This window comes from Serratia sp. LTN-2 (genome assembly GCF_059740205.1).
The window spans coordinates 116450-231792 of record NZ_JCAXDO010000006.1 but is presented as its reverse complement, the minus strand read 5'-3'; the positions used below and the strand labels follow the sequence as shown (position 1 = coordinate 231792).

General features: G+C 60.5%; 97 protein-coding genes, 6 tRNA genes, 2 other RNA genes and 1 pseudogene. 27 read left to right on the top strand and 79 right to left on the bottom strand.

Annotated elements, in window-relative coordinates:
* Nucleotides 1–20 precede the first annotated feature (20 nt).
* Together AC6BYQ_RS14575 and AC6BYQ_RS14570 are read right to left on the bottom strand one after the other, a co-directional pair.
* The gene (locus AC6BYQ_RS14575; RefSeq protein ID WP_025160390.1) at nucleotides 21–398 is read right to left on the bottom strand and encodes an AprI/Inh family metalloprotease inhibitor; all 378 of its coding nucleotides are present in this window, start codon (nucleotides 396–398) and stop codon (nucleotides 21–23) included.
* A 55-nt stretch (nucleotides 399–453) separates the two neighbouring features.
* Complete coding sequence (locus AC6BYQ_RS14570) at nucleotides 454–1917, bottom strand: serralysin family metalloprotease (protein WP_019452520.1); 1464 nt, start codon at nucleotides 1915–1917, stop codon at nucleotides 454–456.
* 681 nt (nucleotides 1918–2598) lie between these two features.
* On the opposite strand from AC6BYQ_RS14570, the gene AC6BYQ_RS14565 reads away from it, so the two are divergent.
* Nucleotides 2599–4917 (top strand): zinc/cadmium/mercury/lead-transporting ATPase, encoded by a 2319-nt coding sequence (locus AC6BYQ_RS14565; protein ID WP_498057087.1) that lies wholly within the window; start codon nucleotides 2599–2601, stop codon nucleotides 4915–4917.
* A 59-nt stretch (nucleotides 4918–4976) separates the two neighbouring features.
* Here AC6BYQ_RS14565 and AC6BYQ_RS14560 read toward each other — a convergent pair whose 3' ends face one another.
* The 3 genes from AC6BYQ_RS14560 to tusA form a co-directional block, all read right to left on the bottom strand.
* Nucleotides 4977–5252, bottom strand: a complete 276-nt coding sequence (locus tag AC6BYQ_RS14560; protein ID WP_019452522.1) for a type II toxin-antitoxin system RelE/ParE family toxin — start codon at nucleotides 5250–5252, stop codon at nucleotides 4977–4979.
* Nucleotides 5252–5449, bottom strand: a complete 198-nt coding sequence (gene relB / locus AC6BYQ_RS14555; protein ID WP_019452523.1) for a type II toxin-antitoxin system RelB family antitoxin — start codon at nucleotides 5447–5449, stop codon at nucleotides 5252–5254. Before relB ends, AC6BYQ_RS14560 begins: the two co-directional genes overlap by 1 nt.
* 61 nt (nucleotides 5450–5510) lie before the next feature.
* Entirely contained in the window at nucleotides 5511–5756 is a 246-nt protein-coding gene (gene tusA, locus AC6BYQ_RS14550) for a sulfurtransferase TusA (RefSeq protein WP_004934314.1), read from the bottom strand.
* A 220-nt stretch (nucleotides 5757–5976) separates the two neighbouring features.
* Between tusA and AC6BYQ_RS14545 the strand changes: the two genes are divergently transcribed.
* From AC6BYQ_RS14545 to AC6BYQ_RS14535, 3 genes are all read left to right on the top strand, one after another.
* Nucleotides 5977–6636, top strand: coding sequence for a 7-cyano-7-deazaguanine/7-aminomethyl-7-deazaguanine transporter (locus AC6BYQ_RS14545; protein WP_063918197.1), 660 nt, complete (start codon nucleotides 5977–5979; stop codon nucleotides 6634–6636).
* Nucleotides 6637–6677: 41 nt separating this feature from the next.
* Entirely contained in the window at nucleotides 6678–7112 is a 435-nt protein-coding gene (locus AC6BYQ_RS14540; RefSeq protein ID WP_498057086.1) for a GNAT family N-acetyltransferase, read from the top strand.
* Nucleotides 7113–7192: 80 nt separating this feature from the next.
* On the top strand, nucleotides 7193–7756 hold the full coding sequence (locus AC6BYQ_RS14535; protein ID WP_198636720.1) for a DcrB family lipoprotein: 564 nt from the start codon (nucleotides 7193–7195) through the stop codon (nucleotides 7754–7756).
* Nucleotides 7757–7788: 32 nt separating this feature from the next.
* Here the strand turns inward: AC6BYQ_RS14535 and glpC are convergent, their stop codons facing one another.
* The 3 genes from glpC to glpA are packed head-to-tail and all read right to left on the bottom strand — an operon-like array spanning nucleotide 7789 to nucleotide 11892.
* A complete protein-coding gene (gene glpC / locus AC6BYQ_RS14530) occupies nucleotides 7789–8988 on the bottom strand; it encodes an anaerobic glycerol-3-phosphate dehydrogenase subunit GlpC (RefSeq protein WP_019452528.1) in 1200 nt (399 codons plus the stop codon).
* Nucleotides 8985–10253, bottom strand: coding sequence for a glycerol-3-phosphate dehydrogenase subunit GlpB (gene glpB / locus AC6BYQ_RS14525; protein ID WP_019452529.1), 1269 nt, complete (start codon nucleotides 10251–10253; stop codon nucleotides 8985–8987). The genes glpC and glpB overlap by 4 nt, the downstream gene beginning before the upstream one ends.
* Nucleotides 10243–11892 carry an anaerobic glycerol-3-phosphate dehydrogenase subunit A gene (gene glpA / locus AC6BYQ_RS14520; protein WP_197668128.1) on the bottom strand — a complete coding sequence of 550 codons (1650 nt, stop codon included), beginning with the start codon at nucleotides 11890–11892 and terminating at the stop codon, nucleotides 10243–10245. Before glpA ends, glpB begins: the two co-directional genes overlap by 11 nt.
* A 364-nt stretch (nucleotides 11893–12256) precedes the next feature.
* Between glpA and glpT the strand changes: the two genes are divergently transcribed.
* Both glpT and glpQ read left to right on the top strand, forming a co-directional pair.
* On the top strand, nucleotides 12257–13612 hold the full coding sequence (gene glpT, locus AC6BYQ_RS14515; RefSeq protein WP_004934295.1) for a glycerol-3-phosphate transporter: 1356 nt from the start codon (nucleotides 12257–12259) through the stop codon (nucleotides 13610–13612).
* A gap of 82 nt (nucleotides 13613–13694) precedes the next feature.
* Nucleotides 13695–14774 carry a glycerophosphodiester phosphodiesterase gene (gene glpQ, locus AC6BYQ_RS14510; RefSeq protein ID WP_019452531.1) on the top strand — a complete coding sequence of 360 codons (1080 nt, stop codon included), beginning with the start codon at nucleotides 13695–13697 and terminating at the stop codon, nucleotides 14772–14774.
* 32 nt (nucleotides 14775–14806) lie between these two features.
* Here glpQ and yigL read toward each other — a convergent pair whose 3' ends face one another.
* Nucleotides 14807–15604 (bottom strand): sugar/pyridoxal phosphate phosphatase YigL, encoded by a 798-nt coding sequence (gene yigL / locus AC6BYQ_RS14505; RefSeq protein WP_019452532.1) that lies wholly within the window; start codon nucleotides 15602–15604, stop codon nucleotides 14807–14809.
* Nucleotides 15605–15608: 4 nt separating this feature from the next.
* Nucleotides 15609–16652 carry a lysophospholipase L2 gene (gene pldB / locus AC6BYQ_RS14500; RefSeq protein ID WP_498057085.1) on the bottom strand — a complete coding sequence of 348 codons (1044 nt, stop codon included), beginning with the start codon at nucleotides 16650–16652 and terminating at the stop codon, nucleotides 15609–15611.
* Between the two features lie 147 nt (nucleotides 16653–16799).
* Between pldB and rhtB the strand changes: the two genes are divergently transcribed.
* Entirely contained in the window at nucleotides 16800–17420 is a 621-nt protein-coding gene (rhtB, locus tag AC6BYQ_RS14495; RefSeq protein WP_019452534.1) for a homoserine/homoserine lactone efflux protein, read from the top strand.
* Between the two features lie 48 nt (nucleotides 17421–17468).
* Here the strand turns inward: rhtB and rhtC are convergent, their stop codons facing one another.
* On the bottom strand, nucleotides 17469–18089 hold the full coding sequence (gene rhtC / locus AC6BYQ_RS14490; protein WP_004934276.1) for a threonine export protein RhtC: 621 nt from the start codon (nucleotides 18087–18089) through the stop codon (nucleotides 17469–17471).
* Between the two features lie 12 nt (nucleotides 18090–18101).
* Nucleotides 18102–19934 (bottom strand): ATP-dependent DNA helicase RecQ, encoded by a 1833-nt coding sequence (gene recQ, locus AC6BYQ_RS14485; RefSeq protein ID WP_025160391.1) that lies wholly within the window; start codon nucleotides 19932–19934, stop codon nucleotides 18102–18104.
* A gap of 199 nt (nucleotides 19935–20133) precedes the next feature.
* Between recQ and AC6BYQ_RS14480 the strand changes: the two genes are divergently transcribed.
* Entirely contained in the window at nucleotides 20134–20604 is a 471-nt protein-coding gene (locus AC6BYQ_RS14480) for a thioesterase family protein (protein ID WP_019452536.1), read from the top strand.
* A gap of 66 nt (nucleotides 20605–20670) precedes the next feature.
* A complete protein-coding gene (rarD, locus tag AC6BYQ_RS14475; RefSeq protein ID WP_019452537.1) occupies nucleotides 20671–21558 on the top strand; it encodes an EamA family transporter RarD in 888 nt (295 codons plus the stop codon).
* A 16-nt stretch (nucleotides 21559–21574) separates the two neighbouring features.
* On the opposite strand, the gene corA is transcribed toward rarD, so the two are convergent.
* The gene (gene corA / locus AC6BYQ_RS14470; RefSeq protein WP_004934262.1) at nucleotides 21575–22525 is read right to left on the bottom strand and encodes a magnesium/cobalt transporter CorA; all 951 of its coding nucleotides are present in this window, start codon (nucleotides 22523–22525) and stop codon (nucleotides 21575–21577) included.
* 455 nt (nucleotides 22526–22980) lie between these two features.
* Between corA and AC6BYQ_RS14465 the strand changes: the two genes are divergently transcribed.
* The gene (locus AC6BYQ_RS14465) at nucleotides 22981–23454 is read left to right on the top strand and encodes a WbuC family cupin fold metalloprotein (RefSeq protein ID WP_025160392.1); all 474 of its coding nucleotides are present in this window, start codon (nucleotides 22981–22983) and stop codon (nucleotides 23452–23454) included.
* Nucleotides 23455–23499: 45 nt separating this feature from the next.
* Here AC6BYQ_RS14465 and uvrD read toward each other — a convergent pair whose 3' ends face one another.
* The 6 genes from uvrD to lptM all read right to left on the bottom strand — a co-directional run bounded on the left by uvrD (nucleotide 23500) and on the right by lptM (nucleotide 29177).
* The gene (uvrD, locus tag AC6BYQ_RS14460) at nucleotides 23500–25662 is read right to left on the bottom strand and encodes a DNA helicase II (protein ID WP_019452539.1); all 2163 of its coding nucleotides are present in this window, start codon (nucleotides 25660–25662) and stop codon (nucleotides 23500–23502) included.
* Between the two features lie 78 nt (nucleotides 25663–25740).
* Entirely contained in the window at nucleotides 25741–26457 is a 717-nt protein-coding gene (gene yigB, locus AC6BYQ_RS14455) for a 5-amino-6-(5-phospho-D-ribitylamino)uracil phosphatase YigB (protein ID WP_498057084.1), read from the bottom strand.
* Nucleotides 26457–27368, bottom strand: coding sequence for a tyrosine recombinase XerC (gene xerC, locus AC6BYQ_RS14450; RefSeq protein WP_019452541.1), 912 nt, complete (start codon nucleotides 27366–27368; stop codon nucleotides 26457–26459). The genes yigB and xerC overlap by 1 nt, the downstream gene beginning before the upstream one ends.
* A complete protein-coding gene (locus tag AC6BYQ_RS14445; RefSeq protein WP_019452542.1) occupies nucleotides 27365–28078 on the bottom strand; it encodes a DUF484 domain-containing protein in 714 nt (237 codons plus the stop codon). The genes xerC and AC6BYQ_RS14445 overlap by 4 nt, the downstream gene beginning before the upstream one ends.
* Nucleotides 28075–28899, bottom strand: a complete 825-nt coding sequence (dapF, locus tag AC6BYQ_RS14440; RefSeq protein WP_004934244.1) for a diaminopimelate epimerase — start codon at nucleotides 28897–28899, stop codon at nucleotides 28075–28077. The genes AC6BYQ_RS14445 and dapF overlap by 4 nt, the downstream gene beginning before the upstream one ends.
* 71 nt (nucleotides 28900–28970) lie before the next feature.
* Complete coding sequence (gene lptM, locus AC6BYQ_RS14435; protein WP_282437009.1) at nucleotides 28971–29177, bottom strand: LPS translocon maturation chaperone LptM; 207 nt, start codon at nucleotides 29175–29177, stop codon at nucleotides 28971–28973.
* Nucleotides 29178–29255: 78 nt separating this feature from the next.
* Here lptM and cyaY point away from each other — a divergent pair, with 78 nt between their 5' ends.
* Complete coding sequence (cyaY, locus tag AC6BYQ_RS14430) at nucleotides 29256–29576, top strand: iron donor protein CyaY (protein WP_019452545.1); 321 nt, start codon at nucleotides 29256–29258, stop codon at nucleotides 29574–29576.
* Between the two features lie 36 nt (nucleotides 29577–29612).
* Here cyaY and AC6BYQ_RS14425 read toward each other — a convergent pair whose 3' ends face one another.
* Nucleotides 29613–32165 (bottom strand): class I adenylate cyclase, encoded by a 2553-nt coding sequence (locus tag AC6BYQ_RS14425; protein ID WP_019452546.1) that lies wholly within the window; start codon nucleotides 32163–32165, stop codon nucleotides 29613–29615.
* Between the two features lie 316 nt (nucleotides 32166–32481).
* On the opposite strand from AC6BYQ_RS14425, the gene hemC reads away from it, so the two are divergent.
* From hemC to hemY, 4 genes are read left to right on the top strand one after another with little or no spacing between them, the layout of a single operon-like run.
* Nucleotides 32482–33423, top strand: coding sequence for a hydroxymethylbilane synthase (gene hemC / locus AC6BYQ_RS14420; protein ID WP_063918206.1), 942 nt, complete (start codon nucleotides 32482–32484; stop codon nucleotides 33421–33423).
* On the top strand, nucleotides 33420–34160 hold the full coding sequence (gene hemD / locus AC6BYQ_RS14415) for a uroporphyrinogen-III synthase (protein WP_154747367.1): 741 nt from the start codon (nucleotides 33420–33422) through the stop codon (nucleotides 34158–34160). Before hemC ends, hemD begins: the two co-directional genes overlap by 4 nt.
* Before the next feature lie 22 nt (nucleotides 34161–34182).
* Nucleotides 34183–35307, top strand: coding sequence for a uroporphyrinogen-III C-methyltransferase (gene hemX, locus AC6BYQ_RS14410; protein WP_063918208.1), 1125 nt, complete (start codon nucleotides 34183–34185; stop codon nucleotides 35305–35307).
* Between the two features lie 3 nt (nucleotides 35308–35310).
* The gene (gene hemY, locus AC6BYQ_RS14405) at nucleotides 35311–36507 is read left to right on the top strand and encodes a protoheme IX biogenesis protein HemY (RefSeq protein WP_019452550.1); all 1197 of its coding nucleotides are present in this window, start codon (nucleotides 35311–35313) and stop codon (nucleotides 36505–36507) included.
* A gap of 696 nt (nucleotides 36508–37203) precedes the next feature.
* Here hemY and AC6BYQ_RS14400 read toward each other — a convergent pair.
* The 20 genes from AC6BYQ_RS14400 to trxA all read right to left on the bottom strand — a co-directional run bounded on the left by AC6BYQ_RS14400 (nucleotide 37204) and on the right by trxA (nucleotide 54961).
* Nucleotides 37204–37332, bottom strand: a non-coding RNA gene (locus AC6BYQ_RS14400) — RtT sRNA.
* Between the two features lie 32 nt (nucleotides 37333–37364).
* Nucleotides 37365–37441: transfer RNA gene (locus tag AC6BYQ_RS14395), tRNA-Pro, on the bottom strand.
* Between the two features lie 74 nt (nucleotides 37442–37515).
* Nucleotides 37516–37602 (bottom strand) — tRNA-Leu (locus AC6BYQ_RS14390).
* A gap of 41 nt (nucleotides 37603–37643) precedes the next feature.
* Nucleotides 37644–37719: transfer RNA gene (locus AC6BYQ_RS14385), tRNA-His, on the bottom strand.
* Between the two features lie 60 nt (nucleotides 37720–37779).
* A tRNA-Arg gene (locus AC6BYQ_RS14380) sits at nucleotides 37780–37856 on the bottom strand.
* 135 nt (nucleotides 37857–37991) lie between these two features.
* On the bottom strand, nucleotides 37992–39395 hold the full coding sequence (gene thrP, locus AC6BYQ_RS14375; protein ID WP_019452551.1) for a bifunctional threonine/serine APC transporter ThrP: 1404 nt from the start codon (nucleotides 39393–39395) through the stop codon (nucleotides 37992–37994).
* A 364-nt stretch (nucleotides 39396–39759) separates the two neighbouring features.
* On the bottom strand, nucleotides 39760–40500 hold the full coding sequence (gene wecG, locus AC6BYQ_RS14370; RefSeq protein WP_435981633.1) for a lipopolysaccharide N-acetylmannosaminouronosyltransferase: 741 nt from the start codon (nucleotides 40498–40500) through the stop codon (nucleotides 39760–39762).
* A gap of 14 nt (nucleotides 40501–40514) precedes the next feature.
* Nucleotides 40515–41882: an ECA oligosaccharide polymerase gene (gene wzyE / locus AC6BYQ_RS14365; protein WP_063918210.1), complete on the bottom strand. Its 1368-nt coding sequence runs from the start codon at nucleotides 41880–41882 to the stop codon at nucleotides 40515–40517.
* The gene (locus AC6BYQ_RS14360) at nucleotides 41879–42964 is read right to left on the bottom strand and encodes a TDP-N-acetylfucosamine:lipid II N-acetylfucosaminyltransferase (protein ID WP_498057082.1); all 1086 of its coding nucleotides are present in this window, start codon (nucleotides 42962–42964) and stop codon (nucleotides 41879–41881) included. Before AC6BYQ_RS14360 ends, wzyE begins: the two co-directional genes overlap by 4 nt.
* On the bottom strand, nucleotides 42961–44211 hold the full coding sequence (wzxE, locus tag AC6BYQ_RS14355) for a lipid III flippase WzxE (protein WP_198636729.1): 1251 nt from the start codon (nucleotides 44209–44211) through the stop codon (nucleotides 42961–42963). Before wzxE ends, AC6BYQ_RS14360 begins: the two co-directional genes overlap by 4 nt.
* A 1-nt stretch (nucleotide 44212) precedes the next feature.
* On the bottom strand, nucleotides 44213–45343 hold the full coding sequence (rffA, locus tag AC6BYQ_RS14350) for a dTDP-4-amino-4,6-dideoxygalactose transaminase (protein WP_198636730.1): 1131 nt from the start codon (nucleotides 45341–45343) through the stop codon (nucleotides 44213–44215).
* On the bottom strand, nucleotides 45330–46061 hold the full coding sequence (gene rffC, locus AC6BYQ_RS14345; RefSeq protein WP_498057081.1) for a dTDP-4-amino-4,6-dideoxy-D-galactose acyltransferase: 732 nt from the start codon (nucleotides 46059–46061) through the stop codon (nucleotides 45330–45332). The genes rffA and rffC overlap by 14 nt, the downstream gene beginning before the upstream one ends.
* The gene (gene rfbA, locus AC6BYQ_RS14340; RefSeq protein ID WP_019452558.1) at nucleotides 46039–46920 is read right to left on the bottom strand and encodes a glucose-1-phosphate thymidylyltransferase RfbA; all 882 of its coding nucleotides are present in this window, start codon (nucleotides 46918–46920) and stop codon (nucleotides 46039–46041) included. The genes rffC and rfbA overlap by 23 nt, the downstream gene beginning before the upstream one ends.
* 48 nt (nucleotides 46921–46968) lie before the next feature.
* Nucleotides 46969–48036: a dTDP-glucose 4,6-dehydratase gene (gene rffG / locus AC6BYQ_RS14335; protein WP_019452559.1), complete on the bottom strand. Its 1068-nt coding sequence runs from the start codon at nucleotides 48034–48036 to the stop codon at nucleotides 46969–46971.
* Nucleotides 48033–49295, bottom strand: coding sequence for a UDP-N-acetyl-D-mannosamine dehydrogenase (gene wecC / locus AC6BYQ_RS14330; RefSeq protein ID WP_019452560.1), 1263 nt, complete (start codon nucleotides 49293–49295; stop codon nucleotides 48033–48035). The genes rffG and wecC overlap by 4 nt, the downstream gene beginning before the upstream one ends.
* Nucleotides 49292–50422 carry a non-hydrolyzing UDP-N-acetylglucosamine 2-epimerase gene (wecB, locus tag AC6BYQ_RS14325; protein WP_025160397.1) on the bottom strand — a complete coding sequence of 377 codons (1131 nt, stop codon included), beginning with the start codon at nucleotides 50420–50422 and terminating at the stop codon, nucleotides 49292–49294. The genes wecC and wecB overlap by 4 nt, the downstream gene beginning before the upstream one ends.
* A gap of 86 nt (nucleotides 50423–50508) precedes the next feature.
* On the bottom strand, nucleotides 50509–51561 hold the full coding sequence (gene wzzE, locus AC6BYQ_RS14320; protein WP_498057100.1) for an ECA polysaccharide chain length modulation protein: 1053 nt from the start codon (nucleotides 51559–51561) through the stop codon (nucleotides 50509–50511).
* Nucleotides 51562–51581: 20 nt separating this feature from the next.
* Nucleotides 51582–52679 (bottom strand): UDP-N-acetylglucosamine--undecaprenyl-phosphate N-acetylglucosaminephosphotransferase, encoded by a 1098-nt coding sequence (wecA, locus tag AC6BYQ_RS14315; RefSeq protein ID WP_004934192.1) that lies wholly within the window; start codon nucleotides 52677–52679, stop codon nucleotides 51582–51584.
* A 296-nt stretch (nucleotides 52680–52975) separates the two neighbouring features.
* Complete coding sequence (rho, locus tag AC6BYQ_RS14310; RefSeq protein WP_004934188.1) at nucleotides 52976–54235, bottom strand: transcription termination factor Rho; 1260 nt, start codon at nucleotides 54233–54235, stop codon at nucleotides 52976–52978.
* 399 nt (nucleotides 54236–54634) lie between these two features.
* Nucleotides 54635–54961, bottom strand: coding sequence for a thioredoxin TrxA (gene trxA, locus AC6BYQ_RS14305; protein WP_004934187.1), 327 nt, complete (start codon nucleotides 54959–54961; stop codon nucleotides 54635–54637).
* Between the two features lie 131 nt (nucleotides 54962–55092).
* On the opposite strand from trxA, the gene rhlB reads away from it, so the two are divergent.
* The gene (rhlB, locus tag AC6BYQ_RS14300; protein WP_025160400.1) at nucleotides 55093–56379 is read left to right on the top strand and encodes an ATP-dependent RNA helicase RhlB; all 1287 of its coding nucleotides are present in this window, start codon (nucleotides 55093–55095) and stop codon (nucleotides 56377–56379) included.
* A 5-nt stretch (nucleotides 56380–56384) separates the two neighbouring features.
* Complete coding sequence (gene ppx / locus AC6BYQ_RS14295; protein WP_019452565.1) at nucleotides 56385–57881, top strand: exopolyphosphatase; 1497 nt, start codon at nucleotides 56385–56387, stop codon at nucleotides 57879–57881.
* Between the two features lie 32 nt (nucleotides 57882–57913).
* On the opposite strand, the gene rep is transcribed toward ppx, so the two are convergent.
* A complete protein-coding gene (gene rep / locus AC6BYQ_RS14290) occupies nucleotides 57914–59938 on the bottom strand; it encodes a DNA helicase Rep (RefSeq protein WP_498057080.1) in 2025 nt (674 codons plus the stop codon).
* Between the two features lie 109 nt (nucleotides 59939–60047).
* Here rep and ppiC point away from each other — a divergent pair, with 109 nt between their 5' ends.
* Nucleotides 60048–60329 (top strand): peptidylprolyl isomerase PpiC, encoded by a 282-nt coding sequence (gene ppiC / locus AC6BYQ_RS14285; protein WP_004934175.1) that lies wholly within the window; start codon nucleotides 60048–60050, stop codon nucleotides 60327–60329.
* Between the two features lie 24 nt (nucleotides 60330–60353).
* Here ppiC and AC6BYQ_RS14280 read toward each other — a convergent pair whose 3' ends face one another.
* The 9 genes from AC6BYQ_RS14280 to bcsR all read right to left on the bottom strand — a co-directional run bounded on the left by AC6BYQ_RS14280 (nucleotide 60354) and on the right by bcsR (nucleotide 76387).
* Nucleotides 60354–61856 (bottom strand): M16 family metallopeptidase, encoded by a 1503-nt coding sequence (locus tag AC6BYQ_RS14280; protein WP_498057079.1) that lies wholly within the window; start codon nucleotides 61854–61856, stop codon nucleotides 60354–60356.
* 260 nt (nucleotides 61857–62116) lie between these two features.
* Complete coding sequence (locus tag AC6BYQ_RS14275; RefSeq protein WP_019452569.1) at nucleotides 62117–63403, bottom strand: dicarboxylate/amino acid:cation symporter; 1287 nt, start codon at nucleotides 63401–63403, stop codon at nucleotides 62117–62119.
* Between the two features lie 273 nt (nucleotides 63404–63676).
* Entirely contained in the window at nucleotides 63677–65683 is a 2007-nt protein-coding gene (hmsP, locus tag AC6BYQ_RS14270) for a biofilm formation regulator HmsP (protein ID WP_063918218.1), read from the bottom strand.
* A 229-nt stretch (nucleotides 65684–65912) separates the two neighbouring features.
* Nucleotides 65913–69386: a cellulose synthase complex outer membrane protein BcsC gene (gene bcsC, locus AC6BYQ_RS14265; RefSeq protein WP_498057078.1), complete on the bottom strand. Its 3474-nt coding sequence runs from the start codon at nucleotides 69384–69386 to the stop codon at nucleotides 65913–65915.
* Nucleotides 69368–70480: a cellulose synthase complex periplasmic endoglucanase BcsZ gene (bcsZ, locus tag AC6BYQ_RS14260; RefSeq protein WP_498057077.1), complete on the bottom strand. Its 1113-nt coding sequence runs from the start codon at nucleotides 70478–70480 to the stop codon at nucleotides 69368–69370. Before bcsZ ends, bcsC begins: the two co-directional genes overlap by 19 nt.
* A 5-nt stretch (nucleotides 70481–70485) precedes the next feature.
* Nucleotides 70486–72789, bottom strand: a complete 2304-nt coding sequence (bcsB, locus tag AC6BYQ_RS14255; protein ID WP_498057076.1) for a cellulose biosynthesis cyclic di-GMP-binding regulatory protein BcsB — start codon at nucleotides 72787–72789, stop codon at nucleotides 70486–70488.
* Between the two features lie 62 nt (nucleotides 72790–72851).
* Nucleotides 72852–75455 carry a UDP-forming cellulose synthase catalytic subunit gene (bcsA, locus tag AC6BYQ_RS14250; RefSeq protein WP_074055656.1) on the bottom strand — a complete coding sequence of 868 codons (2604 nt, stop codon included), beginning with the start codon at nucleotides 75453–75455 and terminating at the stop codon, nucleotides 72852–72854.
* Nucleotides 75452–76192: a cellulose biosynthesis protein BcsQ gene (bcsQ, locus tag AC6BYQ_RS14245; protein ID WP_498057075.1), complete on the bottom strand. Its 741-nt coding sequence runs from the start codon at nucleotides 76190–76192 to the stop codon at nucleotides 75452–75454. The genes bcsA and bcsQ overlap by 4 nt, the downstream gene beginning before the upstream one ends.
* A 3-nt stretch (nucleotides 76193–76195) precedes the next feature.
* Nucleotides 76196–76387, bottom strand: a complete 192-nt coding sequence (gene bcsR / locus AC6BYQ_RS14240) for a cellulose biosynthesis protein BcsR (protein WP_033649881.1) — start codon at nucleotides 76385–76387, stop codon at nucleotides 76196–76198.
* A 189-nt stretch (nucleotides 76388–76576) separates the two neighbouring features.
* Between bcsR and bcsE the strand changes: the two genes are divergently transcribed.
* From bcsE to bcsG, 3 genes are read left to right on the top strand one after another with little or no spacing between them, the layout of a single operon-like run.
* Nucleotides 76577–78145: a cellulose biosynthesis protein BcsE gene (gene bcsE / locus AC6BYQ_RS14235; RefSeq protein WP_498057074.1), complete on the top strand. Its 1569-nt coding sequence runs from the start codon at nucleotides 76577–76579 to the stop codon at nucleotides 78143–78145.
* The gene (bcsF, locus tag AC6BYQ_RS14230; protein ID WP_025160405.1) at nucleotides 78132–78338 is read left to right on the top strand and encodes a cellulose biosynthesis protein BcsF; all 207 of its coding nucleotides are present in this window, start codon (nucleotides 78132–78134) and stop codon (nucleotides 78336–78338) included. The genes bcsE and bcsF overlap by 14 nt, the downstream gene beginning before the upstream one ends.
* Nucleotides 78335–79990, top strand: coding sequence for a cellulose biosynthesis protein BcsG (gene bcsG, locus AC6BYQ_RS14225; protein ID WP_498057072.1), 1656 nt, complete (start codon nucleotides 78335–78337; stop codon nucleotides 79988–79990). The genes bcsF and bcsG overlap by 4 nt, the downstream gene beginning before the upstream one ends.
* 296 nt (nucleotides 79991–80286) lie before the next feature.
* Here the strand turns inward: bcsG and dppF are convergent, their stop codons facing one another.
* The 6 genes from dppF to chiA form a co-directional block, all read right to left on the bottom strand.
* On the bottom strand, nucleotides 80287–81276 hold the full coding sequence (gene dppF / locus AC6BYQ_RS14220; RefSeq protein WP_060424251.1) for a dipeptide ABC transporter ATP-binding subunit DppF: 990 nt from the start codon (nucleotides 81274–81276) through the stop codon (nucleotides 80287–80289).
* Nucleotides 81273–82253 (bottom strand): dipeptide ABC transporter ATP-binding protein, encoded by a 981-nt coding sequence (dppD, locus tag AC6BYQ_RS14215; protein ID WP_019452581.1) that lies wholly within the window; start codon nucleotides 82251–82253, stop codon nucleotides 81273–81275. Before dppD ends, dppF begins: the two co-directional genes overlap by 4 nt.
* A 15-nt stretch (nucleotides 82254–82268) precedes the next feature.
* On the bottom strand, nucleotides 82269–83171 hold the full coding sequence (dppC, locus tag AC6BYQ_RS14210) for a dipeptide ABC transporter permease DppC (RefSeq protein ID WP_025160406.1): 903 nt from the start codon (nucleotides 83169–83171) through the stop codon (nucleotides 82269–82271).
* Nucleotides 83172–83182: 11 nt separating this feature from the next.
* Nucleotides 83183–84202 carry a dipeptide ABC transporter permease DppB gene (gene dppB, locus AC6BYQ_RS14205; RefSeq protein WP_043129106.1) on the bottom strand — a complete coding sequence of 340 codons (1020 nt, stop codon included), beginning with the start codon at nucleotides 84200–84202 and terminating at the stop codon, nucleotides 83183–83185.
* Nucleotides 84203–84372: 170 nt separating this feature from the next.
* Nucleotides 84373–85980 (bottom strand): dipeptide ABC transporter periplasmic-binding protein DppA, encoded by a 1608-nt coding sequence (gene dppA, locus AC6BYQ_RS14200; protein ID WP_019452584.1) that lies wholly within the window; start codon nucleotides 85978–85980, stop codon nucleotides 84373–84375.
* Between the two features lie 601 nt (nucleotides 85981–86581).
* Entirely contained in the window at nucleotides 86582–88273 is a 1692-nt protein-coding gene (chiA, locus tag AC6BYQ_RS14195) for a chitinase ChiA (protein ID WP_498057071.1), read from the bottom strand.
* Nucleotides 88274–88670: 397 nt separating this feature from the next.
* On the opposite strand from chiA, the gene AC6BYQ_RS14190 reads away from it, so the two are divergent.
* Both AC6BYQ_RS14190 and AC6BYQ_RS14185 read left to right on the top strand, forming a co-directional pair.
* Nucleotides 88671–88958, top strand: a complete 288-nt coding sequence (locus AC6BYQ_RS14190; protein ID WP_498057070.1) for a toxin-antitoxin system TumE family protein — start codon at nucleotides 88671–88673, stop codon at nucleotides 88956–88958.
* Complete coding sequence (locus AC6BYQ_RS14185; RefSeq protein ID WP_442999481.1) at nucleotides 88958–89305, top strand: HVO_A0114 family putative DNA-binding protein; 348 nt, start codon at nucleotides 88958–88960, stop codon at nucleotides 89303–89305. Before AC6BYQ_RS14190 ends, AC6BYQ_RS14185 begins: the two co-directional genes overlap by 1 nt.
* Before the next feature lie 48 nt (nucleotides 89306–89353).
* On the opposite strand, the gene AC6BYQ_RS14180 is transcribed toward AC6BYQ_RS14185, so the two are convergent.
* The 8 genes from AC6BYQ_RS14180 to AC6BYQ_RS14145 all read right to left on the bottom strand — a co-directional run bounded on the left by AC6BYQ_RS14180 (nucleotide 89354) and on the right by AC6BYQ_RS14145 (nucleotide 96362).
* Nucleotides 89354–89482: non-coding RNA, RtT sRNA (locus tag AC6BYQ_RS14180), on the bottom strand.
* 35 nt (nucleotides 89483–89517) lie between these two features.
* A tRNA-Pro gene (locus tag AC6BYQ_RS14175) sits at nucleotides 89518–89594 on the bottom strand.
* A gap of 120 nt (nucleotides 89595–89714) precedes the next feature.
* Complete coding sequence (locus AC6BYQ_RS14170; RefSeq protein WP_019452586.1) at nucleotides 89715–91046, bottom strand: MFS transporter; 1332 nt, start codon at nucleotides 91044–91046, stop codon at nucleotides 89715–89717.
* A gap of 95 nt (nucleotides 91047–91141) precedes the next feature.
* Nucleotides 91142–92686, bottom strand: coding sequence for a sensor histidine kinase (gene uhpB, locus AC6BYQ_RS14165; protein ID WP_498057069.1), 1545 nt, complete (start codon nucleotides 92684–92686; stop codon nucleotides 91142–91144).
* Entirely contained in the window at nucleotides 92683–93273 is a 591-nt protein-coding gene (uhpA, locus tag AC6BYQ_RS14160; protein WP_019452588.1) for a response regulator transcription factor UhpA, read from the bottom strand. Before uhpA ends, uhpB begins: the two co-directional genes overlap by 4 nt.
* Nucleotides 93274–93391: 118 nt before the next feature.
* Nucleotides 93392–95086: a kdo(2)-lipid A phosphoethanolamine 7''-transferase gene (gene eptB / locus AC6BYQ_RS14155; protein WP_498057068.1), complete on the bottom strand. Its 1695-nt coding sequence runs from the start codon at nucleotides 95084–95086 to the stop codon at nucleotides 93392–93394.
* Between the two features lie 225 nt (nucleotides 95087–95311).
* Nucleotides 95312–95737, bottom strand: a complete 426-nt coding sequence (locus AC6BYQ_RS14150) for an organic hydroperoxide resistance protein (protein ID WP_004934114.1) — start codon at nucleotides 95735–95737, stop codon at nucleotides 95312–95314.
* Between the two features lie 160 nt (nucleotides 95738–95897).
* Nucleotides 95898–96362: a MarR family winged helix-turn-helix transcriptional regulator gene (locus tag AC6BYQ_RS14145; RefSeq protein ID WP_019452590.1), complete on the bottom strand. Its 465-nt coding sequence runs from the start codon at nucleotides 96360–96362 to the stop codon at nucleotides 95898–95900.
* A 96-nt stretch (nucleotides 96363–96458) separates the two neighbouring features.
* Here AC6BYQ_RS14145 and AC6BYQ_RS14140 point away from each other — a divergent pair, with 96 nt between their 5' ends.
* Nucleotides 96459–97058 carry an HD domain-containing protein gene (locus AC6BYQ_RS14140; protein ID WP_498057067.1) on the top strand — a complete coding sequence of 200 codons (600 nt, stop codon included), beginning with the start codon at nucleotides 96459–96461 and terminating at the stop codon, nucleotides 97056–97058.
* Here the strand turns inward: AC6BYQ_RS14140 and AC6BYQ_RS14135 are convergent, their stop codons facing one another.
* The 4 genes from AC6BYQ_RS14135 to AC6BYQ_RS14120 form a co-directional block, all read right to left on the bottom strand.
* Entirely contained in the window at nucleotides 97059–98429 is a 1371-nt protein-coding gene (locus AC6BYQ_RS14135) for a carbohydrate porin (RefSeq protein ID WP_415640706.1), read from the bottom strand. It abuts the gene before it with no gap.
* A gap of 147 nt (nucleotides 98430–98576) precedes the next feature.
* Nucleotides 98577–99980 (bottom strand): glycoside hydrolase family 1 protein, encoded by a 1404-nt coding sequence (locus tag AC6BYQ_RS14130; RefSeq protein WP_197668142.1) that lies wholly within the window; start codon nucleotides 99978–99980, stop codon nucleotides 98577–98579.
* 14 nt (nucleotides 99981–99994) lie between these two features.
* Nucleotides 99995–101863 carry a PTS beta-glucoside transporter subunit IIABC gene (gene bglF, locus AC6BYQ_RS14125; protein ID WP_154747388.1) on the bottom strand — a complete coding sequence of 623 codons (1869 nt, stop codon included), beginning with the start codon at nucleotides 101861–101863 and terminating at the stop codon, nucleotides 99995–99997.
* 258 nt (nucleotides 101864–102121) lie between these two features.
* A complete protein-coding gene (locus tag AC6BYQ_RS14120; protein WP_063918227.1) occupies nucleotides 102122–102880 on the bottom strand; it encodes an SDR family NAD(P)-dependent oxidoreductase in 759 nt (252 codons plus the stop codon).
* A 114-nt stretch (nucleotides 102881–102994) separates the two neighbouring features.
* Between AC6BYQ_RS14120 and AC6BYQ_RS14115 the strand changes: the two genes are divergently transcribed.
* Nucleotides 102995–103858, top strand: coding sequence for a LysR family transcriptional regulator (locus tag AC6BYQ_RS14115; RefSeq protein WP_498057066.1), 864 nt, complete (start codon nucleotides 102995–102997; stop codon nucleotides 103856–103858).
* A 93-nt stretch (nucleotides 103859–103951) separates the two neighbouring features.
* Nucleotides 103952–104701, top strand: coding sequence for an NAD-dependent epimerase/dehydratase family protein (locus AC6BYQ_RS14110; RefSeq protein ID WP_498057099.1), 750 nt, complete (start codon nucleotides 103952–103954; stop codon nucleotides 104699–104701).
* A 56-nt stretch (nucleotides 104702–104757) separates the two neighbouring features.
* On the opposite strand, the gene AC6BYQ_RS14105 is transcribed toward AC6BYQ_RS14110, so the two are convergent.
* From AC6BYQ_RS14105 to AC6BYQ_RS14070, 8 genes are all read right to left on the bottom strand, one after another.
* A complete protein-coding gene (locus AC6BYQ_RS14105; RefSeq protein WP_019452598.1) occupies nucleotides 104758–104994 on the bottom strand; it encodes a DUF4282 domain-containing protein in 237 nt (78 codons plus the stop codon).
* A gap of 193 nt (nucleotides 104995–105187) precedes the next feature.
* Nucleotides 105188–106354 (bottom strand): MFS transporter, encoded by a 1167-nt coding sequence (locus AC6BYQ_RS14100; RefSeq protein ID WP_063918228.1) that lies wholly within the window; start codon nucleotides 106352–106354, stop codon nucleotides 105188–105190.
* A 233-nt stretch (nucleotides 106355–106587) separates the two neighbouring features.
* A complete protein-coding gene (locus tag AC6BYQ_RS14095; RefSeq protein WP_498057065.1) occupies nucleotides 106588–107100 on the bottom strand; it encodes an Mpo1 family 2-hydroxy fatty acid dioxygenase in 513 nt (170 codons plus the stop codon).
* A gap of 71 nt (nucleotides 107101–107171) precedes the next feature.
* Nucleotides 107172–107615, bottom strand: coding sequence for a universal stress protein (locus tag AC6BYQ_RS14090; RefSeq protein ID WP_019452601.1), 444 nt, complete (start codon nucleotides 107613–107615; stop codon nucleotides 107172–107174).
* A 21-nt stretch (nucleotides 107616–107636) separates the two neighbouring features.
* The gene (locus AC6BYQ_RS14085; RefSeq protein WP_498057064.1) at nucleotides 107637–108410 is read right to left on the bottom strand and encodes a siderophore-interacting protein; all 774 of its coding nucleotides are present in this window, start codon (nucleotides 108408–108410) and stop codon (nucleotides 107637–107639) included.
* Nucleotides 108391–109836, bottom strand: coding sequence for an efflux transporter outer membrane subunit (locus tag AC6BYQ_RS14080; protein ID WP_498057063.1), 1446 nt, complete (start codon nucleotides 109834–109836; stop codon nucleotides 108391–108393). Before AC6BYQ_RS14080 ends, AC6BYQ_RS14085 begins: the two co-directional genes overlap by 20 nt.
* Nucleotides 109836–110876 (bottom strand): HlyD family secretion protein, encoded by a 1041-nt coding sequence (locus AC6BYQ_RS14075; protein WP_197833970.1) that lies wholly within the window; start codon nucleotides 110874–110876, stop codon nucleotides 109836–109838. The genes AC6BYQ_RS14080 and AC6BYQ_RS14075 overlap by 1 nt, the downstream gene beginning before the upstream one ends.
* Before the next feature lie 41 nt (nucleotides 110877–110917).
* Nucleotides 110918–112453, bottom strand: a complete 1536-nt coding sequence (locus tag AC6BYQ_RS14070) for an MFS transporter (RefSeq protein WP_498057062.1) — start codon at nucleotides 112451–112453, stop codon at nucleotides 110918–110920.
* A gap of 140 nt (nucleotides 112454–112593) precedes the next feature.
* On the opposite strand from AC6BYQ_RS14070, the gene AC6BYQ_RS14065 reads away from it, so the two are divergent.
* Nucleotides 112594–113496: a LysR family transcriptional regulator gene (locus AC6BYQ_RS14065; RefSeq protein WP_019452606.1), complete on the top strand. Its 903-nt coding sequence runs from the start codon at nucleotides 112594–112596 to the stop codon at nucleotides 113494–113496.
* Nucleotides 113497–113516: 20 nt separating this feature from the next.
* On the opposite strand, the gene AC6BYQ_RS14060 is transcribed toward AC6BYQ_RS14065, so the two are convergent.
* The 3 genes and pseudogenes from AC6BYQ_RS14060 to AC6BYQ_RS14050 all read right to left on the bottom strand — a co-directional run.
* Nucleotides 113517–113611, bottom strand: a tRNA-Sec gene (locus tag AC6BYQ_RS14060).
* Nucleotides 113612–113708: 97 nt separating this feature from the next.
* Nucleotides 113709–115052, bottom strand: a complete 1344-nt coding sequence (locus tag AC6BYQ_RS14055) for an esterase-like activity of phytase family protein (protein ID WP_498057061.1) — start codon at nucleotides 115050–115052, stop codon at nucleotides 113709–113711.
* 75 nt (nucleotides 115053–115127) lie between these two features.
* Nucleotides 115128–115343, bottom strand: a pseudogene (locus tag AC6BYQ_RS14050) (cyanate transporter); the annotation flags it as partial.

Genomic DNA, 115343 nt, shown 5'->3' with positions numbered 1-115343 from the left:
GCCGAACCCGTTTCTTCATATTACGCCAGCGCTTTCAACGTCAGGGCATCATCAGCGCCCAGCTGGTTGCGATACAGATCGCCGTCGCGCGAGAAGAACGCCAGCGTGCTGCCATCCTCCCTCAGCAACGCGATGCCGTCCGGCGCCGGGCGCCAGCCCGCCACTTCGGTCGCAAACACGCTTTGCAGACAACGTTGCCGATCCACCAGCTGATAGCCGTTGGTCTCACTTTGCTCACTGGCCAGAAACTCGATTTGGCATTGCCGTTCACTGTCGGCAACCTGCCATTGCCCCGCCAGCGACTGCGCGGTCGGCAGCGCCAAACTGCCGGCCATTACCGCACTCGTCACCATCATGCCTCCCGCCGCCAGAGCGGTGCGCGTTAGATTACCTTTCATACCGGGCTCCCGCATGACGCCCGGCCGAGACAGCGCCGGGCGTTTCGTTGCTGTGTTACACGATAAAGTCGGTGGCAACGTCTACCTGGCCGACAATTTTCACCAGGAAGTCCGGCGCCTGATGGCCGCCGATGTTCACCGCCAGATCGGTCACGTTGTTGGACGCGTTGTAGCTGAGCAGCGCCTCACCGGCTGCGCCGCTGAAGTGATCGACGAAGTGGATGAAATCACTGCTATTCGCTTCTTTGTTGAAGAACGACAGGTCAATTTTGTCGATCCCTTTCTGGAAGTCGCGGATCCAGTCGGAAGCGCCCGGTGCGGACTCGCTGGCGGCAGTGTAGACGAAGGTATCCTGACCGGAACCGCCCCACAGCTCATCCGCCCCGCCGCCGCCGAACAGCACGTCATTGCCCGCGCCGCCTTTCAGCACGTTGTTGGCCGCGTTGCCGACGATCACGTCGTTACCGGAACCGCCAATGGCGTTTTCGATGGTTACACCGGCGGCGATCGACACGTTGCCCTTCAAACCGCCCACGTCGGAGAACGATTTCTCATTCAGGTTAATACGCTGGTTAGCGGTGTAACCGGAGAAGTCGAAGGTATCGTTGCCGCCCGCATCCCAGACCGCAAAGATCAGTTTCTGCGAGTTGCTGGTGGTGCTGAGGAAGTCACGACCGGTGTTGGAGTTGAAGCCATACACGGTGTCACCGGTGCGGGTCGACAGGTTAGCGCCATACAGGTGTTGAATGGCGGCAATGTCGTCCAGCAGCGGAGCGGCGGCGTAGTGACCGCCGTTATCGCCGCCGGTGTTGGTTTCACTCCAGTAGCTCATCAGGCTGAACTGACGGGTGTCTTCCGCATAGCTGGCGTCACGGTAGGTCGGGTTGCCTTCACCGGCGTTGTAATCGCCCGGATGGCTCAGACCCAGCGCATGGCCAATCTCATGGGTGAACGTCTGGCGGCCGTAGTCTTCGGTCGCCGGATGCTTCACGTTGGACTGGTTGACGTTGTACCAGGTCTGGCCGCCCAGATCCTGGCCCTGCCAAATGGTGTTCGGCAGGAAGGCGTAGGCCTGGGTGCCGTAATCATAGTGGCCAGGGCGATCCTGGCTGTAGTTGCCGAAGGTGATGTTGGCCTTTTGCCCGGCCGCCACTTCGGTGAAGGTGATATTGGCAACGTCGGCCCAGGACTGCAGCGACAGCTTAGCCTGCTGCTGCTGTTCCGCGCTGAACTTGCTCAGCCCGGTGTCGCCGGCGACGTTGGTGGCAGAGAACTTATAGTCCGGGAAGGAGAAGGTTAATTTGGCCGGTTGGCCAAATACCTTGTAACCGTTCCAGGTTTGGTTCTCACGGGTAATAAACAGCCCAGCTTGCTCGTTAGAAAATGAATCCTTGCCATTAATCTGAATCCCGTTGCCACGCTCATGATAATGCAGCAGGTCGGCTACAGCATCGTAGCCGGTTTTGGCGGCCGCGAAGTTGGACTCAGTAATTTCAATTGCCTTTTTAGTAGATTGCATTGGTTCGATTCCACTCATTACCTGATTGATATCAATCAGACAGATAGACATAACCTCCCCGTAAGCCACGGTTAATGAACCTTAAGCTTGCTGGAAGGGGCTTATGCGCCGTTGCCGGCAGTGTGTTAGGTAGAATTAATGCATATATATCAGCAAATAAGATCACCACTAAAAATGGTAATCGATTCCAATTATAGGCAGGGCCGCAAAACTGAACATAAAATAATCAACCATTTATTGACTCAACGAAAGATTGTTATGCTACTTTATCGCTATCTTTACAAAACAAATGAAACTCAACACCGATAAGTTGGCACCAAACTTCAATAGAAATGCGGCCTGCAGACACAAGCGAATAATGCTGGCTGCCCCATCACAAAAAGGTAAATTTTGCTAAAGCGTCATAGATTAATAACTCTTTATTATTAGGTCGGGCGACTTTTTAGTTTCTATAGGAATATTATTTTCTTATTTAAACTAACGGCGGCGAGCCGCTTTATCGAAATAGGTAATAAGGAAAGCCAATAGATTGAAATTCGCATTATTCATTATTGAATGAATATTCCTGCATGCGCCTGAGCGCCGTTAGCAATAATTCTCATCCATCGCTTGACTCTGGAGTGGACTCCAGGGTGTAGAGTCGGACAAGCAAACCCGGTTAACAGCCCGAAGGGGGACGTTATGCTCAATCAGCAAAATCATAATCATCAGGAACATCACCACGCCGAAGGCGGGTGCGGCTGCAACCACAGCCACAGCAAAACGCAGCACGGCTGCAGCAGCGAGCCGAAAAACGCCGCCGCACAGACCGAACACGCTCACCACCATCACGATCATGGCGATAGCGGCTGCTGCACCGCCGCGCCCGACGATCCGGACGAGGAAAGCGACAGGCTGGCCGCCGCTCCCCCTTCCGGCAGCCAACGTTTCAGCTGGAAAGTCACCGGTATGGACTGCCCCAGCTGCGCCAAGAAAATTGAGAATGCCGTCACCGCCATCCCTGGCGTCGACAGCGCGCGGGTGCTGTTCGCCACCGAGAAATTGGTGGTAGACGCGCAGTCCGACATCAGCCTGCGGATCCAGGACGCGGTCGCCCAGGCCGGCTTTACCCTGCTCGGCGCGCAGACCGCCAAAGGCGCCGCGGAAAAAACCTCGCGCTTCGGCGAATTCGCGCCGCTGCTGCTGTTGACCACCTTGATGGTCGTCAGTTGGGTGCTGGATCGGGTTAACCCGGAGCTGGGCCGCATCGCCTTTATCGCCACCACGCTGGTCGGGTTGGCGCCGGTTGCCGCCAAGGCAGTGCGCCTGATCCGTTCCGGCACGCCGTTCGCCATCGAAACGCTGATGAGCGTGGCGGCCATCGGCGCGCTGTTCATCGGCGCCACCGCCGAGGCGGCGATGGTGCTGCTGCTGTTTATGGTTGGTGAACTGCTGGAATCCTACGCCGCCAACCGCGCGCGGCGCGGGGTGACGGCGCTGATGGAGCTGGTGCCGGAAGATGCGCTGCTGCTGCAAGGCACCGAACGTAAACGCGTGCCGGTCGCCAGCCTGCGGCCTGGTGATGTGATTGAAATCGCCCCCGGCGCACGCCTGCCGGCCGACGCCGAGCTGCTCAATCCGTTCGCCAGCTTCGACGAAAGTGCCCTGACCGGCGAATCGGTGCCGGTCGAACGCCAACAGGGTGAGAAAGTGGCCGCCGGCAGCCTGTCCGTCGATCAGGCGGCGCAGATGAAGGTGATCTCCGAGCCCGGCAAAAATGCCATCGACCGTATTCTGCAGTTGATTGAAGAGGCCGAAGAGCGCCGTGCGCCGATCGAACGCTTCCTCGATCGGTTCAGCCGTTATTACACCCCGGCCATTATGCTGCTGGCGGTCGCGGTGATCCTGTTGCCGCCGCTGCTGTTCTCGCAGCCGTGGGATACCTGGATCTATCGCGGCCTGACGCTGCTGTTGATCGGCTGTCCATGCGCGCTGGTGATCTCGACCCCGGCGGCCATTACCTCCGGACTGGCGGCCGCCACGCGGCGCGGCGCGCTGATTAAAGGCGGCGCAGCGCTGGAACAGCTGGGGCAGGTGCAAACTATCGCCTTCGATAAAACCGGTACCCTGACCGAGGGCAAGCCGACGGTCACCGACGTGCTGCCGATCGGCGCCCTCAGCGAACAACGGCTGTTGCAGCTTGCCGCCGCGGTGGAAGCCGGCTCGCATCACCCGCTGGCGCAGGCGATCATCAACCGCGCCGCCGAGAGCGGAGCTGAGCTGCCGCTGGCGCAGGCGCGCCGCGCCCTGGCCGGCATCGGTGTGGAAGGCATCGTGGACGGCAAGACCGTGCTGATCAGCGCGCCGGGCAAGCTGGTGTCAGGCCTGCTCGACGCCCAATGGCAGAGCCAGGTGGACAAGCTGGAAAACGCCGGTAAAACGGCGGTGGTGGTGCTGGAAGACGGCGCGCCTATCGGTTTGCTGGCGCTGCGCGATACGCTGCGCGGCGACGCCAAACAGGCGATCGCCGAACTGAACGCGCTGGGTATTCGCGGCGTGATGCTGACCGGTGACAACCCGCGCGCCGCCGCGGCGATCGCCGGCGAACTGGGTCTCGACTATCGCGCCGGTCTGCTGCCGGAAGATAAGGTCAAAGCGGTCACCGAGCTGAGCGAACTGCGCCCAACGGCGATGATCGGCGACGGCATCAACGACGCCCCGGCGATGAAAGCCTCCAGCATCGGCATCGCCATGGGCAGCGGCACCGACGTGGCGCTGGAAACCGCCGACGCCGCCCTGACCCACAACCGGCTGCTGGGCGTTGCGGAGATGATTCGCATCTCGCGCGCCACCCACGCCAACATCCGGCAAAACATCACCATCGCGCTGGGGTTGAAAGGGGTCTTCCTGATCACCAGCCTGTTGGGATTGACCGGGCTGTGGCTGGCAGTGCTGGCGGACTCCGGCGCCACCGCGCTGGTCACCGCCAACGCGCTGCGGCTATTGAGAAAGCGCCAATAACCTGGTGCCATACCGGGTTCCTCAATGGGAGCCCGGTATGATGAACTACAGCGCCGATACTACGGATATTGTCGGCGCGCATGTAAAACCCTCAACACCCGGATGTGAGTTTCCAGCACTTGATAAACCAAGAGATAATTGGGATGTAGAGGGATTTCATGCGTGCCATCCACTCTGCCACGCCGGAAAAGTCGAGGATGTCTGGCGGCGGGAATGACCGCCTCCATGATGAGAAGCTTCATTTTTCTGGCCGCCAAGGGATTATCATTGGCGATGAATCCCACAATCTCCGCCAGATCCCGACGAGCGGATCGAGTCCATTCGATGTTGAGCATTATGACTGCTTAGCTTTCATCCTGGCTTCTGCAGCAGCGATAACCGCATCCATTTCAGCCATCACCTCGTCATGAGGAATACCGGGCAGCGGCTCATCCATGGCTTCCTGAACGCTCTCAAGAAACCAGCGCTCATAGCCCTGTGTACGTTCCTCACTTTCCATCTTGGCAACCGTTGGCAGTAGTAAAATACTCATCGTTTGTCCCCTTCGAACGTTCCCCGATCGCAGGGAGCTTATCTTACAGGGCGATTAAAAACTATACACCTTTACGTAACAGATAACGGTATGGCACCTGTTCGGTCTCCTGTGCCACCAGCGTGTGTTCCATAAAGCGGCAGAACCCCGGGATATCGCGGGTGGTGGCCGGATCGTCGGCGATAATCAGCAGCGTTTCGCCGTTGTCCATATGGCGCACGGTTTTACGCACCATCATCACCGGTTCCGGACAGCGCAGCCCCAGCGCGTCGAGCGTCTGGTCCGCCTGGGCAAATAAGTCAGTCATGCAATTTTTCTCGTTCAAAAACGATCGGCGAACGCTCGCCGCATCTCATTAGCGCCTAGTTTACGCCGGTAGTTTTTCTGCGCAAGATGCGTTAACGTTTGCGTTAAATTTAACCATTGCATTGGTTGCGCAAACGCGTATCATGCCGCCGCGCAGCGTTTTTTGCTGTTTTAACAAGACACACTGGGTTCCCTCACCCCACTGCTAAAAAGGCTACAACATGTATTCGTTTACCGCACAGCAGCGCTTCACGGCGTTGGTCTGGCTTTCGCTGTTTCATATCGCCATCATTACCTCCAGCAACTACCTGGTGCAGCTGCCGATCACCGTTTTCGGCTTTCATACCACCTGGGGCGCTTTTACCTTCCCATTCATCTTCCTGGCGACCGATCTGACCGTGCGCATCTTCGGCGCGCCATTGGCGCGGCGCATTATCCTGGCGGTGATGGTGCCGGCACTGTTCATCTCCTATGTGATCTCCACCGTCACCTATCAGGGAGAGTGGCAAGGGTTTGCCGCACTGAGCAGCTTTAACCTGTTCGTGGCGCGCATCGCCGTGGCCAGCTTTATGGCCTATGTGCTCGGCCAGATCCTCGACGTGCACGTCTTCAACCGCCTGCGTCAGCGCAGTGCCTGGTGGGTGGCGCCGGCGGCGGCGATGTTCTTCGGCAACATCAGCGATACGCTGGCGTTCTTCTTCATCGCCTTCTACAAGAGCAGCGATCCCTTCATGGCCAACAACTGGGTGGAGATCGCGCTGGTGGATTACAGCTTCAAAGTCATGATCTGCCTGCTGTTCTTCCTGCCGATGTACGGCGTGCTGCTGAACATGCTGCTCAAACGCATCGCGGCGCGCAGCGGCGACCTGCAGCCAGGCTGAACCGTGCTATGCTGGGCGGCCCTATCCTCTGGAGGCCGCCGATGACTCCGCTCACCCGCACCGCCACGCTCGAAGAAATCCACCGTCTGTATCAACGCATCCCCGAATTCGGCGGCCTGCATAGCCTGGCCGATCTGCAACAGCGCATCGGCGCCGCCCCCGCCAGCCTGCTGATCGCCGAGATCGACGGCCAACCGGCCGGCTTCAAACTCGGTTATCAACAGCAGGAGACGGTGTTTTACAGCTGGCTGGGCGGCGTGCTGCCGGCGTTTCGCCGCCATGGCGTCGCGCAGGCGCTGCTGGCCGAACAAGAACGCTGGGCTCGGGCGCAGGGCTATCGCCAACTGACGGTCAAAACCCGTAATCGATTTCGCGCCATGCTAACGATGCTGCTCACTCACCACTATCAGATTGTTCAGCTGGAAAAGAAAGGCGAAGTGGCTGATTATCGGCTATTACTGGAAAAAAACTTGTGACAACATCTGCCTTGCATTTCAACCTGGAATAGGTTGCGATACGACAGTAAATCCCTACCGGAAAGGAAGAAGGAAGCCCGATGCGTAAAGTAGCGAAATTGATGGGTATCAGCCTGCTGGCGCTTGGCCTCGCGGCCTGCGACGGCGACACCAAAGACACCAAGGCGGCAACGGACGGTACGGCGGCCAGCGCCTCAGCGGGGCAGCAGGTCAGCCTGTTAAACGGCAACCTGGCGTTCACCCTGCCGGCCGGCATGGCGGATCAGAGCGGCAAACTGGGTAACCAGGCCAACAACATGCACGTTTACGCTGACACCACCGGCCAGCGCGCAGTGATTGTGATCCTCGGCGACAAGACCGCCGACAGCCTGGAAACGCTGGCCAAGCGCCTGGAAAACACCCAGCGCGCGCGTGACGCCAACCTGCAGGTGATCACCAACAAAGCCATCGACGTCAACGGCGTGCCGCTGCGTCAGCTGGACAGCATCATCACCAGCGGCGGCGAAAAGGCTTACTCTTCTATCCTGATCGGCTCGCTGAACAACAATATGCTGACCATTCAGGTGACGTTGCCGGCAGACAACCAGCAGCAGGCGCAGACCGAAGCCGAAAGCATCATCTCCACCCTGAAGCTGAAGCAGTAATCCTACGGGGCCGGCTTGCCGGCCCTTGAACGTTAGGCCAGCGCCTGCGCCAGCAGGGTGATCGGATGCTCGCAGCGCTTGCTGGTGGACATTTCGATCTGCCACTTGCAGGTCTCGCAATCGGTCACCACCAGATCCACCCCGCTCTCTTCTATCTGCCGGAACAGCGGCGCGCCGATGCCTTGCGACGTGGCATAGTTCTCCGACTTGAACCCGTAGGTGCCGGCGATGCCGCAGCACTGCGAATCCAGCACCACCAGCTCCAGCCCAGGTATCTGGCGCAACAACTCCAGGGTGTAGGCGGTCCAGCCCATTTTCTCCATATGGCAAGGCGTGTGGTAAGCCACCCGCAGCGGCGTGTGCTGCAGCGGCAGGCTGCGCCCCTGATTGATCAGGCGATAGAGATAGCGCGTCGCCAGCTCTACCCGATCGCGCACCGGGGTGGTGTCCACGTCCAGCAAATGGGGGTATTCGTCACGCAGGGTGAAGGTGCAGCTCGATGAGGTCGCCACCACCGGAATACCGCGCTCCAGCACCGTTTCCTGCAGCGATTCGGCGTTGACTCTGGCCTGCTTTTTCGCCTGCTCGATAAACCCGTTGGCGATCAGCGGCACGCCGCAGCATTTCTCGCGCTTCAGCAACTGTACGCCGATATCCAGCGCGTTGAACACTCGGATCAAATCCTTGCCCAGCTGCGGGTGGTTGTAGTTGACGAAGCAGCCGTGGAAGAACGCCACCTGCTCGGCGTAACGCTGCTGGGCCTGCGCCTGTTGCCGGTACCAGCGGCGGAAGGTGCCGAACGAATACTTCGGCAGTTCGCGACGATGATCGATCTTCAGCGCCTTGTCCAACAGCTTGCGCACCGGTTTCAGCCCGGTGGCGGCGTTGACGATCGGCGCAAACGGCGTCGACAGCGATCCCATGATGTCGGTATGGCTAAGGATGGCGTCGCGCAGCGTCGGTTTGCTCTGGGCGAAGTCGGCACGGGCGCGTTGAATGATGTCGCCGATTTTGACGTCCGATGGGCAGGCCACTTCGCAGCGCTTGCAGTTGGTGCAGTATTTCAGCGCTTCGTCATACAGCGCCGGGTCTTTCAGCCGCAGCCGTTCGCCGTCCGGCCCCGCCTGTTTCGGCCCCGGGTAGAGCGGGTTAACTTTGGCGACCGGGCAGTAGGTGGTGCAAACGGTGCATTTGATGCAGCTTTCAAAGCTGTGGTCCTGATGCAGGCTCATGCGTTCTCCTCCGCGGCGATCTGCTGCGCGACGTGCAGCGCCCCGATCAATGACACGCCGGCGCCGCAGCCCTGCTGCAGCGGATCGTAACCGCCGGCGACCGCGCCGATGGCGTACAGATTGTCGAACGGCATCCCCTGTTTCATCGCCCGCAGCCTGCCGTCGGTGCGCACGCCGAACTGCAGATAAGGCTGCGGCGCGAACAGTTCGCGTTGGCTCCAGTCGGCGCGATCCGCGCGGCTGTGCACGTCCAGCCCGAAGATAGGCTCACGCACCCGGTCGAACTCCGCTACCAACCCGTTGCTGAAGAAGCTGCCGCTGGCCAGCACCACCTGCTGCGCCCGCAGCGGAATATCGCCATGGTTGCGGGTGTACAGGCCGGTGACGCAGCCGGCTTCGCACTCGGCGCGCACTACGCTGTCACCCGGCATGAAAACGCCACCCAGCTGCTGGAGACGCCGCCGCAGCGCCTGATGCAAGCGCATGCCGGGCACCGAAGGCGGCAACGTCGGCAGCAGTCGGATCGGCTTGCCGACCGCATCCTGCAGCACCGCCAGCGACGCATCATCCTCCAGGCCCAGACAGGCCGGCAGGAAGAGCGCCTCGGCCTCACCCGCCAGCCGCCGCAGCTCTTCGGCCATCGGCGGCAGGCTTTCCATCAAATCCAGTACCCGGGCGATGTTCACCGCGCGGAACTCACTGGGGTTATTGCGCAATCGGTCCAGCGCCGGCACGTGCAGATAGGCTACGTCCGTCTGCACGCCGAGCTCCCGGCTTAAGGAGTCGGCAGCCATCTGCGGCTGGAAGTCGAGGAACCCTTCGATGCCGATCACCGCGATGCGCCGCCAGGGCAACTGGCCGGTCAGCGGCAGCGTCGGGATCGCCTGCGGGCTGAGCCAGGTGGCGCGGCGCGTGCCGAGCGGCGTAATGCGCAGATGGTTTTTGGTCCCCTCACCCTGCAGGTTCAGCCCGCAGCGTTCCAGCAGCCGTTGCGCGGCGGCGGACAGCGCCGCCACCCGGCCGGGGCCAATCAGAGAATACGGATGCTGCGGCGCCTGCTGCGCCAGCTGCGGCAACGCCGCCAACGGCATCTCGACCGGCGTGCCGTCCGGCAATCTCGCCAACAGGTCGAGCGAACCGGAGGAGAAGTAGAGCGCGCTCTGGCCAGAACTGACCACCGCGCAGCGCTTGCCCTGCTCGGCCACGGCAATGGCGCAGCTCAGGCCCGCCAGGCCGCCGCCAATCACCACTACGTCAAATCGCATCATCCGCCTCCTGCCCCTTGTCGGCCTGGGCCTCAAGCCCGCATAACCCTTGATAAACCCAACTGGTAAATTCGCTCTCGCGCAGCGCATCGCCCCAGGCGATCGGCCGAACGCCTTTCCATCGTTCGTTGAGGAACTGCGACAGCTGCGCGATGGACTGCTGCGGCGTGCTGACGTTAAAGCGCGTCAACAGCCCGGCGGCGCGACAGGCGCAGAGTTCCCCCTGGCAGGTGCCCATGCCGACGCGGGTGCGGCGGCGCAGATCCACCAGGTTATTGACGGTCAGCGAATTGACCGCATAGCGCACTTCCCCGGCGGTCACCGCCTCGCACTCGCACACCAGACTGGTGTCGAGCCGATCGGCCGCCGGCACCTGGCTGGCGCGATCCCCGTGCCGGTAAATCGCCGAACCGCGGATACTGGCGGGCAGTGCAACCACGCTGCGCACCGTTTCCTCCGCCGACTGACGGGATCCCGGCAACGCGTCCTGCGCGGTGGTGCACGGGCTGTTTACCCCGAGCTTTTCACACACCTTGTCGGTGGCCCACTCCGCCATCAGGCGGTAGGTCATCAGCTTGCCGCCGGTGATGGTGATAAACCCTTCCAGCCCGTCGCGGGCGGCGTGATCGAGCAGCACGATGCCGCGGCTGACGTTGCGCCCGCTGGGATCGTCGTCGCTGGCCACCAGCGGCCGCACCCCGGCATAGGCGCGCAAAATGCGGGTCTGCGCCAGGGTGGGTGCCAGCAGCGCCCCTTCGCGGATCAGAATGTCCACCTCCTGCGGGGTCACCAGCATGTTGTCAATTTGGTCGTAGTCGATATGGGTCGAGGTGGTGCCGATCAGCGAGATGGTGTCGCCCGGCACCAGGATGTCGGCGTCCGCCGGTTTGCGGCAGCGGTTGATCACCATGTTGTTGATGCGATGGCCGAGGATCAGCAGCGCCCCCTTGGCCGGGAACATGCGGATGCGCAAATCGGCGTATTCGGCGATCTGCTGGCCCCAGATGCCGGCGGCGTTGACCACCACCGACGCGTGCAGCTCATAGCGCCGCTGACTCTGATGGTCGTAAACGCGCACGCCTGTCACCCGATCGCCGCTGCGCAACAATCCCACCACCTGGTGGTAGGTCAGGATCTGCGCGCCGTGTTCGCGCGCGTCCAACATGTTGGCGGCGGTCAGCCGGAAGGGATCGACGGTGCCGTCCGGCACGCGCACTGCGCCGATCAGCGCGGGGTTAGCCGCCGGCTCCAGCCGCAGCGCCAGCTGCGGGTCGATCGCTTCGGCGTCGATGTCGGCCTGGCGACAGGCGGCGATAAACTGTTGCTGATACTCCAGCGAGTCCTGCGGCAGGGTGATGAACAGCCCATCGGTGCGCTCGATACAGTGATGCGCGATGCGTTTCAGGATGCGGTTCTCTTCGATGCACTCGCGCGCCGACTCGCCGTCAGTCACCGCATAGCGCGCGCCGCTGTGCAGCAAGCCGTGGTTGCGGCCGGTGGCGCCGGTGGCGATGTCATGACGCTCCAGCAAAATGCAGCGCAAGCCGCGCCGCGCACAATCGCGGGCAATGCCTGCGCCGGTGGCGCCGCCGCCGATGATGATCACATCCGTTTCGCCGCCGTCAAAATAGCTGCTCATTTCGCTCCCTCAGGATCGGTAGTTATGAGCCTATTGAGCCACGGTTATTAGGGTCTTTGTTTGATAAGGAACAAGAACGAACATGAAACGAAATAAAAATGTCCACAAAAAACCATCAATGTGATCATAATCACGATTTTTGGACGTTTTTCTATTTCATAACGTTAACGAATCGCTCAAAATCCGCCGTGGTTTCATGAAAGTGTAACAATTGCGCCATTCGTCACAGCGACACCAGGCGTATTTGATGACAATGGCGCTCGTTATGGAACACAAAAACACCACATTCGATATCCGCTCAATCATCAAATGAACGTAAAAGGTCATATTGATGTGATAACAGATAAAGCCATCGGAGGCGCTCATGTTGAGTATTTTTAAGCCGGCCGCACACATCGCCCGTGTGCCGAGCGATAAGGTAGACCCGCTCTACCGTAAGCTGCGCTGGCAAATTTTCCTGGGGATCTTCTTCGGTTACGCCGCTTACTATCTGGTGCGTAAGAACTTCACCCTGGCCATGCCTTACCTGATCGAACAAGGCTTCAGCCGCGGTGACCTCGGCTTCGCGCTGTCGGGCATCTCCATCGCCTACGGCTTCTCCAAATTCATCATGGGCTCGGTCTCCGACCGATCCAACCCGCGGGTATTCTTGCCAGCCGGCCTGATCCTGGCGGCGGCGGTAATGCTGTTCATGGGCTTCGTGCCGTGGGCAACCTCCAGCATCGCCATCATGTTCGTCCTGCTGTTCCTGTGCGGCTGGTTCCAGGGCATGGGTTGGCCGCCGTGCGGCCGCACCATGGTGCACTGGTGGTCGCAGAAAGAACGCGGCGGCATCGTTTCCATCTGGAACTGCGCCCACAACGTGGGTGGCGGCCTGCCGCCGCTGCTGTTCCTGCTGGGTATGGCCTGGTTCAACGACTGGCACGCGGCGCTGTACATGCCGGCCTTCGGCGCCATCCTGGTGGCCCTGATCGCCTTCGCCCTGATGCGCGACACTCCGCAATCCTGCGGCCTGCCGCCGATTGAAGAGTACAAAAACGACTATCCGGACGACTACAGCGAAAAAGACGAAGAAGAGCTGACCGCCAAGCAGATCTTCATGCAGTACATCCTGCCGAACAAGCTGCTGTGGTACATCGCGGTCGCCAACGTGTTCGTCTACCTGCTGCGTTACGGCATTCTGGACTGGTCGCCGACCTACCTGAAAGAAGTGAAGCACTTCGCGCTGGACAAGTCTTCCTGGGCCTACTTCCTGTATGAGTACGCCGGTATTCCGGGCACTCTGCTGTGCGGCTGGATGTCGGACAAGGTGTTCAAAGGCAACCGCGGCGCCACCGGCGTGTTCTTCATGACGCTGGTGACCATCGCCACCGTGGTGTTCTGGATGAACCCGGCCGGCAACCCGACCGTGGACATGATCTGTATGCTGGTCATCGGCTTCCTGATCTACGGCCCGGTCATGCTGATCGGCCTGCATGCGCTGGAGCTGGCGCCGAAGAAAGCCGCCGGCACCGCCGCGGGCTTCACCGGCCTGTTCGGCTACCTGGGCGGCTCGGTTGCGGCCAGCGCCATCGTCGGTTACACCGTGGACTTCTTCGGTTGGGACGGCGGCTTCATGGTGATGATCGGCGGCGGCGTGCTGGCGGTTATCCTGCTGCTGCTGACCATGCTGAACGAGAAGAAACATCACGCGGAAATCGCTGCCGGCAAGCGCGGCTAACCGTCACACGACTTTTGCATGATTTAAAGGCCGCCCTGCGGCCTTTTTACTACCCTGCCCCCAACAACACGGAGAAAACGGAATGCGGACTCAAGTCAAAGCCCTGCTGACAGGGATCATTCTCGCCACCTCAATGGTCAGCGCCGCGCAGGCGGCGGACAAAGTGGTGATCGCCCACCGCGGCGCCAGCGGCTACCTGCCGGAACACACCCTGCCGGCGAAGGCGATGGCCTATGCGCAGGGCGCCGATTACCTCGAGCAAGACCTGGTGATGACCAAAGACAACGAGCTGGTGGTGCTGCACGACCACTACCTCGATCGCGTCACCGACGTCGCCGAACGCTTCCCGGATCGCGCGCGTAAAGACGGCCGCTACTACGCCATCGACTTTACGCTGGCGGAGATCAAATCGCTGAAGTTCACCGAAGGTTTTGAAATCGAAAACGGCAAGAAGGTGCAGGGCTACCCTGGCCGCTTCCCGATGGGCAAATCCGACTTCCGCGTACACACCTTCCAGGAAGAGATCGAGTTCGTGCAGGGTCTGAACCACTCGACCGGCAAAAACATCGGCATCTACCCTGAAATCAAGGCGCCGTGGTTCCATAAGCAGGAAGGCAAAGACATCTCCAGCAAAGTGCTGGCGGTGCTCAAGCAGTACGGCTACACCGGCAAGAACGACAACGTCTACCTGCAGTGCTTCGACGCCAACGAGCTCAAACGCATCAAGAACGAGCTGGAGCCGAAGCTGGGCATGGATCTGAAGCTGGTGCAGCTGATCGCCTATAACGACTGGCAGGAAACCTACGAGCAGAAAGCCGACGGCAAGTGGGTGGAATACGACTACGACTGGATGTTCAAGCCGGGCGCGATGAAGAAAATCGCGCAGTATGCCGACGGCATCGGGCCGGACTACCACATGCTGGTGGTAGCGGATAAATCCAAGCCGGGCCACATCGTGCTGACCGACATGGTGAAAGAAGCGCACGCCAGCAAGCTGGCGGTGCATCCGTTCACCATTCGCGCCGATGCGCTGCCGAAGTACGTGACCGACGTGAATCAGCTGTATGACGTGATTTACAACCAGGCCGGCGTTGACGGCGTGTTCACCGACTTCCCGGACAAGGGCGTGCAGTTCCTGCAGAAGCAGGGCCAGCACAAATAATGCCAAGGGCGCCGCAAGGCGCCCTTGTTATTTCAGAGGAACATTTTGCGCAGGTAGTGCGGCACCGCGTTGTCGACGTTGGAGCCGATCACCTCCAGCTCAGGCAGCATATCCTTCAGGCGCTGATGCGCGTCGCGCATGATGCAGCCTTTGCCGGCCATCGACAGCATCTCCAGATCGTTCATGCCGTCGCCGAAGGCGATGCACTCTTGCAGGGTATAGCCGATGATCTTGGCCACTTCTTCCAGCGCATGCCCTTTCGACACGCCGCCCGCCATCACTTCCAGGCAGGTCGGGAACGAGAAGCTGACGTTGACCCGATCGCCCCAGCGCGCGTTGATGGCGTCTTCCACCTGCAGCAACCGCTCATGGTCTTCACAGGTGAAGTAAACCTTGCAGACGCCGTCGGTTTCCAGCAGGCCCGGTTCGAACAGTTGATATTTGAACACCGACTCCTGGAAGAACTCTTCCTGCTCCGGGCTCTCGCGGTTGATGAACCAGTCATCGTTACGGTAGACGTTGGTGGTGATCTCCGGATCGTCGTGCAGCATGCCGTACAGATCGCGGGCGATATCCCCATCCAGGTTATGGCTGAAGATCAGCTCGCCGGCGGTATTGTGCACCCGCGCGCCGTTGGAGGTGATCATAAAGGCGCTGATCTCCAGGCTGTCGCGGATCTGCGCCACGTCGATATGGTGGCGGCCGGTGGCGAACACGAAATGCACGCCGCGCTGGGTCAGCAACTTCAGCGTTTCTTTGGCGTACGGCGACAGGGTATGGTCGGGAGACAGCAGCGTGCCATCTAAATCGGAAGCGACGACGTGATACATAGCGTTATGTTCTAACCTCTGATGGAGTTGTCGGCGGCAGCGCACCGCCTAAGTGTTGAGCAAAGAAGCGCAGAATTGCGTTCAGTGCTTCGGCGCGCATCGCGTCCCGCTCGAACAGGATCTCATGGCGTGCGCCGTTGATAACCAACGGGAGCTCCCCTTCGCAAGGGCGCCCCGCGTCTGACAGAGCCTGACAAAAAGCCTGGTGCGAACGGTTGTCGACTACCCGTTCCTCACCGGCTTGCAAAAGCAACAGCGGCGTTGTTATCTCCCCGGCCTGCACGATAATCTGCCGGCCGGCACGAATGCTCTCCCGCACCCAATGGTAGGTCGGCCCGCCCACCTGCAGCTCGGGGTAATCGGCGTAATAGCGCAGGCTGCGCCGGTAGCGCTCGCGGCTGTGGGTCAACACGTTGACCACATAGGGCAGCGGACGCCACTGGCCGGTGCCCACCGCGTAATAGTCGCGGATCGCCGGGTGCGCCTCCGCCCAGTCGAGAATGCGGTCGGCGAGCCAGCCCGGCATCGGCAACTGAATGCCGAACATCGGCGCGCAAAACGCCGCCGCGTCGAACGCCTGCGGCCGACGCTGCAGGAACCGCGCCAAGATCGCGCCGCCCATCGAATGCGCCAGCGCGAAGCGCTGCCGGTAACCGCGCGATTCGACCTCGCGCAGCCAAAGCTGCTCGAAATCGTCCACGTAGTCGTCGAAGTTTACCACATGACCGCGGTGCGTATCCGCCAGTAAACGCCCGGAGCGCCCCTGCCCGCGATGATCGACGATCACCACGTCGTAGCCGCAGTGGAACAGGTCGTAGGCCACCTCAGGGTATTTCACGTAGCTTTCGATGCGGCCGGGGCTGACCACCACCACCCGCTGATGCCGCGCGGAGCTGAAGCGCACAAAGCGGATCGGCACGCCGTCCACGCCGCTGAACTCGCCTTCTTCGCGCTGCCGCCAGAAGTCCAGCAGCGGCCCGGTGGCGAAGGCGGCGAACTGCGTTTCACGCGTTAACCAGTCATCGGAGCTGAGAGTGAACGAGGTCATCGAGAGCGTTTTCCCTGTGGGGCCGGCGGAAAATGTGACCGCTGGCACAAGAAATCATACTAGCGTATTGTGATTCAATTCTTACAAAAAACGGCGCCGCCTCGGCGCATTGTGGCACAAAACGACACTTTCAGGGAGCCGAGAACCATGACCTTGGACTGGTGGTTAACCTACCTGCTGACCACGCTTATCCTCAGCCTGTCCCCCGGCTCAGGCGCCATCAACACCATGAGCACCGGCATCAGCCACGGCTATCGCGGCGCCGCCGCGTCGATCGCCGGGCTGCAGGTCGGGCTGAGCGCGCACATCGTGCTGGTGGGCATCGGCCTCGGCGCGCTGATTTCTCAATCGCTGCTGGCGTTCGAGCTGCTGAAATGGCTGGGTGCCGCCTACCTGGTATGGCTCGGCATCCAGCAGTGGCGCGCCGCCGGCGCGCTGGATCTGCATGCGCTGGCGGGCAGCATGCCGCGCCGCCGTCTGTTCCGCCGCGCGGTGCTGGTCAACCTAACCAACCCGAAAAGCATCGTGTTTCTCGCCGCGCTGTTCCCGCAGTTCATTCTGCCCAATCAACCGCAGGCCGAGCAGTATCTGGTGCTCGGCGTCACTACCGTGATAGTGGATATTCTGGTGATGATCGGTTACGCCACCCTGGCGACGCGCATCGCCGGCTGGCTGAAGACCCCGCGCCAGATGCAGCTGCTCAACCGGCTGTTCGGTTCGCTGTTCATTCTGGTGGCCGGCCTGCTGGCGACCGCACGCAAAGCCTGACAAAAAAGGCCGGGCATCGCTGCTCGGCCTTCGACGTTTCACTGCCGGTTAACGGGTAAAGATCAGGTGTAACCCGAAGCCGGTGAACAGCACGCCCGCCACCCCGTCGATCCACTTGGCCAACCGCTGATAACCGCGGCGCATCGCCGGCAGCGCGAACACCACCGCCACCAGGCTGAACCAGACGAAGGTCTCGGCGACGATCAGCAGGAACAGCCCCCAGCGCGCCCCGGCACCGACGCTGTCGCCGACGAACAGCGAGAACACGCTGCCGAAATAGATCACCGCTTTCGGGTTGGACAGATTGGTCAGGAAGCCGCGAATAAAGCTGCGTCCGGCCTTCGGCAACGCCACCTGGGCCTCCGCTGCCGGCTGCGCTTGCTGCGCCCGCGCGGAACGCAGCAGTTGCCACCCCATCCAGCACAGGTACATCCCGCCGCCGACCATGATGATCTGATGCAGCCAGGCCATTTTCTGCAGGATCAGGTGCAGCCCCATCAAGGCCACGCCGGCCCACACCACGATGCCGAGCGAAATGCCGACCACGCCCATCATCGCCTCACGGCGCGAACGGCTGGCGGCGGTTTGCGACACGAAAAAGAAGTCCGGCCCCGGACTCATCAGCGCAATCAGATGTACCAGCGCCACGGTGAGAAACAGCATCAGCATGATTTATCGCCCTCAGTCTTCGTCATTGTCGAGATGGTCGCGGATCATCGCCATAAAGGGCGCGCCGAAACGCTCCAGTTTGCGCTGGCCGACGCCGTTGACGCTCAGCAGATCGCCGGCCTTGATCGGCATTTGTTCGGCCATTTCCAGCAGCGTGGCGTCGTTGAACACCACGTAAGGCGGAATGTTTTCTTCGTCGGCGATCGATTTGCGCAGTTTGCGCAACTTGGCGAACAGCTTGCGATCGTAATTGCCGCCGTAGGATTTCTGGTTGGCGCTGCTGCGCGACTTCAGGCTCTGAATGCGCGGCACCGCCAGCTGCAGCGCCACCTCGCCACGCAATACCGGGCGCGCCGCCTCGGTCAATTGCAGCGCCGAGTGCATGGCGATGTTCTGGGTGATAAAGCCCAGGTGGATCAGCTGACGCAGCACGCTGGTCCAGTGTTCGGTGGTCTGATCGCGGCCGATGCCGTACACCGGCAGCTTGTCGTGACCGTATTCGCGAATGCGTTGGTTGTTGGAGCCGCGCAGCACTTCCACAATGTACCCCAGGCCGAAGCGCTGGCCGACGCGATACACGCAGGACAGCGCCTTGCGCGCGTCCTCCAGCCCGTCGTAGCGCTTGGGCGGATCGAGGCAGATATCGCAGTTGCCGCAGTTCTCGTGTTTGCCTTCGCCGAAGTAGTTGAGCAGTACCAGACGACGACAGGTTTGCGCCTCGGCGAACGCGCCCATGGCGTTCAGCTTGTGGCGTTCGATGTCCAATTGCTGCCCGGCGGGTTTCTCCTCCAGACAGCGGCGCAGCCAGGCCATGTCGGCCGGATCGTACAGCAGGATGGCTTCGGCCGGCAGGCCGTCGCGCCCGGCGCGGCCGGTCTCCTGATAATAGGATTCGATATTGCGCGGGATGTCGAAGTGCACCACGAAGCGCACGTTGGGTTTGTTGATGCCCATGCCGAAGGCGACGGTGGCCACCACCACCTGCAGATCGTCACGCTGGAACGCCTCTTGCACCTGCGCGCGGCGATCGTTGTCCAGCCCGGCGTGATAGGCGCCGACGCTCAGCCCACGGCTTTGCAGACGCGCGGCGGTGTCTTCCACCTTGGCGCGGCTGTTGCAATAGATAATGCCGCTCTTGCCGCGCTGATCCTGCACGAAGCGCCACAACTGATCGAGCGGTTTGAATTTTTCCACCAGCGTGTAGCGGATGTTCGGCCGGTCGAAGCTACTGACCTGCACCAACGGATCCTGCAGCGACAGCAGGCGCACGATGTCGCCGCGCGTGGCCTCGTCGGCGGTGGCGGTCAACGCGATCACCGGCATCGACGGGAAGCGTTGTTTCAGCTGACCCAGCGCACGGTATTCCGGCCGGAAGTCATGGCCCCACTGCGAAATGCAGTGCGCCTCATCCACCGCCAGCATCGCCGGCGGGCAGTGATCGAGCAGATTGAGGAAGCTTTCCATCATCAGCCGTTCCGGCGCGATGTACAGCATCTTGATGGTGCCGTTGCGGCAACCGGCCATGACCTCCAGCTGCTCTTCGCGGGTTTGCGTCGAGTTGTAGCAGGCGGCGGAGACGCCGTAGGCCAACAGCTGATCGACCTGGTCTTTCATCAGCGAAATCAGCGGAGAAACGACCAGCGTCAGGCCGTCCATCACCAGCGCCGGGATTTGGTAACACAACGACTTGCCGCCGCCGGTCGGCATCACCACCAGGCAATCCTGCCCGCCGATCGCGGCATTGATAATCGTTTGCTGCCCCGGACGGAATTGCTGGTAACCGAAGGTATCGCGCAATACCTGCTCGGCCAGCAACTCTCTGTTAATCACTGCTGCGGTTGACACACACTTCCCCATTTTTTCATCGGTACACACCCACCGGGTATGATTACATAATATCGTTCAGCATGACACCGACGCGCGTGCGACTCTTTTGCCGAAACAGGCTGGAAAGCAACAAAGGTTAAGCATAAAATCAACATGACATTAACCTGGACTGACCAGTTACCCCCCTTAAAACGCAAAAGAAAAACGGAAACATGCTATGTCGACCACACCTCTCACCCTGGAAACCGCCCGCCAGAAGATCGGCGAAATCTTTGTTTATCACATGCCGTTCAACCGCGAGCTCGGCCTGGAACTGCGCCGCTTCGACGATGACTACGTCGAACTGAGCTTCACCAACCAACGCAAGCTGGTGGGCAACGCCGCGCAGGAGATTCTGCACGGCGGCGTGATCGCCGCGGTGCTCGACGTCGCCGCCGGGATGGCCTGCGCCGGCGGCGTGCTGACGCGCCTGGAACCGCTGATCGAAGAAGAGATAGCTGCCAAGCTGTCGCGCATGGGCACCATCGATCTGCGCGTCGATTACCTGCGCCCCGGCCGCGGCGAGCACTTCGTGGCCACTGCACATGTGCTGCGCAGCGGCAATAAGGTCGCCGTCGCGCGCGTAGAACTTCATAACCACGACGGTCTGCATATCGCCACCGCTACCGCCACCTATCTGGTCGGCTGATGATTGTGCGCGGTGAGCGTCTTCAGTACACTCACCGCATCTTAAGTTCCCACCCAGAGTGACGTCATGGACGCAAAGCAAACGCGTCAGGGCATTTTCTTCGCCCTGGCCGCCTATTTTATGTGGGGCATCGCCCCGGCCTATTTCAAACTGATTCAGCAAGTGCCCGCCGATGAGATCCTCACTCACCGGATCATCTGGTCGTTTTTCTTCATGCTGGCGCTGATCACGCTGGGCCGCAACTGGCCGAAAGTGCGCGCCGCCTGCCAAAACCGCAAACGGCTGCTGCTGCTGGCGCTCACCGCGCTGCTGATCGGCGGCAACTGGCTGCTGTTTATCTGGGCGGTGAACAACCACCATATGCTGGAAGCCAGCCTGGGCTACTTCATCAACCCGCTGGTTAACGTGCTGTTGGGGATGCTGTTTCTCGGCGAGCGTTTCCGCCGCATGCAGTGGGTGGCGGTGGCGCTGGCGTTCACCGGGGTGCTGGTGCAACTCTGGCAGTTCGGCTCGTTGCCGATCATCGGCCTGGGGCTGGCGTTCAGCTTCGCCTTCTACGGCCTGCTGCGCAAGAAAATCGCCATCGACGCCCAGACCGGCATGCTGATCGAAACGCTGTGGCTGCTGCCGGTGGCGGCGGCCTACCTGTTCCTGTTCGCCGACAGCCCTACCAGCCATCTGAGCGCCAACCCGTGGTCGCTGAACCTGCTGCTGGTCGCCGCCGGCATCGTCACCACCGTACCGCTGCTGTGCTTCACCGCGGCGGCCACCCGGCTGCGTCTGTCAACGCTCGGCTTCTTCCAGTACCTCGGCCCGACCTTGATGTTCCTGCTGGCGGTTACTTTCTACGGTGAAACCGTCGGCCAGGACAAACTGGTGACCTTCGGCTTTATCTGGGCGGCGCTGATCCTGTTCACCCTCGACGCGCTCTACACCCAGCGCAAGCTGCGCTGAGCCCGGCGCCGCCGGGTTACAGCCAGTTCTTGCGCTTGAAGTACAGGTAAGGGGCCAGGCCGGCCAGGATCATTAGCGTGATGGCCCCCGGGTAGCCGAACGACCATTTCAGCTCCGGCATGAATTCGAAGTTCATGCCGTAGCTGGAGGCCACCAGCGTAGGTGGCAGGAACACCACCGACACCACCGAGAAGATCTTGATGATGCGGTTCTGTTCGATATTGATGAAGCCCATCGCCGCCTGCATCAGGAAGTTCACCTTCTGGAACAGCGATTCGTTGTGCGGCAGCAGGGATTCGATGTCGCGCAGCACTTCACGCGCCTGCTCCAACTGGCCGGTCGGCAGACGCGCCTTGCGCACCAGGAAGTTGAGCGCGCGCTGGGTATCCATCAGACACAAACGCACCTTCCAGCCGATATCCTCCAGTTCCGCCAGCGTCGACAACGCGGCGTCGTATTCATCGCCCTGATGCCCTTCCATGATCACCCGGCTGAGCTGTTCCAGGTCGCTGTAGATGTTCTCAATCTCGTCCGCCAGCTGTTCAATCTTGGTTTCAAACAGATCCAGCAGCAGTTCGTAGGCGTTGCCTTCGAGCATGGTCTGATTGCGGGCGCGCATGCGGTACAAGCGAAACGCAGGCAGTTCGCGCTCGCGCAGGGTATACAGGCGGCCGTCGCGGATGGTGAACGCCACCGTGGAGTTGCCGGCGTGATCTTCCGCATCTTCAAAGTAGAAGAAGGAGTGGATATGCAGACCGTCTTCGTCTTCGAAGAAACGGGCGGAGGCTTCGATGTCGTCCAGCTCGGGACGCGTCGCCAGGCTTTGTCCCAGCTCATTCTGCACGCGCTCGCGCTCGCCCTCTTCCGGCTCGACCAGATCAACCCACAGCGATGAAGTGAGATCATCTGAGTCGTCCAGTTCCAGGCGGGACAAGCGGCGGTTATCTAATTTAAAAGCGCTCAGCATGTGCCAAAACTCCGTGAAGGTAACGGGTGCGGACAACGCGTTGAAGCACAGAAACAGAGGGGATACGTATCACCGATTTGTTTCAGACCATGAAGAGATCTGACTCATAGCGACACTTTGCGGGGTCGCCGACAACCACGAAGGCTATCAGCAAAAACGGAGAGCCTTAGAAGTTATACCTGCGGCGCAGGTCAGTGAGCCAGTATCTACTGGGTGTGTCCAAGGCGTCTGTCCTCAATGATAATAGTGCGCGCATGTTACGCCGAGAGGAAAAAGCCTGTCAACACGTTAGGAGGGATAATTGCGCAACAAATCATCACGATGATCAATAGCAAAAATCGCGCTTAACCTGGGGTAAACCGTGCTGAAAAAGTCGCGGCGATCGCTTACCGCCAACGAGAATGTTGCTAAGATGACATCACCCTAATGGTACGACAAGCATGCGGATTTAAATGATGAAACAGATTACCGCCCATGAACTGACCGCGATGAGCGAACAGGCCGCCAGCGTGGCCCGCCTGCGCGCGCACCGCACCTTACACGAAGAGCTGAGCGACCCGGTGCAACGCCTGGCGATCGCCATGGAACCCGGCACCTATATCCGCCCGCACCGCCACCCGCAAACCTGGGAACTGCTGACGCCGCTGCGCGGCCGTTTTGTCGTGTTGCAGTTCAACGATGACGGCGTCGTGACGCAGCGCACCCTGCTCGGTGAAGAGACCAAAGTGCTGGAAATGCCGGCATTTACCTGGCATGCAGTGCTGTCGGTCGATGCCGGCGGCGTGGTGTTCGAAGTGAAGCAGGGCCCTTATCAGGCGCTGACGGAAGAGGACTGCATGCAATGGGCGCCGCAGGAAGGCGGCGAAGGCACCGAAGCGGTGATGCGCTGGTATGCCACCGCGCAGGTCGGCGATCGCTACCCTCACTGATCATGAACGATTGCAGGGGCCTGCCCCTGCAACTTCCCTCTCTCTTTATACCGTTTCCAGGCGAGCGTAGGCCGCCACCAGCCACTTGATGCCCTCACCCGGGAAAGCGATCTGCAGCCGGCTGTGCTCGCCGCTGCCCTCCAGATTGACGATGGTGCCTTCGCCAAACTTGGGATGGCGCACGCGCTGGCCCAGCTTGTAACCGGTGTCGTTCTCGCTGATCGGCGTGCCCATGCGGCGGTGATTGACCGGGCGGGATACGCTGGCGCGCAGGCGCACTTCTTCCACGCACTCTTCCGGCAGCTCGCCGATAAAGCGCGACGGCCGGTGATACACCTCTTTGCCGTACAAACGGCGCGTTTCGGCATAGGTCAGCGTCAGTTTCTGCATGGCGCGCGTTACGCCCACATAGGCCAGGCGGCGCTCCTCTTCCAACCGGCCGCCTTCATCCAGCGACATCTGGCTCGGGAACATGCCTTCTTCCATGCCGACGATAAACACCAGCGGGAACTCCAGGCCCTTGGCGGAGTGCAGGGTCATCAACTGCACCGCGTCCTGATAGGCGTCGGCCTGGCCTTCGCCCGCCTCCAGCGCCGCATGCGACAGGAACGCCTGCAGCGGCATCAGATCCTGATCTTCTTCCTGATAGCTGAACTGGCGCGTCGCCGTCACCAGTTCCTCAAGGTTTTCGATGCGCGCCTGCCCCTTTTCACCCTTTTCCTGCTCATACATGATGAACAGCCCGGAATCGCGGATCACCCGGTCGGTCTGCACATGCAGCGGCATGTCAGCGGTTTCATGCGCCAGCGACTCCACCAGTTCGATAAAACGCTGCAGCGCGGACGCGGCGCGGCCGGCCAACACCTTGTCCTGCATCAGCTCGCGTGTCGCCTGCCACAGCGTCAGCTGGCGATCGCGCGCCGCCTGGCGCACCACGTCGAGAGTGCGATCGCCGATGCCCCGCGTCGGGGTGTTGACCACGCGCTCAAAGGCCGCATCATCGTTGCGGTTGGAGATAAGACGCAGGTAAGCCAGCGCGTCCTTGATTTCCTGGCGTTCGAAGAAACGCTGGCCGCCGTAGATGCGGTACGGCATCGCCGTCTGCAGCAGCGCCTCTTCCAGCACGCGCGACTGGGCGTTGCTGCGGTACAAGATGGCGCAGTCGTTCAGCGCGCCGCCGTTGTCTTGCCAGGTCTTGATGCGATTGACCACAAAGCGCGCTTCGTCGAGCTCGTTGAAGGCGCAGTAGATGGAAATTGGTTCGCCTTCGCCGCCTTCGGTCCACAGGTTTTTACCCATGCGCCCGTCGTTGTTGGCGATCAGGGTATTGGCCGCTTTCAGGATGTTGCTGGTGGAACGGTAGTTCTGCTCCAGGCGGATGGTTTCCGCGCCGGGGAAATCCTTCAGGAAGCGCTGGATGTTTTCCACCTGCGCGCCGCGCCAGCCGTAGATTGACTGGTCGTCGTCGCCGACGATCATCACGTTGCTGTTGCCGCCCGCCAGCAGGCGGATCCAGGCGTACTGGATGCTGTTGGTATCCTGGAATTCGTCCACCAGTATGTTGGTGAAACGTTCGCGGTAATGATTGAGGATATGCGGCTTGTTCAGCCACAGTTCATGCGCGCGCAGCAGCAGCTCGGCGAAATCCACCAGCCCGGCGCGATCGCAGGCTTCCTGATAGGCCTGGTAGATGCGCAACCAGGTGGCCTCCACCGGGTTGTTGTAGGTCTCGACGTGCTGCGGCCGCAGGCCTTCGTCTTTCTTGCCGTTGATGTACCACATCGCCTGACGCGGCGGCCACTGCTTCTCGTCGACGTTCAGCGCCTTGATGATGCGCTTGAGCAGCCGCAGCTGGTCATCGCTGTCGAGGATCTGGAAATCCTGCGGCAGGTTGGCCTCCAGATGGTGGGCGCGCAGCAGGCGATGCGCCAGACCGTGGAAGGTGCCGATCCACATGCCGCCCTGGCTGGTACCGATCAGATGTTCGATACGATGGCGCATTTCCGCCGCCGCCTTGTTGGTGAAGGTCACCGCCATGATCGAATACGGCGAGCAGTTCTCCACCGACAGCAGCCAGGCGATGCGATGCACCAGCACCCGCGTCTTGCCGCTGCCCGCCCCGGCCAGAACCAACAGGTTGCTGCGCGGCGCCGCCACGGCTTCACGTTGTTTTTCATTCAGGCTATCGAGCAGATCGGAGACGTCCATAGGCACCACTAATGGTTAAGGAAAAACCCGCTGGCGACGGGTTTTTCACTGGAAATTTATACAGAGTTCTGGCAGGGATTATAACAATGCTGTCAGCGATGCCAACTGTGAAATCTCAATATGCGGCAACAGGCGACTGTCGGCGACCTGCATCAGATCCCGTTGGCGATCGTTGATCCAACAGGCCTGCAGCCCCGCACGCAGCGCACCGGCGACGTCGGTGGTCAGATCGTCGCCCACGTGCAGGATCTGTTCGGGCGCCACGCCCAACCGTTCGACGGCCAGGTGATACATGTCCTGATACGGCTTGGCGCGCCCGTCCGGCCCGGAGCGCAACACGAACTGGAAGTAACCGTCCAGGCCGCACTGCGCCGGATCGGCGTTGCCGTTGGTGATCGCCACCAGCGGATAGCGCGCGGCCAGCGCCTTCAGCGTGGCGTGGGTCGCTTCCGGCACCTCGATGCGGCTTCGCCATAGCGCGAAGTTCTGCATCGCCGCATCGGCTCCGATCGCGGCCTCGGCGTCGCGCAGCCCCTGCCGGCTCAGCGCCAGATGAATGGCGCGCCAGCGCCACTCGGTGACGTCGTGGTAGATCTCCGGATCCTGTTCGCGCAGCTCCTGGCGCAGGCGGTGGAAATCCGCCGACTGGAAGCTGTTCAGACCGGGATGGTAGCTCTGCAGGAAGGCCACCGACTGTTGTTCGGTCTGCCTAATCACCGGACGATTGTCATACAGCGTGTCGTCCAGATCGAAAGTCAGCGCCGCCAGCGGGCGCAGCGGGCGATAAAAATGCATCAGGATTTCCCCCGTTTGGCGCGCGGATGTGCGGCATCGTACACGTTCGCCAGATGTTGAAAGTCGAGGTGGGTATAAATCTGCGTGGTGGTCAGGTTGGCGTGGCCGAGCAGCTCTTGCACCGCGCGCAGATCGCCGCTGGACTCCAGCATGTGGGTGGCGAACGAGTGGCGCAGCTTGTGCGGATGAATATGACTGTTGACGCCCTGCTTCACGCCCCATTCGGCGAAGCGTTTTTGCACGTTGCGCGTCGAGATGCGTCGCCCCTGGTTGGACAGGAACATGGCGTCGTCCTGCGGCCCGAACAGATCGCGCATCGCCAGCCAGTGTTCCAGCCAGGTGACGGCGGTGCGTCCGATCGGCAATTTGCGCTCTTTGCTGCCTTTCCCCATCACCCACACCTCGCCGGCGGCCATATCGACATGGCGGCAGTCCAGCCCCACCAGCTCGGAGAGGCGCAGGCCGGCGCCGTACATCACCTCCAGCATGGCGCGATCGCGCACCGCCAGCGGATCGTTGAGATCGATCTCCAGCAGCTGGTTCATTTCATCGACGTCGATGTTTTTCGGCAGATGGCGGCCGCTGCGCGGCGTGCGGATGCCTTTGGCGGGGTTGGCGTGCAACACGCCCTGGCTGACCAGCCAGTCGAGGAAACTGCGCAACGAAGAGAGCCGCAGCGCCAGGCTGGCTGACTGCAGGCCGGCGCGTTTGCTGCGCGCCGCCAACATGCGCACCCGGGCGGCGTCCAGCGCCGTCCAGTCGGTGACGCCGATCTCCTGCGCCAGGCGCATCAACGCCGCCAGCTGGCGCGAATAGCTGAGCTGCGTCAACGGGCTGAGTTGCCGTTCTACCTTGAGATAACGCAGAAAAGCGTCCACCGGCTGCTGCAGGCTGGGCGCAATCGGCGTCATGCGCGTTCGACCCAGCGTTCCAGCAGTTCCGGCAGCATGCGCGCCAGTTGATTGAGCATCACCGTGCCCATGCCTTGCTGATAGTGTTGCGTATCGCGACTGCTGAAGATCACCATGCCCAATTCGCCGTCGTCGCCCAGCATCGACAGCGCCACCGAGCCAATCTGGCCGATCTGTTTGGCCTGCGGCAACAGCAGCAGCAGTTCGGGGCCGTTCAGGCCGCCGAGGTAGTGTTGTTCACTGCCCAGACGCTGGATGCGGAACGGCTCAAACGCCGAGCGCGTCAGCGCCAGATGGGTAAAGTCGGAAGGCGCGCCGATATTCCAGCGATCGGCAAACAGACGCACCGTAGCGCCGGCCAAACCGAAGCCGCGCGCCCAGCGCTGCAGCCGGTTCAGCATATCCTGCAGGCTGTCGGCGGTGGCCAGATCGGCCTGCAGGTGCAGCAGCCTGGCGAACAGCCCTTCATTGGCGCTGGCCTGCTCCATCAACAGCGTGATCTCTTCTTCCAGCCGTTCGATGTGATTGCGTTGGCGGGCCAGATGCCATTCCACCAGCGAAACGGTGCCGCGTACCGGGTGAGGCACGCGCATCTGCTCAACCTGGCGCGCGTTGCGAATAAAGAAATCCGGGTTCTGCAGCAGATACTGCATCACGGTGTCGTCATCCAGCGCCAGGCCGGCGACGCTCTGTTCTTCTACGCTTTTCATAGATGAATAAATCCGTCATAGACATGGGTTGCCGGACCGGTCATAAACAGCGGGTTGCCCGGCCCTTTCCAGCGTATATGCAGGCTGCCGCCCGGCAGTTCTACATGCACCTCTTCTGACAGCAATTCCTGTTGGATCCCCACCGCCACCGCCGCGCAGGCGCCGCTGCCGCAGGCCTGGGTTTCGCCGGCGCCGCGCTCATAAACCCGCAGCTTGATGTGATCGCGGCTGACCACCTGCATAAAGCCGATGTTGGCCCGTTCCGGGAAGCGCTCATGCCCTTCCAGCACCGGTCCGAGCAGCTCCACCTTGGCGGTTTTTACATCATCCACCTGCAAAACACAATGCGGGTTGCCCATCGACACCACGCCGCACAGCACGGTATGTTCCGCCGCGCGCATGATGTAAGTCTTTTCCGCTTTAGCGGCGCGGAACGGCACCGCCTGCGGATCGAAATTCGGCTCGCCCATATTGACGCACACCAGATCGTCGTCGGTGACGCTGAGCACCATACGCCCGGTTTGGGTGCTGACGCGGATATCGCGCTTGTTGGTCAGCCCTTTCAGCCGCACAAAGCGCGCGAAGCAGCGCGCGCCGTTGCCGCACTGGGCCACTTCGCTGCCGTCGGCGTTGAAAATCCGGTAGTGAAAATCCAGCTCGGGATCGTAAGGCGGTTCTACCACCAGCATCTGGTCAAAGCCGACGCCCAGGTGCCGATCGGCCAGCCGGCGGATCAGCTCAGGTGAAAAATAGACATTCTGTGTAACGGCATCGACCACCATAAAGTCGTTGCCCAGACCGTGCATTTTGGAGAACTGCATATCATACTCCGCTATCTGGACGCGCTATCCGTCTTGATTTTGCGGCGGCGCTCGCCACCGCAAACCGGGTGTTACTGATCGACCATCGACGGTTTTTGCTGAGAGCCAGACTGCTCCTGCTGGTTCTTTTGCACCTGATCGCCCGTTTGCACCGGCGGCTTGGCCGATTTTTGGCCAGTGGCGTCGGCAGGTGGGAAGTAAAGCGGGCCTTTCAGACCACAGCCGGCGAGGCCGGTAAGCAGAACTGCCATCAGCGCATAGCGTAGTTGTTTTTTCATTTGCATTAATGCCTGTAATTCATGCGTCCAAGGTCTCTATAATCGCAGGTGGATCATGAAAAGCAATAGGAATTGAATATGAACGACAGCGAGTTTCACCAGTTGGCCGACCAGCTGATGCTGAATATTGAAGAGACACTGGACGATTTTGACGGCGATGCGGACATCGATTACGAAACCAATGGCGGCGTGATGACGCTGAGCTTCGAAAACGGCACCAAGATCGTCATCAACCGCCAGGAGCCGCTGCACCAGGTGTGGCTTGCCACCAAGGCCGGCGGCTATCACTTCAACTACCGCGACGGCGTCTGGCTATGCGATCGCAGCGGGCAGCCGTTTTATCAGCTGCTCAGCGAAGCAGCCAGCACGCAGGCCGGCGAAGCACTGCGTTTTTCCTGAAGCAATGCAGGGCTCGGCCACCGAGCCCTCGCGGCGTCAATGCAGTTGGAACTGCTGTTTGAGCGGCTGAGCGGCGCCGTCGGCCACCGTCACGCACAGGCTGGACAGCACGTTGCTGCGGAACGGGATCACCTGCGTGCGCCCGTCGAGCTGCACGATCTGATAGAACTGCGGCAGGTTGAAGTTGATGAAGCTGGAACCGTAGGTGAAGCGATCGTGCGACGAGGAGTAGAAGCGGCTGACGTCGCGCACCAGTTCCTCTTTACTGCCCTCGCAGTGGTGATACACCTCCACCCGATTAGACTCATCCAGAATATAGATGTTGAAGCCCTTGTCGTCTGAGGTGTCTTCGAAGAAGAACTGAATGATCCCCTCACTGGCGAAACCGTCCACCACCGGCGGCAGATGCACCTGATCGGTTTCCACCTTGATAGACAGGCCGTGCAGCTTGTTGTTGGAGATGGCGCCGTAAAACTCCACCGCGTTCTCCAGCTTTTGCACCGATACGCTCAGACGTTCGAAGAACAGCCCCCAGGTCTGCCCGGCGACGCGCACCGCCTTGAAGCGGCCGGGTTCCAGCCGGGTGCTGGACAGGCGCAGCTCGATGCACTCCGACACCAACTGCTGGATGCGAGTGCGGATCAGGCCGCGCAGGTGCTGACTGTAGCAGAACACTTCCACCGACTCCGGCGGCGCGGCATCCTGGTGCATCTTGCCGAGAATGGTCTTCAACGCTTCCAGCACCGACTGCTCGCCGCTGAAATGCAGGGTACGCACTTCGTTCCAGGAGTTGCGATACAGCAGATCGATGCTGCCCACCAAACACTGTTGCTGCTGGCCGAAACTGAACACGTCCAGCTTGCGGAAATCGAAGTGCACCACCTGATTGCGGAACGCGGCGGTCGGATCGTTTTCCAGATTGACGATGATCGCCAGATGGCGAATCTCGCACGGGCTGTACAGCGCTTTCGGCGTCGGCGCCGGCAGGCGCAGCGGGAAGTGATGAGAAACGTCGGCCACCAGCTCCTGCAGCTTGGCGGTGTCGCACAGGTTGCCGCTCTTGATGTGCAGGCGGGTCTGCGGCGTCAGCAGGCCGTTGAAATAGGCCCAGGCCACCAGCTTGTTCAGGTAGCGGTTATATTCCAGCGGCTGATGGCTGACGATAGAATCCATGGCCGGCGCCTGATTATACAGGTACCAGCCGGTGCGGTTGGCGCGGCCAACCGGCACGTGAATAAAGGTTAAATCGTTTTCCGACAGGTCCGGCGAGATCTGCGGGTTCACCAACGTCACCTTGCCGGGCAGCGCTTCAAACGCCGCGTACAGTTTGCGGGTCAGCACGCCGATATCCTGCGGGCTGGCGCTGACGCTGAGATTGTTGCGGCGGGCGAAACGGATCAGGTTGCGGTAGCTCTGCATCATCGCGTCGAGCAGCTCGTTATGCGCTTCACGCACCCGTTCGATTTTCCAGTTGGCGCGGTTGTCCAGCATCGCCAGACGCTCTTCGCTCCAGCCCCACTCGCTGACCAACTGGCTGAGGATCTCGCGCCGCCAGCCGACGCAGGCCTTGGCCAGCGACAGCTTTTCACACACTTTCAGATAGAAACAGCGGCGGGCCAGATCGAGGCGGGTAGTGTCGTTGATGTCGGTCAGGTAGCGGGTGACGCGTTCGAGCATCATGCAGTAGGCGTCGAGCCCGAAGCTGACGATCTCGCCCTGATGCAGACGATGTTTGATGTCCGTCGCCAGCAGTTGGGTATTGGGGTATTCCCAGGAATAGGCTTCCAGCAGCAGGGTCTTCAGCACCGCCTTGTAAGGCGAATCGATGCTCTTGTACAGCTGCCACAGGCTGGCGCCGAAGTACTCTTCCGCCGACAGCGAGCTCAAGCCGCCGAGATCCAGCCACTCGTTGGGCGTCAGCGCGCCCTGCGCGTACAGCGACAGCACGTATTCATCGTAGTGCGCTTCTTCTTCGCCCGGCACCATGTTCCACAGGATGCGTTTGCCGGCCAGGCGCACGGCGGTGCGGTAGAATTCGTCGAGCAACAGGATATGCTGCGTCGAGCCGCAGTCTTCGCCGCCCAGGCTACCGCTTTCATTGTGGCGGAAACGATTTTCGTCGATCAGGAAGAAGCTGACTTCCACCCCCATCGAGGCGGCCCACTTCTCAAGCAGGCTGCATTTTTGCTGCAGGCGGGTACGTTCTTCGTTGTCCAGCCAGGACTGGTGGCAGACCCAGATGTCGAGATCCGAGCTGCAGCTTTGGCCGATAGACGAGGTGCTGCCCATCGAGTAGACGCCGGTGATCGGCAGCTCGCCGCTGGCCGGCTTATCAAACGGGCTGCCCCATTTGTCTTCTAAATCGTTCAGGTAATCTTGTTGAGTTTCATCAGGCGTGTAGAGGCAAATGCCGTGGGGAACGTTACCGTTCAGGTAACCCGGCATCAGCGGGTGGTGGTGGTGCAGTAAGGTGGGCAGCAGACTGTATACCCGTTGAAACGCGGGCTTCATAGCCGCCAGGGCGCGATCGACGCGTAGCTGATTGATCGCATCCAGTCTCTGCTTCAATGTCTCGATGTAGAGGTACAAGACGTCTCGCCTGATTATCCCGGTGTTTAGAAAAAAACCCGTATTCCATAAGCGCCGTTAGTGTAAGAAGAATATTTGGCGACTTATTGCTGGAAACGTGATCAATTTAACACCTTGCTGATTGACCGTAAAGGAGGTAACGCTTCACAATTATTGTAGCGCTTCCCTAAACGATTTACCCGCAGTGTTAACTGCCCCAAAGCACATCACACGTCCCTTTGATTCCGTTGTCCTTTTTCCGCCTCCGGCTTCTTGCACTGACAGTATTGGCTCTCAGTGGTAGGATGGATGGCGAAATATAAAAACGGTAACAAGCATGTTAGACAAAATTATTCGAATTGCCACCCGACAAAGCCCGCTTGCACTTTGGCAAGCACATTATGTGCAGCAACGTCTGATGGCCAGCCATCCCGGCCTGCAGGTCGAGTTGGTGCCGATGGTGACGCGCGGCGACGTTATTCTGGATACGCCGTTGGCGAAAGTCGGCGGTAAGGGCCTGTTTGTTAAAGAACTCGAACTGGCGCTGCTGGAAGGCCGCGCCGACATCGCCGTGCACTCGATGAAAGACGTGCCGGTCGACTTCCCCGCCGGCCTCGGTTTGACCACCATCTGCGAGCGCGAAGATCCGCGCGACGCTTTTGTTTCCAATCGTTTCGCCTCGCTCGATCAACTGCCGCAGGGCAGCGTGGTCGGCACCTCCAGCCTGCGCCGCCAATGCCAGCTGCGTGAACGCCGCCCGGATCTTGTCGTGCGCGACCTGCGCGGCAACGTCGGCACGCGTCTGGCCAAGCTGGACAACGGCGACTACGACGCGATTATTCTGGCGGTGGCCGGCCTGAAGCGCCTAGGGCTGGAGCAACGCATCCGCAGCCCGCTGAGCGCCGAAGAGTGCCTGCCGGCGGTCGGCCAGGGTGCGGTCGGCATCGAATGCCGTCTCGACGACAGCGTCACCCGCGCGCTGCTGGCGCCGCTGAACCATGCGGCCACCGAAACCCGCGTGCGCGCCGAACGGGCGATGAACACCCGTCTGGAAGGCGGCTGCCAGGTACCGATCGGTAGCTATGCCGAACTGGATGGCGACAGCCTGTGGCTGCGCGCGCTGGTCGGCGCGCCGGACGGCAGCCAGATGGTGCGCGGCGAGCGCCGCGGCCCGGCCGCCGAGGCCGAACGGATGGGCGTTGAGCTGGCGGAAGAGCTGCTGGCGCGCGGCGCACGCGAGATCCTGCGCGAAGTTTATCAGGGAAATCCGCCGGCATGACCATTCTGGTAACCCGCCCATCGCCTTCGGGAGAGCTGCTGGTGAGCCGGCTGCGCGCGCTCGGCCGGGTTGCCTATCATGCACCGCTGATCGACTTCGCCCCCGGCGGCGATCTGCCGCAGCTGCCGCAGGCGTTGCAGCAGCTTAGCGCCGGCGATCTGGTGTTCGTGCTGTCGCAACATTCGGTGAACTATGCCGATTCGGTCATCGGCCGCGCCGGGTTGAGCTGGCCCGCTCACCTGGCTTATTACGCCATCGGCCGCACCACCGGGCTGGCACTGCATCGCATCAGCAGTTTGCCGGTGGAGTACCCGCGCGAACGCGAAATCAGCGAAACGCTGCTGCTGCTGCCGGCGTTGCAAAAGCTGGCGGGCAAACGCGCGCTGATTTTGCGCGGCAACGGCGGCCGCGAACTGTTGGGCTCGACGCTGAGCGAGCGCGGCGCCGACGTCAGCTATTATGAATGTTATCAACGCAGCCCGGTGCACTACGACGGCAGCGAGCAAAGCGCCCACTGGCAGCGCGCCGGTGTGGATACGCTGGTGGTGACCAGCGGTGAAATGTTACAACAGCTCTATACTTTAGTTCCTGATTACTATCGTTCTTCATGGCTGCTGCGTTGCCGCCTGGTAGTAGTGAGCGAACGCCTGGCTACCCTCGCCCGGGAATTGGGCTGGCGTACGATTCGGGTAGCTGACAACGCCGATAATGACGCGCTGATCCGCGCGCTACAATAATCTGACTATGGGATGTGCCACTATGACGGAACAAAATACCCCATCCGCCCCGGTTGAAGAGCCAACCACCGCGGTTGAGAGCTCCCAGCAGCCAGCCGCTGCCAGCCGCAAAGGCAAGAATACCGGCCCGGTGCTCGGCGCGATCGCTATCGTGCTGGTCATCGCCCTCGGCGCGGGCGGCTATTACCACACGCACAAGCAAGCGCAACAGCTGATCGCCGCCAACCAGGCGCTGCAGCAGCAGCTCGAAGGCGTGAAGCAGAGCCAGCAGCAGGAAAGAAACGCGCTGGAAGGCCTGCTGCAACAGCAGGGTAAAACCCTGGACGCCGCCGATCGCGAGCAGGCGAACCTGGCGCGCCAGCTGAGCGAGCTGCAGGAAAAAGTGGCGACCATCTCCGGCAGCGACGCCAAAACCTGGCTGCTGGCTCAGGCCGATTTCCTGGTGAAAATGGCCGGCCGCAAACTGTGGAGCGATCAGGACGTGACCAGCGCCGCCGCGCTGCTGAAAAGCGCCGACGCCAGCCTGGCGGACATGAACGATCCGAGCCTGCTCGACGTGCGTCGCGCCATTACCGAAGACATCGGTACGCTTTCAACCCTGACCCAGGTCGATTACGACGGCATCATCCTCAAGGTTAATCAGCTGTCCAATCAGGTGGATAACCTGCGCCTGGCGGACAACGACACCGACGAAGCGCCGATGGATCAAAACAGCAACGAGCTCTCCGGCTCGATCGGCGAATGGCGGCAGAACCTGGCCAAGAGCTGGCGCAATTTCATGGCCGACTTCATCACCATCCGCCGCCGCGACACCAGCGCCGAGCCGCTGCTGGCACCGAACCAGGACATCTATCTGCGCGAAAACATCCGTTCGCGCCTGCTGGTGGCGGCACAGGCCATTCCGCGTCACCAGAACGAGACCTACAAGCAATCGCTGGAAACCGTCTCTACCTGGGTGCGCGCCTATTTCGACACCACCGACCCAGCGACCAAGGCCTTCCTTGAAGAGCTGGATAACCTGAGCCAACAGTCGATCTCGATGGACGTGCCGGATCAGCTGAAAAGCCAGCCGCTGCTGGAAAAAGTGATGCAGACCCGGGTGCGCAACCTGATGACCCAGTCCCCTGCCGTTCACCAGGAGGGTTAAGCCATGTTACGCGTGCTATTTCTGTTTCTGGTGGTGATCGCCAGCGTGGTGCTCGGGCCGATGCTGGCCGGGCATCAAGGCTATGTGCTGATCCAGACCGATAATTACAATATTGAAACCAGCGTCACCGGCCTGGTGATCATGCTGGTGCTGCTGTTCGTGGTGCTGTTGGCGATCGAGTGGATCCTGCGCCGAATTTTCCGTACCGGCGCCCGCACGCGCGGTTGGTTTATCGGCCGCAAGCGCACCCGCGCACGCCAGCAAACCAAAGCCGCGCTGATCAAACTGGCGGAAGGCGACTACAAGCAGGTTGAAAAGCTGATGACGCGCAACGCCGATCACGCCGAACAGCCGGTGGTGAACTACCTGCTGGCCGCCGAGGCCGCGCAGCAACGCGGCGATGACTTCCGCACCAACCAGTATCTGGAACGCGCCGCCGAAGCCGCCGACACCGATCAGCTGCCGGTGGATATCACCCGGGTTCGCATTCAGCTGGCGCAGGGCGAGAACCACGCCGCGCGCCACGGCGTCGATCGTCTGCTGAACCAGGCTCCGCGCCATCCGGAAGTGCTGCGCCTGGCGGAACAAGCCTATCTGCGCACCGGCGCCTATGCGTCGCTGCTGGAAGTGCTGCCGTCGATGCGTAAAATCGAACTGCATAGTGAAGAGCAGCTGCAGGCCCTGCAGCAACAGGCTTACATCGGGCTGATGAATCAGGCGATGGCGGACGAAGGCAGCGAAGGCCTGAAGCGCTGGTGGAAAGATCAGAGCCGCAAGACGCGTCACGAAGTGCCGCTGCAAATCGCGATGGTGGAGCACCTGATCGAATGCAACGACCATGAACTGGCGCAGGAAATTGTGCTCGACAGCCTGAAGCGCCAATACGACGAGCGTCTGGTGCTGTTGCTGCCGCGGCTGAAGTCCGGCAATCCCGAGCAGTTGGAGAGAGCGCTGCGCCAGCAGATGAAACAACACGGCGCGACGCCGCTGTTGAACAGCACGCTGGGGCAGTTGCTGATGAAGCACGGCGAATGGCAGCAGGCGGCCGACGCCTTCCGCGAAGCGTTGAAGCAGCGCCCGGACGCCTATGATTACGCCTGGTTGGCCGATACGCTGGAGAAACTGCATCGTTCGGATGAGGCGGCGCAGATGCGGCGTGAAGGGCTGATGTTAACGCTGAAACAGAACGGCGGCGAGTAACGCCCCGTTCAGTTGAGAGAAGCGCGGCCCCGATGCCGCGCTTTTTTTTGCCCGCGAGCTGGCTGAAGCGCAAAAAAAAACACTTGCCGTAGGGCAAGTGTATAAAGAAGCAATCAGGTCTAGGACAACAGGGGCGGTGCCTCACTCAACGTTCTGCCCTGAGCGTGATGACGGGTTAGTCATCGTTCTCGTGGGCGATAGGCACCCTAAATCGGCTCTGCGTCATTCCCAGGGTTTATGAAGCCTAAGGCGAACATAAGAGATGGAATGAGCATCTACGCTGTAGATATTGCACTTGCCGTGCCAACTTTTAGATTTAAGCGACCACCCATAAAAAATAGAATTCAATGCATTGAAATATATCTATTTTTTATTTAACTCCGCCTTCCTCGTCATGTGCCGCACCCTTCGTTCCATACCGACGGCCGATCTGAAGATGTCGCCTCGCAACGACGACTTAAGCCAAAGCTGATTATGTTGTTTAAAATCAATTGATTATTTGTCTCAAACTGACGACAGCATCAGGCGATACTGTCGCTGAAAACCAACAGGCTTGCCGGTATAAACAAGGCGCCAACTCCAGACCGGCAAAAAACCCGCACAGGGTTGCACAGGCTGCTCATTGTTCGTCTCGCCATGCTGAGCCTCATAAACTGCAGACGTAAAAAAACCGACTTGCGTCGGTTTCTTTGAAAGCGTTCGGCGAGAGAGGATTACGTGCATCTTGGATGCGCGCCCTGTGGGCCGTTGCTGAAGCAACGTTGTCTCACTTCGCGAGGCGCGAACCTCCTGCGGAGGTACTCATCCTCATAAACTGCAGACGTAAAAAAACCGACTTGCGTCGGTTTCTTTGAAAGTGGTCGGCGAGAGAGGATTCGAACCTCCGACCCACTGGTCCCAAACCAGTTGCGCTACCAAGCTGCGCTACTCGCCGATTTATGTTGCTTATACTACCCGATTTATCAGACCATTGTCCATATAAATCTTATATTTATCAGATATTTTGCGTGGTGCGAAGAGAGGGACTTGAACCCTCACGTCCGTAAGAACACTAACACCTGAAGCTAGCGCGTCTACCAATTCCGCCACCTTCGCACTGTCACAAAATACTGCTAAATCTTCACTTCGTTAGGAAGTGGGGTGGCTAATGGGACTCGAACCCACGACAACTGGAATCACAATCCAGGGCTCTACCAACTGAGCTATAGCCACCATTACTACTTCTTACTCACGCGGTAATATTACCACCGCAGCTCCTGCGCACAAACTTAATGGCGCGCCCGACAGGATTCGAACCTGAGACCTCTGCCTCCGGAGGGCAGCGCTCTATCCAGCTGAGCTACGGGCGCGTAGCGCCGTTGCGGGAGGGGATACTACGGATTTACGCCAATTCTGTCTAGTGCTTTTTCGCAGAAATGTTGCGTTTGATTACGCTTTGCTCACTCCCACGCACAAAAGCGCACTCCGTAGCCCCTTTTCACCGTTTATTGGCGCGTTTCTACCCGATTTTCAGCCGGATGATGTTTCTTGTGCATGCCGAAAGCGAAGTAGCACAGGCTGACGCCGGCTAAGAAAATCGCCCCGACCAGCAGGGAAATCCGCGTATCCGGGTTGATTCCCATACCGACCAGCACGCACACCAGAAAAGCGATGGTCAGATAGTTCACATACGGGAACATGATCGACTTGAAGCTGTGGTTTTTGATCGCTTCCTTGTGGGCGCGGCGGAAATAGAGTTGGCTAATCAGCACCACGAACCACGGCACCATGCCCGGCAGTACGCTGGCGCTATAGACGTAGACGAACACCTGCTCCGGATTAGGGATGATGTAGTTCAGCGCGGATCCCACCAACAGGCAGCCGATGGTGACGGCGATGCAGTTGACCGGCACGCCGCTGGCGGAAAGCTTGGTCAACGCCGCTGGCAGCTGGCGGTTCTTGGCCAGGGCGTACAGCATGCGGCCGCCGCTGTACATGCCGCTGTTGCAGCCGGAGAGCGCGGCGGTCAACACCACGAAGTTGATGATGCCGGCGGCGGCGACGATGCCAATCTTGGCGAAGGTCAGTACGAACGGGCTACCGGTGGTGCCGATGCCGTTCCACGGGAAGATGGTAACGATGACGAAGATGGCGCCGACATAGAAGATCAGGATACGCCACAGGATATTGTTGATCGCGCGTTTCAGCGTCACCTGAGGATTCTTGGCTTCCCCGGCGGTGATGCCCACCAGCTCTACCCCCTGATAGGACGCCACTACGATGCACAGCGCAAACAGGAAGCCTTTCCAGCCGCCGGCGAAGAAGCCGCCGTGCGCCGTCAGATTAGCGAAACCAACGGGTTCACCGCCGTTGCCGAAACCGAAGAAGATCACCCCCAGCCCCACCAGAATCATCACGATGATGGTGGTGACCTTGATCATGGCGAACCAGAACTCCAGCTCACCGTACAGGCGCACCGCCGCCAGGTTGGCCAGCGCCACCATCGCCACGGCGATCAGCGCCGGCACCCACTGCGGTATTTCGGGGAACCAGAACTGCACATACACCCCAATGGCGGTGATCTCCGAAATGCCGACGGCGATCCACATAAACCAATAGCCCCAGGCGGTCAGATAGCCGAAATAGGGATTCATGTATTTATGCGCGTAAACGGCGAACGACCCGGCGACCGGCTCGAGGAACAGCATTTCCCCCATCGAACGCATAATGAAGAACACGAACAGCCCGGCGATGATGTAAGCCAGCAGCACCGATGGCCCCGCCCACTTCAGCGTACTGGCCGACCCCATAAACAGGCCGACACCGATGGTGCCCCCCAGAGCGATAAGCTCGATATGCCGGGCCTCAAGGCCCCGGTGTAGCCCTTGCGGTTTCTCTTTGTGTGCCATAAATCCTCAATAATTTTTCTCGGGTTGTGTTTGCCTGCCGGCCGCTGCCGGTCGTTATTGTCATTATTAAAAGAATAAATCATCCCCTGCCGATCGGGTTGGCATCAACGGGTAGTCGGAGCGAAGTTACCGTGAGAAGAACATCGTTCAGCGCTGGCGCAACAGGCGCAGCGGCCAGGGATAATTTCCGGGCGGTATCGTTTCGCATTTCGCCGCTATAAGCAAACCGCAATTTAAAACTTTATGGAATAAATGCGGCGGCGTTTAGGGCCGGGGGTTATAGATATGCGGGAGAAATGGGCAAAAACAGATTATTGGTATAGCAGACCGGGGCGGAACAACACTTTCCGCCCCGAATGAGGGGTTACATCTTGCCGCGGTAGTAGTAGCCGACAAACTTCAACAGCTTCAACTGCCGGCCGATGCGGCTGGGCTGGCTGAGCAGGCGGTAGAGCCACTCCAGGCCGAGGTTCTGCCAGACCTTGGGCGCACGCTTCACGTGCCCGGTAAACACGTCATAGGTGCCGCCTACGCCCATGTACAGCGCCTGTGGATGCACCTTGCGGCAATCACGCATCAGAATCTCCTGCTTCGGCGATCCCATCGCTACCGTCACAATGGCGGCGCCGCTGGCGCGAATACGCTCGAACAGCGCCTCTCGCTGCTCCGGCTTGAAATAGCCGTCCTGGCTGCCCACCAGGTTGACATTCCACTGGCTGCGCAGCTTCTGCTCGGTTTCCACCAGGACTTCCGGCTTGCCGCCGACCAGAAAGACCGGCGTGCCTTCCTGCCCGGCGCGCTGCATCAAGGCTTCCCAAAGATCGGCGCCCGCGACGCGCGAAACCTCCGCCGCCGGGTATTTGCGGCGGATCGAACGCACCATGCTGATGCCATCGGCGTACTTGTACTCCGCCTCATCCAGCAACGCATGCAGCGCCTGGTCCTCTTCCGCCTTCAGGATCTTTTCCGCGTTCATCGCTACCAGCGTGCCCTGCTTTACCCGGCCGCCGTCGAACAAAAAGTCCATGCAGTGCGCCATATCGCGAAAGCCCCACAGGCTGAAACCGCGCAGCTCGTACTGCGGCACCGAAATCTTTGCTTCCATCGTTCTCATTACCCTTACAAAAGACCGCTCGCCCGAGGCGGAGACGCCGGCGCGCGAGCGCGCGTCACTCTGGCCTTGATCAACCCGGCGGTATCGAACAGCCAATACAGCAACTTCGCCAGCACCAGACAGGCGCCGAAAATAATGCAGAAGAACACCACGCGCGACACGAAGGAGTCCACCCCTTCGCGCGCCAGCACGATCATGTTGAACACCGCGCCGAAGCAGAAGCCTTGCAGGATAGCCGCCTTGTAGCGGTTCGGTTCGGTTTTGCCCAACTCGTACAGCCAGTCGAACCACTTGATGATCATGCCCACCAGAATCGCACCGAGCGGAATAAACAGCGCGCCGCCCATCACGACCAGCGAACCGATCAGCGTCGGAGAAATCGCCAGCCCGGAGTGGTTGTTCAGCACTTCCCAGGTGAAATAGTTGGCCGAGTTCAGCACCACGTCCGGCCGGCCCGGCCACAGCCAGGTTGGGATAAAGACATAGAAATCGCGCACGATCGGCGCCAGTCCCTGGAAGTCGATCTTGTCGTAATTTTGCAGCAGCAGCGCCAGGTTTTCCCACGGTGAGAAGGTATCGCGAGTCAGATAGAGGAAGGTATAAAACGCTTCCGCGCCACTGACATCCAGGCTGTAGCGCTTCAACGCCAGCCAGAACATGCCGACCACGCCGAATATGCCCGCCGCCGCCAGCATCCACAGCGTGATCCAGCCGCGCACGATGCCGATAAACAGGAACAGCGCGAAGGCGATGATGATATTGGCGCGGGTGCCGCCGACGATCACATAGGTCAGAATGCCGAACGCCACCGTCGCCACCAGGAACAAGAACCAGGCGCGCAGATCCTGTCGCAGGAAATAGACCACCAGCATGGCCGGAATAAAGAAGTAGAAGAAACGCTTGAGCGCCACGCCGGACACGTCGCTGGAGAAGATCTGGCTGTAGGAATTGAGCTTGAACAGCAGGAAGCCGTTCTGCATGAAGAAGATCCCCACGGTGCCGATCGCCACCAGCGCCAGCAACACCCAGGTCATATGAGTCTCTACCCGGTTCATGGTGAACAGCGCCGCGCGCGGCTGAACGCGCCGCTTGCGCAGCCGCGTTTTGTAAGTGACGTAATAGATGGCGTAAAACGCCGTCGCCGACAGCAGGGCGTACAGCAGGAACTCCACCGGCACCACCTCGACGTCAAACTGAAACACCAGCAGGCAGGTCAGCGGGAAGCCGAAATAAAACGTCAGCAAATACAGCAGCGAGAAGAAGACGTTGAAGTTAAAGCGCACGCGCCGAAACTCCTGGTAGGTCAGCGTCAGAATAAACGTCAGGCTGACCAGATAGACGACGAACAGGCCGCCGAATTGCGCCAACGTCATGAGTGCTCTCCCGCCGCCAGCGCCAGGGCTTGCTGCCAGCCGTCGACATAGTTCGGATTGAAGAAGGCGATCGCCTGTTGATCCACCGCCGCCAGCTGGCGCTGCGCTTCGCGCACCACCGCTTCGTCCAGCGAATCGCCATAGAACAACACCGGCAGGTGCTGTTCCGCCAGATCCTGCCAGAACGGGTTCTGTCGGCTGAGCACGAAAGGCACGCCGAACTGAATCAGCAGGCACAGGGTGCCGATCCCCTGCTGGCGATTGAAAATGAAATAGCCGAGATCGCAGGCGCGCAGAATATTGAGGTAATCCTCAAACGCCACCTGCTGCGTGAGCAGCTGCAGGTTTTTCTCGCCGAACAGCGGTACCCCGGCGGCGCGCACCTGCTCGATGTAGACGTCGTTGTTGGCCGGATAGCCCATCGGCAGGATCACGCGCACGTCGGCACCAAACTGCTGATGAATCGCCTGCAGCGCTTCGATATGCCGATTGCTGCGATCGCCGGAATTGCCCACCAGAATCGTCATCGGCCCGGCCAGATTTTTTTCGACGTGAACGTCGGTCAGCGCCGGGTCCATGCGGGTCGGGAAGTACAGCAGCGAGGCCGGTACCCGCACATGGCGCTGCTGGTAGTGAATCACGTCGCCACGAGTGGCGAACACGTTCCCCACCCGCCCCTGCGCAATGCGCCGCAGCAGATAGAACAGGCGGAATTTCCAGCTGGTGGCGTCTTCATACAGATCGGCGCCCCAAATATGCCAACTGACCTGGCGCGCCTTGATCTTGCCGCTCAGCAGTGCCAGCCACAGCCCCGGGTTAAATTGGCCATGCAGGAAGAAACGCGCATCACGATCGGACTGGGCGCGGGCGATCACCGCCGCCGCCAAACTCTTCTTGTCGGCGTAAGGCTCAATATTAAGGGCCGGAAACGCCCCCAACGCCGCCACATCCTTGGCCGCCACCATAAAATGCCGCGTCTGCTCAGCCGGCAAACGCGGCGCCAGCACGTCGTTGAAGAAGCGCAGCACCGTCTGGTTATGATGCGGGATATCGGATCCCAGAACGTGAATCAGTGTGGTCATACTCGTCTACGATAAATAAGAAACACGCAGCTACAGAGCGCGAAATACACGATGTAGGTTGCCATATAGGCCTGAGCCGCCCCCAGCGCGCCGTGCAGCGGGATCAGCCAGTGCGAGAACAGCGTCAGCAGCAGAAACTGACTGACTTCTGTCAGGATATAAAAGCGCAGCGACGCTTTGGCGATCACCAGATAGCCGAACACATAAGCTCCGACTTTCAGCACATCGCCCACCAGCTGCCAGGCAAACAGATCGCGCATGGCGACGAATTTGTCCGAGAACAGCAGCCAAATGGCGAAATCGCGCAGCAACCACACCGTAAAGCTCGCCGCCGCTACCGCCGGCAGCACGAATTTCAGCGAGCGCACGATCTCTCGCGAGATAGCGCCCTTGTCCGTCAGCCGCGACAGCGTCGGCAGCAGATAGACGGTAAACGAGGCGGTGATAAACTGCAGATAGGCATCGGAAATGCTGCTGACGCCCTGCCAGATCCCCACCTCATCCCAACCGTAATGCGCGGCCAACAGGTTACGCATCATCACGTAGGCCACCGGCAACGTCACCGAGGTGATCAACGCCATGAGGGTGAATTTGCCGAGGTTGCCGGCCACCGGTTTGTCCCAGCGCGGCGCCAGATAGCGCAGCGGCAACGTTTTGCGCCGCCACAACATCAACCCTGCCGGCAACACCACCAACGCCGGCACAAGCGCCAGCCCCACCAGCGCGCCTTCATAGCCGCCCAGCTTGAAACACAGATAGTAAGCCACCACGCCGATCAGGCTGCCGCCTATCACCGCCAGCGCATTACCCATCGCATCGCGATAGCCTTTCAGCACCGCCATAAACAGGTTGGCGTAGGCGATACCCATCTGAATGAAAGCCACGGCGCGCACCACGCCGACATAATCGGCATGCCCGAACAGCCCTATGCTGATCGGCTCGGCGGCGAACAGAAACACCAGCGCCAACAAGGTCGAAAAGCCCAGCACGATGCTCGACGCGGTGCCGACCGCCAGACGCAGACGCTGCGGATCCTGGTGGTACTCCGCCACGTATTTGGTGATGCCGTTAAAAATGCCCGCTCCGGACAGCACGCCCAGCACGGTAATCAACTGACGGAAGTTACCTGCCTGCCCCACCCCGCTGGGGCCAAACGCCACTGCCAGCAGTTTCACCACCAACAACCCCACGCCGATTTTGATCAGCGTGGAGCCGGCGGTCCAGATCGATGCTTTTGCCAACGACATATCAGGCGAAGAAACTCAGTATGCTATTGATAACCGTACGCTGATTAACATCGGACATATTGTAGAACAGCGGCAAGCGCACCAGACGCGCGCTTTCCTGGCTGGTATAGCGATCTTCACCGGCAAAGCGGCCGAACTGTTCACCGGCCGGGCACTCATGCAGCGGGATATAGTGGAACACCGTCATGATCTCGGCTTCTTTCAAATAGTCGATAAATGCGGTGCGATCGTCGATATCGCGCAGCTTGATATAGAACATGTGCGCATTGTGCTTGCAATCTGCCGGCACGCTCGGCAGCTCGATGCGGCCAGCCTGCGCCAACGGCAGGAAACTGTCGTAGTACTTCTGCCACAGCGACAGGCGGCGCTGATTGATGCGTTCCGCCACTTCCAACTGGCCCCACAGGTAGGCGGCCTGCAGATCAGACATCAGATAGCTGGAGCCGATGTCGCGCCAGGTGTATTTGTCGACCTGCCCACGGAAGAACTGACTGCGGTTGGTGCCTTTCTCGCGGATGACTTCCGCCCGATCGACCAGCGCCGGATCGTTCACCAGCGTCGCACCGCCTTCGCCGCCGGCGGTATAGTTTTTGGTTTCATGGAAGCTGAAGCAGCCGATATGGCCGATGGTGCCCAATGCCTTGCCTTTGTAAGTCGACATCACGCCCTGCGCGGCGTCTTCCACCACGAACAGGTTATATTTCTTCGCCAGCGCCATGATGGTATCCATCTCGCAGGCGACACCGGCGTAGTGTACCGGCACAATCGCGCGGGTTTTATCGGTGATCGCCGCTTCGATTTTGGTTTCGTCGATGTTCATGGTGTCTGGACGCAGGTCGACGAACACCACTTTGGCGCCGCGCAACACAAAGGCGTTGGCAGTGGACACGAAGGTAAAGCTCGGCATGATCACTTCGTCACCCGGCTGAATATCCAGCAGAATGGCGGCCATTTCCAACGACGCGGTGCAGGAAGGCGTCAGCAATACTTTCGCGCTGCCGAAACGCTGCTCCATCCACTGCTGGCAGCGACGGGTAAAGCCGCCGTCGCCGCACAACTTGCCGCTGCTCATGGCAGCCTGCATATATTCCTGTTCAGTGCCAACAACCGGTGGAGCGTTAAATGGAATCATGTCTACCTCTGTAAAACCAATACGCGGTGCTTTCAATCACGGCACCCTGTCGTTGATAGAGTCGTAATGCGGCGATATTGCTTATCTGGGTCGCGACCCGCAGGCGCTGCATACCCTGGCGCCGACTCTCGGCGATCGCCGCCGCCATCAGCCGAGTGCCAATGCCCCGGCCTGATGCGCCGGGGAAAGCCGTCAGCAACCCGATGCGCATGTCCTGGCCGCCAATGTCACGCAGGCTGACAAAGCCTTCTGGTTGCCCCTGTTCGTCCAGTGCCAACAGGCACTGATGATCGAAAGTGCCTAAAACGGCCTTTTCGATCCACAAAGCATAAAACCGGCCGCTGTCATCAGCTTGATACCAAGGCGCGCGAAAACGGCTGACGGTGAACGCCTGAGCCGCCGCAGCGCGCAATGCCGAAATATCGGCCTCAGTCGCCAGACGGGAAGTCTCAGCGCCGTCACCGGATTCATTCGCTCGTCCATCCTCGAGGGCCAGGACCAGATCGACCTCGCCTTCAACCAAACGGAATCCCAACTCAGCCAGGCCATCCGCCAATGCCAATTGCTGCGCGGGGATTTTGGCCTGCACCAACGTATAAGCATCCAAATCAGCCTCGGCCACGGCTGCCACCGAGCTATCGAAATGCAACTTGGCGCTATCTAATTGGAAGAAGTCGCTCTCCCAATGCAGCGGTTCAATACTGGCGTGGACGCGCATGCAATAAATCCAGTAAGTATTTGCCATAACCGGTTTTGGCCAGCGTCTGAGCCGCGCGCTTCACGCCGTCATCATCCAGCCAGCCATTACGCCAGGCGATCTCCTCGAGACAGGCGATTTTAAAGCCCTGGCGTTTCTCGACCGTCTGCACGAAGCTGCTGGCTTCCAGCAGGCTGTCGTGCGTGCCGGTGTCCAGCCAGGCAAAACCGCGCCCCAACAGCTCGACGGTCAGCTCTCCGCGTTCCAGATACATCTGGTTAATGCTGGTAATTTCCAGCTCGCCACGCTCAGAAGGCTTCACCTGCTTGGCGAACTCCACCACTTGGCTATCGTAGAAATACAGGCCGGTCACCGCCCAGTTAGACTTCGGTTTAACCGGTTTCTCTTCGATCGACAGCGCACGGAAGCGGTCGTCAAATTCCACCACGCCAAAGCGCTCGGGATCCATCACCTGATAACCGAATACGGTCGCGCCGGTAGTGCGCGCCGCAACGCTTCTCAGTTTGGGGCTAAACCCCTGGCCAAAGTAAATATTGTCGCCCAACACCAAACAGCTTGGCTCACCGGCCAGAAATTCTTCACCGATCAGAAATGCCTGGGCCAAGCCTTCGGGACTCGGCTGTTCGGCATAGCTGAGATTGATGCCGAACTCTTCGCCGCTGCCCAAGAGCCTCTTGAATGAAGGCAGATCTTCCGGCGTGGAGATAATCAGAATATCTTTGATCCCTGCCAGCATCAGCACCGACAGCGGATAATAGATCATCGGTTTGTCATAGATCGGCAGCAGTTGCTTGGACACGCCACGAGTAATCGGATGCAGACGCGTACCGGAACCGCCGGCCAGAATAATGCCTTTCATACTCACTCCAAAGCCCGCCGTACCGCCCCAAAGCGGCGCGGCGTTAAATTAATCTGACAGCCCTAAACGCTCGCCGGCATAAGAACCGTCTTGCACCCGGCGCCACCAGGTTTCGTTGTTCAGGTACCAAACCACGGTTTTGCGAAGGCCGCTTTCGAACGTTTCCTGCGGCCGCCAGCCCAATTCACGATCGATTTTGCCGGCGTCGATGGCGTAGCGCATATCGTGTCCCGGGCGATCCTTGACGTAAGTGATCAGATCGCGGTAGTTCGCCACGCCTTGCGGTTTGTTCGGCGCAAGCTCTTCCAACAGATCGCAAATGGTCTGCACCACTTCGATATTCTTGCGCTCGTTATGGCCGCCAATATTGTAAGTTTCGCCAACTACGCCTTCGGTCACGACCTGATAGAGTGCGCGCGCGTGATCTTCGACATACAGCCAGTCACGCACCTGCGCGCCGTTGCCGTATACCGGCAGCGGTTTGCCGGCTACCGCATTCAGGATCACCAGCGGGATCAGCTTCTCCGGGAAGTGATAAGGGCCATAGTTGTTCGAACAGTTGGTCACAAGGGTCGGCAGGCCATAGGTGCGCAGCCAGGCGCGCACCAGATGATCGCTCGACGCTTTGGAAGCGGAATACGGGCTGCTCGGCGCATACGGCGTGGTTTCGGTGAACAGATCGTCGGTGCCGTGCAGATCCCCGTACACTTCGTCGGTGGAGATATGATGGAAGCGGAAGGCCAGTTTCTTCTCCGCCGCCAGCGGCTGCCAGTAGTGACGCGCCGCTTCCAGCAGGGTGTAAGTGCCGACCACGTTAGTCTCGATAAATGCCGCCGGGCCGTCGATAGAGCGATCGACGTGGCTTTCCGCCGCCAGGTGCATCACCACGTCCGGCTGATACTGGGCGAACACCCGATCCATCTCGGCGCGATCGCAGATGTCGGCCTGCTCGAAAGCATAGCGATCGCTCTCAGCCACCACCGCCAGCGACTCGAGGTTACCGGCATAGGTCAGCTTATCCACCACCACCACACTATCGCCAGTGGCCTCGATGATATGCCGCACGACCGCAGAGCCGATGAATCCGGCGCCACCAGTCACCAAGATACGCTTCAACGCCAGACTCCCTTGGTATCCACTACCCAACTTTGCTTGATCTCTTCCGGCCGGATGGCCTTGAACTGCTGGTGATCGACCAACATCACGATCACATCCGCCTGCTGCAACGCCTCGGCGATTGGCGTTAACGTCACATGGCCCGCCAGTGACTTCGGCAGCTGTTCGACGTTCGGTTCCACCGCCAGCGTTTCGCCAACGTGCCATTCGGCGATCAGGTGCGCGACTTCTACCGCCGGGCTTTCACGCAGATCGTCAATATTCGGCTTGAAGGCCAGGCCGAAGCAGGCGATTTTCACCTCAGACGCACGCTTGTCGGTGGCGGCCAGACAATCGGCCACCGCCGCTTTCACCCGATCGACCACCCACAGCGGTTTGCCGTCGTTCACCAGACGCGCGGTGTGGATCAAGCGCGCCTGCTGTGGGTTCTGCGCCACGATAAACCACGGATCGACGGCGATGCAGTGGCCGCCGACGCCTGGCCCCGGCTGCAGAATATTCACCCGCGGGTGACGATTCGCCAGGCGAATCAGTTCCCAGACGTTGATCCCCTGTTCGGCGCAGATCAACGACAGTTCGTTAGCAAAGGCGATGTTCACGTCGCGGAAGCTGTTTTCCGTCAGCTTGCACATCTCGGCGGTGCGCGAGTTGGTAACCACGCATTCCCCCTCGAGGAAAATCTTGTACAGCTCGCTGGCGCGCGCCGAACACTTCGGCGTCATGCCGCCGATCACGCGGTCGTTTTGAATCAGTTCCACCATCACCTGCCCCGGCAACACGCGCTCCGGGCAGTAGGCGATATTCACGTCCGCCGCTTCGCCCGCCTGCTGCGGGAAGCTCAGATCGCTGCGCGCCTGCGCCAACCATGCCGCCATCTGTTCGGTGGCGCCCACCGGCGAAGTGGACTCAAGGATCACCAGATCGCCCTTTTTCAGCACCGGCGCCAGCGATTTCGCCGCCGCTTCAACAAAGGCCAGATCCGGCTCATGGTCGCCTTTGAACGGCGTAGGCACCGCGATCAGGAACGCATCGGCCGCCAGCGGTTTGGTTACCGCCTGCAGGAAACCGCCGTCGACAGCCTCCTTGACCACTTTGTCCAGATCCGGTTCGACGATGTGGATCGCACCGCGGTTAATGGTATCTACCGCATGTTGGTTAACATCTACGCCCACCACTTTTTTCTTGCGGGAGGCAAACGCCGCCGCCGTTGGCAAGCCGATATAACCCAGGCCGATAACCGAAATAGTGTCAAAACTCATAGTGCCACCTGATGATTCTTTAAAGCTTCGAGGATACGCTGACAGGCATGACCGTCACCGTATGGGTTGTGCGCCCGGCTCATCGCGTGATATTCGCTTTCGTCCGTCAACAGCCGGGTCACCGCTTCAACAATTTTGGCCACGTCAGTGCCGACCAAACGCACCGTGCCCGCATCTATCGCTTCCGGGCGTTCGGTGGTGTCGCGCATTACCAGCACCGGTTTGCCTAACGACGGCGCTTCTTCCTGAATGCCGCCCGAATCGGTGAGGATCATGTAAGCGTGAGTCATCAGATAGACAAACGGCAGATAGTCCTGTGGTTCGATCAGCATGACGTTGTCGATGCCTTTCAAAATGCGATTCACCGGTTCGCTGACGTTCGGGTTGAGATGCACCGGATACACCACCTGCACTTCCGGGTGGTTGCGGGCGATCTCCGCCAGCGCGCTGCAAATTCGCTCAAAGCCGCCGCCAAAGCTTTCGCGGCGATGGCCGGTGACCAGAATCAGTTTCTTGTCAGCGTCGAGGAACGGGTAACGCTGCGCCAGGCTAGCCCGCAATGCGGCATCGCTCATCACGCGATCGCGCACCCAGAACAGCGCGTCGATCACCGTATTGCCGGTCACGAAAATGCGGTTGTCAGGCAGCAGCTCGCGCAACAGATTTTGGCGTGAGTTCTCGGTTGGCGCGAAATGGTACATCGCCAAATGGCCGGTCAGTTTGCGGTTGGCCTCTTCCGGCCAGGGAGAATACAGATTTCCGGTGCGCAGGCCGGCCTCGACATGCCCGACAGGGATGCGTTGATAGAACGCCGCCAGGCTGGTCGCCAGCGTGGTGGTGGTATCGCCGTGCACCAGCACCACGTCCGGTTTGAAATCTTCCAGCACCCCTTTCAACCCTTCCAGAATACGGCAGGTGATCTCCGTTAGCCCCTGGCCGGGTTTCATGATGTTCAGGTCGTAATCCGGCGTGATCTCAAACAACCGCAAAACCTGATCCAACATCTCTCGATGCTGTGCCGTTACGCAGACTCTTGCGTCAAAGGCCTCGTCCTGGGCCAGTGCATGTACCAGCGGCGCCATCTTAATGGCTTCAGGCCTGGTGCCGAAAACAGTCAACACTTTCACAGCGAATCTCTTTTGGTCGGTTAATCGCAGGCCCCGCCTGCGAATGGGGCGCTCACGCGCCCTGCATCAGATTATTATATTATTTTTTAACTACGCGGCCGACGCGCCAAGGCAACACCCGCGCCAACCAAAGCGCCCATCGCGCCCCACAGAATCAGCCAGAAGACCCGGCGTGGGCTGTCGCGTTTTACCGGCTCTTCCGGCGTACGTAAATAGCGATAGGTCTGGAACTTCTCATCCAACGTCGGGCCAACGTTCAGCGTCGCCAGCATCGCGCGGTTCTGATCGTAATCCAGATCGTAGGTCGGGCCGGAAGCCTGCAGGCCTTCCAGACGCGCCTGCAGCATTGGCCGGCCCAGCAGGAACAGATCCGAATCCGGCAGTTGTTCGGCCGGGGTGTCGGTTTGTGTACGGCTGATCCCCTGGCTCTCGGCGATTTTCAGCGCCTGCTGCGTGGTGTTCAGCTCACGCTTGTAAACCGACTCTGCCACCGCCTCCTGGCGCTTGACCTGCGCCTTCATCGAGGTGGTGCGAGCGGTCCAGGCGCCCTGAATTTCTTCGTTCAGGTGCAGGGCCGCGCGATGGCTGGCGAAGGCCACGTATTGGCGCAGCAGGCGGTTGGCGTCCGCAGCGGTTTCCGCCGTCAGCTTCACGCCGTCGTTCGGTACTTTCTTGTCGTCGCGCGGCGTGAACAGGATGTTGTTGATCAGCTCGTCGAGCAATGCCGCATCGGCGCGGGCATCCCCTTCCTGACGCTGCTTGTAGTAATCGCTCTGCAGCCAGAAATCGCGACGCGTATCATAAGCCGCCAGCTGCATGATGAACTCATTGTATGCTTCGTCCGCGATGCTCGGCTGATCGCCGGCCGTCGCCGGCAACGTACGCACGTCCAGATTACGCAGGAACTGCTGCTGCGAGTAGTAACCGCCCAGCGCATTCACCGTAGGTCTGTCCGTGATTGCGGTGGCGCTCCACTCTTGCTTAACCAGGTAAGAGACGATCAGCGCGACCGCCGCGAACAGCACCGCAATGCCGATAATCCACGGTTTGCCGCGCCACAGGGTGCAGCACAGGCCGCGGATATCGAGTTCGTTATCCACCGCCGGGGTATGCTTGTCAGACGTTGTTTCTGGATTCATCACAGCCAAAAAGCCTCTGGTTAAGATACTTGCTTGTTATCGCTCGAACGCCGCAAGCGGCGCTTGATACGCTTAATGTACCGCGCAACCCGCCAGGCGCGCTTGATGCAGTAGCCGTACAGGAAGAAAGCAAGCAAGAATAATGCCAACATAACCCACTCTGGGATAAAAGTCAGGCGTTCGCCGATCACGCCAACCGCCGCCAGCAATGCGGCCGCCAGGGTGATCAACACGAAAGCCTGTCGCGGCGTAAAGCCGGCGCGCATGATCAAGTGGTGAATATGTTGACGATCGGGAGAGAAGGGGCTCATCCCCTTGCGTAAACGACGATACATGATTGCTATCATGTCCATCAGCGGAATAGCGATGATCCACAGCGCGGTCACCGGGTTAATCGAGTGTGCCTTCCCCTGCGAGCTTTGCAGCAGCAGCCAAATGGCGGTAAAGCCGATCAGGGTACTGCCGGCGTCCCCCATGAACACCTTATAGCGGCGGCCGAGGATACCGAGGTTGAGCAAAATATAGGGAACGATGGTGGCGATCATCGCGAAACACCAGAACGCCAGCTCATGATGGCCGCTCAGGTACAGCAACAGGCCCAGCGCGCCGAAGGAGACACACGACAGCCCTCCCAGCAGGCCATCGATGCCGTCAACCATGTTGAAGGCGTTGATCGCCGCCCAGACCGCGAACAGCGTCACCAGATAACCGAACGGCCCCAGCAGCATCTCCCAGTCGCCCAGCACATGGCCGAAGCTACGCAGGTACAGCCCGGCGAAGACCATCATGGCAATGCCGACCAACGCCTGCACCAGGGCGCGAATTTTAACGCTGATGTCGAAACGATCGTCGAGCGCCCCCACAAACACCAGAATGCCGGCGCAGGTAAGATAAAGCTTGGCGTGCGCGATAGGTTGTTCGGAAATCCAAAACGCGAAGCACAACCCGGCATAAACGGAAATACCGCCGACCAGCGGAATCAGCCCCTGATGGCGTTTGCGATAATTGGGTTTATCTACCAGACCAATACGTTTTGCCGCCTTGCGGGCAACAAAGAGAAAAGCCAAAGAAAACAGGAAAACAAATAGAATTTCAGTACTCATAGTGAGTAAGTTCACAGTTAACAGATCTCTGTAGAAGATAAGGCAGCTTACCACGGGCAATAGCTTGTGCCATCGGCCCCCGCCACCTTTCGGTCATTTCCTATGACAACGGTGATTCATGCCTATTTTCTTCGCTTCGGCTGACAAAATGACAGCAGCAAAGCCGATCGGCGCAAAACCGACCGACAAACAAGATGAATTCTCAATAAGTCGAGGAAACAACTTACTTTTCCATTACTGCTACTTATCGTATCCGCCAAAAGCGAAAAACGCCACGACTAGGCGTGGCGTTCAGCGAATTTTTTAACGAATTATGAGCGTTTCATCATATCGAAGAATTCATCGTTGGTTTTGGTCATCGCCAACTTATTAATGAGGAACTCCATCGCGTCAATCTCACCCATCGGGTGAATGATTTTGCGCAGGATCCACATTTTTTGCAGCTCTTCGGAGGTGGTGAGCAGCTCTTCTTTACGGGTACCGGAACGGTTGTAGTCGATCGCAGGGAATACGCGTTTCTCGGCGATTTTACGCGCCAGGTGCAATTCCATGTTGCCGGTGCCTTTAAATTCTTCGTAGATCACTTCATCCATCTTCGAACCGGTATCAACCAGCGCAGTCGCGATGATGGTCAGGCTGCCGCCCTCTTCCACGTTACGCGCCGCACCGAAGAAACGCTTCGGACGGTGCAGGGCGTTGGCGTCCACACCACCGGTCAGCACCTTGCCGGAGGCCGGTACCACGGTGTTGTAGGCGCGCGCCAGACGGGTGATGGAGTCGAGCAGAATGATAACGTCTTTCTTGTGTTCAACCAGGCGCTTGGCCTTCTCGATCACCATTTCGGCCACTTGCACGTGACGCGAAGCCGGCTCGTCGAAGGTCGAGGCGATCACTTCGCCTTTCACCAGACGCTGCATCTCGGTCACTTCTTCCGGACGCTCGTCGATCAGCAGCACCATCAGCACGCAGTCTGGGTGGTTGTAGGCGATGCTCTGTGCGATGTTCTGCAGCAGCATGGTTTTACCGGCTTTCGGCGGTGCCACGATCAGGCCACGTTGGCCGCGGCCAATCGGCGCCGCCAGATCCAGTACGCGCGCCGTCAGGTCTTCGGTCGAGCCGTTGCCGCGCTCCATCCGCAGACGTGAATTGGCGTGCAGCGGCGTCAAGTTCTCGAACAGGATCTTGCTGCGGGCGTTTTCCGGCTTGTCGTAGTTGACTTCGTTGACTTTCAACAGGGCAAAATAGCGCTCGCCTTCTTTTGGCGGACGAATCTTACCGGAAATGGTGTCACCTGTGCGGAGGTTGAAACGGCGGATTTGGCTAGGGGATACGTAGATGTCGTCGGGACCGGCGAGGTAGGAACTGTCTCCAGAGCGGAGGAAACCGAATCCATCCTGCAATATCTCGAGCACGCCGTCGCCGAAGATATCTTCTCCGCTTTTCGCATGTTGCTTCAGAATGGAGAAGATAATGTCCTGCTTGCGCATGCGGGCAAGGTTTTCCAGCCCCATATTTTCGCCGAGAGTAATCAGCTCAGAAACCGGCGTATTCTTTAATTCGGTAAGATTCATAATGGTGGGTTCTTAAACTCGGGGTATGTCTCGAACTTGTATCGTGAATGGTATGGCAGCGAAATGCGTGCCTGTCTACTGGACGTTCGATCACCGGGCGCAGAGCCGTCGCGGTAAGAAATGGCTTACATCGGGCGTACGCATTGACGGTTGAAGATCGAAGGTACCTTAAAAATGATTTTGCAAAACCGTTTGATTGCCAAAACACGGGCTGAGTTCAGTTTACTTTCAACGCCAGTGGTTCAACACAGAGTATAGCTTTAGATTCAAACTCTTTAGATTTAAAACTTCGGGCAAGTTCTATATGCAGTGTGGTTAAACTTAACACGCTTCTTGGCAGGCGTCTAGCGGTGAATTGAACATCACCGCCAGCCGCCTGATATGGGGCTTCCCGCCCGATTACAGATTCGCGTTCAGGAAATCTTTGAGCTGACCTTTGGACAACGCGCCCACCTTGGTCGCGGCCACTTCACCGTTCTTGAACAGCAACAGCGTAGGGATGCCACGGATACCGTACTTAGGCGCGGTAGCCGGGTTCTGATCGATATTCAGCTTGGTGATGGTCAGCTTGCCTTCGAACTCTTCGGCAATCTCATCCAGAATCGGAGCAATCATCTTGCACGGCCCACACCATTCAGCCCAGAAATCGACCAGGATCGGCCCTTCCGCTTTCAGCACATCGGCTTCGAAGCTGCTGTCAGTCAGGTGAATAATTTTATCGCTCATGTTCTACTCCACAGGATTATGTCTACCTTGTTGGTGTAGCATTAACCAACTCAAGGTGATTTTATTGCACCGCGTTTATTTCAACGGATGTGCTTTCGTAAAGCAATAGTTAGCTGATATTCTACCACACTATGAGCAAAACACACTTGACCGAACAGAAGTTTTCCGACTTCGCCCTGCACCCGTTAGTCCTTGAAGCCCTTGAGAAAAAAGGGTTTCACAATTGCACGCCCATCCAGGCGTTAGCATTGCCGCTCACGCTCTCCGGGCGTGACGTTGCAGGTCAGGCGCAAACCGGTACCGGAAAGACGCTGGCGTTTTTGGCGTCTACTTTTCACTATTTGCTGACTCACCCGGCGAAACAGGATCGCCAGACCAATCAGCCGCGCGCCTTGATCATGGCGCCTACGCGTGAACTGGCGGTGCAAATCCACTCCGATGCGGAAGCTCTCTCCCAGACCACCGGCCTGAAACTGGGCCTGGCCTACGGCGGCGACGGCTACGACAAACAGCTGAAAGTGCTGGAAAGCGGCGTGGATATTCTGATTGGCACCACCGGCCGTTTAATCGATTACACCAAACAGAACTATGTCGATCTCGGCGCGATGCAGGTTGTCGTGCTGGATGAAGCCGATCGCATGTACGATCTGGGCTTTATCAAAGACATCCGTTGGCTGTTCCGTCGCATGCCTGCGGCCGATCAACGCCTGAACATGCTGTTCTCCGCCACCCTGTCCTATCGCGTACGCGAGCTGGCCTTCGAGCAGATGAACAACGCCGAATATGTTGAAGTGGAACCGGAACAGAAAACCGGCCACCGCATTAAAGAAGAGCTGTTCTACCCGTCCAACGAAGAAAAAATGCGTCTGCTGCAGACGCTGATCGAAGAAGAGTGGCCGGATCGCGCTATCATCTTCGCCAACACCAAGCACCGCTGCGAAGACATCTGGGGTCACCTGGCCGCCGACGGTCACCGCGTCGGCCTGCTGACCGGTGACGTGGCGCAGAAAAAACGCCTGCGCATCCTCGACGACTTCACCAAGGGCAACCTCGATATCCTGGTCGCCACCGACGTCGCCGCGCGCGGCCTGCACATCCCTGCCGTCACGCACGTTTTCAACTACGATCTGCCTGACGACTGCGAAGACTACGTGCACCGCATCGGCCGTACCGGCCGCGCAGGCGCCAGCGGTCACTCCATCAGTCTGGCTTGTGAAGAGTACGCGCTCAACCTGCCGGCGATCGAGACCTATATCGACCACAGCATTCCGGTGAGCAAGTACAACAGCGATGCGCTGCTGACCGATCTGCCGGCGCCGAAGCGCCTGTCGCGTCCGCGCGGCGGCAACGGCCCACGTCGCAACTCCGCGCCTCGTCGCGGCGGCGCGCCGCGCAACAACCGTAAACGTTCGAGCTGATCGCCATGCTCAGTTCCAGCACGCTTTATGCTGCCATCGATCTCGGCTCCAACAGCTTCCATATGCTGGTGGTGCGCGAGGTGGCCGGCAGCATTCAGACTCTGGCGCGGATCAAGCGCAAAGTGCGCCTGGCGGCCGGGCTGGATCAGAACAATCACCTGTCGCATGAGGCCATGCAGCGCGGCTGGCAGTGTCTTCGGCTGTTCTCCGAACGCCTGCAGGACATTCCGCGCGAGCAAATCCGCGTTGTCGCCACCGCCACGCTGCGTCTGGCGTCCAACGCCGATGAGTTTCTGCAGGCCGCCGAGCACATCCTCGGCTGCCCGGTACAGGTGATCAGCGGTGAAGAAGAGGCGCGGCTGATTTATCACGGTGTCGCACACACCACCGGCGGGCCGGATCAGCGGCTGGTCGTCGATATCGGCGGCGGCAGCACCGAACTGGTCACCGGCACCGGCGCGCAGGCATCGCAGCTGTATAGCCTGTCGATGGGCTGCGTCACCTGGCTGGAACGCTACTTCAGCGATCGCAACCTCGCGCAAGAAAACTTCGAGCGCGCCGAACAGGCCGCGCGCGAAATGGTGCGGCCGATCGCGCCACAGCTGCGCCAGCAGGGTTGGCAGGTTTGCGTCGGCGCTTCCGGCACCGTGCAAGCGCTGCAGGAGATCATGGTGGCGCAAGGCATGGATGAGCGCATCACCCTGGCCAAATTGCGCCAGCTGAAACAACGCGCCATTCAGTGCGGCAAGCTGGAAGAGCTGGAGATAGAAGGGTTAACGCTGGAGCGCGCGCTGGTGTTTCCAAGCGGCCTGTCCATTCTGCTGGCCATCTTCCAGGAGCTGGGCATCGAGAGCATGATGCTGGCCGGCGGGGCGCTGCGCGAAGGCCTGGTTTACGGCATGCTGCATCTGCCGGTGGAACAGGATATCCGCATTCGCACTATCCGCAACCTGCAACGTCGTTACCTGATCGATACCGAGCAGGCCGAACGCGTCAGCCAGCTCGCCGCCAACTTCTCGCAGCAGGTCGCCAACGAGTGGCAGTTGGATGCGCGATGTCGCGAGCTGCTGCACAGCGCCTGTCTAATCCACGAGCTCGGCCTCAGCGTCGATTTCAAGCAGGCGCCGCAACACGCCGCCTACCTGATTCGCCATCTGGATCTCCCCGGCTTTACCCCGGCGCAGAAAAAACTGCTGGCCACCCTGCTGCAAAACCAGAGCAACACCCTCGACCTGTCGCTGTTGAACCAGCAAAACGCCCTGCCGCCGCGTACCGCGCAGCGTCTGTGCCGCATTTTGCGCCTGGCGATCATCTTCGCCAGCCGCCGCCGCGACGACACGCTGCCGGCGGTGCGTTTACGCGCCAATCAGGATGATGAACTGACGGTGATCTTGCCGCCAGGCTGGCTGGAACAGCATCCGCTGCGTGCCGAAGCGCTGGAGCAGGAAAGCCACTGGCAGAGTTACGTCCACTGGACGCTGCGGCTGGAAGAGCAACGTTGAAATGACAAGGGCGCGATGAGCGCCCTTTCTTTTTAATTCCCGCCTTTGGCCTTGGCCAGCTGGGCGCGGATGTTGGCCAGATGGTTCTGTCCCTTCTGCATCCGCTCCTGCGGGCTCACCACTTTACGCTCGGTTTCCCATGCCAGATCGTCCTGCGGCAATTCCAGCAGGAAGCGGCTCGGCTCCGGCCGCACCAGCTCGCCGTACTGGCGGCGCTCGCGGCACAGGGTGAAAATCAGTTCTTTTTGCGCACGAGTGATCCCCACATAGGCCAGACGCCGCTCTTCATCGACATTGTCTTCATCGATACTGCTCTGGTGCGGCAGCAGGCCCTCTTCCATGCCCACCAGGAACACGTAAGGGAACTCCAGCCCCTTGGAGGCGTGCAACGTCATCAGCTGCACCTGATCCAATTCTTCTTCGCTTTCACCTCGCTCCATCATGTCGCGCAGGGTGAAGCGGGTCACGACCTGGGTCAGCGTCATCGGCTCGTCCAGATCGTTGCCCTCCAACATCTCCGTCATCCAGCCGAACAGCGTATTGACGTTCTTCATTCGCATTTCGGCGGCCTTCGGGCTGGTCGAGGTTTCAAACAGCCAGCTCTCATAATCCACGCCGCGGATCAGATCGCGCACCGCCGCCACCGGCTCACGCTCCGCCTGCTGGGCGATGCCGCCCAGCCAGTGGGTGAAACGCTGCAGCGATTCCAGCCCGCGCCCGGTCAGGTGCTGGCTCAGCCCCAGATCGAAGCTGGCATGGAACAAACTCTTGTTGCGCTGGTTGGCCCACTCGCCGAGCTTCTGCAGCGTCGCCGGGCCGATCTCGCGCTTGGGAGTATTGACGATACGCAGGAAGGCGCTGTCGTCCTCCGGGTTGGTCAGCACGCGCAGGTAGGCCAGCAAATCCTTGATCTCGGGGCGAGAGAAGAACGACGTACCGCCGGAAATCTTGTACGGGATGCGGTTCTGCATCAGCATCTTTTCAAACACCCGCGACTGATGATTGCCGCGGTACAGAATCGCATAGTCGCCGTAATTGGTCTTTTTCACGAAGTGGTGGGCGATAAGCTCCCCCACCACGCGCTCGGCTTCGTGATCCTCGTTATTGGCGGTCACCACCTTCAGCTCTTCGCCATACCCGAGTTCGGAAAACAGCCGTTTTTCAAACACGTGCGGGTTATTGGCGATCAGGATGTTGGCAGCCTTCAGAATGCGCTCGCTGGAGCGATAATTTTGCTCCAGTTTGATCACCTGCAGCGCCGGGAAATCTTCCTTCAACAGCACCAGGTTCTGCGGCCGCGCGCCGCGCCAGGAGTAGATCGACTGATCGTCGTCGCCCACCACGGTAAAGCGCGCGCGGTTGCCCACCAGCAGCTTCACCAGCTCGTACTGGCTGGTGTTGGTATCCTGATACTCATCCACCAGCAGATAGCGGATGCGCTGCTGCCAGCGTTCGCGCACCTCTTCGTTGCGTTGCAGCAACAGCGTCGGCAACAGGATCAGATCGTCGAAGTCCAGCACGTTGCACGCCCGCATATGGGCGTGGTACAGCCCGTAGCAGTGGGCGAACAGCTTGTCGCGCTCCGAGCGCGCCAGCTCCGCCGCACGCTGGGGATCGATCAAGTCGTTTTTCCAGTTGGAGATGGTCGAGATCAGCTGCGCCACCAGCGTTTTGTCACTCTCCAACCACTTTTCGGTCAGCTCTTTCAACAGCGCCAGCTGATCCTGGTCGTCGAACAGCGAGAAGTTGGACTTCATTCCCAGCGCCACGTATTCCCGTTTGATGATCTCCAGCCCCAGGGTATGGAAGGTGGAAATCATCAGCCCTCGCGCCTCTTTGCGGCCCAGGGTTTGCGACACGCGCTCTTTCATCTCGCGCGCGGCCTTGTTGGTGAAGGTCACGGCGGCGATATGCCGCGCCTGATAGCCGCAGTGGTGGATCAGGTGAGCTATCTTGTTAGTGATAACGCGCGTCTTGCCGGAACCGGCGCCGGCCAACACCAGGCAGGGCCCGGTAACGAATTCGACGGCTTGTTGTTGGCTGGGGTTTAATCGCATGGTGCTGACTTGCTCGACTGTAAAACGTGGAAGGGAATTGTAGCAGAAAGCGCCGATGAGATTTAGCGGGTATAATCAGCGCAATTTTCGCATCGACAAAGGCATTACCATGGCAAAAACGGCGTGCGCCCTGCACATTCTGGTAGACAATGAAAAGCTGGCCAACGAGCTGCTGGCCAAGCTGAAGCGCGGCGTCAGCTTCGACACGCTGGCGCGCAAATACTCGAGCTGCCCGTCAAAACGCAACGGCGGCTCGCTGGGCGAATTCAACAAGGGCGCGATGGTCCCGGCGTTCGACAAAGCGGTGTTCAGCATTCCGCTGCTCAAACCCTACGGCCCGGTCAAAACCCAGTTCGGTTACCACATCATCAAGGTGCTGTACCGCAACTAGGGGGCCTGCGCCCCCTGCTGCGAATTACTGCGCGCTGGCGTCCGTCGCCGGCACAGCCACCGCGGTGTCGGCCGGTTTGGCTTCTTCCGTCACCACCGCCGGCGCCGGCATCATGATGCCGTCATAGGTTTCCTGCAGCTGCTTCATGCTCATTTCCGGCTCGCCCTTCGGCTGCAACAGCACCAGCGTCGCCTCCTGAGACAGCTGCAGCTTCAGCGCCTGATTCAGCGTCTCCAGCGTCAGGCTGGACAAGAACTCCTGGCGCAGCTTCTGATACAGCTCCGGCGCGATATCCACCACCCCGCTCTGCTGCGAACGCAGGCGCTGGCTCATCAGCACGTCGGTGTCGGTGCGAGCATAGGTGGCGAACAGCTTGCTCAGCTGATCGTTTTTCTGCGCCAGCAGCGCATCGAATTCCTCTTTCGACAGGCCGTTGTCACGCACGTTGGCCAGCTCGCGGGCGATAAAGCCCAGGCTGCCGTTCAGGTTGTTGTTCGGCGTATCCAGGTGGATGGCGCACTGCCCGCGCTGGTACTGCACGCGGCAGTCAAAGCCCAGATGCAGGTTCTTCTGGTCGCTTTTTTCCAGCGTTTGCTGGAGATGCCAGAACAACGCCTCGCGGGCGAGATCGCCACGCCAATAGCGGAGCAGACTCTGCGAATCGCGAATCGGGTGCCACGGCGAATCCCACATGATCGACAGCGTATCCTGTTTCACCTGCTCGCTGATCAGGCTCACCGGCTGCTGCGGCAGCGGCGTCAGGGTCGGCATCGGGGCCGGAGTTTCACGCTTGCCTTGCAGCGGCGAGAACGCCTTGTTGATCTGCTCGCCCAGGCTGCGGCTGTCGACTTTGCCGACCACGAACAGCGTCATGGCGTCCGGGGTATACCACTGCTGATAGAATTTCTTCAGCTGTTCGAGATTGACCGGCCGTTTCGCCGGCTGCGCCGGATCGTGCGCCAGCAGCGTCGAGCCTTTCAGGCGGTAACGCCACCAGGCGTCTTTGGTATTGGGCGGGAACGTGCCGACCGGATTGATGCTGGAGTTCATCACCGCATGCACCGTATGCTCGTCGATCGCCAGTTTGCCGGTGGTGTCCGCCAGCCAGGCCAGCGCTTCCTTCAGCAGGTCGGGCCGGTTGTTCGGCAAGCTGAGGTTATACATGGTGAAGTCATACGAGATGATAGCCGGCGGCAGCGGTCGCTCGTTATCCACGCTCTGTTGCCACAGGGCGCGCAGCTGCGGCGCGGTGAAGCTTTCGCTGCGCGCCAACGCCAGCCGCGGCAGCAAGTGGGCGAAGCCGGTCTGTTGAGAAGACTCCACCAAAGAGCCGGTATTGACGATCAGCCGCAGTTCGACGCGGTCGCTCGGCCGCTGCGGCGTATCGAGAATCTGCCATGAAAACCCGTTGGCCAACGCCCCCTGCTGCCAGGCAGGATCGGGTTGTAGTGCTTCAGCCTGCACGCTGCTACTGGCTGCAGCCAATAGCAGCCCACCAACTATAAGATGAATTCTGGTGCCCTGCATGTGAACCCCTACTTAATGACTATCCAATTTCTTATGCAAATGCGTGTATTCCATTCAATGGAATCATAAAAATACGCCCTGAGTTTCACAGTGGGGCGGAAAGCAGAAAGTGTACCATCGTGTTAGACCGCGCGCCTTTGCGGATGTCACTCATTAGGGTGAAAAATAATGGATAGCGGGGTTTTTAATGCAAGAAATCGTTACGAGGCAGGGATAGAACCTCACCGGCCGCGGCTGCGGCCGGTGATTTACCGCCGATATCAGGCGGAAGGCAGCGTTTTGTCCGCGCCGGCGTTTTTGTTGTTCAGCGTGTCTTTCAGCTGTTGCTCATCCAGCTGATTACACCATTTCGCCACCACCACGGTCGCCACGCCATTGCCCACCAGGTTGGTCAACGCGCGGGCTTCCGACATAAAGCGGTCGATGCCGAGGATCAGCGCCAGGCCGGCCAACGGCAGGTGGCCGACGGCGGAGATGGTGGCGGCCAACACGATAAAGCCGCTGCCGGTCACGCCCGCCGCCCCTTTGGAAGAAAGCAGCAGCACCACCAGCAGGGTAACCTGATGCATGATGTCCATATGGGTGTTGGTCGCCTGCGCGATAAACACCGCAGCCATGGTCAGGTAGATCGAGGTGCCGTCCAGGTTGAAGGAGTACCCGGTCGGGATCACCAGGCCCACCACCGATTTCTTGCAGCCCAGCTTCTCCATTTTATCCAGCATGCGCGGCAGCGCCGACTCGGACGACGATGTCCCCAGCACGATCAGCAGCTCTTCTTTGATGTAGTTGACGAATTTGAAGATGCTGAAGCCGTTGGCGCGGGCGATGCTGCCCAACACCACCACCACGAACAGGATACAGGTGATATAGAAGCACACGATCAGCTGGCCGAGTTGCACCAGCGTGCCGACGCCATATTTACCGATGGTAAACGCCATGGCGCCGAAGGCCCCCAGCGGCGCCAGGCGCATGATCATGTTGATGATGCCGAAAATCACTCGCGAGAAGCTGTCGATCACGTTGAAGATCAGCTGCCCTTTCTCGCCCAGACGATGCAGAGCGAAGCCGAACAGCACCGCGAACAGCAGCACCTGCAGAATGTTGCCGCTGGCGAACGCGCCGATCACGCTGCCGGGGATGATATCCAGCAGGAACGGAATGATGCCCTGCTGCTGCGCCTGCTCGGCATAGACCGCCACCGCTTTGGCGTCCAGCGTGCCGGGATCGACGTTCATGCCGGCGCCCGGTTGCACCAGGTTGACGATCACCAGGCCGATAATCAGCGCAATGGTGCTGACGATTTCAAAATACAGCAGCGCGATGGCGCCGGTGCGCCCCACCGCCTTCATGCTTTCCATACCGGCGATACCGGTCACCACGGTGCAGAAGATCACCGGGGCGATAATCATCTTGATCAGTTTGACGAAGCCATCGCCCAGGGGTTTCATTTGGGCGCCGAGGTCAGGGTAGAAGTGGCCAAGCAGGATACCCAGCGTGATCGCCGTCAGCACCTGAAAATAGAGGCTCTTAAAAATCGTTGTTTTCATATGAACATCCTATGGGGGGAAGACACGCACCAGGCAGCAGTCTAAAAATCCAGCCTGTTCATTGCTTGCGCGGAAAATAACACCCACTTAACAACATGGAAATAATTTGTTGCACCCCAGCCTCGGGGTTGATGTGAATTTAAGAGCTGAAACGCGTCAGTCCGGGTGCAAAGCTGAAAATTGCGTAAGCCTATGTTTGCACTAACGCAAAAGAGGTAGGGAGAGAATGGCGGTTTTCGGACAGGGAAAAGTACCGGAAAGGTAACGCGGCGCTCAAGGCGCCGCGCGGCAAAACTCGGCTTCGAAGGCTTCGCGCGGCAGCGGCCGGGCGAACAGGAACCCTTGCCCGCTGCGAATGCCGTGCCGCAGCAGCCAGTCGCGCTGCTCGGCGTTTTCCACGCCTTCGGCCATCACCGGCAGCGCCAGCACTTCGGAGATCGAACTGACGATGCGCACCATCGCATCGTCGGCCGGCAGCCCCTGAATGAAGCTGCGGTCGATTTTAATCAAATCGATCGGCAGGGATTTCAACCGGTTCAGGTACTCCAGGCTGGAGTAGCCCATGCCGAAGTCGTCCAGCGCGATCGACAGCCCCAGATCGTGCAGCTCGCGCAGCAGCGCCAGCGCGCGGTCGAGATCGTCGATGCGTACCGTCTCGGTGATCTCCAGCAGCAGCTTGCGCGGATCGATCCGATACTGTGCCAGCAGACTTTTCAGATGCGGAACGAACGCCTCGTCCTGCATCTGAATGCCGGAAACGTTGACCGCCAGCGGCAGCGCAATGCCGCGCTGCTGCCAGTCCGCCAGGATACGGCAAGACTCTTCCAGCACCCAGTTGCCGAGGGGCACGATCACGCCCAGCTCTTCCGCGAGCGGGATGACGTCGGCCGGCAGGGTATAGCTGCCGTCGTACTGCTGCCAACGCAACAGCGCTTCGGCGCCGATCACCTCATTGGATTGCATGTCGATCTGCGGCTGCAGGAACAGCGTGAAATGCCGCTGTTCAATGCCGTGCAGGATCTCGCTCTCCTGCGTCAGCCGCTTCTGCGTGCGTTCCGTCAGGCTGGGTTCGAAGAACAGGATCTGATTTTTTCCTTCGCGGTGCGCGGACATCATCGCCGAGGTAGCGCTGCGCAGCAGCTGTTCCGCGCTCTCCTCCTGATTGAGGTAGTGCGCGATGCCGATGCTAGCGTTAGGCCGCAGCGCCAGGCCTTCCAGCGTCAACGGCGCGTTGATCTCCGCCATGATGCGCCGCGCCAGCTGCATGGCGTGGAACGGCCGCTCGATGCCCTTGGCCAGGATGGCGAATTCGGTATTGCTCAGCTGCGCCAGCACGCCGTTTTCGTCGATGCAGCCGCGCAGTTTCTTCGCCAGCGCCAACAGCAGGGCTTCACGCATCGCCGGGCTCATCACGCCGGAGGCCTCATGCAATGTCTCGATGCCGATCACCAGCAGATTAAAACGCTCAGGGCGCAGGCTGGAGGCGATATGCTGTTCCAGCAGCGCGTTCAAGAGCACCGCATTCGGCAGTTCGGTCACCGGGTGACGGGTGCTGAGGCGGCTCATGTCGGCATGCGCCTTGGCCAGCGTCTGTTGATTGCGGTTGTAGTTGCGCACCAGCAGGCCGAGCTCGTCGTCCTGATGCAGCGCCGGCAGCATCAGCTGGTGATAAGGCGCTTCGTCCTGCGAGATGTTTTCCAGCTCTTTGGCCATCGCGCGCAGTGGATGCACCATCAGCCGGTTCATGCACCAGGTGATGGCCACCGACAGGATCAGCGCCAGCAGCAGGTACGTCGACAGCATGGTCGACAAAATGCTGAGGATAAACTGGTACATGCGGAACGAATCGGCCTGCAGCACCAGATAAGCCAGCGGCTGCTGGTTGGCCGGCACCCGCTCCAGCGAATAAAGCGGCACGGAAATTTGGATAGGCAATTCAAACAGCCGGGCGATCAGCGTCGGCACCGGCCGCTCCGGCGGAAAATTGGCATGCAGCGCCTGAAACTCATTCGGCAAGACGATATCCGCCCGGCTCAGAATGCCGACCGGCAACAGCGTGTTCAGCACCTTTTTGGCTTCCGGCACGTCCATGCGCAGCACCGCTTCCGCCAGTGGCTGGCGCACGGAGTGGGCGATATTCTCCAGTTGCTGGGCGTAGTCATCCCTGCGCTGCTGCACAAAGTGGAATAACTGGATCACGATAAAAATGCAGATCGTGACCAGCGCCACGCCGGACACCGTCGCCATCTGCTTAATCGTTAACGAACGCCTGACCCGCAAACCTGCTCTCCGTAAAATCGGGCTGAAACAAAAAAGGGGGCTGACTCTTACCCGCCCCCTCGAACCGGGCTGAGTATACTCGATCATCGGCTGTTTTTATCTGGCTATGCCGCAGGCAGAACCAAGAAAATCGCGGGTTTCAGTCTTTTCCTAAAGCGGACAAACGCAACCCGGACACAGGGTAACAAAACTCCCCGGTGTCCGACACTCCGAATCTTCCCCCTCCCGGCTACTTGAAGTCGGCGTATGGCGTCAGCGGCTGCGGCGGCAAATCGAGATCCCCCTGCCAGCCGGCCAGCGAATAGCGCAGATAAATTAATGCGTGGCTCGGCGTATAGTCTTTCGCCTGCTGGATATCGATGCCGGCGCCGAGCGTCCAGTGCGAACTGAGGCGGCGTTCGACGATCGCCCGCAGGGTATAGCCGACGCCGCTCGAGGAACTGCCGTCCTCGACGGCGAACTTGTCGGGCAGCGAGTCCGGGATCAGGCCCTGCAGCGGATAGCGGCGCTGGCTGTCGGTTTTTGAATGGGACAACGACACCGAACCGCCCAGCTCCCACGACCAGTTCTCGGTGCGCTGGCGGTAGTTGACCGGCAGTGACAGCGACAGATATTGCTGCGGGCTGTAATAGCCGCCCTGTCCCAGCGAATAGCCGCTCAAATCCTTCTGATAGTGCCACAGCATGGTATTGAGCCCGATGCTCAGACGGCGATTGTCTTCGTTGATCAGCTTGTAGTAATAGCCGGCCATCAACCGCTGCCGCTGGTTGTCCGCCACGTTCTTGCCGGTAATCTGGTGCGCGCTGAGATCGGCCCAGACGCCGTTCGCCTCGCCGCGATCGTAGCTGGCGCTCAGGCTGACGCCGGTGGCGCGCACGCCGCCCCAGGTGACGCCGGTATTCGGGTCTTTGGCGCCGCCGAACGCCAGCAGCGAGCTGGAGATCGGCCGCCGCGAAGCCGCCAGCGTCCAGCCGATGTGGTTCCAATCGCCGCTGTAGGCCAGGCCGCCGGTCCAGTCGACCACCTCAAAGCCCATCGGCGTCGTGCCGATGTCGGCGGCCCAGCGATCGTTTTTCCAGCCGGCCGCCACGCTGGTACCGGTGGTTTTCTGGTGTTCATCGCCGCGGCACCCTTGCGTGTGGCAGGTGCCGAAGGTCTCGTAGTATTTGCCGCTGCCGTCGGTCGAGAAGCGGCCGGCATCCAGCTGCACGGTGTCGGTGCGCAAGAAGGCGCGCCCGTCATACAGCGGCATGTCCATCTGCAGCATGGTGTCGTGCGCGTTGAAATCGGAAATGCCGCCGGTGCCGCTCGAGCGCCAGTAATCGTGATCGAGCGTGACGTTCACGTCTTGCTGTCGATACAGATCCGCCGCGTCGGAGCGGATGCCGCGTTTCAGCCAGTCGTCGCTCGGATTATTGCGCGTCAAATAGGTGTAACTGTCATTGTCCTGCGGCAGCGTCGGCGTGATGCCGCTGGCCACCATCGCCTGGCGGTAATCCTGCTGCGCCCGCTCAGGCTGTTGCTGAGCCCGCTCCAGCCGGGCGGCGTCACGGTAAACCAGCGCCTTGGTCTGCCCGACGGGCTCCGAAGCCGCCGCCGTTTTCAGTCGGTCGAAGATAGCTTCGGCCTGCTGCGGATCGCCGACCGCCCCCCAGGCGTTGGCGACTCGCCGCTGGCTGTTGAGCGAAGCGTCTTGTGGCTGCGGTTCGGTTTTCAGCCGTTGCCGCGCCGCTTCCAGATCCCCCTGCGCTACATAGGCTTCAATCTCGCCCAGCTGCGCATCCGGGTTATTCGGTTCACGCCGTTTCACCCGCTGATAGTCGTCCAGCGCCGCCGCATACTCCCCGCGCGCCAGCGCCCAGTCGGCCAGCAGCAAATCGATGCGCGTGTCCGCCGGCTGCCGGCGCAGATAGGCTTCCGCCGCCGGTTCGTCACCGGCCGCCCGCAGCCGTTCGGCATGATCGATCACCGCCTGCATTTTCAGCCGCTGCGCCAGCTCGCGCATGTTGTCGTTCCACTGCGCAACAGGCAGCGTATTGAGCTGCGCCAGCGCCTGATCGTCGCGATCGCTGCCGGAAAGGTAGAGCGCATAGGCGTAGACCAACTGCGGATTAGCGTGCTGACGCTGCGCCAACTGTCGGAATAAGGCATCCGCCTGCTGCGGCTGCCCGGCCTGGCGCAGCGCTTGGGCGTAGCGGTAGGTCAGCCAGACGTCGTCGGGATCCATCGGCTGGGCGCGGCGATAGATTTCCGCCGCCTGCCGCCACTGCTGTTGCGCCGCCAACGCCTCCGCCTGCTGTTTCAGCATATCGAGCCGCAGTCCGTCGAGGGTGCTGCGCAGTTTGGCCTGCTGGCTGCCTGGCAGCCCATTAAGGTAGGCCAGCGCTTTTTCCGGCGACTGCCGTTGATAGATATTCACCAGGCCGCGCAACGCGCTGCCATTACCGGGATCGCGCCGCAGCGCCTGCCGATAAAACCCTTCCGCTGCGGCGTCATCTTTGCTCGCCACCGCCACATCGCCCAGGCCGATGAACGCGTCGCCGTCGCTGTCGTCGAGCTGACGCGCCTGCTGATATTTCTGGCGGGCCAGCGAGAGATTGCCGGCCTTCAGCGCCTTGTCGCCCTCATCGATCGCCAGCCAGTAGCCGGTGCTCTTGATCAGGCTTTGCCACTTGCCGCTGTCGTAGCCGTTCTTGTCGGCGGCCAGCGCCTGACGAAACAGCTTCAGCGCCTGCGGGCGATTGCCGGCGCGCGAATAGGCCTGGCCGAGCGCACCCAGCACCTCGGCGTCGTTCGGCGTCGCCGCCAGCGCCTTTTGCAATTCCGGAATAGCCGCCCGGCTGCCGCCTTTATCCACCTGCGCCAGGCCGCGCACCCGCGCCTGATAGGCCGGATCGGCCAACAATTTCTGCTGTCTGGCCAGCTCTTCGCGGGCGCTGGTCGCCTGATCGCCGGTGTCGAACACGCCGAGGAAACGGTTGAGCGCCGCCACGCTTTGCACGCTGACCGGCATCGCTTTGACCTTGTCCAACCACAGGTCGGCGGCATCGCCGCGCCCGGCCGGATCGGCGGCGATCTTCTGCAGCAGTTCATAAGCCTGCGCGTCCTGATTCTGACTGAACAGCATGCGCGCCAGCGACATGCGCAGCGCCACGTTGCCTGAATATTGCTGGTCCAGCGCCTGCAGCTGCTTCAGCGCCTTCGCTTCCTGCCCCGGCAAGCGCGCCACCAGCCGCCAATATTCCACCGCCAGGTCGAGCGTCGGCGGCTCGCCGTGGAACAGCGCATCGTACTGCGCCTTGGCCTCCGGCAACCGGCCGGCGGTCGCCATCAGGCGCGCCTGCTGCAGCTTTTGCCGGGTTTCCGGCTGTGTCAGCAGCATGTTCATTTGCGCCTGGCGATAGGCGCTGGATTGCGGCGCGAGGGTTTTCAGCTTATCCAGCTGCTGCTGCGCCAGCGCCATGTTGCCCTGCCGCAGCGCCAAACGCATGCGCGCGGCGATCACGTCCGGGTTGTTCGGATCCATCAGCTCGAGCCGGTACAGCGACTGGCGCACCAGATCGTCCTTGTTGCCGGCCTCGCCGATGCGCACCTGCTCCAACAGCCACTGCTCCGGGGCCACGGCCTCCGCGGCGCGCGCCTGCGGCAGCATCGCCAGACTCAGCGGAATCAAATTCAGCCAGTTTATTTTGAAGTTGTGCATTGGCCGTCCCACGAGGGTTGCAATTCACCCTGACGATTAAAGCGATAACGTTGTTGATCCCATCCCTGACCGAACAGCGTCAGCGAGGCGCTGAAATAGGCGTCGTCGCCCGGCGGATGATCGCTGATGCGCTGCCGCTGCACCGCCAGCGCTTCAGTCTGCATCGCCAGCATCGGCAGCATGGAAGCGGAGAAACCGACCGGGCCGTCGCCGGTCGTTTTGCCGCTGGCGGTATCGGTTTTCTCCGGCGGCACACCCTGTTTGGCGGTGAGCTGCGCCATCGGCTGGAAGCGTTCAAGCAGCGCCGCCTTGTGCTCATCGTCATCCGCCAGCATGCCGGCCCACAGATAGACCCGAATGGCGTCGTAACTGCCGACGTTCGGCTTGACGGTGTCCGGCTGCCAGCCGGTGCCGACCCGCCACACCACCCAGTCCGGTGAGAAACCGTGCGGCGCTGTGTCCAGCCACAGCCGCTGATTGATCTCGCGCATCGCGCGCCACGGGCCGTTCAGCGCCGCAAAGCGCGCCAACAGCTGCGGCGGCAGATAGCTGGGGTTCAAGCGCCAGCGATCTTCCGCCACGAACCCGACCTTGCCCGGCAGCAGCATCAACCCCAGGCCGGGAATGTCGGCCACTTCCTCGCGGCCGATGCGTTGCAGCAGCAGCGTTCCCAGGGTTTGATAACGCCGGCTTTTCCACAGGCGGCCGGCTTCGAGCAGGTTGTATGCTATCCACAGATCGGCGTCCGATGCCGAGTTGGCGTCCAGCACCTTCCACTGCTTGTCGTCACCTTCGCCCCACAGCCAGGCGGGCAAATGCGCGCTGAGATCGCCCGCCGCCAGGTTGTTCTCCGTCCAGGTCAACAGCCGGTCGAAGGTCGGCCGGTCGTTGGCCACCAGGGCGAAGAACAGGCCGTAACTCTGCCCCTCCGAAGTGGTGATTTTGTTCGGGCTGCTCGGGTCGATCACCCGCCCCTGCGGACTGATGTAGAACTGCTTGTACTGTTGCCAGCCCGGCCACTCGCAGGCCGCCGCCGCGCTGAAGGCGCACAGCAGCAGCATGCCGAGCGACAGGCGTTGCAGCATCGCGTTCACCGCCGTCAATCCCGATCTTCAGGCGCCAGGCGACGCCGGCTGAAGGCCTTCAGGCCGCGCCACAGCATCAGCCCCAGGATCACCACCAGCACCACCGCGATCGCCGCCAGCAGGACCGGATGGGTGGAGAGGGCATACCACAGCCGCTCCCACCACGGCAGGTGGCCAACATAGTAAACATCGCCGACGCGCAGGCTGTTGACCCCCGATTCGCGGATCACCGCCACCGAACCGAACACCGCGGCGCGCTTGCCGCTGTCCAGCAAGGCGTCATTCAGCAACTCATAGCCGCGCGGGCTGTCCGCCAACAGCGCCACGATGCTGCGCTGGTCGTTGAACGGCGACTGCACGCCGATAATCGCCGACATCGCCCCCTCTGAGCTGACGGTCGTTTTACTGTCCGGTTTGGTATCTTCCGCCAGCACTTCCGCGCTGGGCAGCGGCGGTTGGCGCATCGGCTGTTTCACCCAGCTTTGGGTGGCGTCCACCAACAGGCTGATTTTCTTATCGTCACGCAGCTCCGGCGGGATGGTGCCGACCATCAGGATATCGTCGTCGCGATCTTTGGCCTGCGACCAGTCGTCGCTGAGCGTGAAGGCCAGCGCCGGATAGCCGGTTTGCGCGCCGATCACCCCCAGCGCATTCAGCAGCGCGCTGACCTGCGCCGGCTGAGGTTTCTGGTTCACCAACACCAGCGTTTGCGACAGATCCGCCAGGCGGCTGAACGGGAAGCCGGCGTTGGCGAAGGCGCGCAGATCCGGCATCGCCATAAAGTGGCGGTAGCCGGAGAAATCGATGGTGGAAGCACCGTCGATCACCGCGTGGTTTTGCGTGAAGGAATACGTTTCGCAGCGCCCTTCGGCGCCGCTGGCCAGCAGCGTGGTGTAGTCAAAGTCAAAGCGCAGCTGGTTGGTGGCCCCCAGACGCAGCGCCGGGATGCTGACGTTCTTGTCGGAATCGAGCAGCCCCTGCGTCAACGGCAGGCGCAGCAGCTGCGCCCCCTGCTCGTGTTCCGGCACCAGCGAGTAAGCCTGCACGAACTGGTTGTTCAGGCTGACGCTCAGCCGTGAACCGTCCTGAATGCGCGGCGCGGTGTAACGGTACTTCAGGTGCATGTCGATGCCGGTGCTGCGGATCAGGAACAGGTCCGGCGGCAGGTTCATGGTCAACGAAATCGGGCCGGGTTCGATGCCGCTGGTCTGCAGCTGTTCGGCGTATTGCTGCAGTTCGGCGAAGGTCATCGGCCGATCGGTGCGCACCCAGTTCGGCGCGTCGTAAGGCTGGCGCGGCGCCAGTTGCTCCACCTTGTCCACCGTTACGTTCTGGCCGCGGAACAGGATGTTGCCCTGCGCGATGCCTTTCACTGCGGTGATCAAATCGTTGTCGTCGCGCCCCTGAATCAGCAGCAGTTTGACGTACGGATTGTCCGGGTGGCTGATCATCTCCACCGTCGGGCCGTTGACCGCCGGGTAATCGCGCAGGAAATCCGGGCGCTGCTGGTTGGTGGCGAACACCACCGCATGCTGCGTCGGCAGCGCATTATACAGCGTCGGGAAAGACTGCCCGCGCCACTGCGCCTTGCTGCCGAACCAGGAGGCCAGGATGCCCGCCGCGCGCTGCTGGGCGAGATCCGGCTGGCCGGCAAACACCATCGGCAGCGTCAGCGGCCGATTATCGCGGCTGTCGAAGAACGGCTCAGGGAAATGCGACAGTTCGTTTTTCACCGGCAGCGTCTGGAAACGCAGCTTCAGCGCGCTGGATTTGCTGACGTCGAGCCACAGCGAGGTGCTGGCCGGGTTTTCGCAAATGTTCTGATAATGACCGACAAACACCAGCCGGACGCGGTTAAAATCGGTGATATAGCGCGGATCGATCGCCATCTGAATGCGATTGGGCTTGCCCAGCTGCTCTTTGGCGATAGTGGTTACGCCCATCAACTCGTCGTTGAGGTAGACCTTGACGTGCGACTCCACCGGGATCAGCGCCGGCGACGGCGTAAACTCCATATCGAGCATCGCCTGCGAAACCACTTCATCGCTGCGCACGCCGAATTCAATCTGCCCATCCGGGCGGGTGCCGCGCAGAATAAAGGTGCCCGGCGGCGGCGCTATCTGCGCAAACGGCAGCGACACGTCGCGCACCGGCGCATTCGGATCCTGCGGCACGGCGAGCGGCGGCGCGTTCGAGGTATCGGCCGGCGCCGCAATCGGCGGCTGGGCCGCCACGGTCGGCGCGGTGGCGGTTTCGGCCTGCGACAGGGTACTGATGCCTAAGGCCAGAGCAGTTAACCAGGTTATTTTTCTCGTCATCGTATCATCATCAATGTTGGAGCCTGTTCACCGGGCGAGTGAGCGGGCGGTTGAACTCGCAGCTAACCCACTGTTTCTTGTTGACCCAAAGTCGGATCCCTGCCGACGCCGCGCGGAATAAACGACACTACCCAGGCGGTCAGCGAAGTGACCCCGACCAGCAGACCGCGCACCAGCGGCGGCGCGTAGTCCGCCATGCGCACATACCCTCGGAAACCCAGCGCCAGCACGTCGCGCAGGCTTTCGATCGGCCGGTCTTCAGGGAACCCGTCCTGCCACAGCGCCCAGGTATCGGCGCGGGCGAAGGTGCACTGAATGAAATCGATATGTTCACGGGTAGAGAGCTCGACCAGGCGCACCCCCACCTTGTTGCCGAAGGCGCGCGTCACCACGCAGGGGAAGCTGTATTCCTGCTGGCCACGTTTGAGCAACAGCGAAACCTTGTCGCCGTCTTTCAACGCATTCTCCACCCGCATCTCGATGCCCACGCCGCCATCGGAGTAATCGCGCAGCGTGCAGGGATACAGATGACCGTCGGCGCGCGCGATCGCCGCCGGCATGGCGATCTCCACGCGGTGCGCCTGGCGCACCTGTTTGGCCTCCACCGCCACCGCCACCGCGCCGCCGAGAATCGTCATGTTGTACAGCACCCACACCAGGCTGATGATCACCGTCATCACCTCGTCCGTCGGGCCATAGGCCAACCGCCAGGCGCCGAACGCCAGCCCGGCCAGATTCAGCACGACCAGGAACATGTAAGGCCGGGTGATCACCCAGTCGACGTGTTCCTCTTCCACCAGGCCGCCTTTGGCGGTGACGTTGAATTTACCCTTGTGCGGATTGAACAGCGCTACCGTCGTCGGCCGCGCGATATACCAGGCCAGCACCGTTTCATAGATCTCGCTCCAGAACGAATGGCGGTATTTACCCTGAATGCGCGAGTTGGTCAGGCTGGCGTGGATCATGTGCGGCAGCACATACAGCGCGATCGCCAGCGCCGGCGCAAAAATGATGTAGGCATGCAGCAGCAAAAACGCCAGCGGCGCAGTGAGGAAGATCAGGCGCGGAATGCCCGACAGGAAATGCAGCATGGCGTTGGCATAGCACAGGCGCTGGGCCAGTTTCAGCCCCTTGCCCAGCAGCGGGTTGTCGAGCCGGAAGATCTGCACCATGCCGCGTGCCCAGCGAATGCGCTGGCCGATATGCGCCGACAGGCTTTCGGTCGCCAGCCCGGCGGCCTGCGGAATGCGGATGTAGGCCGAGGTGTGCCCACGCCGGTGCAGACGCAGCGAGGTATGGGCGTCTTCGGTGACGGTTTCCACCGCAATGCCGCCGATCTCGTCCAGCGCGCTGCGGCGCAGAATGGCGCAAGAACCGCAGAAGAAGGTGGCGTCCCACATGTCGTTGCCGTCCTGCACCAGCCCGTAGAACAAAGTGCCTTCGTTAGGCGTCTGGCGGAAGCGGCCGAGGTTGCGCTCGAACGGATCCGGCGAGAAGAAGTGGTGCGGGGTCTGCAGCATCGCCAGCTTTTTGTCTTTGAAGAACCAGCCCATGGTCAGCTGCAGGAAGGAGCGCGTCGGCACGTGGTCGCAGTCGAAAATCGCCACGAATTCGCCAGTGGCCTGCTTCAGCGCATTGTTGATGTTGCCGGCCTTGGCGTGTTCGTGGGTCGGCCTGGCGATGTATTTCACGCCGACTTCGGCAGCGAACGCCCGGAATTCGGGGCGATTACCGTCGTCGAGGATATAGATGTTCACCTTTTCCTTCGGCCAGTCGATACCCAACGCCGCATAGATGGTGGGCTTCACCACCCCGAGGTCTTCGTTGTAGGTCGGCACCATCAGATCGATGGTCGGCCAGGTCGCGCTGTCTTCGGGCAACGGCACCGGCTGGCGGTTAAGCGGCCAAACGGTCTGGAAATAGCCCAGCACCAGCACCACCCAGGCATAGGTCTCCGCCACCAGCAGCAGCAGGCCGCATGTCAGGCTGAGCGGATCGTCCCAGTTCAGCGTGGCGGTATAGCGCCACCACAGGTAGCGGCAGGACACGGTCAGCGACAGGACGATCAGCATCAGCCCCGGCAAGCGCCCCGGCACCCGGCGCACCACCATGGCGATTCCCCACAGCAGCAGAACGAACACAAACTGCGCCGGCAGATCGAACGGCTGCGAAATGCACAGCATGGCGAGGATCGCCGCCAACACCCCGATCAGGATAAACAGCGCGCGCCGCATGCCGCGGCTCATGCGGCCAAGGCGCGCCACCGAGCGCTGCTCCACGCCGGCGTTTTCCAGCCGTTGCGGCAGGCTCTGCAGCCAGTCGGCATAGCGCTGCTGCAGGCGGCGCCAGCCGGCGAAATAGTCGCGCTGCACCGGCGCGCGGCCGCTGCGAAACAGCAGCAGCCACAGCCCTTGCAGCAGATAGCGCAGCGCATCCGCCGGACGCGGACGTTCGGCGGACAGGTGCGGGAACCAATAAGCGCGGCCGGCGCGCACGCGTTGCCAGGCCGGCGACTCGAAGCGCAGCAGCAGCCACCCCAACGCCACCAGCAGCGTGGCGAAAAAGGCGGTCAGCGCCGACGCGCCGCTGCGGCGATAGCCGCGATAGCGCGCCTGCACCGCCTGACGCACCGGCGGCACCAGCAGCAGGCTCAGCACCCGACTCATGGCGCAACGCCCGGTTTAAGATTGATCAGACACCAGTTGGCCAGCGTCAGCACTTCATCCGCCGCCAGGCTCTCGGGGCGGTACTCGCCCAACGGCTGCTTGACCGCCATCGCTTCCGCCAACGCTTCATCGCGATGGATCACCACAGGCAGCAGACCGCCCAGGGTTTGCAGCCACAGCTGATGCAGATCCTGCTGCAGCTGGCTGGCGGAGGAGTAGTGATTGACCAGGAAACGACAATCATTCGGCAGCGTCTGCTGATGGAGCCTAACCTGACAGTTGGCGTCGGGATTCAACAGCACGAACACGCTGTCGGCAAGCTGCAGCGCCTGTTGCGCCAGCGCGCCGTCCCCGACCGGAACATCCAGCAGGATCCAGCGCTGCGGCTCGCCGGCGATCAGTTGGCGTACATTGTCGCGCCAGCGCTCGGGCTGCTGCTGACATTGACGTTGCACTTCCAGCCGTTCCGCCGCATTAAGGCAGCCAAACGGTAAAAAGTCGAGGTTTTCGCAATAGCGCAGCGCGCCTTCCCGCCAGCCGCCGCCGTCATGTTCTGCGCGGGCCCAGCCGCGCGTCAGCTCGAACGGCGTGTTGAAATGCAGACGCAGCAGATTATCCGGCGTGAAATCGATCGCCAGCACCGATTCGCCCAACTGCTGCAACGCCCAGGCGAGCGCCGCCGTGACCGACGTCGTCCCCATTCCACCCCGCAACCCTTGCAGCGCGATCACCGGCATAGATCAGTGGCTCCCCGTGGTCTGCGCCAATTCGGCCAACAGAGGCCAACGCGTCATCATTTGCGTTAACCGCTCCTGCCGTGAAATATCGACATAGCTTAATTTCGGCAATGAAAAAGCCTGGCTGAGCGCCTGCAGGTCATCCTGGCTCTCCCCAGGCGCCGCTGCACGAAAATGGGTGGGTGCGTTATTCATTCTTCCGCCTTTGCGAAAATAGGCTATGTTAATTAACTATAGCAACGATACAAAAATAGAGAGGCAATAAGATGATTCTCAACAAATATTGTTGCAGAGCGTCGGAGATTTGTTATTGCCAGAGTAAAAATGGCTATCTTTAAATATAAACGCCTTTAGTCGGCTTTCAACGAAAGTAGAACACATCCTATGGCGCACTCTTTTTCTCTAGGCATTCGGCAGATTTGGGAAGAGCTGTCGGTGATGCAGGCCTCCGGCCTTTATTGGGTGAATATCGATCGGCAAAGCGACGCCGCGTTGCTGTGTCGTCAGGCCATTGCCGCCCAACCGGCCACCCACAAAGTCGCCCTGATCTGCAGCGGCGACAAACCCGATCGCCTATTGGCCGAGCTGGCATCGCCTGCCCTGCAGAAGCTGCCGCTGTATCAATTGCCGGAGAAAAAAGCCGCGCTGACGCAGTTGAGCGACGATTTGATGCGCGCCCTGCGGCCGCAAAATCGCTTACTGATCCTGCTGGCCCATGCCAGCCTGTGGCAAACCTTCACCACCGAAGAACTGCGCGAGTGGACGCGCGCGCTCGCCGCCTGGCTGCGGCGTCAGGAATGCACGTTGCTGATCCTCAGCCACGGCGGCGGTATCAATAAGCTCAAGGGCCAGCTCAGCGCGCAGCACCGCATTCTGAACGGCCTGTCCAGCCTGCAATGGCAGCAGGACAGCGCGCAATACCTGGTGAACTGGTGGAGCACCGAAAACGGCATCAACGCCAATCAGCTGCTGACGCTGTACGCCGCGGAGGGCGGCTGGCAGGGCGAGGATGAAAATAGCCAGCCCTCCCCCACCGCCCTGCGCAGCGACGAAGGCCTGTATCTGGCCGAACGCAGCATTCTGGAAGGCGCGCCGCCGCTGTCCGCCAACTGGCAACTGCTGGAGAGCAACGACGAGCTGGCGCAGCACGGCATGCTGAGACTCTCGGCGACGCTGATTTTCGCCCTGTACCAAAGCGACCAAATCGATCACCTGGCGCACCAGATCCACACCCTGCGCCGCAGCCGCGGCAACGGGATGAAAATCGCGGTGCGCGAAATGAGCGCCAGCCTGCGTTACAGCGACGAACGGCTGCTGCTGGCCTGCGGCGCCAACCTGATCGTGCCGCACGTCGCGCCGCTGTCGCGTTTTCTGACCATGCTTGAGGGCATCCAGGGGCAGCGTTTCTCACGCCATGTGCCCGCCGACATCGATGCGCTGCTGGCCGGTTTGCGCCCGCTGCAGCTGAAAGGCTACATGCGGCCGGAAGCGTTCAGCCAGGCGGTGCTCTCGCTGATGGGCAACACGCTGCTGCCCGAAGACGGCAAGGGCGTGATGGTGGCGCTGCGCCCGGCCACCGGCCTGCGCGCCGAACAGGCGATGACCCTGTGCCACCTGCGGCGTTTCGGCGACGTGATGACCGTGGTGCAGGGGCGACTGGTGCTGTTCCTCTCCACCTGCCGCATCAACGATCTGGATACCGCGCTGAAATTCATCTTCCGCCTGCCGGTGGATGAGGCCTTCAGTAACCGGGTGGTGTGGCACCAGGATGTCGATATCATTTCGGAAATCAAACGCATGGCTCAGGGGCGCTGGCAGATCTCGGCCACCGGCGCCGCCGGTGCCGCGCCGCGTCCGAACGTAGCGGCCAGCGCAGAGCCCACAGAACGGCGCCAGCCGGTCGCCTTCACGCTGCCGCTCGGCCCGCAGGAGGAAAAGCATGCTGAACCTTAACGACATCGTGCAACTGATCCTGCTGTGCGCGCTGATCTTCATTCCGCTGGGCTACGCCTTTCATCGGCGTTTTCCACATTTGCGCCAATACTGGCAAAACCTGTTGTTATCGCCGCGCTATTTGAAATCCGCCGGTTTGTGGGTGCGCACAGGCGCCTCATCTCAGATTAAACGTGATAAGAAGCAGCCATGAATTCAAACTCGAATACGCAATCCGATAACGCACTGTGGCGCTACTGGCGCGGGCTGGGCGGCTGGAACCTCTACTTTCTGGCCAAATTCGCCCTGCTGTGGTTCGGCTATCTGAACTTCCATGCGCTGCCGAACCTGGTGTTCATGGCGTTTCTACTGATGCCGATCCCCTCGCAACGCCTGCACCGCTGGCGCCATTACCTTGCCATCCCGATCGGCATCGCGCTGTTCTATCACGACACCTGGCTGCCGGGCATCAACAGCATTCTCAGCCAGGGCTCGCAGCTGACCGGCTTCAGCGCCCAGTATCTGCTGGAGCTGGTCAACCGCTTCATCAACTGGCAGATGGTCGGCGCCGCCTTCGTGCTGCTTATCGCCTACCTGTTCGTTGCCCAGTGGGTGCGCGTCACGGTGTTCACCGTAGCGGCGCTGGTGTGGCTCAATATCGTCAACATCGCCGGGCCGGCGGTCTCACTGCTGCCCGCCACCTCCACGGCCTCAAGCGGCGGTGCCAATGCACCGGCCACCTCTGCGCCGGCGGCCGGGGACGCCGCGCCGGCAGACAGCCTGCCGCCGACCAGCGCCAACCTGACGGCCTACCTGAATCAGTTCTACGAGCGGGAAAAAGGCCGCGCCACCGCGTTCCCGGCCACCTTGCCCGCCGACGCCCAGCCGTTCGATCTGCTGGTGATCAACATCTGTTCGCTGGCCTGGGCCGATATGGAGGCGGTCAATCTGCAGAATCATCCGCTGTGGTCGAAAATGGACATCATGTTCGACAGTTTCAACTCGGCCACCGCCTACAGCGGCCCGGCAGCCATCCGCTTGCTGCGCGCCAGCTGCGGCCAGCTTTCGCATCACGATCTGTATCAGCCGGTGAACCAGCAGTGTTACCTGTTCGACAATCTGGCGAAGCTCGGCTTCAAGGAACAGCTGATGCTCGATCACTCCGGGGTATTCGGCAACTTCCTGAAAGAGCTGCGCGAACAGGGTGACATGCAGGCGCCGCTGATGTCGCAGGCCGGCATCGGCAACGAGCTGACATCGTTCGACGGCGAGCCGATTTATAACGATCTCGAATTGCTGAGCCGCTGGCTGGATCAGCAGCAAAAAGGCGGCGACGGCCGCACCGCCACCTTCTTCAACATCATTCCGCTGCACGACGGCAACCGCTTTGTCGGCTCCAATAAGAGCGCCGACTACCAGCCGCGCGCGCAGAAGCTATTCGATCAGCTGAACACCTTCCTCGACCAGCTGGAGAAATCCGGCCGCAAAGTGATGGTGGTGATCGTGCCTGAACACGGCGCGGCGTTGGTGGGCGACAAGATGCAGATGTCCGGCCTGCGCGACATTCCCAGCCCGAACATTACCCATACGCCGGTCGGCATCAAACTGGTTGGCATGAAGGCGCCGCATCAGGGCAGCCCGCTGCAGATCAAAACGCCGAGCAGCTATCTGGCGCTGTCTGAACTGGTGTCGCGCCTGGTGGACGGCAAAGTCTTCAGCGAATCCAGCGTCGACTGGCAGGCGCTGACGCAGGGGCTGCCGCAGACCCCGGTCATCTCCGAAAACGACAACGCCATCGTGATGCAGTATCAGGGCAAGCCCTACATTCGCCTGAACGGCGGCGACTGGGTGCCCTATCCGCAATGAGTACGGCCTCAGCAACTCAAAGCACGCCGGCGGCGTGCTTTTTTATTTGGTTTTTATAATAAAAATAGTTAAACCGATCGACCGACAAAATGTTATTAACAACAAACCGTTAAATTCTATTATCCGATAATTATTGCCATGCGAAGATTCTTAAAAAAATAACCACCACCCGACTTACAGCAAGAAAGTCGTTAAATCGCGGGTGATGAAGATAGTTTAATGATTAACCCGTTGATTGAATAATAAAAAACGCCGGCGTTATGCCAGCGTGGGTTTACGCAGTGACCTCAGGCGCCTTACGTTCCCGGATGTTCGTCCTGATCGACCGCAAAACAGGCTACCATCTGCTCACCGTACTGTTTGAGCTGGGGCTGCAGCTGCACGCAGGTGCCAAAGGCGCGGCGGCAGCGGGCGTTGAACGCACAGCCCGGCGGCGGGTTCATCGGACTGGGCAGTTCGCCGGTCAGCTTGATGCGCTCGCGGCGCATATCCGGATTCAACCGCGGCGTCGCCGACAGCAACGCCTGGGTGTACGGATGGCGCGGGTTGTTGAAGATCGCCTCTTTACTGCCCTTTTCCACGCAGCGGCCGAGGTACATCACCATCACCTCGTCGGCGATGTGTTCCACCACCGACAGATCGTGCGAAATGAACACATAGGACAGCCCCAGCTCCTGCTGCAGATCCATCATCAGGTTCAGCACCTGAGCGCGCACCGACACGTCCAGCGCCGACACCGGCTCATCGGCGATCACCACGTCCGGGTTCAGCATCAGCCCGCGGGCGATGGCGATACGCTGACGCTGGCCGCCGGAAAACATGTGCGGGTAACGGTCGTAATGCTCGGTTTTCAGGCCGACCTTCGCCATCATCTCTAGCGCTTTTTCCCGCCGCTCGGCGGCGCTGAGGGGCGTGTTGATCAACAGCGGCTCCTCGAGGATCTGCCCGACCTTCTTGCGCGGGTTGAGCGATCCGTAAGGATTCTGGAACACGATTTGGATCTTCTGGCGGCGCAGCTTCTCGGCGGAAACGTCCGGCTTCAGCAGATCCTGCCCCTGGTAATACAGCTCGCCGCCGGTCGGCACTTCGATCATCGTCAGCAGGCGGCCGAGCGTCGATTTGCCGCAGCCCGACTCGCCGACCACCGCCAGCGTTTTGCCGCGCTCCAGGGTGAAGGAGACGCCATCCAGCGCCTTGACCAGCCGCTCCGGCGCGAACAGGCCCTTTTTCACCGGGTAATGCTTCTTCAGGTCGATCGCCTGCAGTAAAGGTTGATTCTGGCTCATACGGTCGGCCTCCCCGCATCATCCAGCGGTGTGTGACATTTAACCTGACGGCCGGGAATGCTGCGCAGTTCCGGCTCCTCGTTACGGCAGCGCTCGTTGGCGTAGGGACAGCGCGGGTTGAGCAGGCAGCCGGTCGGGCGATCGTATTTGCCCGGCACCACGCCCGGCAGCGAAGCCAGCCGTGCCTTGTCGGCGGCGAACTCCGGCAGCGCGCGCAGCAGCGCCTGGGTATAAGGGTGACGCGGAGCACGGAAAATCTCCGCCGCCTTGCCGGATTCCACCACCTGGCCGGCGTACATCACGATGATGTGATGCGCTGCTTCCGCCACCAGCGCCAGATCGTGGGTGATCAGCACCAGCGCCATATTCTCGCGCTGCTGCAGATCCAGCAGCAGTTCGATGATCTGCGCCTGGATGGTCACGTCGAGCGCGGTCGTCGGCTCATCGGCGATCAGCAGCTTCGGCCGACAGGCGATGGCCATGGCGATCATCACGCGCTGGCTCATACCGCCGGAAAGTTGGTGCGGGTACACGTCCAGCCGCGAGGCCGGATCGGGGATACCCACCTGCGTCAGCAGGTCGATGGCGCGCTGGCGACGGGTGCGGCGGTTGCCGCCCTGATGCACCTTCAGCGCTTCCATGATTTGATAGCCGACGGTGTAGCACGGGTTCAGGCTGGTCATCGGATCCTGGAAGATCATCGCCACTTCGGAGCCCACCAGCTGGCGGCGCTCTTTTTCGGAGATCTTGCGCAAATCCTGGCCGTTGAACTCCAGCTTGTCGGCCATCACCTTGCCGGGAAAATCGATCAGGCCCATGATCGCCAGCGAGCTGACGGATTTGCCGGAGCCGGATTCACCGACGATGCCGACCACCTGGCCTTGATCCACGCTGTAACTGATGCGGTCCACTGCGCGGAACGGGGTGCCTTCGTCACCGAAGTGCACCGAAAGCTTGTCTACATTCAATAACGCCATCTCTCTCGTCCTCTGTTACTGCTTGAGTTTGGGGTCGAGAGCATCACGCAAGCCGTCCCCCATCAGGTTAAATGCCAGCACCGTCAGCAGGATCGCCAGACCGGGGAAGGTCACGACCCACCAGGCGCTTTGCGCGAACTGCAGCACGTCGGAGAGCATGGTGCCCCACTCCGGCGTCGGCGGTTGCGCGCCCATGCCCAGGAAGCCGAGAGCGGCCATGTCCAGAATGGCGTTCGAGAAACCGAGAGAAGCCTGAACGATCAAAGGCGCCAGGCAGTTAGGCAGAATATTGACGAACATCTGGCGCAGCGCGCCGGCGCCCGCCACCCGCGAGGCGGTGACGTAATCGCGGTTCACTTCCGCCAGCACCGCCGCGCGCGTCAGACGCACATAGTGCGGCAGGGCGACGAAGGTGAGCGCCAGCGAGGCGTTGACGATCGACGGCCCGAAGACCGCCACCAGCACCAGCGCCAGCAGCAGGCTCGGCAGGGCCAGCATGATGTCGACGACACGCATGATCACCGCGTCCACCGCGCCGCCGAAGTAACCGGCCAGCAGGCCGAGCACCACGCCCATGATCAGCGACAGCACCACCACCAGACAGCCGACCAGCAGCGACAGGCGCGCGCCGTACATCAGGCGCGATAGCACGTCGCGGCCGACGTCGTCGGTGCCGAGAATGTATTGCCAGCTGCCGCCCTCTTGCCACACCGGCGGCTTGAGCAGCGCGTCGCGGAACTGGTCCGCCGGCGCATGCGGCGCCAGCACCCCGGCGCCGAGCGCGATCACCAGCATCAGAACGATATACACCAGGCCGACCACGGCCCCTTTATTGCGCTTGAAATAGTGCCAGAACTCCTGGAACGGGGTCATCGGCTTCGGCGCACCTTTAACTGCAGACTCAGTAACTTGAGACATGAGAGCGCCCCTTATTTCTTGTGGCGAATACGCGGGTTGACCACGCCGTAGAGCACGTCTACCAGCAGGTTAACCAGAATGATCATACAGGCGACCAGCAACACCCCGCCCTGCACCACCGGGTAATCGCGGCGCTGCAGCGCGTCGATCAGCCAGCGGCCGAGCCCCGGCCAGGAGAAGATGGTTTCAGTCAGAATGGCGCCGGCCAGCATGGTGCCGACCTGCAGCCCGATCACCGTCACCACCGGCAGCAGCGCGTTGCGCAGCGCGTGAACGACGATCACCCGCATGCGGCTCACGCCCTTGGCGCGCGCGGTGCGGATATAGTCTTCGCCCAGCACTTCCAGCATCGAGGAGCGGGTCATGCGCACGATCACCGCCAGCGGGATAGTGCCCAGCACAATGGCCGGCAGGATCATATGCATCACGGCATCGATAAAGTCGCCCGGCTCGCCCCAGATCAGGGTGTCTATCAGCATGAAGCCGGTCAGCGGATGGCTGTCGTCGAGGAATACCGTGTCGCTGATGCGCCCCGATACCGGCGTCAGGTTAAGCTGCACCGACACCAGCATGATCAGCATCATGCCCCACCAGAAAATTGGCATCGAATAGCCGGTCAGCGAGATGCCCACCGCGGTGTGATCGAAGACCGAGCCGCGTTTGACCGCCGCCAGCACCCCGACCGGGATGCCCACCAGCACCGCGAACAGCATCGCGCAGAAACCCAGCTCCAGCGTAGCCTGGAAGCGCGGAACGAACTCGCTCCAGACGGAGATGCGGCTTTTGAGTGAGGTGCCCAAATCGCCGTGCAGCACGTTGGACACGTAGGAGAAATATTGTTGATAAAGCGGCTTGTCCAGCCCCATTTCCGCCATCAGCTGCGCGTGGCGCTCGGCGGAGATACCGCGTTCCCCGGCCATGATGGTCACCGGGTCGCCGGGGATCATATGGACGAATGCAAAAGTCAGCAACGTAATGCCGATAAACGTTGGGATAACTAACCCCAAACGTCGGAGTATGAACTGCAACATATCCCGAACTCTCTGTATCAATGCCCGGCAGCTCATCGTCCGCCAGGCTTATTAACGCTCACATGCCTTTGAACGATTCGACGGCCATACGCCGGAGACTGGTCAGCAGAGGCGCAAACCTGTTGCGCCCCTGCAAGTCCATTCGTGCGTCTCCGGTAAAGCGGTCGAAATCAGTCTACAGAGACATTCTCGAAGTGATGCTTACCGAGCGGATCCACGACGTAGCCTTTCACTTCCTTACGCACAGGCTCATACACGGTGGAGTGTGCGACAATCAGCGCCGGAGCCTGATCGTGCATCACCACCTGCGCCTGTTTGTACAGTTCGATACGCTTGTCGTGGTTGGATTCGGCGCGCGCCGGTTGAATCAGATCTTCAAACGGCTTGTAGCACCAGCGGGAGTAGTTGGAGCCGTCTTTCGCCGCCGCGCAGCTGAACAGCGTGGCGAAGAAGTTGTCCGGATCCCCGTTGTCGCCGGTCCAGCCCATCATCACCGTCTGGTGCTCGCCCGCTTTGGCGCGCTTGAGGTATTCACCCCACTCATAGGTCACGATTTTGGCTTTCACGCCGATCTTGGCCCAGTCGGCCTGGATCATTTCCGCCATGCGGCGCGCGTTCGGGTTGTAAGGACGCTGTACCGGCATCGCCCACAGATCGATGCTGAAACCGTCGGCCATGCCCGCTTCTTTCAGCAGCTCTTTCGCCTTGGCCGGATCGTAAGCGTAATCCTGCACCGCGTCGTTATAGCCCCACATGGTCGGCGGGATCAGGTTCTTGGCCGCCTGGCCCGCGCCCTGATAGACCGCATCGATGATCGCCTGCTTGTTGACCGCCATGGTCAACGCCTGACGTACCTTCAGGTTATCCAGCGGCTTTTTCTCGACGTTGAACGACAGGTAGCCCACGTTCAGGCCCGGCTGTTCCATCAGGTTGATGGACTTGTCCTGCTTCATGCGGGCGATATCGGCCGGGTTCGGATACGGCATCACCTGGCATTCGTTTTTCTGCAGTTTGGCGTAACGCACGGAGGCGTCAGGCGTGATGGAGAACACCAGGCGATCGATCTTCGGCTTGGTGCCCCAGAAACCGTCGAACGCCTTGTACAGGATCTTGGAGTCTTTCTGGTATTGCAGCAGCTGGAATGGGCCGGTGCCGATCGGATTCAGGTCGACTTTCTCCGGCGTGCCGGCTTTCATCATCACGTCAGCATATTCGGCAGACAGGATGGACGCGAAGTCCATGCCCAGGTCAGCCAGGAACGGTGCCTCCGGGCGATTCAGCACAAAGCGCACGGTGTTGTCGTCGACTTTTTCGATCTTGGCGATCAGCTTAGGCATGTCCATGCCTTCGAAGTATTCGTAACTGCCGCCGGACACCTTGTGATAGGCGTTGTTGGCATCCAACTGGCGCTCAAAGGAGAACACCACGTCGTCGGCGTTGAAATCGCGCGTCGGCTTGAAATCTTTGCTGCTCTGCCACTTCACGCCTTTGCGCAGGTGGAAGGTGTAGGTTTTGCCGTCTTCGCTGACGTCCCACTTCTCCGCCAGACCTGGCTGCAGTTCGGTGGTGCCGATTTTGAATTCGACCAGACGGTTGTAGATCGGTACCGAGCTGGCGTCGTAGGTGGTGCCGGAGGTGAACAGCTGCGGGTTGAACCCTTCCGGGGAACCTTCAGAACAGTAAACCAACGTCTTGGCCTGTACGCTGGCCGCCACGGTCAGCGCGATCAGCCCAATGCCGAATTTCAGAACCCCCGATTTACCCAAGGAACGTGTCATCGTTAGTGCTCCATTGTGTGATGTGATGTGTGTAATTGCCGCCAGACCTGTATTTTTTATTGCGTGGCCTGTGCGGTCGGCGCCCGAAGGCAGAAGGTATAAGAGGAGAGAATGCCGGATGGAACGCATCGCGGCGGGGACGTCTGAGCGCGTGGAATTCACTCAAACAACTCTCGCTCTTATCCCTGAGGCTATCAAGTTGCCAACTGTTTGGGGTGTCGTCAATATAACCAGTGGGGATTTACGCAGACTGTGAGAAACAGCAAACAAACATAAAAAAAACCTTTTGTTAACAGTTCCAGCATGAAAATTTATGCTAAGCGGTCATTTTTAGCGCATTGGTCTGACCCCCACAAACTTACTGGTTTTTAACTCCGTTAAAAAACGCCAAAACTTTGTTGCTGAATGATGAATATCTGAACGGTTATTTTTGTGATCGCCGTTAAAGACAGAAGGAAATGCTGAAGGATTACCCAAAAGGGTGAGTCCGATGACCGCGTTTTGCTCGGGGCAAAGCCACAATCTGTGCGGCGTAAAAAAACTTTCGGCGGCGAAAAAGCCGGGGGCGAAAGGATATCCCCCGGCAACGCACTGCAACCGATTATTGAACGCCGGCGCTGTTGCCCAGGCTGGCGTTCATGCTGTTGAGAATATCGCCGTTATCCGCGTCGATCTCCCAGGAGAACAGGCCGCCCAACTGCTTATCCAGCACGTACTTACCTTTGGCCTGCACCGAGCGGGCATCGTCGAAGGTGATCAGATCGCCGGTGGAAGGCTTGAACACGTATGGCGCTTCCGCCGTAGCGTCGTAGGTGTACTGCCACTCGCCGCTCATGAACTGGCTGGCGATTTGGCGATAATCCACGATGCCGTTCTCCCAGGTGCCTTTGACCGGCCCGGTGGCGGTGCCGGTGAACGGAATATTGTTCTGGTAGCCGTTCACCCCGGTCCAGCCGCGGCCATACATGGCGGTGCCGACCACGATCTTGCCCGGCGTGACGCCCTGCGCCAGCAGCGCATTGACGCCGTTCACCGTGGTGTAAGCGGTGTCCGGCTTCCAGGCCGGCGCATTCAGCGCGGTCTGATGCCCCAGATTCTTCAGATCGAAGGCGCCGTAGAAGTCGTAGCTCATCAGGAAAATGTGATCCATCGAGTTCTGCGCGACGTTGTACGCCACCTTGTCGATCTTGTCCTTGCCGGCGCTGATAGCGGAGGTCAGCTCATACTTGCGGCCGGTTTCCGCCGACAGCTGATCCAGCATCGCCCGCAGCTCTTTCATCAGCAGCACATAGGTTTCCCCGTCCTGCGGGCTGCCCAGGTTCGGGTTGGCGCCTTTGCCACCGGGGAATTCCCAGTCGATATCCACGCCGTCGAAGAACTTCCAGGCCTGCAGGAACTCTTTCACCGAGCCGACGAAACGATCGCGCTTCACCTTGTCGCCCATGAAGAAGAACGGGTCAGACAGCGTCCAGCCGCCGATCGACGGCAGGATTTTCAGATCGGGACGCGCCTGCTTCAGCGCCATCAGTTGGCCGAAGTTGCCCTTGTAGGGGTCATCCCAGGCGGTCACGCCCTTCTGCGCTTTTTGCAGCGCGGCGAACGGATCGTGGATAGAGACTTTGAAGTCCTCACGCCCCTGGCAGGAGCGCTGCAGCGCCTGGAAGCTGCCTTCGATCTCTTTCAGGCTGTCGTTGATGCCGTTGCCGCCGCAGATCGGGATAAAGCCGTACAGCAGGTGGGTCAGGTTCTGCGCCGGGATCTTGTCGACGGTGAAATTGCGCCCGTAAACGCCCCACTCGACGAAATAAGAACCGACCACTTTGCCGGAGTTCTGTTTATAAGGTTTATTCTTTTCCAACAGCGGCTCTTTCAACGGCGCCAAATGACTGCCGTCGGTGTCGGCCACCACAATTTCGGTGGCGTCGCTGGCGGTGCAGCCGTCGGCATTGCACAATGCCACCTGCATTTGATAACGGCCGCCTTTATTGACTTTAAAATTCGCCGTACCGGAAGAACCGGTTGAAGGGCCGCTCCACGCCTCTTTGCCATTTAATAAAATCTTGGCCGTCGTGCCCGCGTCGCCATTCCATAAATTCCAGGAGACCGAAACGTCGGCGGCATTTTTTACCTTCACCAGATTATTATAAGCGGTGGCCGCCTGATCGACTTCGACGATGGCGAACTTGGTGTTACCCCAGGCGATGGTCGGCTTGCCCGGCGCGGCGGCCTGCGCCGCGGAACACAGCGTGCTGCCGATCAACAGCGCCAACAGCGGTTTATTAAATTTGCGCATAACTGATTCCTTTATTCCGAGAGGATAAACATAAAAGAGTTAATCATCGCGATGCATTGCCGAAGCGAAAAAATTCCGCAATAATCCACGAAGATTAAAATCAATAAATAGCAACAGCGTCTTTCCACGTGGCGAAATAATCATTCCCACCGCGTACATTCAGACTATAAATAAAAAAGGCGTGAAAACAAGAGCGCTATCAACTGGGTTTTATTCAGCAAGCGTGAATTTATTTTAATATAAATAAAAGAAAGCACGACAAATAAGGATAGTGAATTTTTTATTAAGGAAAGATAAATATTTATCAGGATTACACCACACTCTGCAGTCATGGTGTTGTCATTATTGACAACACCATGACTGTGTTGGTACTGTGAACAACACTTAAGGAAAGAGCATGCCTTCGCAGCTAATTTACCAAGACAGGATCCCCCTGGCACCTGCCGCATTTGCACAACTCATCATTTGGCGGGTAGAGCCGCCCGTCAGGGCCAGCGGCCACTGTTATAAATACCGATTTGCCTATGTAAAAGACGGCATTTGTCGACTGCGGTATGACAATGAAGCGGGCAAAGGCGATCACAAACATATCGATGGCAAAGAAGAGCCGCTTAATTTCACGACCATTGATGCCTTGCTCGACAGTTTCTGGCGCGAGGTTATGCAGCTTACAGAGGAGTCATGATGAACACAGTCACCATTCGGGTCGCTTCAGTCGAAGAAATGAAACTCGCACTGAAGGAAGCCGCAACAGGCCAGCAAAGCGCTCAAGGGCATTACATCACATTCCTGGATTGGGAGCGGCTGTGGAAAACCTTATCACCCAAGAAAATGCATATCTTGCATACCATGACCGGCGCCGGCGAACTTTCCATTCGGGAAGTTGCACGCCGAGTGAAACGTGATGTGAAAGCGGTGCATACCGATCTGCAGGCGCTGTTAGGCTGCGGCATCGTCGATAAAGGTGAACAAGGCGTGATTTTCCCCTATGACGAAATCCATTTTGACTTCGTTGTAGGCAAAGCCGCCTAAACGACAGGCGAAAAAAAACCTGCTTTAAAAAGCAGGTTTTTCGAATGGTGGTCGGCGAGAGAGGATTACGCGCATCCTTGATGCGCGCCCTGCGGGCCGTTGCTGAAGCAACGTTGTCTCGCTTCGCGAGGCTCGAACCTCCTGCGGAGGTACTCATCCTCATAAACTGCAGGCGAAAAAAAACCTGCTTTAAAAGCAGGTTTTTCGAATGGTGGTCGGCGAGAGAGGATTCGAACCTCCGACCCACTGGTCCCAAACCAGTTGCGCTACCAAGCTGCGCTACTCGCCGATGCGGGGCGCATCTTACTGCTGGCGGTTATAGGCGTCAATCACTTTTTTGCCCCCGTATTTCAAGTGGTGATAAAAGCGCCATAATGCGCTGCGCCGGGGGTTGCGCAGCGCAGGATGCTCAGGCTTTGGCGGTTTTCAGCGCCGGCGTCTGCGCACGCAGGAACGGCAGCAGGAACAGCGCCGACAGGCAGGCGGCGATGGAAATCACCACGAAGAAGCCGTTCCAATGCCAGATTTCCATCACCCGCGCGATCGGATAGCCAGACAGCGCCGCGCCCAGGTAGGCGAACAGGCCGACGAAACCGGTCGCCGCGCCCGCCGCATCCTTGTGCGAGCACTCCGCCGCCGCCATGCCGATCAGCATCTGCGGGCCGAAGATGAAGAAGCCGATGGCGAAGAAGCAGCAGGCCTGCAGCAGGTAGGTGACGCCCGGCATCAGCCACAGCGCGGCTACCGACAGGAAGATACCGATAGCGAAGATCAGGTTCATCGGGCCGCGGTTGCCGCGGAACAGCTTGTCGGAACCCCAACCGGCTACCAGCGAACCGATGAAGCCGCCCACTTCAAACAGCGAGATAGCCGAGTTGGCGGTCATCAGCGAATAACCTTTTTCCTGCGTCAGATAGAGGTTGCCCCAGTCGTTGATCGCGGTACGCACGATGTACACCAGCACGTAAGAGACCGCCAGCAGCCAGATGTACTTGTTGGTCAGCACGTAGCGCTTGATGATCTCGCGATTGCTCAGCCCCTGACCTTCCGACTCCTGCACCAGCTCCATGGCGTCGTTGCGCCATTTGCCGACGCTCGGCAGCCCCATGCTGGTCGGCTTGTCGCGCAGACGCCAGCACATCAGCAGGCCCAGCACCACGCCGATGATGCCGGGAATGATCATGCCGTAACGCCAGCTGAAGTGCAGCGAGATAAAGCCCACCAGCAGCGGGATCAGCGCGCCGCCGACGTTGTGCGACGTGTTCCAGATCGCCCACCAGCTGCCGCGCTCGGAGCGCGAATACCAGCTGGTGAGGATTTTGGAGCACGGCGGCCAGCCCCAGCCCTGGAAGAAGGCGTTGAGGATCCACAGCGTGCCCAGCATCATCAACGACGAGCTGAGGCCGAAGAAGATATTCAGCACCCCGGTCATGATCAGGCCCAGGCCCATAAAGTAACGCGGGTTGGAACGATCGCTGATCATGCCGGAAATGAATTTCGAGCAGCCGTAGGTGATGTAGAACAGCGTGCCGAGAATGCCGACGTCAGACATCGTCAGGCCCAGATCGCTCAGCATCGCCGGCATGATGAAGTTGAAGCTTTTGCGCGTGAAGTAAAACGCGGCGTAGCCGATGTACATGGTGCACATCAGCTGGATGCGCCAGTATTTGTAGCTGGCGTCGATCTGCCGTTGATCGGTGACCTGCGGCGCGTCCGGGCGGCTTTTAAGGAAAGACCACATGTGGAACCTCAGAGGATTGAATAAAGTGCCGCTATGATGCTCCTCGCGCGCGCGTGGAGCTTACGCCGGATTCCCGACGCGGCTAGGAGTTTTTCCTAGTTTTGCGCCTGCGCCGGCGAAACTGTGGGCAAGATCACACTCAAACAGGCGCCCCGCTCAGAGGTGAGCCGCAGGCTGCCGCCGAGAGCGCTGATACGCTCCTGCATGCCGCGCAGGCCGTATCCCGGCTGATGGTTATCCGCAGCAAAACCCACGCCGTTGTCACGGATGGTCAGGGCGATCTGCGGCGCGGCGCCTTTGCGCGGTTGCAGGCGCGCGTCCAACTCCAGGCGGCTGGCGCCGGCGTGGCGGCACACATTGGTCACGCCTTCCTGGCACACCCGATACAGCGTGATTTTCAGCGTTTCATCCAGCAGTTCGTCCGGTACCTGCCACTGCATGCTGCTCACCAGCGACGCGTCCTGCGGCAGCGACTCCCGCAGCATCGCCGCCACCGCCGCCGACAGCGGCAGGTTGTTCAGCGCCGCCGGCCACAGCTGGGTCAGCACATCGTGCACCCCGTCGTAGACCCGCAGCGCCAACGCATCGATGGCGTCGGCGCAGCCGATCACCGCCGGCTCCGGCGCCAGGCGCTTGACGATGCTGGCCTGAGTGCGAATAACGGTGATGGTCTGCCCCACTTCATCGTGCAGCTCGCGCGCCACCTCACGCCGGGTTTGTTCCTCCGCCGTCACCAGCGCCCGCGCCAGCTGCCGATTCTCTTCCAGCCGCAGCCTCAGTTGCTGATTCAGCTCGCGCTGGCGCTGAATGCCGGCCCCCAGCAGCAACCCGGTCAGGCTTTGGGCCAGCAACGACAACAGCAGATCGCGGTGCGACTCCGGCTGCGGCGGCTCGTTGACCATCAGCGCCACGCCGTTGAGCAGCGTCGCCAACAGCGCCCCCTGCCAGCCGTAGCGGTAAGACATGAACACGATTGGGATCGCCAGGCAGAAAGGCGCGAAACGGCGCAGCTCGGCGGCGTTAACCTGCTGCTGCAGCCAGATGCTGAACGCAAACAGCAGCAGATAGCTGGCCAGGTGACCGAGGCGCAGCTCCACCGGTTTGTGGATCAGCCCCGGCTCCAGCGGCACCCAGATTTGGCGCGCCAAATAGTGCCACAGCAGCAGGCAGGTCGGCGCGATGGTGAAACCGCCGGTCAGGCCGAGCAGCAGCGCGCGGGCGCCCTCGCCGCTCACCAGTTGCCACACCAGCGCCTGCAATAAAGCGGCAGCGGCCACCACCGCGCCCTGCAACAGCGGCCAGCGCCATTCACTGTCGCTCTGCTGATGGCGCAGCAACCACGGCGAGGCCAGCAGGCTGAGCAGCACCGTCAGTACCAGCACCGCCACCGATGCCCACAGCGCCGGGCCATAGCCGAACTGATCCGCCAGCAGCGCCATCAGCAGTAGGTCAGCCAGCAGGATCCCCGGCCAGAAACGGTACGGGCTCTGCAGCAGAATGCCCATGCGCAGGCCGAACGGGAACAGCAACAGCGCCTGCCAGGGCGGATCGATCAGCGCGGTGCCGATGCCCCACAGGCAAAACGCGCTGGCGGCATAGATGAAAAACAGCGCCAGCTGGGTGATCAGGCGCTGCGTCACAGATTCAACATCCGTCTGGCCAGCTCGACGTTGTTATTGATGCCCAGCTTGGCGAACAGGTTGGCGCGATGCACATGCACCGTCTTCGGCGACAGCCCCAGCGCAGCGGCAATCTCGCGCACCTCCTGCCCCTGCGCCAACAGCAGCGCGATCTCGCGCTCGCGCCGGGTGAGCGGATCCACCTTCACCCGCGCCAGCTGCTGGGCGATTTCCGGCATCAGGTAGACGCCGCCGCCGGCGACGGTGCGCACTGCGGTGATCAGATCTTCCGGCTTGCAACGCTTGGAGAGAAAGCCGCTGGCGCCGCGCTCCAGCGCCATTTCCACCAGCGCCGGATTATCGTGCATCGACAGCATCACCACGCGAATGCCGGAAGGAATGTCCGCCAGCAGATCCAGCCCGCTGCCGTCCGGCATCGAAATGTCGCAGATGCAGATTTCCGCCTCTAGCCCCGGCAGGCCGGCGCGCGCCTGCGCCGCGCTGCTGAATTCGCCCACCACCTGAATATCGGCCTCCAGCGACAGCAGCTGCACAAAGCCCGAACGCACAATGTCATGATCGTCGATAAACGCCACGCGCAGGGTCATGGAAATCTCCGGTTAGCAGGGAAAGTGCGCAAGTATACCGTATGCACACACCGGAATAATTGATGAAGAGAATGTATTAGGTGAAATAGCCGGGCGCACATGGCGCCCGGCAGGGGGATTACAGGCGGGCGGGCGCCGCTTTCGGCTGCGGCACATGGCACCAGTTGTTTTTATCCACGATGCCGCCGTTCGGCGAGGTGTAGCCGAGACAGCCGAGAATGGTGTCGAACAGCTCGACGTGGCGGTGCGTTCTGCCGATGCGCTGCTGCGCCTGCAGCTGCTCAAAGGCGCTGAGGTGCTGCGGATTCTCGAGGTACTTGTCCGACGCCCACACTATCATCGGCACGCGGAACTGCTCCGGCGGTGCCATTTCGCGCGGCGTGCCGTGCAGGTGTGTATTCTCGCCGATCGATTCGCCGTGATCGGCGGCGTAGAACACGATGGCCTTCTTGTCGCGCACCTGATCGATCACGTTGCTGATAAAGCTGTCGGTATACAACACGGTGTTATCGAAGGCGTTGATCAGCTGCGCCTTGGTGCAGGAGTCATCCACCCCCATACACTCCGGCTGATAGCGCGCATAGCTGCGCGGATAACGCTGCGAGTACAGGTAGTGCGAGCCTTTGGTATGCAGGATCACCAGGTGTTTGCCCTTCGGATAACGCGCCAGCGACTCCTTCATTTCATCCACCAGCAGCATATCGTCGACCGCCTTGCCGTCGTTGCGCTTCTCGGACGCGATCATCTCGCGGAACGAATAGTTGTTCACCTCGGTGTTGTTGTAAAACCACACCTCGCTCTGCATGGCGAACAGTTCGGAGGAGAAGCCCAGCTCTTTCAGTACCGCAAACACGTTCTGCTCTTTCAGCGTGCGCTGCGGGTTGTCCTCGGCACCGCCTTCACGCACGAACATGCAGCGCAGCGACAGTTTGGTGGCGGTGTCGCACGACTCGCCGCGGAACGCCACCAGATTCTTCTCTTTCGACAGCCGCGGCGTGGTATCGCGCTCGTAGCCCAGCATGCCCATGTGATCCCAGCGGGTGGTTTCGCCGATGATGAACACCACATAGGTATCGTCGATGTCGGCCGGCGGTACATAGGTGAAATGTTTGCCCGGATCGAACAGCGTGCTCTGATCCTGGCTTTCGTCATAGCGGGTATAGGCGAACAGCCCCAGCGCCGACAGCCAGTTGGACGGCAGGTACGAATGCGCCACCACGCCGCCGTAGCTCGGCAGATCGACGTTGGCGAGCTTCTCCTGCATGCTTTGTTCATCGTCCAGCATGCGCAGCGGCAGCCATACCAATGCCACCACCGCCAGCAAGACCAGCAGCGGCTTGATGCGGTGGCCGGGGGTTTTCAGCTGCTCTATCAGGGTGTGGCGCAGGCTGTTTTTCCAGATCAGCAGCAGCGGCAAGGCGCTGAGCGCCATCATCCACAGCACGAAGTGCAAGCCGACCACCTCTTTCGACAGATCGATATCGGTGGTCATCACCGACACCACGATGCCGTAGCCGATCACCACATTGAAAAACGTCATGTAGTAGCTGGCGGCAACCGAAATCAGCACCAGCAGCGAGGCGACAATGCGATAAAACAAACGGCCGCCGAGCGACACCAACCGCATGATAAAGAAAGTGAACAAAACGATAGCGATCACTTCCGTCACCGCCGAAATAAGCTTAATTCCCTGAATGCCGTGCGCGAGCGAGTCAAAACGGCGATAAAAAACGGACAGGTTTAAAAAGATGCCGATATAGATCGCTAACAATAACGATAAATTCTGCTGCGATAGCGATTTTATTTTGTTCATGTAGTGCGGTGGCTCCGGAGGGCGATAGCAGTTCTGAGTTTTTCAGACAGTCAATGCGGCTGCAGGTTCAGCCAACCGGCAATAAGCGTGATTTGGCAGGCAACAATCAAGAGAATTCTCACAAAACGGACATTTTTTGCCATTTACGTGAACTGTTTTCAGGCAGGACGGACATGAAAATGGAGGGATAAACCCTCCATTTTTTCCAAGGTGTCGGCGAAAATCTTACTTAACGTTCAGAGTGACGTCGATATTGCCGCGAGTAGCGTTGGAATACGGGCACACCACGTGCGCCTTTTTCACCAGATCTTCCGCCACGCTGCGTTCGATGCCCGGCAGCGAAATATCCAACTGCACTTCGATGCCGAAGCCGTTCGGGATTTCACCGATGCCGACGGTGCCGTCGATCTTCGCTTCGGCCGGAATTTTAACCTTTTCTTTCGCCGCGACGAACTTCAGCGCGCCGAGGAAGCAGGCGGAATAACCGGCGGCAAACAGCTGCTCGGGGTTGGTGACTTCGCCGCCGGCACCGCCCATCTCTTTCGGCACGCCCAGTTTCACGTCCAACACGCCGTCGGAGGAGGTCGCACGGCCGTCGCGGCCGCCGGTTGCGGTGGCGTGAGCGCGGTAAACCACTTTCTCAATAGACATCGTTCATTCCTTCTTGCTGGTTGGCGAGATGACTACGGCTTCCACGAGGGAAAACCGGTCACATATTTATCTTTTGCGATTAAATCGCGCACTACTTATTTTTGACACTTATTAACCAGTGTAGACCACCCGCGCCGTTCTTGCGTTCGGCGGCGACGGGTCAAATCTGATCGATCAGGCTGCCGCGCAGCTTTTCCAGCTGCTGTTTAAGCGAAACGATCTCGTCCAGGCTGCAGTCGGTGGCGCACATCACCGCCTCGGGCACCGATTGCGCCCGCTCGCGCAGCGCGCGGCCTGCTTCGGTGAGCGCGATGATCACCTGCCGTTCGTCGGTGGTGGCGCGATAGCGCACCAGCAAACCGGCGGTTTCCAGCCGCTTCAGCAGCGGCGTCAGCGTGGCGGAATCGAGGAACAGCCGCTCGCCGATATCCGATACCGTCACCCGATCGCGTTCCCACAGCACCATCATCACCAGGTATTGCGGGTAGGTGAGTTCGAGCTGATTCAACAGCTTGCGGTAAACTTTGTGCAGCGCCAGGTTGGCGGAATACAGCGCGAAACAGAGCTGCTGATCGAGCTGCAGCAGGTTCTTCGCCTTGAATTGTTCGGTATCGGTGCTTTTCATGTGTGTGAATATAGATAGCGCACGATGTAATCGCAAGCTATTTTTTGTGAGGTATGCTACATTTTTTCATGCAGAGGAAGCCCGGAGGGAAAGGAAATGACGAACACGCTTGCAGAACGCGCGCGCCGCTACGCCACCAAAGCGCATGCGGCCATCGATCAGCGCCGCAAATATACTGGCGCACCTTATATCGTCCACCCGCAGGCGGTCATGGAACTGGTGCGTAGCGTGCCGCATACCGAAGAGATGCTGGCGGCCGCCTGGCTGCATGACACGGTGGAAGACACGCCCACCACCCTCGGCGATATCGAAAGCCACTTTGGGCCGCAGGTAGCGGAGCTGGTGCGGATGTTGACCAACGTCAGCCACGCCGAGGACGGCAACCGCTTCGAGCGCAAAAACCGCGATCGGCGCCACAGCGCAAGCGCATCGCCACAGGCCAAAACCATCAAGCTGGCGGATCTGATCGACAACACCCGCTCGCTGCTGGACTACGACAGCCACTTCGCCCAGACCTACCTGATCGAGAAGCAGCGCCTGCTGGAGGTACTGACCGAAGGCGACCCGACGCTGTGGCGCCAAGCCAGCCATATCGTCGAACAGGGGCTGCTCAGACTGCAGCAGCCGCCGCACAACGTGCCGGCCAGCTGGTTCGAGCATGCCCGCCGGCGCTACCGCGAGAGCGACGCGGCCTGATCAGAAGGTCACTACCGTTTTCAACGCCGTCACCCAAGCGTCCTGCGTCTCGCTGACGCCCGCCGGGTGATGCCAATACTGCAGGCCCGGCTGCAGCTGCAGCCACGGCGTGACGTTCACCCGATAATAGAGCTCCGCCGTCACCGAATGGCCCGGTACCGGCCGGTAGTTCGGATCGTGATAATCACTGACGCCGTTGAGTTGGTTGAGATAGCGCTGATTGTCTTTATAGCGATCGCTCAGCTTCACTACCGAGACACCCAGCCCCAGCCAGTCGTCCGGCCGCGCATCGAACAGCCCGCGGTAACGGATGCCGGTCGAGGTGGACCAGTGCAGGTAGTTGCTGCGCTGATCCCCCAGCCCCAGGCTGTAAAACACGCTCAGACCGCGGTTGGCGTCATCCGCATGGCGCGTCACCTGCTGGTTGAAACCGGTGTACAGGAACCAGGTGCGATCGTGGCTGCGATAGCCCTGCGGATCGCTGGCGCCCGGCCCGCCGGATACCCCTTCATAGAGATCGCTCTGGCGCGCGTTGGTGAACAGCACGCCCAGGTTATACACCCCCGGCAGCTGGTTGACGGCGTGGGTTTTCAGCTCCAGCTCCATCGGCAACAGAAAGCCTTTGCTGCCCTTGGTGGACCAACTCCAGGCGTGGCTGCGGCTGGGGGCGCTCGGGTTCTGTTCCATCACGCCGCCCTTGAGCGTCAGGCCGTCAGTCAGTTTGTACTGCAGCGTGGTGCCCCAGTAATGCACGTTCCAGTTGTACCAGGTCAACGAGTTGGCGGACTTGCCGCCGCACAGCGTCAGCGTTTGGAAATCGCAGGGGATGATCTGATCGAAATCCTGCACCTTGTTCATCATGCCAATGCGCCACTGCAGCCGGCTGTCGAGGAAGGAACGGCTGAAGGTCAACCAGCCCAGGCGGGTAATCGACTGCCCGCCAAAGCTCTCCTGCGACAGATCGGTCAGGCCGACGCGCGGATCCTGCAGCCGATCGCGGGTCAGGCTGTTGTCATGGTTGCGGTTGACGATATTGCCTTCGATCGCCGCGTCCGGAATGCCGGTCAGCGCCTGCAGATCCTGGCTGAAGGTCAGCGAAAATTGGTCGATGTACGACGCCTGCTTATCGTGGTTGTAACCGCCGCCGGCGTTATACGACAGCTGGCTGAGGTAACCGAGATTATAGTGGAAACCGTGATCCTCCAGGATCGGCCTGATCCCCAGCATATCCCCCAATAGCCCAGGCTGCGGCGGTTCAAAACCGAGCGCCACCCCTTCCCATTTGGCGGTGGGGGCTTCGACGTCCTTGCCGGTCTGCAGCGTTTCCGCCTGCGCCTGGCTGCACCACAGCGCCAGCGCCGCCAGAGTCATAGAACGAGGTAATAAGCTTTTCATCATTATTATATTTCTCCGCATAACGGCTGACTGCGGGCAACAGCATTCCCTGGGAGAGAATTTCCCATCATGAACAGCAGCGAATAAAGGTTAATGCCCGGCGTTTGCCGCCGGGCTGAAGGGCTAGCGTCGGTCTTTCAGGCTGGCGCCGTTGCTGTGGATCACATCGCGATACCAGTAGAAACTCTTCTTGCGGCGACGCTCGAGGCTACCGTTGCCGGCATCGTCTCTGTCGACGTGAATGAAGCCGTAACGCTTCGACATTTCGGCCTTCGAGGCGCTGACCAGATCGATCGGCCCCCAGCTGGTATAGCCCATCACCTCGACGCCGTCATCGATCGCCTCGGCCACCTGCACCAGATGATCATTCAGGTAGTTGATGCGGTAATCGTCGTTGATGCTGCCGTCGGCCTCGACGCGGTCTTTGGCGCCCAGCCCGTTCTCAACGATAAACAACGGCTTCTGATAGCGGTCGTACAACACGTTGAGCAGGTAGCGCAGCCCGATCGGATCGATTTGCCACCCCCACTCCGAGCTGGCCAGGTGCGGGTTCGGCACCATGTCGAGAATGTTGCCGCGCGCCGTTTCGTACTGCTCCGGATCGGCGGTTACGCAGCCGCTCATGTAGTAGCTGAACGAGATGAAATCGATGGTTTCACGCAGCGTTTGCCGGTCTTCGTTGGTGATCTCCACCTGGATGCCGTTTTCGCGGAAGAATCGCTGCATATAGGCCGGGTAATAGCCGCGCGCCTGCACGTCTCCGAAGAACAGCCAGTCGCGGTTTTGGCGCTGGGTTTCCAGCAGATCTTCCGGCCTGCAGCTCAGCGGATACAGGATGCCGCCCAACAGCATGTTGCCGATTTTGCCCTCCGGCACGATCTCGTGACAGGCCTTCACCGCTTTGGCGCTGGCCACCAGCTGATGGTGGATCGCCTGATAGATGGCGCTCCGGTCGCTCTCCGGCGGCAAGCCGACGCCGGTGAAGGGCGCGTGCAGCGACATGTTGATCTCATTGAAGGTCAGCCAGTGTTTGACCTTGTGCTTATAGCGTTCGAATACGGTGCGCGCATAGCGCTCGAAGAAAGCGATGGTCCGGCGATCGCCCCAACCGCCGTAATTCTTCACCAGGCCGTAAGGCATCTCATAGTGCGACAGCGTGATCAGCGGCTGGATGCCATACTTCGCCATCTCGTCGAACAGCCGATCGTAAAACGCCAGCCCGGCCTCGTTAGGGGTCTCTTCATCGCCCTGCGGGAAAATGCGCGTCCAGGCGATCGAGGTGCGCAGGCACTTGAAACCCATTTCGGCGAACAGCGCGATGTCTTCCGGATAGCGATGATAGAAATCGATCGCCACGTCCTTGATGCCGCTGTCGCCCGGCATGCGCGGCGTGATGGCGCCGAAAATGCCCTGCGGCTGCAGATCGGAGGTCGACAGCCCCTTGCCGTCGGCCTGATATGCGCCTTCTACCTGGTTCGCCGCTACCGCGCCGCCCCACAGAAAATGTTGCGGAAACTTGCCGTTCATCGCTTGCTCCTCAATTAACGTAATAAAGTCAGCAGCGGCGCCTGTTCCTGCACCGGAGACAGGCCGCTGGTCAACACGTCCACGTAGTCATCGCTATTGCTGATGATGATCGGCGTGGTGGTGTCATAGCCGGCGGCATGGATCGCCGCCTGGTCGAACTCGATCAGCAGATCGCCCGGGGCGATCCGTTCGCCTTCCCGCACGTGGGCAGTGAAATGCGCCCCGTCGAGCTTCACGGTATCGATGCCGACGTGGATGAGAATCTCCGCGCCGTCGTCCGATTCGATACCGATGGCGTGTTTGGTTTTGAACAGCGACGCCACGCTGCCGCTCACCGGTGCCACTACGCGCCCCTGCTGCGGCGCAATCGCCACGCCTTTCCCCAGCAAACCGCTGGCGAAGGTGGCGTCGTTCACCTGCTCCAGCGGCACGATATCGCCGGCGATCGGGCTGAGGATCGCCTGTTTGCGGTTGAGCGGTGAAGCGGCTTCAGGCTGCGCGACGGCCTCTTCCGCCGGCGCGACGCCGAACAGATAGCTGGCCAGCGCGGCGAACACGAACGACAGCAGGGTGCCGCCGATCGCGCCCCACACCGTGGCGTCGATGCCGCCGCCGGGGATGATCTGCGCGAAGGTGAACACGCTCACCAGGCCAAACGAGTAAACCGAAGTATGGAAGTAGCCGATCACCGCGCCGCCCAGCGCGCCGCCGATGCAACCGAAGATGAACGGGCGCTTGTTCGGCAAGGTGACGCCGTACACCGCTGGCTCGGTGATGCCGAAAATGCCGGCGCCGATCGCCGACGCGGACAGCGCCCGCAGCTTGGCGTCACGGGTGCGCAGCATCACGCCCAGCGTGGCGCCGACCTGCCCCATCACCGCCGGCAGCAGCAGCGGCACCATGGTGTCACGCCCCAGCACGCTCAGGTTGTTGATCATCAACGGCACCAGCCCCCAATGCAGGCCGAAGATCACGCACACCTGCCACATCGCGCCCATAAAGGCGCCGGCAATGATCGGGTTGAAGGCGTAAATGCTCTGATAACCGTTGGCCAGCAGATGGCTGAGCCAGGTCGCCGCCGGGCCGATCAACAGGAAGGTCAGCGGCACGGTGATCGCCAGACACAGCAGCGGCGTGATGAAATTGCGCAGCGCGCTGTGGATCACCCGGTTGAACAGCGGCTCCAGGCGGCAGGACACCCAGGCCGCAAAGATGATCGGAATCACCGACGAGCTGTAGTTGATGAAGGTCAACGGAATGCCGAAGAAGTATTCGCGCACCGCGCCCGGCTGCTGCGCCGCCTCGAAGGCCGCCATCATCAGCGGGTGCGTCAGCGCGCCGCCGATCGCCATGGTGACGAACGGGTTGCCGCCGAATTTTTTCCCGGCGGTATAGCCGAGCATGATCGGGAAGAAGTAGAACAGCGCGTCGCTGGCGGCGAACAGCATTTTGAAGGTGCCGCCGCTTTCCAGCAGCCAACCGCAGGCCAGGCTCAGCGCCAGGAACCCTTTCAGGATCCCCGAAGCGGCCATCACCCCGAGCAACGGGGTGAAAATGCCGGAGACCAGATCGATAAAGCGGCTGAGCAGGTTATCCTTCTTGCCGTCCGCCTCGTCGCCATTCGGCGCGCCTTCAGCCAGCCCACCAACCCGGTTGACCGCATCGAACACCTCCGCGACGTGGTTACCCACCACCACCTGGAACTGGCCGCCGCTCTCCACCACCATGATAACGCCGGGGTTTTTCTTCAGCGCCTCGGCATTGGCATGGCTGTCGTCACGCAGCTTGAAACGCAGGCGAGTGGCGCAGTGCACCAGACTTTTCACATTGTCGCGGCCACCGACGCCGGCCAAAATCTCACTGGCTAATGTGTCATATTTCATACGGTTATCCTTAGACTTCACGTTCTGCCGAGCCCGCCCTGCGCTGGCCTGGCGCAGGGCCGAAATGCGGCGCAAAAAAAAACCTAAACCTCGCGGCCTTGCCCCATCGAGGGACAAAAACGCGAGGTTTAGGTTTTGCCTGCCGCAGCAGTAACAACCCTAAATCGGTTGAGTTATGACGTTACCACCGCGGATTTTGCCGGGGCAAGGCTTTGCGGCGGCAAATTCTCGAACTGTGATCGCGGGGGCAAAACGGCCTCAATGCGCGAAATAATGCATGCCGCCATCTACCGGGATCACTGCGCCGGTGATATATCGCGCGAGCGGGGAACAAAGAAACGCCGCCAGATAGGCCATATCTTCCGGCTCGCCGAAGTAGCCTATCGGGATATGTTGCGCAATGAACGCCTGGCGCGCTTCATCGGATGCGTATAAGCGCTCGCGGATCTGTTCGCTGTTGATGCGCCCCGGCTGTAACGTATTGACGGTAATCCCCTGCGCAGCCACGTCGCCGGCCAGCCCCTTGGCCCACAGATGCAGCGCGCCCTTGGCGGCGCTGGCGGCGCTCAGGCTGCGCGGTTCCATCGAGCCGCTGATGTTGATCACCCGCCCCCAGCCCTGCGCCTGCATGGCTGGCAACAGCGCCTGAGTCAACCGCCGGGCCGGCGTGAAGTTCAAAGCGAAAGCCTCTTCCCAACCGCGATCGCTTTCGTCCAGCGCCGTGGGGTGAAATGCGCCGACCGCGTTGATCAGAATATCGACGGTCCCCAGCTGACGCAGCGCCTGCGCCGCCAGTTGGGTTAACGCTTCGGGGTCGGTAACGTCTGCAACGGCGACCCACGGGCGCACAGCGCCTTGCCGTTCCACCTCATCCGCCAAGGCCTGCAGCCGATCGCCGCGTCGTGCGGTGGCCACTACCGTGACCCCTTGAGCGGCCAGCACCCTGACCATGCCGGCACCGATCCCTTCGCTGGCTCCCGTGACCAATGCCGTGCGTTGTTGCAATTGCAAATTCATAAGAAACCCTAATTGAATAATTCAATTTAAAAGGATGTGTTCGCACATTGAATCACGCCGTTATTCGTGTGAATATTCCTGAAAACCGCATCGTTAATGTGCAGGAATTCACCGATGTTTGACTGGCAGGATTTAAAACACTTCGTGGCATTGGCGCGCACCGGTTCGCTGTCGGCGGCGGCGCGGGAATTGGGCTGCGATCACGCCACCGTCGGGCGGCGCGTAGCGGCGCTGGAACAAGCGCTCGGCCTGCGTTTGATCGTACGTCACCCGCGCAGCACCCCGCTGACCCAGGACGGGCTGGCCATCGCCGGACTGGCGGCCGGGATCGACGCGCAGAGCCAGGCCATTATCCGCCATGCGCGCAGCGCCGGCGCAACGCCACAGGCCAGCGTGCGCATCAGCGCGCCGCCGTCGATCGCCGCGCATATTCTCGCTCCGCGCATTGCCGAATTTAATCAGGCTTTCCCACAAATCGTCGTGACGCTGGCGGGTGAATCCGCGCTCGCAGAGTTGGATCGCGGCGAAGCGGACATCGCCGTGCGCATGGTGCGCCCACAGCAGCCGGAGCTGCTGGCACAGCGCATCGGCATGATGCGTTACGCGCTGTACGCCGCGCCGGAGCATGCCGCACTGCCCGACGCGGCGCGCCGCTTTCTCGCCTATGACCCTCACTACCGACAGCAGCCGCATCAGCAATGGTTGCAGCAGCTGTTACAGGGGCGGCCGGTGATCTTTCAGGCCAGCGATCTGTTTTCACTGCAACAAGCGGCACGCTCAGGGTTGGGCGCCGCCGTTTTGCCGACGTTTGTCGCCGATAACGATCCGGATCTGGTGCCGTTGCCCACGGCGAGCGCCGCACCAACGCGCGAGCTTTGGCTGGTGACGTATCCCGATTTGGCGCGTACTGCCGCCGTGCGCGCAGTGATGACTTTCCTGGTCGAGACGCTCGGTAAAACGTGCCCATTGCCGGCATAAACCATCAGCAAAACTAATATAAATACTGGACAAAAGTCACGCAGGGGATTATTACTGGTCAACGCTTAATCGAGAGTAGGGATGACCATCATCATGGTGTTGCGTACTGATGTAGGACGGATTTTGATTACCGGCGCCGGCGGCCGGGTCGCCACGGCGTTTCGTCAGGCCATGGGCGATCGCTACGCGCTGCGCCTGGCGGAACGCGACATCAGCCTGCTGAGCGATCGGCTGCCAGGCGATGAGATCATCAGCTTCAACATTGCCGATCTCGACGCCTGCCGCGCAGCCTGCGCCAACATCGACACCGTATTGCACCTGGCCGCCGATCCGGCTCTCGACGCCGATTTTTGCAGTTCGTTGATGGACAACAACATTCTCGGCACCTTCAATATCTTCCGCGCGGCGAAAGATGCCGGCTGCCGCCGGGTAGTGTTCGCCAGCAGCGCACAGGCGGTGGAAGGTTATCCGCTCGATTACCAAATCCGCCCGGATGACGCGCCGAAACCGAAAAACCTGTACGGCGCCAGCAAGGCGTTCGGCGAAGGTATCGCCGCCTATTTCGCCCACCAGGAGGGGCTTTCCGCCCTGTCGGTGCGCATCGCCAACTTCACGGCCCTGAGCCCGGGCGATCGCCTCAGCGCCCGCGACATGAGCGCGTTTCTCAGCCATCGCGATGCCGCCGATCTGCTGGAGCGCTGCATTCGTGTCGCAGAAGTGCAATATGCGGTGGTGCACGGGGTTTCCAATAACCGCTACAAACGTTTATCGCTGGAAGAGACCAGCCGTTTGCTCGGTTACTACCCGCAGGACGATGCGTTCAGCCTGCTCGGTTTCGAGTAGCAGGCGGCAAGGGGGGAGAGAACAACGCCGGGCAGAACCCGGCGCCTGGCGGGAAATTACGGTTTTTCGGCGATTTTGCGCAGATATTCGTTATTTTTAAACGCAATGATGATCATCTCGAACGCCACGCGCACGAACACGCCGCCGACGATGATGCCGAACAGGCCGCGGAAGAACTCGCCGTAAAACATCATGCCAATACCGCTGATCAACACGCCCAACAGCGCCAGCCAGTAAACGGCGGTGATGATTTTTGGCGTCAGCATCGCATCGAAGAAGAAGATATTTCTCATGTGGATCTTTCCTTAGGCAGGTCTTTCATTATCCCAGAGGTGCCGTGCTAGCGGCCACCATGCATATACATGGGTAATGATAGCGGCTAAGACTAGATGCCGAACAGATAAATGGGGGCGGGAGTGGATAAGCGTTTATGTTTTATGCGGCTAACGGCGTGCGACGGGTAAAACCCGCCGCACGCCGTCGTTTTTAGCCGTTGGCGTAGGCCACCTTTTCGGCTCGGCGGCTGGTAAACAGCACCAACAGCAGCGCCAGCCCGGCGATAATCGCCCCCATCACCGGCACGAAGCTGTATCCCAGCCCGGCGGAGACCACCGCGCCGCCGGCGGCGGCACCGAGCGCATTGCCCAGGTTGAAAGCGCCGATATTGACCGAAGACGACAGGCCCGGTGCTTCGCTGGCGACGCGCATCACACGCATCTGCAGCGGCGGCACCACGGCGAAGGTCGCCGCCCCCCAAATCACCATGCTGACCGCCGCGCCGATTTCACTGCGCGCCAGCAACGGGATCAGCAGCATGATGGCCGCCAGCAACAGCAGGAAGCCTTTCAGCGTCGCGCTTTCGGAGCGGTCAGCAAATTTGCCGCCGAGGTAATTGCCGATGGAGAAACCAACGCCGATCAATACCAGCATCACCGTCACGAACAACGGCGTCGCCTCAGTGATGTGCTGCAATACCGGCGAGATATAGGTATAGAGCGTGAACATCGCGCCCGCGCCCAGCACGGTGGTCAGCAGCGCGGTCAATACCTGCGGCCGCACCAGCACCGACAGCTCGCGTTTTACATCGGGCCGCGCCCCGGCGCTGCCTTGCGGCAACGAGAACCACAGCCCCAGCATGGCGACCACGCCTAACCCTGCGGTAGCCAGGAACGACATGCGCCAGCCGATGGTTTCACCCAGCCAGGTCGCGGCCGGCACCCCGCCGATATTGGCGATGGTCAGGCCCATAAACATGGTTGCCACGGCGCTGGCCTGTTTCTCCTTCGGCACCACGCTGGCGGCCACCACCGACCCAAGGCCAAAGAAAGCGCCATGGTTCAGGCTGGTGATGATGCGCGACAGCATCAGGGTGGTGTAATCCGGCGCGAGGGCCGACAGCACGTTACCGAGGGTAAAGATCGCCATCAGGAAGATCAGCGCGCTTCTGCGCGCCCGGTGCGACAGCAGCAGCGTCATCAAGGGTGCGCCGACCATCACGCCAACGGCGTAGGCGCTGATCAACATGCCGGCCATCGGAATGGAAACATCCACCCCTTTGGCGATGGTTGGCAGCAACCCCATGGGGGAAAACTCGGTGGTGCCGATACCGAACGCCCCCACCGCCAGGGCTAACAAGGGATAATTCACTTTCATGCAACAACTCCGGTTTACCGCTGCCGAAGCGCGGGAACAGTTAAGATGCCGAAAGTATGACATTGGTCACAGCAAAGATAAGCCGGCGGAAGGCTAAAAGACTTTTGCGATTTTGTTAAAAGTGCGGCGGGAAGGGAAGGCTATCGGCATCCGTCACCCGGACGGGGATAAGGCATGGCGGCCCGAGTATCGGGCCGGAAGACGTCTGTCATGAGCGTGGAATCAACGCCACCTCAGGCCCTCCCGCGGCGCACCTTGCCCGCGCGCATTTCGATATTCCGCGCCAGCTCAGGCAGCCCGCCGGCCAGGAAGCAGGCTTCCGCCAGCACGAACAGCGGGCCGATGATAAGGCCCGCCACGTCGTCCATAAACGCCGGTTTTCGCCCCTCCCAGAAATGCCCGACGAACTGAAACAGCCAGCCGATCACGAAACCGCCGAGGCTGACGCTCAGCCACGCAGCCGTCGACAGCGACGCCACCCAGGCGCCGAACCCGAGGCACAGCACCAGCAACGCCAACATCATGGCGCCAAGGCGCAGATTCAGCCGCAGGTAATAGAGCGCCGAGACGATAACCAGCGCGCAGGCCGGCGAGAACGGCAGCCATCCCGCCCCCCATGCCGGCCGAGAGAGCAGCGCCAACAGGCTGACGACGATCAGCGGGATGCCGATAAAATGTGTGGCGATATTGCGCGCATCGCGATGATAGGCGGCATAAGCGGCAAGTTGATCTTCCAGACTTCGCATGTTGACCTCCGGTATGTGTGGCCTTCGTCGCCGAACGCGCGCCGCCGCATGCGGCTGCCCTTCTCCATAGCTTAGCGCGGGATCACCAATACCGGTTGACCAATCTCATCCAGCAGGCCGCGCGTGACCGAGGCGTTCAGCCAGCGCTCCAACGAAGACAGGTGGCGGTGCGAGATGATCAACAGATCGCAGTTGAACAGCGCCATCTGCTCCGGGATCACCTCGATGGGTGCCCCGGCGGCCAGCAGGCCCTGGGCGTTGAAGCCCATCTGTTTCAACGCCCGCGTCACCTGCCCGACCTGCTTTTCCGCCAGCGCCTCTTCGCGCTGGGCGGCGGGATATTCTTCGCGCTCGTCGCTGTCGAAACGCAGGCCGCTGCGGCTAAGCGTGAAGGCATTGTCCACCACCGTCAGCACGATCACGCCGCCGATGCTGCCTTGCAGACGCGCCATAAACTCCAGGGCGTTGCCGCTGTGTTCAAAGCAGTCCACCGCCAATAACACTCTCTCAATCATAACCATCCTCATTCGACCGAGTTAAATCGCGCCCTTGAAATTGGCTTCGCCCTTTTTCCAATAACCTTTGGCAAACAAGGCGGTGCGGGAGATGCCCATTTCGTTGATAAAACGCGCCTTCAGATACGCGGCGACCTGATGTTCGCAGGCCAGCCACACCTGCCCTTCCCCGGCCGGCAGTTCGCAGTGGCTGACGGCCTGCACCAGCGGGCTGTTCATCACGCTGTCGAAATGCCGGGTGCGGATTTGCCAGCTGTTCACCTGCAAAAAGGAGCAATCGACGTCCTGGATCTCCTGCGCATCGCCCACTTCGGCGAACCACAGCACCGGCAACGGATCGGAGAGCGAGGCGAGGATGGTGCGCATAGCGGGCAACGCGGTCTCATCGCCCAGCAACAAAAGCCAGCGGGTTTGCGGCTGCAGCCGAAAGCCGCCGGAGCAAGGGCCGGCGAACCCCAGCTTGTCGCCCGGCATCGCGTCACGCGCCCAGTTCGACGCCGGGCCTTCGCCGTGCAGCACCATATCGATATCGAAGGTGCGGGCGAGTTTATCGATGCCGCTCAGGGTGTAAGCCCGCCCGGCCAGCGTGTCGCGCCACGGAAAGAACACCTTGACCCAGCTGGCCGGCTCCTGAGCGCGCGGATCGGCGATAAACTTGTCCACATCGTCGCCGCTCAACGTGATGCGCCTGATCCGCGCGCTAACTTGCCGCACCGCGCTCACTCGCGCCTCCCGTTTGCGGCGGGTATCTCTTTCCAGCATCTCGTCGACCATCTTATTCAGCGTGTTGTGCATCAGCCTTCTCCTGTGGCGCCGCAGACGGATAGGTGTGTTCCCAGCCGCCGCCCAGCGCTCGATAGATATTCACCACGGCGATCGCCGTCTCCTCCTCTGAAACAATTTGCGCGGACTGCAGATCCAGCAGCGCGCGCTGCGTGCTCAGAACGTGGATAAAATCGCTGGCGCCGTTCAGATAGCTGTCGCGCGCCAGCGCAAACGCGTGTCGGTTGGCGGCCAGCGCTTCGGCCAGGTGCGTCTGGCGGCGCTGCTGGGCGCGATAGCCGGAAAGCGCGTCGTCGATCTCGTGCCAGGCGCGCAGCACCGTTTGCTGGTAGGCGATGGCCATTTCCTGCTGGCGATATTCACTCAGGCGTACCCGCTGGGTGATTTTTCCCCCGTCGAACAACGGCAGATACAAAACGGGGCCGATGGCGAAGGTATGCGTGGACCAGCTGCCCATATCCGACAAGGCCAATGCCTGGTAGCCCGCGTTGCCGGTCAGCGTGATGCGCGGGTAGTAGTCGGCGGTGGCGACGCCGATCTCGGCGGTGGCCTGATGCAAACGCTCCGCCGCTTCGCGAATATCCGGCCTGCGCAACGCCAGATCCGACGGCACCCCCATCGGCACCGCGCGCGCCAGCGTCGGCAGCGGCCCCGGCGGCGACAGCATCGCCTTCAGCGCGCCCGGCCGCTCACCCAGCAACAGGCCGATGGCGTTAATCAGCCTTTCTTGCCGGTCGGCCAACGTCGGCAGCAGGGCATCCACCTGCGCCAACTGCACCTGCGCCTGATCGATATCCAGTTCGTTGCCCGCGCCGCTTTGATAACGGCTTTGCGTCAGCTGCAGCGTGCGCAGCGCCGTGGCACGGTTTTCCTGCGCCACCGCCAGCTGCTGCTGCGTGGCGCGCAGGCGCAGATAGTCGCTCGCCACCTCCGCCACCACCGACGTCAGCAGCGCGCGCCGATTCTCCTGCGAAGCGGCGAAGCCGGCGCGCGCGCTTTCCGAGGCGCGGCGCAGCTTGCCCCACATGTCCAGCTCCCAGGCGGCACTGAAGCCGCCGCGCCAGAGGTTGTAATCCGCCTCTCCGCCGTTGCCGGACGGATCCATGCTGCCCACCGAGGTGGCGCGCTGGCGCTGATAGGCGCCGTCCAGGCTCAGATCCGGCATCAGCGCCGCCTCCGTCACCCCCAGCACGGCGCGGCTCTGCTGCAGGCGCGCCGTGGCGAGCTGCAGATCCAGGTTACCGGCCGCCACGCGCTGCACCAGCTGCGACAGCGGCACATCGTTGAATATCGACCACCAGGCCACCGGCAATGCCCCGCCGCCGGCCTGCTGACCCCAGCTCTCGGGCAATGTGTTCTGTGGCTGAGCATAATCCGGCCCCACCGCCCGGCAGCCGCTCAGCGCAATCAGCAAGAGCGGTATCACGGCTCTGTTCATTACAGCCCCCCGTCCAGCGTATTGATGCTGACGTCCGCAGACATGCCGACGCGCAGCGCGCTCAGCAAAGCGGCGTGCTCCTTGTTGATATCAAACACAATCTTCACCGGGATGCGCTGGACGATCTTGGTGAAGTTACCGGTGGCGTTTTCCGGCGCCACGGCCGAGAAACTGACGCCGGAAGCCGGCGCGATGCTGTCCACCTGCCCTTTCAGCGTTTGGCCGGGAAAGGTATCGATATGGATGTCTACCGACTGCCCGTGCGCAATGTTTTCCAGCTGGGTTTCCTGGTAGTTGGCGATGATGTACAGCTTGTCCTGCGGCACGATGGCCAGCAGCGCATCGCCCGGTTTGACGAACTCCCCGACCCGCAGGCTTTTCTTGCCGACCACGCCGCCGATCGGCGCGGTGATGCGGGTATAAGACAGGTTCAGTTCGGCCATCGCTTTCTTCGCCTGCGCCAACATCAGTTCGGCATCGCTGTCCGCCAGCTTGGCCTGCAGCACCTGCTCCATATTTTTCGCCGCTTTGAGCGTCGCCTCCGCCTGCGCCACGTTGGCGGAAAGCGTGTGCACGCGCGTCGTCGCCTGCTGCGCCGCCTGCTGCGAGCCCGCACCGCTGCTGGCCATTCGCTGGTAGCGGTTCTGCTCCTGGCGCGCAAACGCCAGCTCCGCCTGCGCCGCCTGCCGCTCCGCCTGCGCGGCGGCGATCAGCGCGCTCTGCCGGGTGAGGTTAGCCCTGGCGTCGTCCTGCCGGGCACGGGCCGATTGTTCCTGCGCCGTCGCCTGCGCCAGGGCAACGTTGAACTCACGCGGGTCGATCACCGCCAGCAACTCCCCCTGCTTGACCCACTGGTTGTCCTTGACCAACACCTGTGCAATTTCACCGGCGATCTGCGGAGAAATACGCGAAATATCGGCGCGAATATAGGCATCGTTGGTGTGTTGCTGTGTATCTTTAATAAAGAATTTATTGATTAATAATCCCAGCGTAATGGCGGTGACCGCCAATACGGCAATGGCGACTTTCTTATTAGCCATAAAAGTGACTCCATATAATAGGTATTTCTGATGATGAAATGTCAGGCGGCGACCGATCGCGGCGGATAAATACGGGTCGGCATAAATAAAATCAGCGCGGTCAGTAATAACGCCAGGCCGGCAACCAACAGATAAAGATCGGCGCTGGCCAGCACGTGGCTCTGCCGGGCGGTGAGCTGCGCCAGCTGTTCCGCACCGCCCGATGCGCTGCTGTAGGCCGAGCCGAAACCGTCGGCGATCGTGCCGGCGTGATAATCCCCGCGCTGGCGGCTGAGCAGCGCGATGGCGCCGCCGGCTGCGGTGGCCGCGAAGCCTTTCACAGCGTTGAACCAGGCCGCCGCAAACGGCCCGTCGGTCGGCAACAGCCCGCCGGTCGCCTGCATCAGCAACGGGATGATCGCCATCGGTTGAGCGACCGCCTGCAACAGCGCGATGACGCGAAACGTGTCGCCGTTCCATTCCGGCGTCAGCTGAGCCGCCAGCACGCAGGCGGTGGCCATCAACAGCAGGCTGATCGCCAGCACCCAGCGGCAATCCACCCGCGGCGTATTGCAAATTATGGCGACGATCGGCAGCGTAATTAATTGCGGCAATGCGACCCACAGCATTAAGTCGGAGGTTTGTTCCTGACGATAACCCTGAATCGCGGCTAAATATCCCGACGTGATATTAACCAGCGACACCATAATTAACAGCACGCCACCCAGCGTAATTAAGGAGAAAGACAAGTTCCTTTTGCTTAATAGCTGTAAATTAAAAAAGGGCAGCGGGTGGTACCATTCGTTAATCAGAAATAACGCCAATAATCCGCCGCCGCCCAATAATAAAACGTAGATCAGCGGCGAATTCAGCCAGTCGAGCCGCTCCCCCTGTGAAATACCCACCGTCAGCATGCCGAGCGCCATGCCGCCGAGCAGCAGGCCGCGCCAGTTGAACTGCCGCAGGCGCTCCAGCCGCAGCGGATCCTGTGGCAGACCGTAGCCGATGCACAAGGCGGCGATCGCCATCAGCGGCAGGTTCCAGTAGAAATACCCGCTCCAGCCCCAGTGAAAGGCGAAGGCGGCGGCGGTAGCGCCCAGCGTGGCGCTCCAGGCCGAGACCCAGCCGTAGGCGCCCAGCCCCAGCACCTTGATCAGCGGCGGCATAAAACGCAGCACCACTGTCATCAGCATCGGCGGCAACGCGCCGCCGGCGAAGCCCTGCAGGCTGCGCACCGCCAACAGCGCACCATACTGTTCTCCCAACCAGGGCGTCAGCAGCCCGCCGGCCAGATAAATGCCGCACATCGTCAACGCCACCCGGCGCAGCGAAAAAGTCGGCCAAAAACAGGGCGTGAACCCGGAACCGATCACAAAACCGGTGACGTAACAGGTAGTCAGCCAGCTGCCGGCATCGAAGCTCAGCAGCATGCCGCCCTGTATGTCCGCCAGCGCGAACTTGCTGGCGTTTTCCCCCACGCCGCTGGCCATCACCGCCAAAAACACGCCGAACAGCCCCAGCCAGGTGCGGCCGTTGATTTCACCGGCGCTGGCGAGCCATCGATTTTTGTGGTGCGGCGTAACAGACACCTCAACCATTCCCCACTCCTGCTGTTTCAGCCTCAATCTTTGTTGTCGTGGGCAGTATCCGGACTTATTTCGATTGTTTAAAATGAAATCATGTAATTAACTAGTTGCACAAAACGCAATCCACTACGCACACCACGACCGGAGAGGCCATGCCGCAAAAAATTGATTTCAATCTGATCTATGCGCTGAATCTGCTGCTGGAAGAAGGGAGCGTGAGCGGCGCCGCCGAAAAGATGAACCTGAGCGCACCGGCGATGAGCCGCATTCTGGGGCGCATCCGCCGGCAGTTCGACGACCCGATCATGGTCAGGGCCGGCAAGCATCTGGTGCCGACGCCGCGCGCGCTGGAATTGAAACGCCAGCTCGGCGAGATCATCGAGCAGGCCGCCGCGCTGATCGCACCGAATGATGCGTTCGAACCCGGCAAGCTGACCAGAACCTTCACCATTCGCGCCAACGACATCTTTATCGGCGCGCTGGCGGGCGGATTGCTGGAGACGCTGCGGGAATCGGCGCCGCTGAGCGGACTGAAATTCATCGCCGAAAGCGACGGCGAGGATGACGCGCTGCGCAGCGGCAAAGTGGATCTGGTGATCGGTTCCTCACGCGATTGGCACCCGGAAATCAAGACGCAGAGCCTGTTCACCAGCACCTTTCAGGCGCTGGTGCGGCCGGGGCACCCAATCATTGGTCGGGTAACGCCCGAAACCCTGACCCATTACCCGCATATCAGCGTCTCCCGCCGCGGGCGCACGCAGGGGCCGATCGACGATGCGCTGCGCGATCTCGGCCTGCAGCGCAACGTCGCTCTGACCCTGCCGGGCTTCCATTCGGCGATGATGCTGACCATGAAATCGGACTTTATCCTACCGCTGCCGCGCCACGTGCTGCAGGGGGTGAGCAACATCCACCTGCCATTGGCGGAGATCGAGCTGCCGCTCGAGCTGGAGTCGGTGTTTATCGTGCAGGCCTGGCATCCGCGCCTCGATCGCGATCCGGCGCACCGCTGGCTGCGGCAGACCATCAAGCAGTTCTTTTTGCAGAGGGAGTAAGGGGGTTATTGGCGATAAGGTGGCGGAAGATCACAGGAGTCGAACCTGCCCAGGACCGCTGGCGGCCCCAACCGGATTTGAAGTCCGGCCGCCCCACCGGGGACGAGGATCTTCCTTGGAGAAGAGAGAAGCAAGGCGCTGATTATAGCGCAGTTCGTTCGCTGCGCTAAGCGGGAAATGGCGGCCGCCGGCGATTCGGCGGCCGGGGGGAGCTACTTCAGGAAATCCTTCACGTCCAGCAGGATGAACTCGTTGTCATCCGCCATATTGGGCTGGCGGCTGGAGGAGAACGGGAAGTTGTTGTCGTTGCCGACGATGATGTGGTTGGCGTCCACCACGTCCACGTTCTCGATGGTGAAGAACGGGAAGGTCAGCACGCCGCCGTTCAGCGGCTTGCGCGCCAGCTTGTTCGGATCCTGAATGTTCATCAGGTCGATATAGCCCAGTTTTTCGACCGGTTTGCCGACGTTAGCGTCCGAGAAGGCGATTTTATATACCCGCTTGAACTTGGCTACCTGGCTGAAGCAGTTGTCGGTTGGCGCACCGGCGGCGCAGGCTTTGTCAGGCGTGCCTTCGCCGTTATCGCGCTCGATCACCAGCCCGTGGGTGGCGTCGATCATGTTGAAGTCGCCGATGGCGTTCTGGTTGTCTTCCAGCACGTACTGCCAGCTGCGGCCGGTCCAGGCCTGCCGTTTGACGTCAAACTCCAGCACCCGCAGGTAGCGTTTGCCGCCGACGTTCTCGAACTGCTCGCCGTCCCACAGCGCCCCTTCCAGCAGCGGGTACAGCTTGCTGCCGTCCGGCGAGGCGGCCATGCCTTCAAAGCCCTTGGAGCGCGCCACCTGGAAGTTTTGCTTGCCGTCCGGCGCGCCCGGCAGGGTCAGCGTCGGGTTGTCCGGCGATTTCACCACCTTGCCGTCCACCTGGGTGTCGAACACCGCCAGCACTTTGCCGTTCAGGTCGGCCTTGATCAGGTAAGGCCCGAATTCTTCGCCGATCCACAAGGCATCGTCGGCAAACTGGAAGCTTTCCGGGTCGAAATCGCTGCCGGTCAGATAGCGCTGTTCGGTGCTCTCGTTGATGATGTGGAACGGCACCTTTTTATCCGGATCGTGCAGGAACACCGTCTTCAGCGGCGCGACCGTGCCGTCTTTGAAATCGATCTTGTAGTGGTTGAGGTACAGCATGGCGTCCGGCGAGTTGGCCTTGCTGCCGAAACCGTTGTCGGTCAGCACCCAGTAGGTGCCGTCGGGCATGTGTTTGATGCCGGAGTGGCCCTGCAGCGGTTGGCCGTTGATCGGCAGGCCGATGCCGGTCAGGCGGTCGGCCGATTTGCCCGCCACGCTGCCCAGCTCGGTGACGCGTTTGCCGCTGGTATATTTGCCGCTCTGTTGCAGATCGCTCGGTGCATCTTTCGGCGTGGAAACGGCGGATTTTACCGGCAGCAGCGCATGCCCGGCCAGCGTCGCCTGCACCGGCTGCGCCTCGGCCCACAGGTTGGCGCTCAGCGCCATGCAGCCGACCAGCAGCGCCAGCCGGGTTTTGGTGTTGTGCATGTCATTGTCCCTTTTCGTTGTTATCGCCCAGAAGTAAAAGCAACGTCACTATAGGGAGCGGCAATGACAGAAATATTATTCGGCGAACGCCCGCCGGTAGCTGTGCGGGTGGAAGCGCCAGGTGATGGCGATCAGCACCACCACCAGCAGCGCATGGATCTGCCAGTCCAGCACGAAGCTGCCGCTGTAATCGCGCAGCAGGCCGGAGAGGTAGGGCGTCACGCCCGCCAGCAGAAAACCGACGCCCTGCATAAAGGCCACCAGCCGCCCGGCCGCCGCCGGCTGGTGCAG

Bases quoted from the DNA above. Each gene is read 5' to 3' on its own strand.
- AC6BYQ_RS14055 (WP_498057061.1), bottom strand. From the start codon at position 115,052: ATGCACAACACCAAAACCCGGCTGGCGCTGCTGGTCGGCTGCATGGCG.
- AC6BYQ_RS14110 (WP_498057099.1), top strand. From the start codon at position 103,952: ATGGTGTTGCGTACTGATGTAGGACGGATTTTGATTACCGGCGCCGGC.
- wzzE (WP_498057100.1), bottom strand. From the start codon at position 51,561: ATGAATCCAGAAACAACGTCTGACAAGCATACCCCGGCGGTGGATAAC.
- AC6BYQ_RS14280 (WP_498057079.1), bottom strand. From the start codon at position 61,856: ATGCAGGGCACCAGAATTCATCTTATAGTTGGTGGGCTGCTATTGGCT.
- bcsB (WP_498057076.1), bottom strand. From the start codon at position 72,789: ATGACGAGAAAAATAACCTGGTTAACTGCTCTGGCCTTAGGCATCAGT.
- rho (WP_004934188.1), bottom strand. From the start codon at position 54,235: ATGAATCTTACCGAATTAAAGAATACGCCGGTTTCTGAGCTGATTACT.
- bcsR (WP_033649881.1), bottom strand. From the start codon at position 76,387: ATGAATAACGCACCCACCCATTTTCGTGCAGCGGCGCCTGGGGAGAGC.
- tusA (WP_004934314.1), bottom strand. From the start codon at position 5,756: ATGACTGACTTATTTGCCCAGGCGGACCAGACGCTCGACGCGCTGGGG.
- rffC (WP_498057081.1), bottom strand. From the start codon at position 46,061: ATGCGCGTCCACGCCAGTATTGAACCGCTGCATTGGGAGAGCGACTTC.
- AC6BYQ_RS14145 (WP_019452590.1), bottom strand. From the start codon at position 96,362: ATGAAAAGCACCGATACCGAACAATTCAAGGCGAAGAACCTGCTGCAG.
- AC6BYQ_RS14120 (WP_063918227.1), bottom strand. From the start codon at position 102,880: ATGAATTTGCAATTGCAACAACGCACGGCATTGGTCACGGGAGCCAGC.
- dppA (WP_019452584.1), bottom strand. From the start codon at position 85,980: ATGACACGTTCCTTGGGTAAATCGGGGGTTCTGAAATTCGGCATTGGG.
- relB (WP_019452523.1), bottom strand. From the start codon at position 5,449: ATGAGTATTTTACTACTGCCAACGGTTGCCAAGATGGAAAGTGAGGAA.
- wzxE (WP_198636729.1), bottom strand. From the start codon at position 44,211: ATGTCGTTGGCAAAAGCATCGATCTGGACCGCCGGCTCCACGCTGATC.
- lptM (WP_282437009.1), bottom strand. From the start codon at position 29,177: ATGAAAAAACAACTACGCTATGCGCTGATGGCAGTTCTGCTTACCGGC.
- glpB (WP_019452529.1), bottom strand. From the start codon at position 10,253: ATGCGATTTGACGTAGTGGTGATTGGCGGCGGCCTGGCGGGCCTGAGC.
- glpT (WP_004934295.1), top strand. From the start codon at position 12,257: ATGTTGAGTATTTTTAAGCCGGCCGCACACATCGCCCGTGTGCCGAGC.
- rhtB (WP_019452534.1), top strand. From the start codon at position 16,800: ATGACCTTGGACTGGTGGTTAACCTACCTGCTGACCACGCTTATCCTC.
- glpA (WP_197668128.1), bottom strand. From the start codon at position 11,892: ATGAGCAGCTATTTTGACGGCGGCGAAACGGATGTGATCATCATCGGC.
- cyaY (WP_019452545.1), top strand. From the start codon at position 29,256: ATGAACGACAGCGAGTTTCACCAGTTGGCCGACCAGCTGATGCTGAAT.
- AC6BYQ_RS14560 (WP_019452522.1), bottom strand. From the start codon at position 5,252: ATGCTCAACATCGAATGGACTCGATCCGCTCGTCGGGATCTGGCGGAG.
- bcsF (WP_025160405.1), top strand. From the start codon at position 78,132: ATGCTGAACCTTAACGACATCGTGCAACTGATCCTGCTGTGCGCGCTG.
- uvrD (WP_019452539.1), bottom strand. From the start codon at position 25,662: ATGGACGTCTCCGATCTGCTCGATAGCCTGAATGAAAAACAACGTGAA.
- rhlB (WP_025160400.1), top strand. From the start codon at position 55,093: ATGAGCAAAACACACTTGACCGAACAGAAGTTTTCCGACTTCGCCCTG.
- bglF (WP_154747388.1), bottom strand. From the start codon at position 101,863: ATGAAATATGACACATTAGCCAGTGAGATTTTGGCCGGCGTCGGTGGC.
- corA (WP_004934262.1), bottom strand. From the start codon at position 22,525: ATGCTGAGCGCTTTTAAATTAGATAACCGCCGCTTGTCCCGCCTGGAA.
- hemC (WP_063918206.1), top strand. From the start codon at position 32,482: ATGTTAGACAAAATTATTCGAATTGCCACCCGACAAAGCCCGCTTGCA.
- dppD (WP_019452581.1), bottom strand. From the start codon at position 82,253: ATGGCGTTATTGAATGTAGACAAGCTTTCGGTGCACTTCGGTGACGAA.
- bcsA (WP_074055656.1), bottom strand. From the start codon at position 75,455: ATGAGTCGGGTGCTGAGCCTGCTGCTGGTGCCGCCGGTGCGTCAGGCG.
- trxA (WP_004934187.1), bottom strand. From the start codon at position 54,961: ATGAGCGATAAAATTATTCACCTGACTGACAGCAGCTTCGAAGCCGAT.
- AC6BYQ_RS14100 (WP_063918228.1), bottom strand. From the start codon at position 106,354: ATGAAAGTGAATTATCCCTTGTTAGCCCTGGCGGTGGGGGCGTTCGGT.
- rffA (WP_198636730.1), bottom strand. From the start codon at position 45,343: ATGATTCCATTTAACGCTCCACCGGTTGTTGGCACTGAACAGGAATAT.
- AC6BYQ_RS14445 (WP_019452542.1), bottom strand. From the start codon at position 28,078: ATGAAAAGCGTAGAAGAACAGAGCGTCGCCGGCCTGGCGCTGGATGAC.
- AC6BYQ_RS14095 (WP_498057065.1), bottom strand. From the start codon at position 107,100: ATGCGAAGTCTGGAAGATCAACTTGCCGCTTATGCCGCCTATCATCGC.
- thrP (WP_019452551.1), bottom strand. From the start codon at position 39,395: ATGGCACACAAAGAGAAACCGCAAGGGCTACACCGGGGCCTTGAGGCC.
- wzyE (WP_063918210.1), bottom strand. From the start codon at position 41,882: ATGACGTTGGCGCAATTCGGCGGCCTGTTCGTCGTCTATCTGGTCAGC.
- AC6BYQ_RS14185 (WP_442999481.1), top strand. From the start codon at position 88,958: ATGAACACAGTCACCATTCGGGTCGCTTCAGTCGAAGAAATGAAACTC.
- AC6BYQ_RS14070 (WP_498057062.1), bottom strand. From the start codon at position 112,453: ATGGTTGAGGTGTCTGTTACGCCGCACCACAAAAATCGATGGCTCGCC.
- AC6BYQ_RS14575 (WP_025160390.1), bottom strand. From the start codon at position 398: ATGAAAGGTAATCTAACGCGCACCGCTCTGGCGGCGGGAGGCATGATG.
- rhtC (WP_004934276.1), bottom strand. From the start codon at position 18,089: ATGCTGATGCTGTTTCTCACCGTGGCGCTGGTACATCTGATTGCGCTG.
- uhpA (WP_019452588.1), bottom strand. From the start codon at position 93,273: ATGACCCTGCGCGTGGCGTTTATCGACGATCATGACATTGTGCGTTCG.
- AC6BYQ_RS14570 (WP_019452520.1), bottom strand. From the start codon at position 1,917: ATGCAATCTACTAAAAAGGCAATTGAAATTACTGAGTCCAACTTCGCG.
- AC6BYQ_RS14170 (WP_019452586.1), bottom strand. From the start codon at position 91,046: ATGTGGTCTTTCCTTAAAAGCCGCCCGGACGCGCCGCAGGTCACCGAT.
- AC6BYQ_RS14140 (WP_498057067.1), top strand. From the start codon at position 96,459: ATGACGAACACGCTTGCAGAACGCGCGCGCCGCTACGCCACCAAAGCG.
- AC6BYQ_RS14480 (WP_019452536.1), top strand. From the start codon at position 20,134: ATGTCGACCACACCTCTCACCCTGGAAACCGCCCGCCAGAAGATCGGC.
- AC6BYQ_RS14105 (WP_019452598.1), bottom strand. From the start codon at position 104,994: ATGAGAAATATCTTCTTCTTCGATGCGATGCTGACGCCAAAAATCATC.
- glpQ (WP_019452531.1), top strand. From the start codon at position 13,695: ATGCGGACTCAAGTCAAAGCCCTGCTGACAGGGATCATTCTCGCCACC.
- AC6BYQ_RS14540 (WP_498057086.1), top strand. From the start codon at position 6,678: ATGACTCCGCTCACCCGCACCGCCACGCTCGAAGAAATCCACCGTCTG.
- hemD (WP_154747367.1), top strand. From the start codon at position 33,420: ATGACCATTCTGGTAACCCGCCCATCGCCTTCGGGAGAGCTGCTGGTG.
- rfbA (WP_019452558.1), bottom strand. From the start codon at position 46,920: ATGAAAGGCATTATTCTGGCCGGCGGTTCCGGTACGCGTCTGCATCCG.
- wecG (WP_435981633.1), bottom strand. From the start codon at position 40,500: ATGGAAGCAAAGATTTCGGTGCCGCAGTACGAGCTGCGCGGTTTCAGC.
- hemY (WP_019452550.1), top strand. From the start codon at position 35,311: ATGTTACGCGTGCTATTTCTGTTTCTGGTGGTGATCGCCAGCGTGGTG.
- rep (WP_498057080.1), bottom strand. From the start codon at position 59,938: ATGCGATTAAACCCCAGCCAACAACAAGCCGTCGAATTCGTTACCGGG.
- dppC (WP_025160406.1), bottom strand. From the start codon at position 83,171: ATGTCTCAAGTTACTGAGTCTGCAGTTAAAGGTGCGCCGAAGCCGATG.
- rarD (WP_019452537.1), top strand. From the start codon at position 20,671: ATGGACGCAAAGCAAACGCGTCAGGGCATTTTCTTCGCCCTGGCCGCC.
- glpC (WP_019452528.1), bottom strand. From the start codon at position 8,988: ATGAGCCTGCATCAGGACCACAGCTTTGAAAGCTGCATCAAATGCACC.
- AC6BYQ_RS14275 (WP_019452569.1), bottom strand. From the start codon at position 63,403: ATGAAAACAACGATTTTTAAGAGCCTCTATTTTCAGGTGCTGACGGCG.
- bcsE (WP_498057074.1), top strand. From the start codon at position 76,577: ATGGCGCACTCTTTTTCTCTAGGCATTCGGCAGATTTGGGAAGAGCTG.
- AC6BYQ_RS14130 (WP_197668142.1), bottom strand. From the start codon at position 99,980: ATGAACGGCAAGTTTCCGCAACATTTTCTGTGGGGCGGCGCGGTAGCG.
- AC6BYQ_RS14090 (WP_019452601.1), bottom strand. From the start codon at position 107,615: ATGATTGAGAGAGTGTTATTGGCGGTGGACTGCTTTGAACACAGCGGC.
- dapF (WP_004934244.1), bottom strand. From the start codon at position 28,899: ATGCAGTTCTCCAAAATGCACGGTCTGGGCAACGACTTTATGGTGGTC.
- bcsQ (WP_498057075.1), bottom strand. From the start codon at position 76,192: ATGCCGGTGATCGCGCTGCAAGGGTTGCGGGGTGGAATGGGGACGACG.
- AC6BYQ_RS14150 (WP_004934114.1), bottom strand. From the start codon at position 95,737: ATGTCTATTGAGAAAGTGGTTTACCGCGCTCACGCCACCGCAACCGGC.
- AC6BYQ_RS14065 (WP_019452606.1), top strand. From the start codon at position 112,594: ATGCCGCAAAAAATTGATTTCAATCTGATCTATGCGCTGAATCTGCTG.
- AC6BYQ_RS14545 (WP_063918197.1), top strand. From the start codon at position 5,977: ATGTATTCGTTTACCGCACAGCAGCGCTTCACGGCGTTGGTCTGGCTT.
- AC6BYQ_RS14080 (WP_498057063.1), bottom strand. From the start codon at position 109,836: ATGAACAGAGCCGTGATACCGCTCTTGCTGATTGCGCTGAGCGGCTGC.
- dppB (WP_043129106.1), bottom strand. From the start codon at position 84,202: ATGTTGCAGTTCATACTCCGACGTTTGGGGTTAGTTATCCCAACGTTT.
- ppiC (WP_004934175.1), top strand. From the start codon at position 60,048: ATGGCAAAAACGGCGTGCGCCCTGCACATTCTGGTAGACAATGAAAAG.
- bcsG (WP_498057072.1), top strand. From the start codon at position 78,335: ATGAATTCAAACTCGAATACGCAATCCGATAACGCACTGTGGCGCTAC.
- AC6BYQ_RS14465 (WP_025160392.1), top strand. From the start codon at position 22,981: ATGAAACAGATTACCGCCCATGAACTGACCGCGATGAGCGAACAGGCC.
- yigL (WP_019452532.1), bottom strand. From the start codon at position 15,604: ATGTATCACGTCGTCGCTTCCGATTTAGATGGCACGCTGCTGTCTCCC.
- AC6BYQ_RS14075 (WP_197833970.1), bottom strand. From the start codon at position 110,876: ATGGCTAATAAGAAAGTCGCCATTGCCGTATTGGCGGTCACCGCCATT.
- hemX (WP_063918208.1), top strand. From the start codon at position 34,183: ATGACGGAACAAAATACCCCATCCGCCCCGGTTGAAGAGCCAACCACC.
- yigB (WP_498057084.1), bottom strand. From the start codon at position 26,457: ATGCATTTTTATCGCCCGCTGCGCCCGCTGGCGGCGCTGACTTTCGAT.
- ppx (WP_019452565.1), top strand. From the start codon at position 56,385: ATGCTCAGTTCCAGCACGCTTTATGCTGCCATCGATCTCGGCTCCAAC.
- eptB (WP_498057068.1), bottom strand. From the start codon at position 95,086: ATGAACAAAATAAAATCGCTATCGCAGCAGAATTTATCGTTATTGTTA.
- wecC (WP_019452560.1), bottom strand. From the start codon at position 49,295: ATGAGTTTTGACACTATTTCGGTTATCGGCCTGGGTTATATCGGCTTG.
- AC6BYQ_RS14085 (WP_498057064.1), bottom strand. From the start codon at position 108,410: ATGCACAACACGCTGAATAAGATGGTCGACGAGATGCTGGAAAGAGAT.
- dppF (WP_060424251.1), bottom strand. From the start codon at position 81,276: ATGAGCCAGAATCAACCTTTACTGCAGGCGATCGACCTGAAGAAGCAT.
- AC6BYQ_RS14190 (WP_498057070.1), top strand. From the start codon at position 88,671: ATGCCTTCGCAGCTAATTTACCAAGACAGGATCCCCCTGGCACCTGCC.
- AC6BYQ_RS14360 (WP_498057082.1), bottom strand. From the start codon at position 42,964: ATGACCACACTGATTCACGTTCTGGGATCCGATATCCCGCATCATAAC.
- AC6BYQ_RS14115 (WP_498057066.1), top strand. From the start codon at position 102,995: ATGTTTGACTGGCAGGATTTAAAACACTTCGTGGCATTGGCGCGCACC.
- pldB (WP_498057085.1), bottom strand. From the start codon at position 16,652: ATGACCTCGTTCACTCTCAGCTCCGATGACTGGTTAACGCGTGAAACG.
- bcsC (WP_498057078.1), bottom strand. From the start codon at position 69,386: ATGCACAACTTCAAAATAAACTGGCTGAATTTGATTCCGCTGAGTCTG.
- AC6BYQ_RS14535 (WP_198636720.1), top strand. From the start codon at position 7,193: ATGCGTAAAGTAGCGAAATTGATGGGTATCAGCCTGCTGGCGCTTGGC.
- AC6BYQ_RS14565 (WP_498057087.1), top strand. From the start codon at position 2,599: ATGCTCAATCAGCAAAATCATAATCATCAGGAACATCACCACGCCGAA.
- AC6BYQ_RS14135 (WP_415640706.1), bottom strand. From the start codon at position 98,429: ATGACTCTGGCGGCGCTGGCGCTGTGGTGCAGCCAGGCGCAGGCGGAA.
- xerC (WP_019452541.1), bottom strand. From the start codon at position 27,368: ATGACGCCGATTGCGCCCAGCCTGCAGCAGCCGGTGGACGCTTTTCTG.
- chiA (WP_498057071.1), bottom strand. From the start codon at position 88,273: ATGCGCAAATTTAATAAACCGCTGTTGGCGCTGTTGATCGGCAGCACG.